The sequence below is a fragment of the Chelatococcus composti genome (assembly GCF_014201415.1).
Lineage (GTDB): Bacteria > Pseudomonadota > Alphaproteobacteria > Rhizobiales > Beijerinckiaceae > Chelatococcus_A > Chelatococcus_A composti.
The window spans coordinates 168,399-280,702 of record NZ_JACHEH010000005.1 but is presented as its reverse complement, the minus strand read 5'-3'; the positions used below and the strand labels follow the sequence as shown (position 1 = coordinate 280,702).

Sequence of the window (112,304 nt, the reverse complement as noted above, 5' to 3'; positions counted from 1 at the left end):
TTTCTTCTTGCGGCATGAATATTAACAGATTGTGGCAGTATAGAAGAATTTTATCTAATGGGTCATACGTTATTCTACGGGCGTTGGCACATTTCACATACAAAACTGTATAGAATTTTATGGATGTCGCTGCCGACCGATAGGTGCGGCGGCTTTGCGGCCGTTTGCGGCGGGAGGTTTCTCGTCCGCCCGACGCGGAAACGCATGCGCCGCCATCAGCGGCGTGACGCCCCCCCTCAAGCCCCAAGTCTTCTGCAGGTGCCTACCAGGTCATCCTGCTGCGCCGCGCAGCAGTTCGGTCGCCTCGCCCGCTGTTCTTGCCAGCTGCGCCAGCGGCATCACGCGCGGGGTCGAGACACCGGCAAGGGCCGCAAGGGCGATGTGGAAATAGTTGAGGCTGCTGTAGTCGCGCACGAAGAACAGGGTGCGGGAGAGATCGCTGAGGCTGGTCCAGGAGGTGAACTCGGTCGCGTAGGGCTTGTCGGCCTTCTCCGAGAGCCCCGGCACCTCCATGTGACCGCCGCTACCCTGCTGCGGATAGTCGATCGAGACGCCGCGCGGACGGTCGAAGTTGTTCATGATGTGGGCAAGGGCCCGGATTGCGCCGTCCGGATCCTCCGCCTTCTCGGTGAACTGGGCGTAGTAGGCTGCGCGCACGAAACGGCCCACCGAGGTGGAGGATGAGGGTAGCCCGGCGGTGGCGATGCCGGAATCCGGTTGGACGACCTTCAGCTTGCCGAAAGTGCCGCTCGAGCGGTCGACGTTGCTGAGGAAAGTGTAATTGTTGAGATTGGTAAGATGCCAGTCGAACGAGGGACCGTTGGTCATGACGCCGACGGGGTTGTCGAACACCTTCATGGCGCCCTTGTCGAACTCGATGACCAGCGAGGCGCCGCTGCGGTCGTGCGCGACGTAGTGGAACGGCGAGACGGCGCCGCCGAGCAGGGCAAGCGGCTCCAGCATCACCGGCTGCTTCGCGAGCCCTTCGCGAACCTCGGCGACAGTCGAGAAGCAGCCGAGGATCCAGCCTCCGAGGTCCGAGGCGGCGAGCGCCGCCGTCGTCATGTCCACCGACTGCGCGCCACCGGCGGCCGGATAGGACAGCAGGCTGAAGGTGAGGCCTGCATCGTTCATCCCCTCGATGACCTTGAGGTCGTCGGGGCCGAGCGGCGCTTCCGGAGTCGGCAGCCGGCCGGGTATGGTGATGGCGATGATGTCGTGGGAGCGATCGAACGCGACGGCCGGATGACCCGCGACCTGAGACCTGCACCTCGCACCGCGCGGAAAGAAGGCGACCTGGTGGGGCAGTGCAACCGTCAGCTCCAGCGTCCGGCCGAAGTAGGGTCTGCCGGATGCATCGGTATAGATCAGCGACGTGCACATCGCCTCTTCCCCCCTTGCCGCGACACGCAACTCGCAACGCCCTGCGGCATGGGCGGTGGAGAAACGGCAATACAATCGGAGGGATAGCAAATCCCCGACGGCGCTGAAATGCGCTTGTGCGGCTGAGGTTAACGCCCCCAAGCGCCCTGCCGCCATCAGGACGCTTCCCCTTTTATATGCCCGTTCACTCGGTTCGGCAGGCTTGCCGTGCCGGAATGTTTTTTTACGTCTTGTTGGCGGGATACGGGTAATGCTAGGCCGGGCGTCACCACCACAGGGCGGGGGTGGTTCGCGGTCTCCGCACAGGGGGGCGGTGTGGTGGCGCGTGCATTGTTGGAGTTCTGGTCCATCCGGCGTGGCCTTCGCACGTTCGCAACGGCGGGGACCCTGGTCACAGGTGGCTGTGCCGCGAGGGACGCATCCCTCGGAGCCCCGGCCCTTCCCCTGTTCAACGCGTTCTTCCCGGCCTGGCTGCTGTGCGCCTTCTGCGGCGTCATCGGCGCCGTGCTTGTGCGTTTCCTGTTCATTCGCATCGGTCTCGACGACGTCCTGCCGGTGCGCCTGCCGGTTTACGTGGCGCTCGCCGTCATCATCGGCCTCTTGGTGTCGCAGTTCGGTTTCGGCAGGTGAGCATGAGCGAGGTCAGCCAGCAGCGTCGCGGCAAGGTTGTTGGCGCCGCCGCCAGTATCGTCATCATCGCCGTGGCCGGGCTGCTCGTCTGGCGCTTCCTGCATCGCGCGGACACCAATCCCCTGTCGCAGGAAGCCACGTTGAGCGCCGAATCGATACCGGTCTCGGCCAGCGTCGCCGGTCGCATCGTCATCATGAACGTCGCTGCCAACCAGGCGGTGAAGAAGGGCGACCTGCTCTTCGCGCTGGATCCCGAGCCCTACCGCCTCGCGCGGGACCAGGCGGCCGCCGACCTGCGCATGGCCGAGGCCGCCCTCGCCGACAAGCGCCGTGCCGTGGTCGCGGAACAGTCGAACGCTGTCATTGCCGAAGAGCAGATCGCGCGCGCCCGCAACAATCTGGAGCTCGCCAGCCAGACCCTTGCCCGTCTCGAGGCGCTGCGCCCCAAGGGCTATGTCAGTGCCCAGGAGGTGGACGCCGCCCGCACGGCGAAGCAGGACGCCGACGTCAGCCTCCGCCAGGCAAAACGGCAGAAGGAAGCGGCAGACGCCCTGATCGGCAGCCTCGCCGCGGCTGAGGCGCTGGTGGAGGCGCGCCGCGCCGCGCTGGCTTTGGCCGAGCGCGCCCTCGCCGACACGCAGGTGCGCGCACCCTTCGACGGCAAGGTGTCGGCCCTCACAGCCGGGGTCGGCGAATACGTTCTGCCGGGCCAGTCGGCCTTCATGCTGATCAACACCGGCACCTGGTACGCCGTCGCTCCCTATGTGGAAACGGAGCTAACCGCCATTTCCGTCGGTAACTGCGCGACCGTCTATGCCCTCGCCGACCGCACGGTTCCGATCCGCGGTGTGGTCGAGAGCATCAGCTGGGGTGTGGCGTCGGAGAGCACCATCAACCTGCCGCGTTCGCTGCCGGTTTCGCCCAAGAGCCTCGACTGGGTCCGCATCGCCCAGCGCTTCCCAGTCCGCATCCGCCTCATCAACCCGCCGGACGGACTGATGCGCGTCGGCGCCTCTGCCACGGCCACGGTGCACCATGGCAAACGCTGCTGATGCGCCGCTCAGGATGATCGGCCGGCAGATCTGGCACGATCTCCAGCCGTTCGAGGGCCGCCTTGCCCTGACATGGCGCACCGCGTTGCTGTGCGCGCTCGTGGCCGGGACGGCCATGATGCACAAGCTGCCGGAGTCGGCCATCAGCTGCTACCTGATCATCTTCCAGATGCGTCCCAACGCGGCCGAATGCGTGGTGCAGGCGGTGGGGCTGATCGTGCTGGCGACACTGCTGGTGCTGGGCCTCGCGCCGGTCATTCAGGCGCTGGCGGAGGCGCCCCTACTGCGCATCGCGCTCATCGCGGGCGTGTCGTTCGCCTTTCTCTATCTCAGTTCTGCGACCCAGCTGGGCGAGATCGGCGCCATCATCGGCCTTGTCATCGCGTTCATCCTCACCATGGTGGACCTGATCCCCGTCGGTGAGATCGCGACGCGGGGCCTGCTCTACGCCTGGGCCATGGCCTGCATGCCGATGGCCTGGATGATCGGCTTCTGCCTGGTGCTCGGAACGGGGCCGCATACCCTGGTGCGCAGGACGGTCGCACAGCGGCTGGAGGCGGCGGCCACGCTCCTGGAGCGCCGCGACAGGCGCGAGGCGCTGGCGCTCGCAGCCGAAGGTCAGGCGGAAGTGGACAAGCGCCTGCTGATGGCGCAGCTGCTGCATACTGCCCCGAAGGCTGAAACGCTGTGGCTGGGCGGTGCGGCGGCAAGCGCCTGGCGAGCGCTGTTCGCTGCTGGCGCCCTGGCGGATGACGTAAGTCAGGCGACGCGCGACATCCTCGCACGCCAATGCCGGGCGGCCGCTGCGGCCATTCGCGCTGGGCGTCGGCCTGCACTGCCGGCAGCGGCGTCTGCGGCCGGGGAACCCGGCGCCGGCGCGAGCCACCCTGCCCTTGCGACGCTGCACGCCATGCTGGCCGGCCTCGCCCGGCCGGACGGTGGAAGCGTTGCGAAGCCTGCGATGTTGCCGCTTCTCGCGCCGGATGCCTTCACGAACCCGGAGCACCAGCAGTTCGCGCTGAAGACCACCGCTGCGGCACTGCTTGCCTATTTCACCTATACGCTGCTGAACTGGGAAGGCATCGCAACGGCCATGGTCACCTGCTACGTGGCCTCGCTCGGCACCATCGGCGAGACCACGCACAAGCTCATGCTGCGCATTTGCGGCTGTCTTCTCGGTGCTGCCATGGGCGTGGCGGCGATCGTCTTCGTCATTCCGCATCTGACATCGGTCGGCGGGCTGATGGCGCTCGTGTTCATCGCCATCCTCCCGGCGGCCTGGGTGTCGACCGGCTCCGAACGCTTATCCTATGGCGGGGTGCAGATCGGCCTCGCCTTCCTGCTCACCGTGCTCGGCGGCTTCGGCCCGAGCACCAGCATGAGCGCCGCCAGCGACCGCATCATCGGCATATTGCTCGGCAACACGCTGGTTTTCGTGATGTTCACCAGTTTCTGGCCGAAAAGCGCAGTGGTCGAGGTACGCCGCCAGCTGGCCGGTGCCCTGCGGGCGCTGGCGCGCATCGCCGCGCTGCCGCCGGGGGCACGAGATGCGGCGGTTAACGATGTTGCTGCGGTGGCGACCATGACCGCCAGGGCAAAAGACGCTCTGGACATGACGCCCTTCGAGCCGCACGGTCAGCGGCCACCTGCAGCCGAGCTGCGTCCCCTCTACGCGTTGGTGGACGAGATCAGCACCCTGCTGCCGGCGATGGTTTTCAGCCCGGACCGGCTGGATGACGCAGCAGCCGAGCTCGATGCCGCCAGTACGCAGCTTGAGGCGGCAGCGAGAGGTCGCCCGCCGGCCGGGGTGAATGCGTTCGCGCATCGGGGGCCGGAAGCCGGGGGGACCGTCTGGGGTAGCATTGGCGCACGGGTGGCGCGCATCGGCACTCTTGCCGCAGGAGGTGCCGCATGACGTCGAAGAAGCCCCGCCTGCAGCAGGGCGCTGCTGCGCGCCGTCGCCGTTTCTGGTCGGTCTGTCTCGTGGCCGGCAGCGTGCTGCCGGCTGCGCTCGGCCTCGCCGGCTGTGCCACAGAGGTCCTCGAGCAGGCACCGACGGATCCTTCCGAGCCGTGGACGCCGGCAGCCGGCACCACGACGCACCAGCCAGGGGCGGACAAGTCCTTCGCCGTCGGCCCGGAGCCGGCCGTCGCCCACATCGATGCGGCGCCGAAAATCGATTCTTCCAGGACGTACGGGCTGCCCGAGCTCATCGATATCGCGCAGTCGCACAATCCGACGACGCGCCTCGCCTGGCTCCAGGCGCGCCAGGCGGCGCTCTCGCAGGGCATGGTAGAGGCGACCTTCCTGCCGATGATCTCAGCCAACGTGGTCGGTGGCCGCCAGCGCGTCTCGTCCGGGGTGGAGATCGCTCCCCTGCCGGAGTTGCGACAGCCCGCCGCCATCGTGGGAGACGTGATCCCGGCCGTTTCGGTGCAGTGGCTGCTGTTCGATTTCGGCCAGCGTCGCGCCCTGCGCGACGCCGCCAGGCACAATTCCATCGCTGCCAACGTGCTGTTTAACGGCGCGCACCAGAAGATCATCTTCGATGTCACCCGCGCCTACTTTCTCTACGGCGCCGCCCGCAGCCGCACCCGCATCGCGGCACAGACGGTGGCGAACGCCCGCGAGATCGAAGCCGCCGCCGATGCGCGCATGAGCAGCGGGATGGGCAATGCCGTCGAGGTGGCCCAGGCGAAGCAGCAGGTCGCCCAGGCGCGGTTTGGGCTGGTGCAGGCCCAGGGCGAGGAGAGTGCCGCCTATCAGGCGCTGCTGACGGCCATGGGCATTTCGCCGATGACGAAGCTGAAGATCAGCGACGCCAGCGGTCGCGCGCTAACGTCGAATTTCGAGGCGCCGACCGAGCAGGCGATCCGCGATGCCCTGGCGCGGCGGCCGGACGTTCTGGCAAGCTACAGGGCGATGCAGGCGGCACGGGCGGAAGTGAAGGCGGCCCAGTCCGAGTTCATGCCCAAGGTGTTCCTGAGCGCTGTGGCCGCAAAGGGCACGAGTAATCTCACGACTGCCGGCCTGCCCACCATCGGCCAACAGGGCTCCGCCACCGGCTTTCTCATCGGAGCCACCGTGCCACTCTATGATGGCGGGCTGCGCGCCGCGCAGCTCCGCAAGGCCGAGGCGCTGGCCGAGTCGAGCGAGACCACGTTCAACCGCGTGCGCTCCGACGCCGTGCGGGAGATTATCGTGGCGGCGGACACGCTGCGCTCGGCCCTGGCATCCTACAGGGCGGCGAGCGAGCTGGTGCGGGCCGCCGACACCACCCGGAGGGCGGCCGCGGCCTCCTACAAGGCGGGCACGGGCTCGATCACACTGGTGACCGCGGCTGACACGGGCCTGCTCACGGCCAGCCAGGCCCGGGCGGACGCCCACGCCGCTTCGCTGGTGGCCGCGGCGAACCTCGCCTTCGTGCTGGGTGCCATGGATTCCGGCGCAACCGCCTCGGGACTGCTCGCTCGGTAGGCCCTCTGCCGACCGCGCACAGCATCTGCGGCCTGCAGGCGCAGGCACGTCACAGACCTAGGGGCCGGATCGTCATCTCAGTGACCGGCGACACTCGCCGTGAAGGAGACGACGATGACTGAAACACGAAGCGTGCGTTACGATCAGGTCATTCCCGATGTGCTGGAGGCGCTCGGCAACGTGCATCCCGTGATCGACCGCCACGGTCTCGACAGAACGATCCACCACCTCGTCCAACTCCGGGCCTCACAAATTAACCGCTGCGCGTTCTGCGTGAAGATGCACACGCGCGAAGCGCGCCAGGACGGTGAGACGAACGAGCGGCTCGACCGCATCGTGGTCTGGGACCAGGCGAAGGATTTTTCCGAGCGCGAGAAGGCCGCCCTCGCCTGGACAGAGGCGCTGACGCAGCTCGACCACCGCCGCGAGCTCGGCGCACTGCGCGCCAGATTGCGTGCGCATTTCTCCGAGGCCGAGATCGGCGCGCTGACGGCCACCGTGGCCATGATCAACCTGTGGAATCGCATCCAGGTCTCGGGGCACTGAGATGGCCGCGGGCGCCCACGAAAAGGTCTTTGAGGACGAGCGACGGCGGCTTTTCGGCCTCGCCTACCGCCTCCTTGGCTCGCGCGCCGACGCCGAGGACGCGGTGCAGGACACGTGGCTGAAATGGCGCCTCGCAGATGCGGATGCGATCGACAATCCGGCCGCCTGGCTGACGGCCGCCTGCACCCGCCGCTGCATCGACATGCTGCGCTCTGCGCACCGCAAGCGGGTTGAGTACACCGGCGCCTGGCTGCCGGAGCCGATACACACCCCCGTGGGGCACGCAGCGGCCGAGAGCCATGAGATGGCGGCGACGCTGACGACGGCCTTTCTCCTGATGCTGGAGCGCCTCACGCCGCGGGAGCGGGCTGCCTACCTGCTGCGCGAGATCTTCGGCATGGACTATGCCGCAGTGGCCGAGGCGATGGACATGCAGGAGCCTGCCGTGCGCAAGCTCGTCTCGCGGGCAAAGACCGCGGTGGGCAGCACCGCTGTGCGCCACGTGGCGCCGCCCGAGCGCCAGCGCGAACTTCTCGTCGCCTTCCAGACCGCTGTAACCGAGGGAACGACGGCGCGCCTGGCACAGCTCCTCACCGAGGACATCCGCATCACCGCCGACGGCGGCGGCAAGGCGGCGGCCGCGCGCGACCCGATCGTGGGTCGCGAGGCCGTGCTCGCCTTCGTCGGCGAGCGGCTGCACGACTGGTGGCAGAGCTATCGCTGGGTGGAAGCCGCCATCAACGGGCAGCTCGGCTTCATCCTCACGGAAGGTGCGGTGCCCGTCGCGGCGGTGACCTTCGGCTTCGATGCCGAGGGCCGGGCGAGCGACGTCTTCATCGTGCGCAACCCGGACAAGCTCGCCGGCCTCGTCCCGCTCGTCCGCCAATGAGCGGGCAACCAGCGGCCAGCACGGGGCTAGCACGCGCTGCCGGCACGGGGCCGGGCGACGTCATTGACGCCGTCGGCCTCGGGCGGAAGGCCATAGCTCATGCGGCGCATCTGGGCAATCACCCGCTCCATCTCGTCGTCGGGCAGGATGGGCGGGTCGCCCAGCGTCAGCGCCTGCACATAGAGCCGCGACAGGGTCTCCACCTCGATGGCGAGCCACAGCGCCGCCTCCAGCGTCTTGCCGAGCGATATCTGGCCATGCTGGCCGAGGAGGCAGGCAAGCCTCCCCTCGAGCGCGGCGAGCGCGTTGTCGGACAGCGCCTGCGTGCCGAAGGTGGCATAGGCGGCGCAGCGGATGTCGTTGCCGCCGGCGACGCCGACCATGTAGTGGAAGGCGGGAATGCGCTTGTAGTGACAGGCGAGCGTCGTCGCATAGACCGAATGGCAGTGCAGCACCACGTTGACGTCGTCCCGCTTGCGCAGGATGTCGCGGTGGAAGCGCCATTCGGATGACGGGCGGCGGCCGACATAGGTGCCGTCGAAGTCCATCTCCACGATGTCCTCCGGTGTCATCGTCTCGTAGGGCAGCGACGAGGGCGTGATCAGGAAGCCGCCGTCGATGCGGACGGAGAGGTTGCCGGCCGTGCCCTGGTTGATGCCACTCGCGTTCATGCGCCGGCAGATGTCCACCATCTCGCGGCGCAGGGCCTGCGTGTCGCTCGTTGCCATGGAAGGCTCCTTTCTCACGATCCTGCTGGGGCCGGCGCGTCGCGATGCACCGCTGCGCGCCAGCGCTGCGCATAGGCAGTGAAGACCGGCGGCAGCGCGCCGGGCTCGCTGAGGTCGACGGGGACAGGCTCCGTGCGCGCGCCGTGACCGGCAAGCAGCGCCGCGCCGGCCGCCACGCCATAGGCATCGAGGCTGAAGCGCACGCGCCGGCCGGGCGCGAAGGCGCCGACGAGCGCCGGATAGAGCGGCTCGCGCACGAAGCTGCCGTCGAGGACCACCTCCCTGCCCGGCCCCAGCGCGGCGAGGCATTCGGCCGTCAGCAGGGCGCAGTAGAGCACGGCGAGGGCCTTGCGTTCGGCGGCCGTCGCCGGCGGCTCGCCGAGAATGCGGCCGCGCCCGGCACTGCCGGGAAACAGGCTGTCGCTGTCGCCGAAGGAGGGCAGAGCCATCGTGCCGCGCGCCGCAAGGCGGGCAGCCGTCTCGACGGCGACGGGCACCTGCGGCGCGTCCGGCCCGGCGATCGCCGCGTATTCCCGCCCGCCCATGCTGAGAACACCGCCGAGCGGAGCGCCGAAGACGTCGCTGTTGCAGGTCATGCCGCGATGCTCGTCGAGCATCTCGAGCGGCGTCGTGCCCGACAGCCCGACGATCCAGGTGCCGGTGGAGATGACCGTCGCCTCGCGCAGGCCCGCCGCCTGGTAGCGGTAGAAGTTCACGCTGCTGTCGTGGCCACCGGCGAAGACGGCGAGAGCCGGCGGCAGGCCATGGCGGGCCGCAAGCGCCGGCCGGATGCTGCCAACCCTTTCCCAGGCCCTGGCGAAGGGCGGCATCAGCCGGCCCCAGCCGCGCGCCGGAACGATGGCGGCCCAGCGCCGCTCGGGCACGTTCCACAGGTGCGACTGGGCGCCGAGCACGCTCGCCTCGGACACGGCAACGCCCGACATGACCCACGCCCAGTACTGCGGAATGCCAAGATACCACCTGGCCGAGGCAACCGCCTGCGGCGCCTCACGCTCCATCCAGAAAAGCTGACGCGCCTGATGGGTCGCCCCGTGCATCAGCGCGCTGCCGCGGTCGAAGAAGGGGCCGGCGAGCGTTGCATAGGCGCGGCGTACCTCCTCCGGCAGTGGCTGCTCGTAGTCGATCATCGGCAGGGCCGCTCCGTCGCCGCCCATGTCGGGATCGTCCCACACCAGGACGCCGCCGGAGCCGTGCCCCGCCGGCACGAACCCGGCGAGCGCATGGCGCCTTGCAAGCGCCCCGAGCCCGTCGAACAGCCATGCGCGGATGGCGGCAAGGTCGTGATGCCGCCACGGCGGGCCCTCCCGCACCGGGTTGGCGAGGCTCAGCGTCTCGAGCACGCGGCCGCCGGCATCGACCGCGCTCAGCTTGATGTTCGTCTTGCCGACGTCGAATACCGCCAAGACGTCATCGGAGCGCATCCCGGCCATCCCGGCCCTCCGTCAGATCAGGCCGTATTGGCGAGCCTTGTTGCGCAGGAAGGGCAGGCCGTTGCCCATCACCTCGGCCTCGTCCTTCGCCACCGGCCGCCAGACGGCGAGACCGTAGGCCACCTCCGGCGGCATGTTGATGAAGCTCTCCATGGCGAGGCCGCCGCGGAAGCCGATGGCCGCCAGCGTGGCGCAGATCTCGTCCCATGGCACGTTGCCGCAGCCGGGCGTGCCGCGGTCGCTCTCGGACATGTGGATGTACTTGAGATGCTCGCGCGCATCGAGGATGCCGTTAGCAGCGCCCTTCTCCTCGATGTTCATGTGGTAGGTATCGAGGTGGACGAAGATGTTGTCGGCGCCGATGCGCTCCACCATCTCCACCGCCTGCCGCGCGGTGTTGATGAGATGGTTTTCGTAGCGGTTGACCGCCTCGATGCCGAGCTCGATGCCGCGGGCCTTGGCATGCCTGGCGGCGGCCGTCAGCGCACGGGCGATGTTGTCGTATTCCTGCTGGGTCGGCGGCACACCGGTGCGCTCGCCGATACCGCCGAAGATGACGCCCGACAGCGCCTCGGCGCCGATGTCCGCCGTCTTGTCAATGGCAACCTTGAGATAGTCGATCGCCGCCTCGGGCCGGCGCGAGGCCCAGGCATGCTCCGGCAGGCCGAGCGAGCAGACGGCCCTCAGGCCGGCCTTCTCGAGCAGTGCGCGCGAATGCGCGGCATCAACCGCCGGCGCGTTGAGCAGCGCGATCTCGATGAAATCCACGCCATAGGACTTTGCGGCGGCGACTGCCCGCTCGGCCCCGGCCCGGTCCCAGGTCATGGTCCACATGCTCGTGTGGACGCCGAATCCCTGCATGGCTACCTCCGTCTTCGTCGTTCGATGCGTGCCACCGCCTGCCCCGCCAGCCAGCGCAGGATCATCACCGCCACCAGCAGCATGCCCCAGACGGCCGTCGCCAGATGCTGGCTGGCGCCGAGGAGATTGAGCCCGGACGACAGGAGCTGCAGGACGACGAGCGCCACGACGACCGGAATTGCCCGGCCGAAGCCGCCGAAGGGGTCGACGCCGCCGAGGAAACAGGCGAGCACGGTGATGAGCAGATAGGCCTCGCCGTGGCCCACACGCACGGAGTTGAAGCGCGCCAGCATGATGATGCCCGCGACCGAGCACATGAGGCCCGAGAGCGTGTAGACGAGAACGATGACCTTGCGCGTGTCGACGCCGGAATAGCGGGCGGCGGCGATGTTCGAGCCGATCATGTAGATGTTGAAGCCGAGCCGCGTGCGCGACAGCAGCAGGTGCCACAGCCCCGCGCAGGCGAGGAAAACGACGAGCGGCACCGGCACACCGAGGACAGACCCGTGCCCGAATGGCCGGATGAAGGCCGGAAAGCCGGAGATGTCACCGCCGCGCGTCAGGAACTCGCCGAGCCCGCGCAGGAAGATCATCATCGCCAGCGTCACGAGGATCGGGTGGGCGCGGGAGAAGGCGATGACGAGCCCCATGACGAGACCGCTCGCCGCCCCCGCCGCCAGCGCCAGCACAACCCCGAGCGCGAAGGCTGCCGGGCCCGCATCGACCCCGCCGTTCCGGTGCAGCACCCAGGCGACCGTCAGCCCGGCGATGTTGGCGGTGAAGGTGATGGCAAGGTTGAGCCCGCCGGTGAGGATCGGCAGCAGCATGGCGAGCGTCAGCAGGCCGAGCTCCGGCAACTGGAAGGCGACGGAGCCGAAGGTGGCCGACGACAGGAAGCGCGGCGTCGCCAGGCTGAAGACCAGCATCACCAGGACGAAGGCGGCGAGCGGCCCGGCGAGGTCGGCGCTCAGGCCCTGCTGTGGGCGCCTGAGGGGCAGGACGAGGAAGGGAGAGGTCATGGCGCCGCCCTTCCCTCACGGCGCGGGGCCAGCAGCTTGCCGACCTGCGCATTGGACAAGGTGATGGCGACGAGGATGATGACGCCGATGATCATGCGGAAAGCGTAGGGCGAGGCTCCGAGCAGGTTGAGCCCGTTCTGCACGATGGCGACGAGCAGCACCCCCAGCACACAGCCGAGCACGGAGCCCCGCCCCCCGCCGAGCCGCGCCCCGCCGAGGACGACTGCGGCCAGCACGTCGAGCTCACGCCCGTAGAGCGCGTTGGGCACCACCTCCTGCGCATAATGGGCCTGCACGAGGCCGCCAATGCCGGCCATCAGACCAAGCCAGCCGAAGGCGATGAACTGCATGGCGGCGACGGAGATGCCGAAGCGGCGCGCCCCCTCAGGATTGTCGCCGAAGGCATAAAGCTGGCGCCCCGTTGTGGTGTGGCGGATGAGCGCCCAGGTGGCGACGACGCACAGGGCCATGACCAGCACCGGCAGCCGCAGCTCCGCCCAGCTGCCATCCGCCATCTGCCGCTCGAAGAGAATGACCTTTTCCGTCCACCAGTCCGGCAGGTCGTAGATCGACACCCCCCGCGTGAAGAACATCAGCAGGCCGAAGTAGATGTTGAAGGTGGCGATGGTGACGACGATGGAGATGATGCGGAAGCGGTGGATGAGGAAGGCGTTGAAGGCGCCGAGCAGGATGCCGATGGAACCGGCGATGAGCAGGCCGCTCGCCCATCCGCCGCCGCCGATCCGGGCCAGCGCGAGCGCCGTCAGGTACTGGACCACCGAGGCCGCGACGGCGAAGGAGATGTCGATGCCGCCCGCGATCAGCACCACGAGCAGGCCGACCGCGAAGATGATGTTGACGGCGCTGGCGTTGAGGAGGTCAAACAGGTTGACGAGCGTGAAGAAGCGGTCGCTCGCCAGCGACAGGACGAGGCAGATCGCCGCGATCACTGCGAGCAGCACCATCTCGGTGGCCTGGGTCTGAAGCTTCCTAAGCATAGACCGCCGCCTCCAGCTCCGGCAGCGTGATGCTGCGCGGGTCGTATTCGCCGACGATGCGTCCGCGGGCCAAGTGCAGCACCCGGTCGGCGTTGTAGTAGACCTCCGGCAGCTCGTCGGAGATGAGGATGATGGCGAGCCCCTCCTCTGCCAGCCGCGCGACGATGTCGAAGATGCCGGCGCGGGCCCCGACGTCGACCCCCACGGTCGGCGCATCGAGGATGAGCAGGCGCGGGTCGGTGGCGAGCCACTTTGCGATGGCGACGCGCTGCTGGTTGCCGCCCGAGAGCGTCGAGACGGCATCCTCCGGCCGGCCGATCCTGATGCCGAGCTCGCTGATCCAGCGGGAGACAAGCTCCTCCTTCCGGCGCCGCGAGATGAGCCCGCCGCGGATGATCCGGTCAAGGGAGGCGACGACGAGATTGTCGGCGATGGACTGGGGCTGGATGAGCCCGAGCGCCAGCCGGTCCTCCGACAGGTAGGCGATGCCGGCGCGGATCGCATCCCGGTTGGAGGCGAAGCGCACCGGCTCGCCGTCGAGACGGATGGTGCCCGCATGCGGGCGGCGCATGCCGAAGAGCGTGAGCGCCAGCTCGGTGCGCCCGGCGCCGAGCAGGCCCGTGATGCCGAGTGTCTCCCCGCGCCGCACCTCGAGCGAAACGTTCTCGAACTCGCCGCGCCGGGTGAGACCCTCCACCGTGAGCACGGCAGGCGCCCCGGCACGGGAGCGGGCGCGCACGTTGGTGTCGAAGGTGCGGCCCGTCATCAGCTCCGTGATGCGCGAGGGGGTCATCTCCTTGGCCGGATAGACGCCAACAAGGCGCCCGTCGCGCAGCACCGTTATCCGGTCCGAGACCTCGATGACCTCGGCGAGGCGATGGCTGACGAAGACGACCGCGATCCCCTCGCGCGAGAGGGTGCGCACGATGTCGAGGAGGTGCCTCGTCTCCGCCTGCGTCAGGGAGGCCGTCGGCTCGTCCATGAAGATGATCTTCGCCTCGCCGACGAGCGCGCGGGCGATGGCGACGATCTGCCGACGGGCGATGGAATAGTCCCGCAGCGGCAGGTCGAGATCGAGGCTGGTGCCGAGCCGGGCGAGCACGCGGCGCGCCGTCTCGCGCATCGCCCTGTGGTCGACGAGGCGCGGGCGGGCGCCGACCACTTCCTGGAAGGCGATGTTCTCGGCCACGGTCATTTCCGGGAAGAGGGCGAGATCCTGCCAGATGACGCGGATGCCGGCGGCCTGCGCGGCCACCGGGGTCATGTGATCGTAGACCACGCCGTCGAAGGTGATGCGCGCCACCCCGTCCGGCCGGTAGACACCGGTAATGACCTTGATGAGCGTGCTCTTGCCCGAGCCGTTCTCGCCGGCGAGACAGTGCACCTCACCGGGCATCACCTCGAAGGAAACGCCCTTCAGCGCCTGGACACCCCCGAAGGTGACGCTGACGTCGCTCAGCGACAGGAGGGGCCGGGGCGCTGCCGCGGCGCCCGGAACAGCCGTAGCCATGTCTTACCCGCTCTCGCTTGCCAGCCGATGGGCCGGGCGGCCTCCCGCCCGGCCGGGAGCAGTCGCAGCTCCCGGAGCCGCTCTTCCGGCCCCGCTGCTAGAGGCCCATGTCGGCGAGCTGGTCCACCGTATCCTTGTTGATGGCAACGAGCTGGTCGACGATGAGGTTGTTGCCTTCGGGCGTGACCTTGCCCAGGCCCTCGATCTCCACGCCGGCCTCGATCTTGGCGCCCTTCATCAACATATCGGCCAGGGTGACGAAAACCTCACCGGCCTGCTTCGGATTCCACATGAAGCCGCCGGAGATGGCGTCGGACTTGATGAGCTTGCGTCCCTGGCCGGGCGAGAAGGGCCCGAGCACGAAGATCTCGCCGATCTTGCGCCGCTCCTCGACGGCGCGGCCAGCGCCGATGGGCCCCTGGCTGCCGAAGGCGAGGAAGCCCTTGAGGTCCGGATGGGCGGAGATGAGGTCGAGCGCCGTCTTGCGGCTGGCATCGACATCCTCGGCGACGCCGTAACGGTCGCCCACCAGCTCCATCTGCGGATACTTCTCCTTGAGATAGGCGATGGCGGCGTCCGCCCAGGCGTTGTGCAGCGGCACCGTCAGCGAGCCGACGAAGACAGCGTACTTGCCCTTGCCGCCCATCTTCTGGGCAAGCAGCTCGGCATGCGCCTCACCGAAGCCGTTGGCGGAGGCAAGCTCGAAGTTCCAGTCGGCGCCCTTCTGGCCGGGCGATTCATGGGTGATGACGATGATGCCGTTCTGCTGGGCCTTGGTCAGCACCGGCTCCAGCACCGCCGCGTCGTTCGGCACGACGCCGATGACCTTGACACCCTGGGCGATGAGATCCTCGATGGCGCGGACCTGCAGCGCCGGGTCCGCGCTCGTCGGGCCGATCATGAAGGCATCGACGCCGAGCTTGGCGGCCCGCTCCTTGATGCCGGCCTCCATGGCGTTGAACCACGGAATGCCGCCGATCTTCACGACGATGCCGACCTTGCCGGTCTCCTGTGCCGCTGCCGAAAAGGCCGATGCGATGGACAAGGACGCTGCGACCGCAGCGACAAGCAGTCTCTTCATGCTTTCCTCCCTGGCAGCCGTGTCCGCCCCCTGCGCGGACACCTGCTCGCAGCCCTGTCGTTGACCGATCTCTGTGGGGCTTGCACAATCGATGGTGCAACTATTCCGCAGTTGCTATCCTGCCGTCAAGCAGTGAATAAGCGCCGTCGGGCCAACCGGTGCGGGACAGACGCGGCGACTGCCGGATTCACCATGAAGAGAAGCGGCAAGAGAAAGACAATCTATGACCTGTCGGCGCTGTCGGGCTGCTCGCCATCGACGGTGAGCGCCGTGCTCAACGGCTCTTGGCGCAAGCGCCGCATCAGCGAGAAGACGGCGGCGCTGATCCGCAAGCTCGCCGACAGCCATCAGTACACCGCCAACCGGCAGGCCCGAGGCCTGCGGCGCTCGCGTTCCGGCCTCGTCGGCCTCCTGCTGCCGCTCTATGACAACCGCTACTTCTCCTCCATGGCCCAGACCTTCGAGGCGATGGTGCGCGCCCGGGGCGAATGCCCGATCGTGGCAAGCGCCAGCCGCGACCCGAAGGCGGAGCGAGAGACGGCCGAGAGCCTCATTGCCTATTCGGTGGACGAGCTCTTCATCTGCGGCGCCACCGACCCCGACGGCGTGCACGAGATCTGCGAGAAGGCCGGGTTGCGACACGTCAACATCGACCTGCCGGGCACCCTCGCCCCCTCGGTCATCAGCGACAACTACGACGGCGCCTGCCGGCTCACCGAGGCCGTCATCCGCCACTGTGCCCGGACAGAGCCGCTGCGGCCGGAGGATCTCTATCTCTTCGGCGGACGGGACGACCATGCGAGCCGCGAGCGCCTGCGCGGCTTCCGCACCGTCAAGCGCGGGATGCTCGGCGCCGATCCGGACGCCTGCATTCAGCCCACGGGCTATTCGGCCAACAACACGCGCCTCGCCTTCGAGGCCTTCTTCGCGCGCGAGGGTCGCCTGCCACGGGCCATTATCATCAACTCCACCATCAACCTCGAAGGCTTCCTGCGTTTCATGGCAGGTGTCCCGCAAGCCGCGTTCCGTGATCTCGTCATCGGCTGCTACGACTACGATCCCTTCGCATCCTTCCTGCCCTTCCCGGTGATCATGATCCGCCAGAATGTCGAGGCGATGCTGGCCAGAGCCTTCGAGATCATCGCCGATCCGGAGGCCGCGGCCGGGATCCACCTCGTGGCGCCGGAGCTCGTACCGCCGCGCACAGCCCTTCCGGGCCCGCTTGACGCGCTGAAGGACACGCCGTGGCGACCGCTCGACGTCTCCGCTGGGGAGAAGCTTGCCAAGTCAGCCTAGACGGTTCCCGGCGAGGGCGCGGCCTGGCGTCGGACCGGCCGGAGGCTGCGCGGCTTCCACGAACGTCGCGCATTCGTCCCCTGCACACTGCGCGAGACGGTCCGGCCCGGACGCCTGCGCGCCGGCGGAGCCGGAAGGGGCCTCGCGGGCGAGGCCCTGTGGCCTTACGGGTTCGCCACCTTCAGGAAGGTCGAGATGACGTCCCGCAGGTTGGCGAGTTCCTTGTCGAGGGTCCTCTTCGCCTCGCCGACCTGGTTGGCAGCCTCCGCCGCCTTGGCGGTCTCTGCGTTCAGCGTCGCGACGTTGCCGGCCACGACCTCGGTGTGCTCCGTGGTCTGGGCCACGTTCGTCGCGATCCCCTCGGTCACGGCGGACTGCTCCTCCACCGAGGCGGCGATGGCCGTTGCGATCCGGCTCACTTCCTCGACCACCCGCGCGATCTGCTCGATCTGTTCCACGGAACGCTGGGTCGCGGCCTGGATTGCGGCGATGCGATTACCGATCTCGGCCGTCGCATCGTTGGTCTGATTGGCGAGAACCTTCACCTCCCCGGCCACGACCGCGAAGCCCCGGCCGGCCTCTCCCGCCCTTGCGGCCTCGATGGTCGCATTGAGCGCGAGCATGTTGGTCTGGCTCGCCACCGTGCGGATGAGATCGACGACGACCCCGATCTCCTTGGCGTGATCGGCAAGCTCGATGATCGTGTCCTTCGTCTCCCACGCGCTGGAGAGCGCGTCGCGCGCCACATGGGCCGACCGGTTCGCCCGTTCGCCGATCTCGCGGACGGACACGGCGAGTTCCTCCGTCGCGGCCGCGCCGGTGCCCATGTTGGCAGCCGTCTGCCTCGCGGCAATGGCCACGTCGTTGGCGAGCGCGTTCGCCGTGCTTGTCACGCCGTCGAGGGTCTCGGCGCTGTCCGATAGGGCCTGGCTCGCCTCGGCCGCGATGGCAAGGCTCCTGTTGACCGCGCCGGAGAACTGGACAACTGCCTCGGCGAGCGTCTTGCCGCGCCTCTCCCGCTCCTCCAGCAACGCATCTTGGTAGACGGAGATCGCGTAGCTCATGTCGAGCGTCACGGCCTTGTTGAGCGTGACGATCTTCCGCGCCAGCGCAGCGCCGCTGAAGCGATGGCTGCGTGCCAGGCACAGGACGAGCTCGTTCAAGACGAAGTTGTAGCCCCCGATGTACCACGCCGGCTCCAGGCCGATCCGGTTGTGGACGAGACCGATGCGGCGCGTGCTGACCACGTAGTCGTCGTCGAAGCGACCGCTGAACAGCCGCTCCCAGTGGACCGACTGGGCCTCGGTCAGACGTTCCTCGTGAGGGCCGATGAGCTGCTTGAGACGCGGCTCCGTCCCGAGATGCTGGTAGAAGCGCCGGATGATCCCGGGTAGCGAAGGTTTGATGTCGGTCCAGAGCGCCTTCAGTTCCTGCCGCGTGTCGTTGTTGATCTGAAGAAACCTCAGTCTTCCGAGAGTTGTCGCATCCCGTCCGGAATGAGGCGTCCCCGCAGCACTGTGATCCTGGTCATCCGGCTCGTCGTCCGGCGGGACAGGAACGAAGGTCTGGACGGGATAGCGGCTGGCAGGGCGGCTTTGAAGAACCGTGTTCATGCTTCGGCTCCGTTCCCTTGTACTCGGACGGCATGCCAGGTCACGCGAGCGTCGACTGTGCGGCCTCGTCGATGCTCCCGGATGGCCGCGCGTCCACCGTCGCCCTTCCGGAGAAACACAAACGACTGACAGTTCATGACACGCCTCCCCACAAAACCGCGCTGCTACGCATAGTACTTCGATTTGAATCGAGCATTACGACCAGCATGTCTAGCTGATTAGACGCGGTGTATGCGTCTTACAGTGCGACAAAAAGACCGCGCACTATTTGTTCACATGATAATGTTACGTCGTCTATGCCACGAACGGATTATGTCAAGTGCCGCTGATGCCCCGAACAAAGGGGGCGTAACTTTCGGCATGCAATCCGATTTGGTCAATATACACCGTCAGCCAACCCGCCGGCCGGTGGCTGAGAAGCCCTCGAACAGCCGGGCCCCCCGTCAGGATGCTCCGTCGTCGTACAGCTACCTGAGCGCAATGAGGGGCAGAAAAATGCCGATCAAACGATCCATCGGCAATTCATCGGTGATAGCAAATTTTAAGATCATCAAGCTTGCGCGACGCTTGCAGGCTGGAAAAAACACCTTCTGTTCGGGCGGCGGGGGCACCTTCGAGTACGATGAAGGCCGCCGCGGACGCCGAAATGCCTGTGCCAGGACGCCGCACATCGCTCCGAATGCTGGACGACATCGTTCGCAATGGAGCAAGTCCGCGATGCCCGCCCTTGGGCCAGAAGCGGACGAAAAGCGGGTGCCCGGCCCGGCACCGATGCTTTCCGGGGACTTCCGCGATGTCGACGCCTATACCGGACGAGCGGGCGGGCGTTCGGCCTCCTCGACCACGAGCAGCTCAAAGGTCACGCAGGTCACATTGCCGTCGTGCTGCAGACGCCCGGCACCGATCGCACCGTCCATGCCGACGAGCGCGATGTCGAGGTCGCAGCGACCGGCGGCGACGCGGCCGGCGGTGACGAGCACCTCCGTCGCGTAAGACGTCATCTCCGGCGCATCGGTGAAGGTCGCACCGACGAGACTGCCGATGCCGTGGACGGAAGCCGAGCTGATGCCGTGCTCGCGGCAGAGACGCTCGATCGCAGGCGCGATGTCCTCGTTCGGCTTGATCGTGCAGGCGAGCGCGCGGAGCCCTTCGGGCTTGTCCCCCGCCTCCGCCGGCACGGCACGGAACAGCCTGAAGTTCGTCTCGTCGTCCTGGCGCACGTCGAAGAGGGCACCGGCGAGCCCCCAGGCCGTGGCTTCGACAGGCTCGCTCAGGCAGGAGTCGACCGGCAGGAGATGGCCCATGCGGCGCGTGCCGTCCGCGAGCGTCCAAAGGCCGTGGCAGTGCAGGAACGGCTCGCCGTCGCGGCGCCCGACGACGAGGCCGGCATCCTCGACCACTGTCACGCCGGCGGGCGCAAAGGTCTCGCTGTACCAGGCCGCGTAAGCGCCGTCCGGCGCTGCGGCGGGAATGACGTAACGCATCGGGTCGACACGCGCGCCGGCAAGGCGCACGTAGCCGCCGGCAAAACCGGCCTGCGCGAAGGCATGGCCGATTGCCTCGTTGACGCTGATGCCCGCGGCGAGCGTCAGCCGCAACGGCACGGCTGTGCACGGCACTACAAAGTTGCGCTCGCGGGAGACCGGGCCCGGATGGCGGATGCTGCGCATCGGAGCTTCCTCAGGGCGCGAGGCCCGCGTGGATGAAGCCGCCATCGACGGCGAGGATCTGGCCATTAACGTAGGACGCCTCCTCGGACAGCAGGAAGGCGACGGCCGCGGCAATCTCGCGCGGCGTCCCGTAGCGGCGCTGGGGCACCCGCTCGATCCACTGCCGGCGTACGTCCTCGGTATGGACGACCTTTGTCAGCGGCGTGTCGATGGGGCCGGGGGCGACCGCGTTGACGCGAATGCCGGCAGCCCCGAGCTCTGTCGCCATGACAAGCGTCAGCAGGTTCTGCCCGCCCTTGGACGCGCCATAGGCGCTGCGGCCCTTGTTGCCGGTGAGGCCCGAAACGGACGTGATGTTGACGATAGCGCCCGGTTGCCGCGCCGCCAGCCAGTGGCGCGCCGCGGCCCGCGAGACGATGAAGCAACCGGTGAGGTTGACGTCGACGATGCGGCGGAAGTCGGCGACACTCGTCTCCACCGCCGGACGGTCGATGGCGATGCCGGCACAGTTGACGACCCCGGCCAGGCGGTGCTCGGCGGTGATGGCAGCGACGGCGGCCTCGATGCCGGCCTCGTCCGTGACATCGCAGGCGATGCCACGTGCCGCCGGCAGGCCGAGATCCCGGCAGGCTGCGTCGAGCGCCTCGCGCCTCATGTCGATGAGGAAGACGATATAGCCACGCTCGCCAAGCAGTCGCGCCGTCTCAAGACCGATGCCGGAGGCGCCGCCGGTCACGGCAACGGCGCCCTTCTTGCTGTTGCCCATCGCGCCCTCCTCACGCTGGCGTCCGGGCAGGCATTTCGCCCCGCCGCTCCAGCTCCTCGCGGATCATCTTCTTGGTGATCTTGCCGTAGGCCGACTTGGGAAGTTCGTCCCAGAAGATGAAGCGCTTGGGCATCTTGTAGCGGGCGATCTTGCCGTCGAGCCACCTGTCGAGCGCAAGGCTCTGCGGATCGACGCCAGGCTGCGTGACGCAGACCGCCCAGCCCACCTCGCCCCAGAGCGGATCCGGCACACCGACCACCGCCACCTCGCGGATATCCGGATGCTGCAGGATCTTCTCCTCGATCTCGCGCGGATAGATGTTCGAGCCGCCGGAGATGTACATGTCGGACGCGCGGCCCGTGATGTAGAGGAAGCCGTCCTCGCCCATGTGGCCGAGGTCGCCGGTGCGGAACCAGCCGTTGCGAAACGCCTTGGCGTTGGCCTCGGGGTTATCGTAGTAGCCGGCGAACACGGCCGGGCCGATGACGCAGATCTCGCCCGTCTGCCCCGGCGGCACAGGGTTGCCGTTCTCGTCCTGGATCTCGACCTGCATGCCCGTGCGCTCGAAGCCGCAGGTGCCGATCCGTGCGTGCGGTCCGTCCTCGAGGCTGTGGTAGGCCGGCGGCAGCACGGTGATGTTGCCCGTCACCTCGCCGAGGCCGAAATACTGCACCAGCACCGCCCCGAGCGTTGCGAGCGCCTTCTTCTGGTCCTCGCGGTACATCGGCGCGCCCGCATAGATGACGTAGCGCAGGGAGGAATGGTCATAGCGGTGGACGCTCTCGTCCTCCACCAGCATCTTGAGGATGGTGGGAACGGTAAAGAGGTTCGTCACCCGCCATTCCTCGACGAGCCGCCAGACGGTCGGCACGTCGAGCTTCTCGGTCGGCAGGAGGATGGTTTTCGCCCCGCGCGCAACCTGCGTGAGCTGATGCACGCCCGCGCCGTGCGACAGGGGCGCGACCACGATCGAGGCGTCCTCCCGCGTCGTGCCCGGCATCAGGTCGCACAGGTGGTTGGTGACGACGAAGGCCATCTGGCCGTGGGTGAGCACGGCTGCCTTCGGACGCCCCGTCGTGCCGGAGGTGTAGAAGAACCAGCACGGGTCGTCCCGCTCCACGGCGACGCTCGGCACGGCCTGGCCCAGGTGCTGCGCGACGATGGCATCGTAGTCCTCGCCGAAATCCGACGGACCGATGGAGATCGTGAACTCGAGGCTGGGTGCCGTCTCGCGGCAGACGCGCGCATGGTCAGGAAACGCCGCGCCACAGATGAGGCCGCGCGCGCCGCTCGCCTTGGCGAGATAGGCAACTTCCTCCGGCGACTGGCGGTAGTTCGCCGGCACCCACACCGCGCCGACGCGGAAGCAGGCGAACATCGACTCGAACATCTGGTTGCAGTTGGCTGACTGGATGAGCACGCGGTCGCCCTTCCTCAGCCCGAAGCGATCGCCCAGGGCCGCGGCCATGGCGTCGACCCGTGCCTCCATCTCGCGCCAGGTCCACTGCCGGTCGCGCCAGACGAAGCCAATGTCGTCCGGATTTCGTCGGGCCGCCTGGGTGAGAAAGTGCGAAAGGTTCATCACCCGCGTGGAACAGGGCGCTATGCCTCCGGGCGGTGTCGTCGTCATCGTGCCGATCTCCTGACCTGGCTTCTCAAGGCGGCCTGCCCGCGCTGCGGGTTGCGGGCGGCGAACATCTGGGCGAGACGCTCCTCGACCACCCGCACCTCGATCGCGAGGTAGCCGGCAAGCTCGTTTTGGCGCTCGGGCTGCATGCGGCTGTCGATGGCCGCGATCGACAGGGCCCCGGCCACCCGACCGTCGGGCCCGCGCACCGCCACGCCGATGCCCCATGAATTGGCGAAGATTAGCCCCGGGTTGAGCGCGAAACCCCGGGCCCGGGTTTCGGCCACGCCCTCGCGGATACGGGCCGCGGGCAGCATGGGATATTTCGTTCTGAGCACGGCGTCGTTGGCGGCGAGCACGGCCTCCACCTCCTCGTCGGGCAGCGCCGCGAGCATGGCGAGGGAGCCGGCGCCGACACCGAGCGGATGCTCGAAACCGGCCTGCAGGGCGTGGGTGCGCACCGGATAGGTACCCTCCTCGCGATAGAGACAAACGGAAAAGGTGTCGCGCCGGACGGAAAGGAAACTCGAATCCTCGGTGCGCTTCGACAGCCGCGTCAGGCTCTCCATGGCGACCTGCAGCAGGCCGAAACGACGCGATGCAAGCGAGCCGATGACATAGGCCTCCTCGCCCAGGTAGTAGCGACGGCTCGTCTGGTCCTGCTCCACGAGGCCGGCGCGCATGAGCGCGAGCAGCAGGCGACGCGCCGTCGGCTTGTTGAGCCCGCTTTCCTCGACAATGTCGGTGAGCGAGGCGCCCCGGTCGGCATGGCGGGCGACCATCGAGAGCAGGCCGAGCGCCCTGTCGACGCTCTGGGCCCCGGTCTGGTCGCGGTCGCGGGTCACCGTGATGACCATGGCTCAGGACATCGGCCCGATGGCGCAGCTCTGCCCGCCGTCGACTGGCAGGCATACACCGGTGATGAAGCGCGCCTCGTCGGAGGCGAGGAATACTGCCGCAGCAGCGACGTCCCAGGCCGAGCCCATCTTCCCGAGCGGCACGAGCGCATTGCGCGCCGCCACCATCTCCTCGACGGAGCCGTACTGGCCGGAGATCTGCCTGTAGATCATCGGCGTGTCGATGAGGCCGGGCATGATGCAGTTGGCGCGGATGCCCTGCCGGGCGTATTGCATGGCGAGTGCCACCGTCGCCTGGTTCACCGCCGCCTTGGTCGCGTAATAGGCGAAGTACGGATAGCCGACGTAACGGATGGCGGCGAGAGACGAGATGTTGACGATGGCGCCGCCGCCCCCCTTCAGCATGTGCGGCAGAACGGCCTTGGCCGTGCGGTAGACGGAGCCGATGTTGAGGTCGAGCGCGGCCTGGAACCGCTCCTCGTCGAGTTCTACCGGACCGCCCATATGGGTCACGCCGACGTTGTTGTGCAGGATGTCGATGGCGCCGAAGGCCTCCATCGCCGCGGCGGCTGCCGCCTCGACGGAGGCGAGGTTCATCACGTCCGCCGCCAGCGCGATGGCCTCATTGCCCTCCTCGCGGATGATCGCCGCGGTCTCGGCCGCCGCAGCCTCGGCCACGTCGACGCAGGCGACCCTGGCGCCCTCGCGGGCGAAGGCCACGGCAGCAGCCTTGCCGTTGCCCCAGCCGGGACCGGACGAGCCGGCGCCGAAGACGATCGCGCATTTTCCCTTCAGTCGGTCGGCCACGGTCGTGTCTTTCCTGTCACGGTAAATTCGGCCACTGCCCGCCCGCCGCCGCGCATGCAGCGCGGCTGCGGGAGCAGCGCGTTCCTTCCTGCTTTCGGCGGGAGCTGTTCGGGGTGGGGGGTGCCAGCCCCCCGAAGCGTCTTCTGCCGCTTGCTCGCGGCACCTCCCCACCCCTTCCCTTCCTGCCTTGCGGTCAGGGAGGCAGCGTCGGCGGGCCCGCAGCCGGACCCGGCCGAACGGAGGCGGCCTGCAGGGGCCGGTTATGCGGGAGCGATTGCCTTCTCGAAGATCGCCCACGCCTCGTCGCCGTACTTGGCCTTCCACTCGGCATAGAAGCCGGCGTCGCGCAGCTTGGCGCGGAAGGAATCCGGCGAGGGCTGGTTGAACTTCATGCCCTTGGCGGTGAGCTCTTCCTGCAGGGACGCGTTGAGCTTGGCGACGTCCTCGCGCTCCTTCACCGCCGCCTCGTTGAGGTTCCTGGCGACGATCTCGCGCAAATCCTCTGGAAGGCGCTGCCAGGCGCGCTTGTTGGCGAGGAACCAGAAGCCATCCCACATGTGGTTGGTGAGCGAGCAGTACTGCTGCACCTCGTAGAGCTTGGCCGTCGCGATGATGGCGAGCGGGTTCTCCTGCCCGTCGACGATCTTGGTCTGCAGGGCGGAATACACCTCGGCGAAGTTGATGCTCGCCGGCGCCGACTCGAAAGCCTTGAACATCGAGGTCCACAGCGGGCTCACCGGCACGCGGATCTTGAAGCCCTTGAGGTCGTCGGCCGTGTTGATGGGCCCGGAGGAGCTGGTGATCTGGCGGAAGCCGTTGTCCCAGATCTTCTCCATGACAACGAGGTTGGCCTTTTCAATCTCCCCGCGGACATACTTGCCGAGCTCGCCGTCCATCGCCGCCCACACCGCGTCATAGTTGGGGAAGGCGAAGCCGATGCCGCTGATCGAGGCATTGGGCACCAGCGTCGAGAGGATGAGCGGCGAAAGCGTGAAGAACTCGACGCCGCCGGTGCGCACCTGGTTCAGCATGTCGGTGTCGGCGCCGAGCTGGTTGTTGGGGAAGATCTGGATTGCGACGCGCCCGTTCGTCTCCTCGCGGATCTTCGCGACCGCCTCCTGTGCCCGCTGGTTCATCGGGTGCGAGACGGGCAGGTTGTTGGCGTACTTGTAGTTGAACTCGGCGGTCTGGGCGCCGGCATATTTCAGCGTACCGGCGAAGGCGACCGAGGCGGTGCCCGCAAGCATCGTGCGACGAGAGATCTTCATTGGTCGTTTCCTCCTTAAATGAGCGTTTTTTGTTTGCTCTTTATTAGAGATAGGCCGTCGACAGGGCCGGGATGGCGGCGATCAGCAGAAGCCCGACGATGAGCGCGCCGAGATAGGGCCAGATCGCCTTCATGGCCTCGTCGGGGGAGACACCGCCGATCTTGCAGGCGATGTAGAAGCCGATGCCAATGGGCGGTGCCATGAGGCCGATGTTCATCGCCGTGACGATGACCATCGAGTAGTGGATGTCGTTGATGCCGAGCCGTGCCGCGATGGGAAACATGATCGGCGCCATCAGCACGATGGCCGGCAGCCCCTCGAGCACGCAGCCGAGCACCAGGAACACCACGATGCTGACGAGCATGAAGGAGAACCAGCCGCCAGGCAGATCCGTCATGTAGGTGGCGAGCTGGTTGGCGAAGCCGGTCTGCGTCAGCGACCAGGCCATGGCCGAGGCCGTGCCCAGGATGAGCAGGATGGCGCCGGACAGCGCCGCCGTCTCGACCAGCATGTCGTAGAACTTGCGCAGGCCGATGCCGCCGTAGAGGACGATGCCGATGACGATGGCATAGAGCACGGCAATGGTGGAGACCTCCGTCGCCGTGGCGATGCCGCCGCCCACCGCCCCGCGGATGAGGAAGGGCAGGACGAGCGCCGGCGCGGCGATGACAAGCGTCTTGACCACCACGCCGAGCGGCGCGCGCCTGACGCCCTCCATGTTCTCGCGCGCCGCCTTGATGCGGGCCAGCACGGCGAGCACCACCAGGAGCACCATGGCGATGACAAAGCCGCTCGTGAACAGCCCGGCGATGGACACGCCGGCGACGGAGCCGAGCACGATGAGCACGATCGAGGGCGGCACCGTGTCCGCCATGGCCGCGCCCGTGGCGAGCAGCGCGATCATCTCGCTCGGCTTGTGGCCGCGGCGCTTCATCTCCGGAAACAGCGCCGGCGCCACCGTCGCCATGTCGGAGACCTTGGAGCCGGAGATGCCGGAGACGAGGAAGAGCGAACCCAGCAGCACGTAGGACATGCCGGCCTTCACGTGGCCGAGCAGGGAGGCCATGAACTCGACGATGGCCTTTCCCATGCCCGTGGCGTCGAGCACGCAGCCGAGCAGCACGAAGATCGGCACCGACAGCAGGATGAGGCTCGACATCCCCTCGTCGATGCGCCCGATGAGCACGATCACCGGAACATGCGTGCTGAAGAGAATGAAGGCGATCGTCCCCATGCCGAAGCAGAAGGCAATCGGCACGCCGGCCAGCAGGCACAGGGCCACGACGAGGACGAGGAAGATGAGGATATTGAGATAGCCGAGCGACAGGAAGAACGGCGACAGAAGCCAGCCGACGAGCCCGAGCGCGGCGACGAGCACGACCGCTGCGGCAAGGTGCGGCAGGGTCGATTCGCGCACCGCATGGCCGACGGCGAGCACGAACATCAGCACGAGCCCGACGACGAGCGCCGAGGCGCGGTAGCTCATGGGAATGTTGAGCGCCGCGGAGGTGACGAACCACTCCTCCTGGACGTACTCGACCGCCGGCATGATCAGCGCCAGAATGACGGTGGCTACGATGACGAGCGCCAGCGTGCCGACGAAGGCGCGGTACCGTTCTGGCAGGAGGCCGAGAAAGAGCGTCAGGCGCAGGTGCTCGTTGCGATCGATGGCGATCGCCGAGCCGAGCATGGCGAGCCAGAGGAAGGAAATCGACGCCGCCTCGTCGATCCAGACGATCGGCAGCGACAGGACGTAACGGGACACCACCCCCGTCAGGAGCAGGCCGATGACGACGACGAGCAGGACTGCCGAGACAAACTCGACCGGTCGCATCAGGCGCGAGCCCGGCCGCGCATCGACGACCTCTGCGGGCGTCTCGAGCACCAAAGAGTCGTTGTTAGCGGCAGCCATCCTGCGCGCCTCCTCCCGTTTCCTCCCCGGCTACGCCCGCTTCTTGGCGGCAGGCCCTTACCGGGTCCACATTATGGTTGTTGCTCTTATGGGCGAGCAGTCATCGCACGGAGCCGCACGACAGGCAACAGTATTTCTGAAAATTTTAGGTCCACATGATGGAATTGGTGGCGCGCGAGCCGCGCCGGACGGGCCGTCGGCACAACCCGCGGCCGCAATCGCCCCCGTCAGCTGCCGGTGAAGGCCGCCGGCCAGGCGCTCGCCGGGATGACCCGCCCCTCCTGCCGGGGCAGGCGCGCGAGAAAGGCCGCCGCATCCGGGGAACTCATTGCCGTGGCGTAAAGATAGCCCTGGGCATTGTCGCAGCCGAGCTCCTGCAGCCGAATGGCCTGACTGAGTGTCTCCACCCCCTCGGCGGTGATCTGCATCTTCATGCGATGTCCCAGGTGAATCACCGCCGAGACGATCGCCTCGTCAGCCTCGCCACGCTCGATCTCCTGGATGAAGCCCTTGTCGATCTTGATGTGGTTAATCGGAAAGGCCTTCAGATGGCTGAGTGAGGCATAGCCGGTGCCGAAATCGTCGAGGGCAATGGAGAAGCCCGCTGCGTGCAGGTCTTCCAGCGTCGCGACCACATCGGCCAGCATCTGGTCGAGGAACACCGCCTCGGTGATCTCCACCTCGATCGACGCAGTCGGAATACTGCACCGTGCGAGCGCCTCCTTGATTGCGCTCGCAAGGCGACGGTCGCTGAACTCGGCCGGCGAGACATTGATCGCGACCTGAACCGGCGGGAGGCCCTGGTCGAGCCACCGGCGCATGTCCGCCACGACGCGCTCGAGGATCTGCCCACCCAAGGCACGCGACAGCTCCGGATCCTCGAAGGCGACGCCGAAGGATGCCGGCGTGAGCAGGCCCCGCTGCGGATGATGCCAGCGGGCCAGCGCCTCGAAGCCGACGATCCCGCCGGAGGCAAGGCTGACCTTGGGCTGGTAGAAGGGAACGATCTCGCCCGCCCTGAGCGCGCGGCGCACGTCCTCGACGAGGGCGATGCGGTCCTCCACGGCCGCGCGCAGGCCGGGCGAATAGGTGACGAAGCGATTGCGGCCTTCGGCCTTGGCGCGATAGAGAGCGATGTCAGCGCTCTTCAGCAGGTCCTTGGCATTGGCGCCATCCTGGGGGAAGGTCGCGATGCCGATGCTCGCCCGCGTCGCAAAGGTCCGCCCGCGGGTCACGAAGGGCTCGAGAAGGACGGTGCGGATGCGCTCGGCAACCGTCTCCGCATAGCCGGCGGCGGGCGGCTCACGCACAAGCACGGCGAACTCGTCGCCACCGAAGCGCGCCACCACATCCGACGCGCGCACCGTGCGGCGCAACCGCGCGCCAACCTCCGCCAGCAGCTGATCGCCCGCATCGTGGCCGAGGGTGTCGTTGACGTCCTTGAAATGGTCAAGATCGATGAGCAGCAGGCTGAAGGACGATGCTCTCTCCGTCATGCCGGCACAGATGCTCTCCAGCGTCTCCTGCAGGGAGGCGCGGTTGAGAAGCCCCGTCAGGCCGTCGAGGCTCGCCATGCGCCAGGCCTTCTCCTCCGCCTGCTTCTGCGCCGTGATGTCGAAGGTGACGCCGACCAGGCGGTCGTCGTCGACCCGCTCGCCACGCACGGCGAGCCAGAGCTGTTGCCCGTCGGGCCGCAGGTAGCGAAGCTCGATCATCTCGGCGCCATCGGGCGAGCGGAGGAAGTCGCGCCTGATCCGGCGGTCCCCGGCATGAATGAAGGGCAGGATCTCCTCGACCGGCCCCGAGCCGATGCCCAGTATGCTCATCGCGTTGTCGCTACGGGTGACGAAATCGGTCGCGAGGTCCTGCTCCCAGGCGATCATGCGCGCCGCCTGCAGTGCCAGCCTGAGCCGCCGCTCGCTGTCGCCCAGCGCGTGCAGCGACTTCTTCTGTTCCGTGATGTCGCGGACGGTGCCGATCTTGCGGACCGGCCGCCCGCAAGTGTCGAAGAAAGTGCGCCCCGTGGCCGCCACCCACCGCTCCTCACCCGTGTCGGCACGCAGGATGCGGCACTCGCCCCGGTAGACGGAACCGTCATTAGGACCGTCGGCGAAGAAACACCGCTCGATCTCCTCGCGGTCATCCGGGTGCACGAGCGTGCGGAAGGAATCGCGCCCGATGGAGGCATCGCCGTCCAGGCCGAGAATGGCTCGGGCCTGCGCGTTCCATTCCCGGCGGCCTGTGATGAAGTCCACGTCCCAGATGCCGAGGGCGGTGCTCTCGACAGCCAGGCGCAGCCGCTCCTCGCTCGCCCGCAGAGATTCCTGCGCCACCACGCGCGCGTGGATATCGGTCAGCTTGCCGACCCATTCGCGGATGCTGCCGTCATCGCTGCGCAGCGGCACTGCGCGGGCTTCGACCCACCTGTACTCACCACTGCGCGTCAGGATGCGGAACTGTCCCTCGTAGGTCGAGCCGTCGAGCAGCGATGCCTGCCAGCGCGCGACAATCCGGGCGCGATCCTCCGGGTGGAGCGCCGAGAGCCAGCCCCAGTCCCGGAACTCGTCGCCCTCCTGCGCCGCAATGGACGCCCAGCCCCACTGGTCGGTGACGCGCCCGTCTGGCTGCGCGATCCATAGGACCATGTCACCCGCTTCGTGAAGCGCGCGATAGCGCTGCTCGCTGAGCGCCAGGAGCAGCTCGGCCTTCTTGCGGTCGTCGATGTCGATCGTTGTGCCGAGCCAGCCTTCCACGCACCCACGCGCGTCATAGGTGGGGGAGCCGCGGGATGTCACCCACCGGTAGTCGCCCGAATGGTGCCGGAGACGGTAGTCAATTTCGTATCCGTCTTGTGCGCTGAGAGCCCGCCGCCACGCGAGCTGGGCACGGTCACGGTCGTCGGGGTGGACCCACTGCGCCCAGGTGTCGAAGGTGATCGTGCCGGGCGGAGCACCGACAAAGTCATGCCAGGCCCGGTTGTAGACGCCCCCCGAGCCGTCGGCACGGCTCATCCAGAGCATCTGGGGCGAGCCGTTCATGATCCCGTCAAACTGCCGGGCAAGATCGCTGCCTCTGAGGCGCGAAGCCGCCTCGGCACCTGTTGCGGCTGGCGCGTGCCGCGCCGGCCGACGCTCCCCTTTCGGCATCTCGACGTCCTACTGCACTGACCGCCGGACATCGAGCCCGGACGGCTGTCCCCCGCCCCGTCGAGAGCCGGGCCGACGATGCTGCACCTCGCGCCCTCGATTTAGGCATTAGGTCAGCAGGAAATTCGTGAAGCAACACTTAAGCGGCCGGACGGGGCCAACTGCCGGCAGCCGCCCGGCCCTATTCCGCAGCCCGACGCCGTGCGGCGAGGCTGCGCTCCCAGGCAAGAGCGTGGGCCACGATCGTATCGAGATCGTCGAGCTCCGGGCGCCAGCCCAGAACCTCACGAATGCGTGAGGCATCGGCGACAAGCGCCGCCGGGTCGCCGGCGCGGCGCGGCGCGTGATTGACCGGGAAATCGACTCCGGAGACGCGCTTCACCGCCTCGATGACCTGAAGCACGGAATAGCCGCGTCCATAGCCGCAGTTGAAAACGGCGCTCGCTCCCCCGGCAGCCAGATAGTCGAGCGCGAGCACATGCGCCCGGGCGAGATCGGTGACGTGGATGTAGTCGCGCAGGCAGGTGCCGTCCGGCGTCGGATAGTCCGTGCCGAACACGTCAAGATGCGTGCGCTCGCCGAGCGCCGCCTGTGTCGCGACCTTGATAAGGTGCGTGGCGCGCGGGCTCGACTGGCCGGAACGGCCGGCCGGGTCGGCGCCGGCGACGTTGAAGTAGCGCAGGGCGACGTATTTCAGCGGATGCGCCCTTGCCGTGTCGCGCAGCATCAGCTCGGTCATCAGCTTCGACGTGCCGTAGGGCGACACCGGGTCGAGCGGCGCCGACTCCGCGATAGGGCTCTCTTTCGCATCGCCGTAGACGGCGGCAGTGGATGAGAAGAGGAAGCGCGGCACGCCGTTGGCGACCGCAGCGGCGATGAGCGCGCGCGAGCGGACGGTGTTGTTGAGATAGTAGCCCAGCGGGTCGACGACCGAATCCGGCACCACGATGGACCCGGCGAAGTGCACGATGGCGTCGACGCCGTGCTCGCGGATCACGCGGCCGACGAGATCCTCGTCACCGCAATCGCCCTCGACGAAGACGGCCTCGGGATGGACCGCCCAGCGGAAGCCCGTGCTCAGGTTGTCGAGCACCACGACATTACGCCCCGCATCGCGCAGGGCGAGCACCATGTGGCTGCCGATATAGCCCGCACCGCCCGTCACCAGAACCGTCATCGCACCCTCGTTTGTTCGTTGCCGCCTTCACCATGGCATATCAGCCGTCGCGCCTCAGTTCCATTGGTACCCGGACGAGATCGCGGTCCCACGTGACTTTGCAGTTTCTGAGCTGATAACGCGTGAGATAGAGATAGCCGCGCTCGCCGAAATCCTCATAGGAGAAGGTTGTCGCCTCGGGGTCGATGAGCGAGGGATAGAAATAGGCGTGGCGCTCGTTGCAGGACTTGTCCCACAGGAGCTGCGCCCGCATGACGAGCCGCGGCTCGCTCCACGTGATGAGGTCGCGTGAGGTGGAGGTGAAGAAGCCCTCGGCCACGCTCCCGTCCGGCAGCCTGCGCTTGTCACCGAACACCGCCATCACCTCGCCGCTGCTGCGCAGGGTGACGAGCCCGCCGATCATGCGGCCGATGATGTGCGGCGCCACCGGCGTGCAGGTGTGCGCGGCCGGATCGTCCACCGCATCGCGGAAGGGATCGACGAAACGGACCGAAAAGTCGCGCCCGTCCCATGCCCGCCATGAGGAGGGGTCGCCGAGCGTTTTCGTCCGGATCAGGCAGGCGCCGCGCTTCTGCGCCCGGTAGCCGTCGGCGAAGATGAAGGCATAGTACCAGCCGTTGCGCTCGATGATGTTGGTGGGGTTCGCGTAGCCGACGCGCGCGTTGCGATCGGTCGGGAAGCCGTAGGGCAGGGTCGCCACCACGGGCGGCCCCTCCCCTTCCGGCCGGAAGCTGCGGCCGCCGTCGCGCGAGACGAGGCCAGTGACGGTGTTGAGCAGGCAGGCGCTGTACTTGCCGGCCGGGCACTGGCCAGGCGTTCGCTCGCCGCGCAGCTCCGTGTGGGCGAGCGCATAAACCGTGCGCCCGTCGCGCGTGTAGACACCGCTGATCCAGCTGAGGTCGTCGAAGGCGGCGAGCTTCGGCGAGCGACCGGCCTCGTAGACCACCGCGCAGCTCGGCACCACGGCATCGAGGCTGGGGCCGAGCAGGGCACGGTTGTCGTTGTGGCTGATGATCAGCCGCACCTCGCCGTCGGCATTGCGGAATGCCCGTGCCGGGGCGTCCGGCACATGGCTCTTGACGCAGGCATCGCGGGACCAGTCGAAAACAGTCTCGACCGGCCCCGTCGGTACGAGGAAATAGCCGCCGGCCGGCTCGGCGCGGGCCGGGGCGAGCGCGAGCCCGGCCGCCAGCACTGCGACGGCGGCAACAACAAATCCCCTCGCACCGGCCGCCATCACGCCACCTTGCGCGCCGGCTCCGGCGCCTTCTGCATGACATCGACCATCTTGGTGTCGGCGCCGTTCTCCACCAGAAACTGCCGCATCTCGCGATAGGTATGGTGATAGGCCCGGTTGAACTTGTCGAACAGCGACTGGTCCCAGTACTCCTCGAGCACGAAGTCCTTTCCCGAAAAGACGTCGAAGCTCGGGATCTGGAAGGTCTCGGCAAATTCCACCGTGCGGCTGTCGTAGGTGAAGTAGATGGACGGGGTGCCGTTCGACAGCGCCATCAGGTTGCCGTGCAGGCGATAGCCAAGGACGACGTCCTTCTGCTGCACCAGAGCCTCGTAGTCGGCGACGACGTCCGAATAGAACAGCCGCTCGCGGTGCAGCTTCTCCATCACCTCGTCGAGGTACCACTCGGAGACCCACTTGTTGGCCCTAAGCGCCGCGAAGGCCTCCTCCTTCTGCTCCGGTGTGCCGAAGACGATCTTCTTCTCCTCCACCTCGCCCTGGGCCATGAGCACCACGTCGAAGCGCTCGGCCAGCGACTTCACGAGGTCGCGGTGGAACGTGAGGTAGCGCTTGATGTCCTGCGCGTAGGCGGGCGAGACCTCCCGGCGCATGGTGACACCGACGTATTTCACCGTCTCGAGAGGCGGCAGGGCGATGGTCAGGTTCGGGTCGTTGCGGCGGAAGGCCGTGGGGCAGCCGACGATGCGCACGTTGCGGATGCCGATGTCCCACAGCACCTGCGCCGAATAGGCGCCGCGCACGCCGACCGAGGTGGTGGAGTCGGCCATCATGCGAAGCACGGTCTTGGTCTCGTCCGACAGCTCGATCTTGCCCTTGACCGGCGCCTGGGCGCCGATGCCGAAGGCGATGACCGGGATTTTCAGCCGCTTCAGGACGTCGACGGTCCGGCTCCACTTCATGTCCTTATGCACGTAGTTGGAGCCGCGCAGGAAGACGTAGTCGTATTCCCGGTTGATGCGGTCGATGTCGTCGAGGTTGGGGTTGGCGATCTGCAGCACGTCGAGCTTCTCGTAGTTGAGAAGCTTGAGCGAGGAATCGTAGACGAAGGCGTCGCCGATGTTGTGGTAGTGATTGATGTGCGCCTGCACGTCCTTGTGGCGGTACCAGCGGACGCAGTCGTGATCGTAGACCTCTCCCGAGGGGATCATCACGAGAATTCTTGCCATGGGACCTCTCCCTTTCACCTGTGGCGTTGCGACGGACAGTTTCAGGCGCTGCGCGCCGCCGAGGGCACCGGGACGGGCGCCCGCGCCGCCGCGCGCCGGGCGGCGACGGCGTTGTAGAGATCGAGGTGGCGCCGGGCGCACTCCTCGTAGTCGATGGGCCGCGTGATGCCGGCGCGCAGCCGGTCCCAGAGGGTCGCGTCCGTCAGGGCCTCGACCATCCGGTCGACGAGGTCTTCCGACGAGCCGACGCGGAAATGCAGGCCGTCGACGCCGTCGGTGATCTTCTCGGCCATGCCGCCGATGTTGCTGGCAATGAGCGGGCGGCCGTGGAAAAAGGATTCCTGGATGACGATGGGCGAGTTCTCCCACCAGATGGAGGGAACGATCGTCCAGTCGATGGAGCGCATCAGGCGCGGCATCTCGCTGTTCTGGTAGGCGCCGTAGAAGCGCACGCGCGGGCCCGCACGCTCGATGAGCGCCTCGATCTTCTCCTGGAAGGGCCTCGGCTGGCGCTCAAGGTTGCCGCCGAAGATCATGAGCTGGGCATCGTCGCCCCAGACGGATTCGGGGATCCGCCCCACTGCGTCGAGCAACACGTCCACGCCCTTGAAGGCCGTGATCTGGCCGAAATAGGCGAAGCGGCTGCGCCGCCCGCCCGGCGGCAGCGGCCGCGGCGGCACCGGCTCGGCAATGTCGAGCCCGTTCTCGATGACCGTGAAGCGCGAGGGGTCGAGCCCCCAGTCGACATAGCGCTCCACGAGGAAGCGGCTCGGCGAGACGAAATGGTCGGCCACGTCGAGCAGGCCGCGCACGAAATGCTCCCGGCGCAGGAAGCGCGCCGGCGAGATGTCAGGGAAACAGGCGTTGCAGTCCGCCGGCGAGGCACGGTTGCAGAGCTTGGCGCCGTGCGTCTTCACCATCTGCCCGTGGTGGTGGCAGATGGCGAGGAACTCGTGAAAGGTGACGATGATCAGCGTCTCGGGCAGCGCCTTGCGCACGGCATAGAGGCATTCGAGGCCCAGGCCGATGAAGTGGTGGAAGTGCACCACGTCCGGCCGCAGATCGCGCACCACGCGCAGGAAATCGCGCTCGATCTCCTCCGTGTTGCGGTTGGACAGCAGGAAATGGTCGTACTCGTCGGCGTGGTAGAGGATCTCCCCCTGCTTCTGGCGCAGGCTGAGGAGCGCGGTGGCGCCGTGGCGCGCGACGGGGTGGCCGACGCGGGCGAGATAGCGCGAGCCGACACCCTCGAGGCGGTTGAGCCCCTTGTGCAGGTTGTAGGAGGCGATCTCGGCGCCGCCGAGCGAAAAGCTCGGGTGGCCGTGCGAGACGACCAGCACGCGCAGCGGATGGTTGGCGGCCCGTGGCATCGGGCGTTCGGCTCTCGAATGATCGGTCATCTTCACCCCCGCATGTTGGCGACAAGGAGCGTCCAGCGGCGGTTGAAGCTCCAGCGGTCGGCCCGCTGGGCCAGCTTCTGCCACGGCGTTGCGATGGTGCCGGCGTTCTCCTCGGCGGCGATCATCTCCACCTCGGGCAGCCACACGGACGGCGTGCCGGCGAGCTTGAGCTGCAGGCACAGGTCGCGTCCCTTTTCGGTGGGGCCGAGATAGGAGCGGTTGAAGCCGCCTACCGCCTCGATGGCGGCGCGCGGCAGGAGGCAACAGGCGACCGTGCCGGCCACGACATCGCTCGGCTCGGCGTTGCGCACCACATCGCGCGGATAGCCGATGTAGCGGTCACTCAGCCGCCGCTCGCCACCGTCCGTCTCCAGCCACGTACCCGCGAAGCGGATGGAATCGTCCTCGAACACGATGGTGGGGCTGACCAGCACCTTGCCGCCACGGGCCCGGTAGGCGCGCTCCATGCGCGACAGCCAGCCGGCCTCGCGCGGCAGCACCGAGGCGGAGAGGAAGGCGAGCGTCTCGGCGCCCGTGGCGCCGACGGCCGCCTCGAAAGCGTCACACATGTCCTCGATACCCTCGCCAATCACGAGCCGCAGGCCGAGCCCGTAGAAACCGGCGAGCCGCTGCGCGTCGGCCCCGACCCGGTCGGCATGGCCGACGGGCACGGACAGGACGATGGGCACGTTGCGCGTCTCGGGATCGAGCGCCAGCAGCGAGAGGGCGACGGCCGCCTCCTCCGCCTCGCCGGCGGCGCCGACGACGAGTGCCAGCGGCGCCGCCTCGTCGAAGCCGAAGTCGCGGATCTCCACGATCCGCGGCGCCGGCCGCTGCATGGCCTGCAGCATCGGCCCGATGTGCCGCTCGATGGCGAGCGAGGCGGTGGCGGTATGCGGGTCGAGCGCCGACATCAGGCGCTCCAGCGCCTGCCGCGACAGGCCGCGCGCGACCGTGAGCGGATAGAAGGCGATGGTGTCCGCGTCGATCGTCAGCTCGAAATAGGCCGGGCAGTCGTCGCTGGCCGACACGCCGGGCACGAAGGCGAGGAAGCCGTGGTCGTGGCGCGTGGGATCGATGCGACCGGCAAAGAGCGGATCGTTCTGGAAGGCGTGCGTCACGTCCGGCCGCGGCAGGCGCGTCCAGCTGCCGCCGATGGTCTCCGCCGCTGTGCCGCAGCGCAGGGCGATGCTGTCGACCAGCCCCTCGGGGTCCAGCATCCAGCCGGACACGAGCATGCCGCCGCCCGGCACCTCTGCCGCAAGATCCATGCCGAGGCGGATCGGCTTCTGCAACGGCGAGACCGTGTCGCGCCCGTCGAAGCGCTGTGCCGCGCGGCGCAGCCGCAGCAGTGTCTCGGGGCTGGCCTCGGCCCGAGGCAGCACGTCGCGGATGTGGGCCGGCACATCGGTGGAGGCGAGCAGCACGCGCCGCTCGTAGATGTCGAGCGAGCGCCAGCCGTGCGCGCCGCGGAAGAAAAGGCGCTCGAAGGCCTCGGGCGCGACGGGCACCTTGCCCGGATCGAGCAGGCCGACGAAGCCGCGGCCGTTGTCGCCCAGGTCCTCGCGCGGCACCGTTGCGGCGACGAAATCACCGACGAGGAAGCCCTCGTGCGAGACGAGCAGGCGCGTCCCATCCGCCGGCAGCTCCGTGGACCAGCCCTGCAGGTAAACCTCGCCCGTGTCGAGCGCACCCATGACCTCGACGAAGCCATCGTTGCGCGCCGCGACCTGCAGCATGGTGAGCGCCGCCGCGAGCCGCCGCGGGCTGCCGCGACCTGCCATCAGCGCCTGGATGAGCCCGTCGACGGCATCGGCGAAGGCATCGCCCGCATCGGCCGCCATGAGGTGGAGCAGCCCCGGCAGAGGCAGGGCACGGCGCATCAGCGTGAAGCGCACCGGCCGGCCCGCCCGCCGCATGACGACAGAGCCGAGGCGAAGGCGTCCGGCGATCTGCAGCGGTATGGCCGCCACGAAGCCCTCCGCGATGTCCGCCGGCGCGCCTGGCCGCCGCCAGGAGACGACCGTCGCCTCCATGCACATCGCCGGATCGCCGTTGAGCAGCACCTGCAGGGTCTGCGGCATGGCATCGGCCACGCCGAGGACGAGCACGAACTCCTCGCCGATGGGCGCTGCGAGCGCCGTCTCGCCGTCGATGGGCAGGTTGGGTTCGTCGGTCACTGGTCCTCTCTCCCTGATCGTGCGTTTCGCGTCTGCCCTCAGGTGCCCATCCTCCCCACGAGCACGAGCAACGCCGCGATGGACGAAGCCGCCGCCACGACGCCGATGGCACCGAGCAGCGTCACCGCGCGGCGCATGGGCCGGTCGGCCGTGTTCGTCAGCTCGCGGATGCGCTCGTCGAAATCGGCGAGCGTGCGGTCGAAACGCATGAGGAAGACCTCGATGTCCGACACGCGGCGCGTCAGCTCGGCCTGGCTCGCGCGCACCAGCTCCACGGCGGCGCCGACCCCCTCCTCGTTGGAGGACATCTTCTCCACCTGCTCGGCCGTGGCCCTGAGCGCCTCGGCGGCCTCGCGCTGGATGATCTGCGAGCGGCGCTGGGCGGCGATGAGCACGTCGAGCTGGTCGAGCACCCGGCCGAGGGGCGTGTTCATCGCCGCCTCGACCGCCCGCTCGTCCTGCGAGGGCATGCGCAGCGCCATCTCCTGGCCTGTTGAGGGTGAGGTCGCGATGATGGACAGCTTGTCGAGATGATCGAGCACGAACTCCGGCAGATCGATCTCGAAGGCATGGGCACCGTCGCCGACGCCGTTGCGGCGCAGGTCGACGCGCGGCTTGTCGGCGACAGCCGACAGCACCTGGCGTCCGGCGATGAGCACCCGGACCTGCAGGCGCTCCAGCGGGCGGTTGCGATCCCACACCCAGCCGAAGAGGCGCGCGCCCTCGATGGCATCCATGCGGCCGTTGATGTCCGCGGCCGGGCTCGCCGCCTCGGCCGGCGCGTGCGCTGCCGGGGCGTTGGCCGGTCTCCGTCCGGCCGTTGCCTCAGCCGTGGCTTGAGCAGTGGCTTGGGCAGTCATGAGATCCTCCTCGTTCAGGCGGCGTCCGCCATGCGGCGGGCGCGGCCGTAGAGGGCGATGTGCCGGTCGGCGACCTCGCCGATCTCCGGCGGCGCGACGATGCCGGCCACGAGCTTCTCCCAGAGGCCCGGCGTCTCCACGGCCTCGCGCATCGCCGCGGCGAGCGCGACCGGGTCGTCCGGCCGCACGAGCAGGCCGTCGACACCATCGCGCACCATCTCAGCCATGCCGCCGATGCCGCTGGCGATGACCGGCCGGCGGTGGCGGAAGGCCTCCTGGATGACGAGCGGTGCGTTCTCCCACCAGATGGAAGGCACGACCACCCAGTCGACCGCCGCCATGAGCGCCGGCAGCTCCTCGGGGCGATAGGCACCGAGCCGCACCACCCGCGGTTCTCCGGCGGCGGCGAGCGCATCGACCTGCGCCACGAAATGCTCGGCCTGGAACGGTGCCCCGCCGTGCAGCCGCAGGGAAAAGCCGTCGAGGTCCGCGAGCTGCGCCGCCGCCTTCAGCAGCACCGTCACGCCCTTCCACGGGTTGAGGTTGCCGAAGTAGCCGAAAACCGGCCGCCGCCCGTCGGGGGAGGAGCGATGGGCGGCAGCCGGCGCCGCCGGCCGACCATTCGCGACCACCTCGATCGCGCCGGGCGGCAGCCCCCATGCGACGTAGCGTTCCTTCAGGAAGCGGCTCGGCGCGATGAACAGGTCCACCTGCGAGAAGTGCGTCTTCAGGTGTCGCTCCCGCAGCAGGAAGCGGTCGGGGCCGATCTCGGGGAAGCAGCCGTGGCAGCGGTGCGGCGAGGCCCCGTCGCAGCGCTCGCGCCCCTTCGTGCGCACCATGAGGCCGTCGTGCGCGCAGATGGGGTAATAGTCGTGCAGCGTCACGACGATGCGCGTCTCGGGCAGCAGGCGCCGCACGAGGGCGATGAACTCGACGCCGACGAGCAGAAGGTGGTGGATGTGCACCACGTTCGGGCGGAAGCTCTCGACAAGGCTCCTGAGGTCCGGCACGACGCCGTAGGTATCGGTCTGGCTCATGTAGAAGCGGTCGAAGTGCCCGCTCCACAGCACCACCTCGTCGCTGGCACCGGGCAGCCCCTGGAAGGCCGTACCGGGCCGCGGGTCGCGATGGATGCGGTTCGTGGCGGCGAGGAACAGGGCCTGGTGCCCCCGCTCCTTCAGGCCCAGGAACAGGTCGTGCGCGAAGATTTCCGTGCCGCCGGGATGGAAGTCGGGATGATTGTGCGCGACGACGAGCACCCTCATGCCGCCACCTCCCGGCTCTTCGCCACGATGACGTCCTGATAGTGAGCCGCCTCCGTGCCGCGCCAGTGGCCGAGACTCACCCGCTCGATGCGCAGGCCCGCGGCTTCGACGGCCCCCTCGACGAGGCCGGCATCGAAGCCGATGGCGCCGAGCGGCGCCTCGGGATCGGCCACCCACGTGCCGGCGGCCTCGCCGCGCTGGAAGCGCGGCCGGGCCCCCTCGCGCGCATGGTCGCCCGGCGTGACGATGAAGGCGGTGAGGAACAGCCTGCCGCCCGGCGCGAGCAGGCGCGCGACCTCGCGCATGTAGGCGGCGATCTCGGCCAGCGGCAGGTGGGTCGCCACCGACACCATGGCGGCGAAGTCGAAGCTGCCGTCCGGGAAGGGCAGCACCACGTCCTCGCCCGCAAGCGGCCCCCCGGGGTTATAGAGCGGGTGCGCCACGTCAAGGCGGCAGAAGCGGAAGTTGGGATAGACAGGAGTGATCGTCTGCGCGCACCAGGCGATGCCCTCCCCCACCGGGTCGACGCCCTCGTAGACAGCGTCGCTGTCGAGATACTGCGTCAGCGGCACCGCCATGCGGCCGATGCCGCAGCCGATGTCGAGCACCCGGTCAGACGGCCGGAGCCCGCCGAGGCGCACGAAATGGCCGAGGAACTCGGCGCCGATGGCACGGTAGTCCCCGTCGCCCACGAAGACGCTCTCCGCCGGCGGCGCAGGCAGGAAGCGGTTCCTCTGAACCGCCTCGATGAGCCACGTCAGGCGCGCCTCCTCGGCGCCGGTGAGCGACGAGGCGTCGTGCGGGACGATGCGGTGGGCGATCTGGGCTGTCATGCGCAAAGGCTCCTCTCCCGCCGGCGCCGGCGGCTGCCGCGGGGTTGCATGATGTCCGTGATGAGGTCGCCCCAGCGCGCCGCGTGGAGGGCGCAGTTGTATTGCCAGGCGATGCCGCGCATGTAGTCGGCGCTCTCCCTCATCGACCTGCGCTCGAGGTGGTAGAGCTCGACGGCCGGCACGTAGAGGATGCGCCGGCCGCGCGCGGTGATCTTGAGGCACAGGTCGCTGTCCTCGTAGTCGCCGATCACGTAGTCCTCGGTGAAGCCGCCGACCTCGTCGAAGAGGGCGCGCGTCAGCACGAGGCAGGCGCCGGTGACGGCCGGCACGACGCGCTCCTCGCAGGCGGGTGCGTAGTCGCGCGGCATGCCCTTGTAGAAGTGCTGGTTCAGCCAACGGCCGCGATGATCCTGCGCGAAGTACATGCCCGCGTGCTGCAGCGAGCCATCCTCGAACAGCAGCTTGGGCCCCACGGCGCCGATCCCGCGGCGTCCGTCGAGGCGCCGGGCGAGCTGCGGCAGCCAGCCGGGCGCCGTCGGCACGACGTCGGAATTGACCATGGCGAGGACGGCGCCGCGCGCTTCAGCCGCGCCGGTGTTGCAGGCGCGTGCGAAGCCGGCGTTGCGCGCCATCACGACGAGCTTCACCGGCAGCGCGTAGACGAGGTGCAGCCCGGTGAGGAGATGCTCGACATCGCGGGCCTGCTCGGGTGAATCGAGCACGTAGATCAGCTCGGCATGGTCGCGGAACCAGGGATCGGCCGCGAAGGCGGCGATCTGGAAGCGCAGGAAGTCGAGCACGCGGTAGAGCGGCACGACGACCGACACCCGCGGCCGCTCCACGGGTCGTCCGATCGCCACCGGCGAGGGCGCGCCGACGCGCTCGCGCGCCTCGGCATGCAGGCGGGCAACAACCGGCGCGATGGTGCCAGCGAGCACCGTCTCGTCCACGTGCTGGGGCGGCACGGCCCGCAGGGCAGCTGCCCGGCGCTCGGCCGGATCCACCGGCTGCGGCGACGGCACGAGATCGTGGACGGCGCCCGATTTCAGGCGCAGGCGGAAACGCGGCTGCAGCAACGGCACAGCGCCGGGAAAGGCCGGCGCGCGTACCACGAAGCCAGTGGCACGCAGGCGGATGTCCGCCCCCGGCCCGTCGATCTCGACGGGGAAGCGGTGAAGGCCCGGCGTCAGATCCTGCGGCCCTTCCGCCGTCAGCGTCTCGATGCCGGCGACGAGTTCGCTCGGGTCGCGGTACCAGCCGGTGACGAGCGTGCCCGAGGCCGTCGCCAGCGCGGTGGCGATCTCCGCCGACGGGGTTGCCCCGCCGCCCGTGACGCGCCGCGGCTGCAGGGGCGCGCGCAGCTGTGCCTCAAGCGCCATGGCCTGTCCCGCCGCGGAGCGCGCCGAAAGCTCGCGCAGCAGATGCTCGCGCAGGCCGGGCGCGCCCTGCGCCTTCTCACGCAGCCAGCGCACCATCGACGGGGGACGCGTGCCCGCCTCGGCCAGCGCGCGCACGCTGAGTCCGTCGGGCCCGGCGAACACGATGAGGACACCCGGTCCCGCGAGCGCAGCAGCATCGGCGAGGAGATGGACGCTCTGGCGGCCGTCCCGGCCCAGGGGGGCGCAGTGGGGCGTGCCCTCAAGCCGGTGCAGGCCGGCCTCGCCGACGGCATGGACGGCGTCGATGCGGCCGAAGCCGGCGGCCAGCAGCGTCCCGACGAGAATGGAATCATCCGCGGCGCGCGCCAGGACGACGGCAGCCGGCGGGTTGGGGGCCATCGTCTGCAGCAGCGAGCGCAGCAGCGTGAGATAGGCGCGGCTGCGCCGCAGCCGGAACAGCGACGGCCAGAGGTTGAGCAGCGCGGACAGGAGCGCGATGCGGCCCCCGGCGTCGAGACCTCCGAGAAGGCTCGCCGCATCGGCCGGCGCAACCGCCTCCTGCGCACCGACCGTGATGTCCACCCGCTCGCCCGGCGTGCTCGCGGCCAGGGAAATGTTGAGCGTCATGCCGCCCGGGCGGCGCAGGGCCCACAGAAGACGCGTGCCACCCTCGGCCCGCGTCAGGCGCAGTGAAGCCGTTGGCGCGATGGACAGGCCACCCGCGACGGACAGCGGCACCACGGCCTCGACCGTCTGCGCCACGTCCCACGCGAGCAGGAGCACCTCGCGATCGAGGAGAAAGACTCGCGGTTGCCCGGTCTCTGCGGCCTCGGCAACCCTTTCGTCGACATCGAGCAACGCCATCCATTCACCCCGCATCGGCGGGGGCGCCGCAGCCGCCAGCGGCCGCGACGCCCCTCCTTATTGTCAGTGGACGGTGAAGTAGTCGCCCGGGTTCTGCTGGACGCTCTCGGCGTCCGTATTGACGAGCGTAATGGTGTCGCCGTTGCCGAGATCGACCACGGTGTTCGCACCCGCCTGGTGGATGCGGTCGACCAGATCTTCCGCCGACTCGATGCCCGTGCCGTTGATGTCCTTCGAGATCTGCAGGACATCTTCGCCGACCTTGAAGTCGAGCACGACATCGTTGCCGCCGCCGCCAGTGAAGACGAAGACGTCGCTGCCGCCGCCACCCTGGAGGATGTCGTCGCCGGCACCGCCCTGCAGGATGTCGTCTCCGCGACCGCCGATGAGAACGTCATCGCCGGCGCCACCCTGAAGGATATCGTCGCCCTGGCCGCCGCGCAGGATGTCGTCTCCGGCGCCGCCCTGGAGGATGTCGTCACCACGGCCACCCTCGAGGACGTCGTCGCCGGCGCCACCCTGCAGGATGTCATCGCCCTGACCGCCGAACAGGACATCATCACCGACGCCACCCTGGAGGATGTCGTCGCCGCGGCCGCCGAACAGGAGGTCATCCCCCTCGCCGCCGAACAGGGCGTCGTCGCCCTGACCGCCGAAGAGCCGGTCGTCACCCTCGCCGCCGAACAGTGCATCGTCACCACGGGCGCCGAAGATCAGGTCATCGCCGCCGTGGCCCCAGATCACGTCTGCGCCTCGCGTACCGAAGAGGGTGTCGTCGAAGGCGCCACCTTCGAGAGTCGCCATAGCTGTCTCCTTCGTTGGTTCGCCGGAGAACGGACATCCAGCCCGGCCTTGCCGGCTCGTCTTCAGGTGCAGTGTGCAGCGCACAACGCGTTGGACGACCGGACTATAGGAGCACTGAATGCGATAGTGAAGTCATAAAATAATATATCATCCTATGGCTACTGTATTGACATAATATCGTCACGAGTTCTGCAAGTCATTTTCATATATTTAAAATGCACTTTGCCGCCAAATAATTTTGAAATTCGAACCAAATGGTGCGTCGCAGCAGACTGCCGTCGCCCGTCCGGCGACCGGACGAAGCCGCGCGACAAGGCCGGAAGGCAAGGGAAACAGGCCTCGCGAAGCTCCGGGACCCTAGCCGCGATGCCGGCTATTCTTCGCGGAAGGCGCGGTTGAAGCTCTCGGTGATCGGGGAGAGCAGGTAGTCCACGGCGAGCCGCGGCTTGTTGATGATCAGGACCTCCGCCGGCATGCCGGGATAGAGGCGCACCGACGGGTTGGCCGCGAGGCTCTCCGGCAGGATTTCCGCCCGCGCGACATAGAAGGCCGCCTGGTTGCGCTCATCGATCTGTTGGTCAGCCGACAGATAGATGAGGCGGCCGTCGAGCGGCGGCTGGCTGCGATTGTTGTAGGCAAGCAGGCGCACGCGCACCGGCGCCCCCTCATGCACGGAATCGATGTCGCGCAGGCTCACCTTTGCCTCGACGACGAGCCGCTCGCGCACCGGCACGAGATCGAGGATCGGCTGGCCGGCCCCGATGACCCCGCCGGGCGTGCGCATGCGGATGTCGGTGACGATGCCGTCCTCTGGCGCGAGCACCGCGACCCGCTCCAGCACGTCCCTGGCCGAATGCATACGCTCGGTGGTGTCGGCGAGCTCGAGCTGGGCCTGTTGCAGGTCGGCGGCGACCTGCTGCTGGAAGTCGGTCTCGAGAGACAGGATCTCCAGCTCGGCGGAGGCCTTGGCCTGCTCGGCCTTCGCCTTGCGGGCGACGAGCTCGCCGGCCCGCCCCGCCAGCTCGCTCTCGCGCGTCTGCAATTCGGTCAGCCGCGGGCGGGGCGCATACCCTTTCTCGACAAGGGTGGAGATCGCCTTCAGCTCCTTGTCCAGCAGCTCCCGCTGGCGCGCGTTGGCTTCGGTCTGGGCGCGGATGGCGGCGAGCTCCGCCTCCTGCTGCTCGATCGTCTTTCGCTGGATGTCGACCTTGCGGTCGAACATCTCCCGCCGCGCCCGGAACAGGTTGCGCTCGGCCCGCATGACCTCCTGCGCGATCGGGTTGGGCGACGCCTCGAACGCTTCCGGGAAGACGAGCTCCTGCGCCCGCGCCTGCTCGGCCCTGAGGCGCACGAGCCGCGCCTCGAGGCCGATGCGCTTGGCATCGAGGGCAGCGTATTCGGCGCGGGCGCGCGTATCGTCGAGGAGGACCAGCGGCTGGCCCGCCTTCACTGTCTCGCCCTCATGCACCAGAAGCTGCTTGAGGATGCCGCCTTCGAGATGGCTCACCGTCTTGCGCTTCGAATCGACGATGACGGTCGCGGAGGCCACGGCCGCACTGTCGAGCTGGGCGGAGAAGGCCCAGCCCACGAAGCCGCCAAGACCGAGGACGATGGCGATGAGCCCCGCGGTGACGGGGCCGCGCAGCGTGGGCGCCGGCGGGCTTTCCGCCTCGAAGCGCTCGGCCCAGTTCTGCGTCGGCACCGCTTCCAGACGCCGCTCACTGGCGCGCCGGCGCGCGGCCTGGCGCGTCTCCGGCGCAACAATCTCGATGTCCTTCGTCATGCTGTTCTCCCGGAGCCGGCGAGCGCGGTGACGCGCCCGGCGCCGTCCGCGACGGCCGCCGGCTTCTCGGCCGGATGGATGCTGGCGACGATCGACGTGCGCGGACCGAACTGGCTGACGCGGCCGTCCTGCAGCACGAGCAGCTTGTCCGCGACCTGCATGATCGAGGGCCGGTGCGCAATGAGCACAACGATGGCACCGCGCTGCTTCGCGGCCACGATGGCCCGCATCAGCGCCTGTTCGCCCTCGGCGTCGAGATTGGCGTTGGGCTCGTCGAGCACGATGAGCCGCGGGTCGCCGTAGAGGGCACGGGCGAGGCCGATGCGCTGGCGCTGGCCGCCCGACAGGGCATAGCCACCGTCGCCGAGCGGCGTGTCGTAACCGAGCGGCAGGCGCCCGATCATGTCGTGGACGTCGGCGAGGCGCGCCGCCTCGAGGACGCGGCGCGGATCGGCCTCGCCCATGCGGGCGATGTTCTCGCGGATAGTGCCGTCGAGCAGCGACACGTTCTGCGGCAGGTAGCCCACCATCTCGCCGAAGGAGCCGCGCTCCCACAGAAACACGTTGTGGCCGTCGAGATAGACGCCGCCAGCCGTCGGCTTGAAGACACCGACGAGGAGGCGCGCGAGCGTCGACTTGCCCGCCGCAGATGGCCCGACGACGCCGAGCACCTCGCCAGGGGACAGAGCAAAGGAGACGCCCTTGAGCACCGGCACGTCCGACCCCGGCGGCGCGTAGACGAGCCGGTCGACGAGCAGGTCGCCCTCGGTGCGCGGGGTCGGGGTGGTGTCGCGCACGGGCGTCTGCCGCTCGAGAAGGTCGCGCACCCTCCGCCAGGCCGCGTTGGCGAAGACCCAGCTGCGCCAGCTGTCGACCATGGTGTCGAGCGGCAGCAGAAGGCGGCCCGTGATGATGCTGGCCGCGATCATCGAGCCGGGGCTCACTTCCTGCTCGATGACGAGCATCGCCCCGACCGACAGGACGGCGATCTGCATCATGTAGCGGCAGGTGCGGGTGACAGAATGGATGGCCCGCCCCCGGCGCGCCGCCATGTCGAGCAGGTCGAGAGTCCGGACCTGGGCGCCGCGCCAGCGCCGTGCCAGCGCCGGCAGCATGCCCATCGCCTCGATGGCCTCGGCGTGGCGCAGGCTGGCGCTGATCTCGCTGATGCTCTCGACTGCGGACTCGTTGGCGCGCTTCAAGGCACGCCGCGTGAGGAAGTCCGACACGAGGCTCAGCACGACAAGGATCGCCGCCGAGATGAGGGCGAGGATGCCGTAGAGCGGATGCAGCGCGAACAGCACGGCGAGGAAGATGGGGCACCAGATGACCTCGAGCGGCACGCCGATGGCGCTGCCGGTGAGGAAGGCGCGCAGGTCATTGAGATCGCGAATCGCCTGGCTGGCGCGCACGCCGCCCCGGCCCACGGAGGCAGAGATGGCCGCCTGCAGCACCGGCAGGTTGAGCCGGCGCACCAGCGCCCCGCCCATCACCTGGAAGGTCAGGGCGCGGACGTAGTCGAGGACGCCGAAGAGGACGAGCCCGATGCCCGCGATGATCATGAGCATCACGAGCGTGTCGAGGCTCTGGCTGTTCACCACCCGGTCATGCACTTGCAGCATGAACAGCGGCACGATGAGCTGCAGCATGTTGATGATGCCGCTGAGGATGCCGGCATAGACGAGGCCAACGAAGAACGTCTTCTGCCCGTGGTGGATGAGGTCCGCGGCGCTGGTCGGCCCCGTGCTGTTTTTCATGCGTGTACGGCTCCGGACGAATGAGCTTCGGCCATCCCTCACTTTTGCCCGAAAATTCGTGCAAGAATGTGTCGATGCGTGCCTCTTCGCTAGGAAGACTTTGCCGTCGCGGAAGAATCGCATGCATTGTAATCTTATAAAGATATAAAGGCCGCCGGTACTTCGCACGGATAGGTCTAAAAAACTGGGAAAACGCTGCAAGGATAGTTCGAAATTCGATCTAAAGCTGCGGCGATACGACGGGATTCAGCATGGAACACAAATCTGCCAATGAGATGGACGCTCTGACAGCCATGCCGACCAACGGGCACCAGGCCTATTTTCCCGGGCCGGCGCCTCGCGAGGAGCCGGGTGAGACCGGCTCGGTGGCGCACCTCGAGCTGGTGCGCTGCATCGAGCGACTGCACCGGCGGTATCTCGACCTGTTTCGCGTCGACCTGATGCGAATCGGAGCCGACGACCTCAGCCCTGCGCAAGTGATGATGCTGTTCACCATCGGCCCGGACGACCTGTCGGTGCGCGATCTCATCGATCGGGGGTACTACCTGGGCTCGAACGCCTCCTACAATCTGAAGCGCCTGGTCGAAGCCGGCTACGTCGAGCGCAGCGCCTCCCCGCGCGACCGGCGGTCCGCCCGCATCCGCCTGTCGGAAAAGGGGCGCCGGCTCTGCGAGCTGGTGCGCAGCGTCGACGAGGGCTACCACCGGCTGGTGGTCAGGGACGATACGGAGCTACGCGAGCTCGAGGTCACCTTCCGCACCCTGCGCCGGATCGAGCACACCTGGACCGATGCCCTGCGGTCGGGCGAAGCGCGCATCGCCTGACGGCCGATGCGGGCCATCTTCGTCCACCGGCACTTCCCGGGACAGTTCGGCCACCTCGTCCACCATATGGCCGCCGGGGGGTGGGACATCACCTTCGTCTGCGAGCGGGCCGACCAGCGCCCCTCGCACATCTCCATCGTGCGCTACATGACCGAGGGACGGCGGGCCGCGACGCCGCACCCACACCTTCTCGCGACGGACCTGCACGTGCGCACGGGCACGCAGGTGGCGGCGGTGCTCGACAACCTGCGCCAGCGCAGTGGACCGCCCGCGGTCGTCATCGGCCACATCGGCTGGGGCGGCCTGCTGTTCGCCAAGGACGTGCTGCCCCAGACACCGATGCTCGGCTATTGCGAGTTCTTCTATCGCAGCGAGGGCGCCGATGTCGGCTTTGCGCCGCACGACGGGCCCACGCTGGACGACCGCATGCGCCTGCGCATGCGCAACGCTGCCCAGCTCCTGACCATGGAGGCCATCGAGGCCGGCCTCAGCCCCACGCGCTGGCAGCGCCACCTGTATCCCGCCGACCTGCGCCGGCGCATCGCCGTCTGCCACGACGGCATCGACACATCACTCTGCCGCCCGCTGTCCGGCGCGCGCATGCGCCTGCCCGACGGGCGCGTGATCGCCGAGGGCGACCCGGTGGTGACCTTTGTGGCACGGGATCTGGAGCCCTACCGGGGCTTTCCCCAGTTCATGCGCGCCGCCGCGCATGTCGCCGCACGCCATCCCACGGCGCTCTTCGTCATCGCCGGCGGCGACGGCATCAGCTATGGCAGGGCACGGGACGACGGCCGCCCCTGGCGCGAGGCGATGATGGAGGAGACGGGGCTGCCCCCCGAACGCGTTGTCTTCCTCGGGCGCATTCCCCATGCGGCGCTCGTGCGCCTGTTCCAGATCTCGGCGGCGCACGTCTATCTCACCTATCCGTTCGTCCTCTCGTGGTCCGTCCTGGAGGCGATGGCCTGCGGCTGCCTCGTCATCGGCTCGGCCACGGCGCCGGTGCAGGAGGTGCTTGCCCACGGGCGCAACGGGCTGCTGGTCGATTTCTTCGATGAGGAGGCACTGGCCGAGACCGTCCTCGCCGCACTGGCGCGCGGCCGGAGCCTCGCGCCGCTGAGGGCTGCTGCGCGCGCCACGGTGGCGGCGCGCTTCTCCCTCGAGCAGTGCCTGCCGCGCCGGATGAGGCTGATCGAGGCGCTCGTGGAGCGGACGGCGGCCAGCCGTGCCGCTCCACGAACCCTGGTGCCGCACGAGAGGCGGGCGTAGACCACAGCTCAGATGCTGCGGGTGAGGCCGCCGTCGATGCGGATCCTGGCGCCGGTGACGTAGGAGGCACGCTCGCTCGCGAGGAAGGCCACAACGTCCGCGAACTCCTGCGGACGGCCATAGCGGCCCGCCGGGATCGACGCTTTCGACGCCTCCGCAACCTCCTCCACGCTCTTGCCCTGGCGCTGCGCATTGGCCACGTCCAGCTCCGCCACGCGCTCCGTCTCGATACGGCCGGGCAGCACCACGTTCACCGTGATCCCCTGACCCGCGACCTCATTGGCCAGAGTCTTCGACCAGCCCACCACCGCAGAGCGGATGCCGTTCGACAGCGCAAGCCGCGGGATCGGCTGTTCCACGCCCGACGAGGCGATGGTGATGATGCGTCCCCACTTCTTCGCCGCCATGCCCGGCAGCAGAAGCTGCGTGAGGTGGAAGATGTTGGCCGCCATCGCCTCGAACTGCACCAGCCAGTCGGCGCGCTTGGCCTCGCGCGCCTCGGCCGGCGGCGGCCCGCCCGAGTTGTTGACCAGAATGTCGACGCCGCCCTCCCCGATCAGCCGCTCGGCCAGCGCCTCAACGCTGGCGAGATCGGCCAGGTCGAGCCGCGCCGGCGTGACGCGCCCGGCCACCTCCGCCGGCAGGACGCCGGCCCAGGCCGCAATCCTCTCCTCGCTGCGCGCCGCCGCCACGACGTTCGCGCCCTCCTCCGCCAGCGTCCGGGCGATCGCCGCCCCGAGTCCACGGCTCGCCCCGAGCACCAGCGCCCGCTTGCCCTTCAGTCCAAGATCCATCAGCCCAACTCCGAGAGGCGGCGCTCCTGCCGCGCAATGAGACGTTCAATATCAGCGATATCCGCCTGGGATAACTTGCCGCCCGGCTTGCGCAGCGTCGCCGAGGCGATGGCGCCGCGCCGCGCCAGCACGTACTTGCGGATGGCGAGACCGAGGCCCGGCTGCTGCTCGTATCGCGCCAGCGGCAGATAGGCGTCGAACAGGTCGTGCGCCCGCTCGATGTCACCGGCGGCGTGCGCCCGCCAGACATCGACCATCATTTCCGGATAGGCGAAGCCCGTCATCGCGCCGTCGGCCCCCCGCGACAGCTCCTCCGGCAGGAGGACACCGCCGTTGCCGACAAGAATCGAGATGCGCCGCATCTCGCCGCGATCGCTCGCAGCCCTGAGGGCCGCGATCTTCGCAAGGCCGGGCCAGTCCTCGTGCTTCAGCATCACGCAGGAGGGAATGGCCTTGACGATGCGCTGGATCACGCTGGGCGCGATCTGCACACCCGTCGCCAGCGGAAAGTCCTGCAGGACGAAGGGCGTGGCGGCTCCCAGCGTCTCGGCCACCATTTCGTAGTAGTTGTAGATCTGGTCGTCGGTGCGCAGGCTGGCCGGCGGCGCCACCATGACGCCGGCGGCGCCGTCGTCCATGACCGTCTCCGCCAGCTCGCGCATCGGCGCGAAGCCGGGCGCCGACACGCCGACGACGACCGGCACCCGCCCGCCCACGCGGGCCAGGACACGACGCACGAAGATGCGCGACTCCTCGGCGGTGAGCTTGGGGGCCTCGCCCATCATGCCGAGCACCGTCAGGCCCGTGGCACCGCGTTCGAGATAGAAGTCGACGACACGATCCGTGCTGTCGAGGTCGAGCGCGCCGTCATCGGTGAACGGCGTGACGCCGATCACGAATACGCCGGAGGCGCTCTCATCCAACAAAGCCATCGTAAACTCCTCTCATTGCAGCGGCGGGCGCACCGCCAGACCGGGCGGAAGCAGCTTGCCCGGATTGAAGCGCCATTGCGGATCAAACAGGGTCTTCAGCGCGCCCATGAGCTCCAGCTCGAGCGGGGTCTTGCAGCCGGGCATCTCGCCGACGCGCAGCTGGCCGATGCCGTGCTCGGCGCTGATCGAGCCGCGATAGCGCACGACGAGCTCGTGCACGCGGCGCGTGAGCGTCGGCACCGCAGCGGCGAAAGCCTCCTCGCTCGCGGCCTCGGGCCGGAGCACATTGTAGTGAAGGTTGCCGTCGCCGAGATGCCCGAACACGACCGGCCGGGCGCCCGGCGCGCTCTCCTCGACGGCAGCCTCGGCCTCGCGCACGAATGCCGCCATCTGCGCGACGGGCACGCTGATGTCGTGCTTGGCGGCCTTGCCGGCGCGCACCAGGGCTTCCGAAATGCCCTCACGCAGACGCCAGAAGGCCCGGGCCTGGGTGCCGTCCTGGGCGACAACCGCATCCTGCGCCAGCCCGGCCCCGACCGCATCGACGAGCGTCCCCTCGAGCCGTTCGCCGAGGGCTGCCTCGCCATCCGTGTCCGACAGCTCCACCAGCACGGCAGCCGCGGGCATCGTGCTGAACGGCCCGCGCGCATCGGCAATATGCCGCATGACGAGGTCGAGGCACACGTCTGTCATGAACTCGAAGGCTGTCAGACGGTCGCCGCAGCGCTCGCGCACCATGGAGAGAAGGCCAAGTGCCGCCTCGAGCGTGGGCACCGCCACGAAGGCCGTCGCCTTCGCCCGCGGCTCGGGAAAGAGCTTGAGCACGGCGCCGGTGATGACGCCGAGCGTACCCTCCGAACCGATGAACAGATCACGCAGGGCATAGCCGGAATTGTCCTTGCGCAGCGCCTTCAGCCCGTCCCACAGACGGCCGTCCGGCAGCACCACCTCGAGGCCGAGCGTCAGCTCGCGCATCGTGCCGTAGCGCAACACGGCGACACCGCCGGCATTGGCAGCCAGATTGCCGCCGATGGTGCAGCTGCCCTCGGCGCCCAGGCTGAGGGGGAACAGGCGCCCCGCCTGGCGCGCGGCCTCCTGCACACGGGCGAGGACGCAGCCGGCATCGACCGTGATGGTGTTGCCCACCGGGTCGATCTCGCGGATGCGGTTCATCCGCGTGAGCGACAGCACCACCGCCTTGCCGCTGCCGTCCGGCGTCCCGCCACCCGACAGGCTCGTGTGTCCGCCCTGCGGCACGACGACGGCCCCGGCGCGGTCGCAGGCCGCGAGCACGGCGCACACCTCCTGCGTCGAGCCGGGCCTGACGACGGCAAGGGCACTGCCACGATACTTCCCGAGCCAGTCGGTGACATAGGGCTGCTGCTCATCGGCAGCCGTCAGCACATGGCCGGTCCCGACGATGCCGGCCAGTTCCTCGACGAGGCTCATACCGACGCCCTGTCCTCGATCTTGCCGGCCCAGCCCAGACGCACCCGGCCGATCGCCATCGCTACCGCAGCCTGGGTCGGCTCCACCACCGGTATGCCGAGCGCCTGCTCCAGCGGGTCGCGGAAGCGCGCCATGCCGGCGCACCCCATGACCATAACATCGGCGCCATCCGTGTCGCGCAGGACCCGCCCCACCTCGATCATACGGGCGAGCGTGCGCTCCTCGTCGGCAAGCTCCGTCACGCCAAGGCCGATCGCCCGGTCGCCGGCGAGGCGCGACGACACACCCATGGCCCCGAAATAGCGCAGGTGCCGCGGAATGGAGGTGGGCAGGATGGCGACGACGCCGAAACGCTGGCCAAGCGTGAGAGCGGTCAGCACGCCGCATTCGGCAATGCCGAGCACGGGCCGGCGGCTCTGTTCGCGCAGCGAGTGGAGGCCCGGATCACTGAAACAGGCGATGACGAAGGCGCCCGCCTGGTCTTCCAGGGTCGCCGCCCGCGCGAGCAGCGGTCCGACGATGCCGTCGACGTCGCGCTGGGACTGGACGCCCGCGGGCCCCTCGGCCAGGGTCAGGCAGGCGATGGCAGGCCCGTCCGCGCTGCGCAGGGGCTCCACCGCGGCATCGATCCCCTGCGTGACCGAGACGCTGGAATTGGGATTGATGACGTAGACGGTTCCGTACCGTTCGCTCATGGCTTTTTCTCCGGCTGCGCGGGCGCGCGTGCCTCAAGGTCTGCGATTGTCTTGCGGGGCTCACGGAAGCGGTCGCGCGTCGTCACGTACCAGTCGGCACCGTGCAGCCGCCCGACGAGGTCGAGCGCGTCGACATCGACATGGCCGCGCTCGTCGACGAGACCGTCGCGGATCCACAGGTGGACGATCTCGCCCACGACAAGCGTCCGGTGGCGTGTGCCGAGCCCCAGGCACACCCGCTCCCGGCACTCGAGCTGCACCGGCGAGGCGGCGAGCCGTGGCGCGGCGACGGCACGCGAGGGCAGCGTCTCGAGTCCCGCCACGGCCAGCTCGTCTACCTCCGGCGGGAAATCGATGGCGCAGACCGTCATCGCCGGCACGAGCGCCCGGTCCACGAGGTTGACGACGAAGCTGCCCGTCTCGCGGATGTTGCGGAGCGTGTCCTTGTCCGGCACCGGCCCCTCCCGCCCCTCGATGCCGAGGACGACCAGTGGCGGCGCGTGGCTGAAGACGTTGAAGAAGCTGAACGGCGCCGCATTGGCGCGCCCCTGCCTGTCACAGCTCGTGACGAGCGCGATTGGGCGCGGCAGCACCGTGTTGACGAGCAGCTTGTAGAGTTCCCGTTCCGGTAGGTCCGCCGCAGCGACATCCATGGCGTCACCGGGCGAGCGTGCGGTCGAGCTCCAGCACCGCCGCCGCGAGCGCATGCGCACCGGTGGCCGCCTGATGCGGCTCGATCCATTCCTCCGGAGCGTGGCTGCGACCGTCGCGGCACGGCACGAAGATCATGCCGATCGGCCCGATGCGGGAGACGAACACGCCGTCGTGCCCGGCGCCGCTTGGTATCGGCCTGTGGCTGAGGCCGAGCGAATCGGCTGCCCGCGCGATGGCGGCGCGCAGCGGCTCGGCACAGGGCGCCGGCGCGACATGGCTGATGGGCGACGCCGTGGCCTCGACGCCAAGTTCCGCAAGCGCCGGCGCGACCTCGGCGAGCAGCTCCTGCGTGAAGGCCGCCACCGCCGGCTCGTCGCCGGAGCGTACCTCGAGGATCATCTCCACACGGCCGGGCACGGCATTGGCCGCATTCGGCTGGTTGATGATATGGCCGACCGTTGCGACCATCGGCCTGTCGCCGGTGCCGCGGGCAAAGGCCTTGCGATAGGCGGCGTCGATGATGCGCGCCGCGCCGACGAGCGCATCGCGGCGCAGGTTCATGGGCGTCGCCCCGGCGTGGTCGGCCCGGCCGGACACGACGATACGCTCGCGGTGGATGCCGACGATGTCGGTGACGATGCCGATGTCGCGCCCTTCGCTCTCCAGCACCCGGCCCTGCTCGATGTGGACTTCGAGATAGGCCGCGATGGACCCGACCGGCCGCGCCGCCTCCGCCAGCGCGTCGGGGCGGCCGCCGACATAGGCGAGCCCCTCGGCGAGCGTCATGCCGTCGGGCCGGGTCATGGCCAGCATGTCCTGCGTCAGCGCGCCGGCGAAGGCGCGGCTGCCGATGCAGGACAGGCCGAAGTCGCTCGGCTCCTCAGCGAGGAAGTCGATGACCTCGAGCGGATGCTCGAGCGTGATGCCCTGCTCCTGCAGCGACTGGGCGACCTCGAGACCGGCGAGGACGCCGAGCGTGCCGTCGAACCGCCCGCCCGCCGGCACCGTGTCGGAGTGCGAGCCGAGGACGATCGGCTTGCGGGCCGGATCGCGGCCGGGCAGACGGCCGACGAGATTGCCGCCGGCGTCGAGGCTGACTGCGAGCCCCGCGGCCGCGAACTCCTTCTCCAGCCAGGCGCGGCCTTCGAGGAACAGCGGCGTGAAGGACCGCCGCGTCCAGGGCTCGGCCTTGTCCGTGATCTCGGCGAGCGCGCAGAGCCGCGCCCACAACCGCTCGGCGTTGATCTGCATGGTCGTGCCGTCAGGCCGCCGGCCGCAGGAAGCGGCCGTTGCCGGCCTTGTTGCGGATGGCCGAGCCGTCCCAGACGAGCTGGCCGCGCAGATAGGTGGCCGCCACGCGAACCGTGAACTCGCGGCCCTCGAAGGAGCTCCACTTCACTGCCGACAGGCTCTTGCCGGGATCATGCACGAAGCGGCCGGGCTCCAGCACCACGATGTCGGCGTCGGCACCCTCGGCAAGCCGCCCCTTGTCGGCAAGCAGGAAGGCCTTCGCCGGCCCCTCGCAAAGCAGCTTGACGACCATGGTCGGGGAGATGCCGTGCTCCTCGCAGCCGGTCCACAGGGCCGGCAGCAGCGTCTCGAGGCCCGGGCCACCGGACGCATTCTTGAAGATGACCGGGTCGCTCTTGGTGTCGAGCCCCCAGGAGACGTGGTCGGAGGAGACGAAATCGCAGTGCCCGGCGGCGATGTGCGTCCACAGCCGCTCCATCTCCGCCTTCGGGCGGATCGGCGGATAGTGCTTGGCCTTGGCGCCGAAGCGGCGCACGTGCTCCTCCTCGTTCAGCATGAGGTACTGGACGCAGGTCTCAACCGTCGCGGCATGGCCGGCGCGCTTGTACATGTTGCAGATCTCGAAGCCGCGCGAGGTCGAGACGTGCACCGCGTGGGCGCGCGCGCCGGTCTCGGCACCGAGCTCGTAGATCCGCGCCGTGGCGAGATTTTCCACAAGCATGTTGTTGGCGCGGCCGAAGGCATCCCAGCCCGTGTCACCCGCCTCCATGGCGCGGGCGATGTTCTTGCGGGTCAGCTCCTGGTCCTGGTTGTGCACGCCGCACAGCAGCCCGGACGGCTTCACCCGCAGGAAGGCCTCGTAGAGCGTATCGTCGCCGATGCGCGGGAAGCGCGTGGGATTGGCCTCGAAGGTCGAGAACTTGAAGGCGCAAGCACCCGCCTCAATGAGGCCGGGGATGGCGTCGAGGCCGTTCTCGGGCGCGATCGTCGCATAGAGGGCCACGTCGACGTGGGCCTCACGCTCGATGATCCCCACCTTCTGGCGGAAGAGCGTAGCGTTGGTGATCGGCTCCGGCTGGTCGTAGGGCATGTCGACCATCACCGTGATACCGCCGGCAGCCGCGGCACGCGAGCCCATGCCGATGCCCTCGTCCCGCCCGGCGCTGTAGCAGTGCACCTGGCCGTCGATGACGCCGGGGATGATCCAGCAGTTGCCGAGATCCTGCGTCTCGCGGGCCGACGGCGGCGTTCCCGCGCCGACACGGGCGACCTTGCCGCCGCTGACGGCAACATAGCCGCCTTCGATGACCGCATCGGCCGTGACCACATTGCCGCGAAGCACAAGATCGAAATCACTCATGGACCACCTGTCGTTTCTGCATGCCGCGCCGCGGGCGGCCGTTGGCGCCAAGATAGCGGGTGAATCCCAGAGCAAGGCATGCTAATTTTTGGGCAACCCATAACAGGTTGTTATTACATGAGCCTAAACCTTCGGCAGATTGAGGTTTTTCGCGCCATCATGATCACCGGCTCCATCTCCGGAGCCGCCCGCTTGCTCTCCGTGTCGCAGCCGGCCATCAGCCGACTGCTGGCCTATACGGAGGACAGGCTGAAGCTGAAGCTGTTCGAGCGCGTGAAGGGGCGCGTGCAGCCGACGCCGGAGGCGCGGCGCCTCTTTGCTGAGGTGGACCAGGTGCATCAGGGCGTCCTGCGCGTGAACGAGATCGCGGAGGAGCTGCGCCGGCGCGGCACTGGCTCCGTGCGCATCGTGGCGAGCCCCAGCATCGGTCAGGCGATCATTCCGACGGCAGTTGCCCGTTTTCGCGCCAGCTATCCCGATGTCCGCATCGAGATCGAGATCCTGACCCTGACGGAACTCGTCGCCAAGGTGGGCGCGAATCGCGTCGATCTCGGCCTGTCGGTGCTTCCTGTCGACGAACCTACGGTGTTTTCGAGCCAGATCGCCGAGGGGCGGCTCATGGTCATCTGCCCCAAGGGGCATGAGCTTGCGGCGCTGAAGGCCGTCAAGGTGGCGGACCTCGCACCTTTCCCCCTCATCGGCTACGGCTCGCAGACGCCCTATGGCATCCATGTCGAGCGGGCGCTGCGCTCCAGCCGCGCCCCCGTGCGAATCAACACTCAGGTGCGCTTCACGCCGCAGGCCTGCGCACTGGTGCAGGCTGGTGCCGGCATCGCCATCGTGGACGAGTTCGTGCTGTCCGGCCGCACCTGGCCCGACATCGTCGCGCGCCCCCTCGTCCCCAAGACCACGATGCGCGTGCACCTGCTGTCGTCCCGCCTGGAACCCATGTCGCACATCGCGCGCGCCTTCGTGCATCACCTGCGCCAACTCTTCGGCTCGCCGCCGCCTGCAACCTCGCAGGGCGAGGACTTCGACGTCGCGCACTTAACATGACGTTATGTCCTAGTGACGAATTATCATAACCACCTCATGGCTGCCCGCTGATACGTTTCGGGCCATACCGGCAGTGTGAGTGCGGTAGGCCCTGAATGGCCTGCACTTTGCTTGTCGGGACACTCTCAGAGGAGTCAGGGATGAAGAAACCCACGTTGCGTATGTTCCGCGCCGCGTTGTGCAGCCTCGCGCTCGTCGCAGCCGTGCCCGCCGTCGCTCAGGATGCCGACCATCCGCAGAACGAGAAGCTGAAGATCGCGCTCGACGTCGGCTTCGCGCCCTTCGCCTTCAAGAAGCCGAGCGGGGAGATCAACGGCTTTGCCTATGACCTTGCAGAGGCTGTCGCCAAGAAGCTCGGCCGGCCGGGTGTCGAGGTCATCGACGTGAACTATTCGGCGATCTTCGCCGGTCTGTTCTCCAAGCGCTACGAGATGATCGCCGCGCCGACGAACATCACGGAGGAGCGCGCCTCGCAGATGCTGTTCGCCGAGCCCTACATGCCCACCGGGATCGGCTTCCTCGTGGAGAAGGGCAACAAGATCTCCAGCCTCGAGGACCTCAAGGGCAAGGCGGTCACCGTCAACAACGGCTCGGTGTCCGACAAGTGGGCCACCGACAACGAGGCCAAGTACGGCTTCACGATCCAGCGCTACAACAAGAACGCCGACGCGGTGCAGGCGGTCATGATCGGCCGCGCATTCGCCAACCTCTCCGAAACGCCGGTTTCGCGCTACATCGCGACCCAGACGCCGCACGCCGAGGTGGCCTTCGTCCTGTCGACGGGCCGGAACCTGGGCTTCGCTTTCCGCAAGGACGACGTCGAGTTCCGCAACAAGGTCGACATGGCGATCGAGTGCCTGAAACAGGACGGCACGCTCGCCTCGATCCACGAGAAGTGGTTTGGCGTGAAGCCCGACGAGGGTTCGTCTGCCGCCACCATCTTCCCGGGCTACGGTGCGCCTGGCTTCGAGGGCTATGACCCGACCGAGCACAAACTGGTCTGCAACTGACGGCAAGCAAAGATGACGGCCACAGCAAACGGAACCGATGCCGCGCGCGACATCGTGGTCATCGAGGATCTGCACAAATCCTTCGGCAATGTGGAAGTCCTCAAGGGCATCGACCTTGCCGTGGCCGCCGGTGAAGCCGTCGTGATCGTCGGCTCATCCGGCTCGGGCAAGAGCACCTGCCTCAGGTGCATCAACCGGCTGGAAGAGCCGACGCGCGGGCGCATCATTGTTGGCGGACAGGAGATCACCGGCCGCAAGGTCGATCTCAACGCCCTGCGCCGGCGTATCGGCATGGTCTTCCAGGGCATCAACCTCTATCCGCACATGACGGCGCTCGGGAACGTTACGCTCGCCATGCGCAAGGTGGCGGGCCTGTCCCGTGCCGAGGCGGACGAGAAGGCCCGGCACTATCTCGATCTCGTCGGCCTCGCCCACAAGGCGGATTCCTATCCCGCCCAGCTCTCGGGCGGCCAGCAACAGCGCGTCGGCATCGCCCGCGCCATGGCGCTCGAGCCGCAGGTGATGCTGTTCGATGAGCCGACCTCGGCGCTCGACCCCGAACTCGTCGGCGAGGTGCTCAACGTCATGGTGCGGACCAAGCAGCTCGGCATGACGATGATCGTCGTCACGCACGAGATGCAGTTCGCCCGCGAGGTGGCCGACCGGGTCGTCTTCATGGACGGCGGCAAGGTTCTCGACGTGGGCACACCGCACGAGATCCTGGTCGAGCCGCGCCACCAGCGCATCCGCGACTTCATCAACCGCACGAGGACGTGACGGGCGATGGACGCGATCCTCCGCTACTTCTTCGACTTCTCGCGTCTGTCGGGATACTGGCCGGATATTCTCCACGGCTTCCTGATCACGGTGGAGATGTCGATTCTCACGGTGGCCATCGGCATTCCCCTTGGCCTCCTGCTCGCCGTGCTGCGGCTCTACGGCATCCGGCCACTCAATGCGCTGATCATCTTCTACATCGATCTCTTCCGCTCCATCCCGCAGCTCGTCCTCATCATCCTCGCCTATTTCGCGCTGCCCTACACGGGCCTCGTGCTGTCCCCCTTCCTGGCGACGGTGGTGGCACTGTCGATGGTGCTCTCGGCCTTCGCCGAGGAGATCTTCTGGGCCGGCATCACCTCCGTGCCCAAGGGACAGTGGGAGGCCGGCCGCTCGACCGGTCTCAGCTTCAATCAGACCCTGGTCTATGTCGTGCTGCCGCAGGCCATCCGGCTCGGCATCCCGCCCCTCACCAACCGGGCCATCGGCATCAGCAAGGGTACGACGCTCGGCTCGGTCATCGCTGTGCCGGAACTGCTTAACGTCACCTCGTCCATCCAGTCGAACGTCGCCAACCCCACGGCACTGACGGTCGGCGCCATCCTGTTCCTGGCTCTCTTTCTCCCCTTCGTGCGCTTCACGCGCTGGCTGGAGCGGGCCTACGGACATCCGAGGCACTGATGCGCGATTTCACGAGCACCTTCTTCAACTTCGACATCCTGCGCGAAGTCTGGCCGCTTCTTGCGGAAGGCCTGTGGATGACGATCGCGCTGGCCGTCGTGTCCGTGCCGCTTGCCGTGTTCGTCGGGCTTCTCATCGCCCTGGCGCAGGAGGCGAGGCATCCGGTCCTGCGCTGCCTCATCGTCGGCTATGTCGACGTCATGCGGGCGATCCCGCCGCTCGTCCTGCTCATCTTCATCTTCTACGGCCTGCCGTTCCTCGGCCTGCAGCTCAGCGAGTATCCCGCTGCCGTCCTTGCGCTCGTGGTCAACGGATCGAGCTATTTCGCCGAGATCTTCCGTGCCGGCCTCGAATCCGTGCCGCGCGGGCAGCGGGAGGCCGCACGCTCGACCGGGCTCACCTGGGCCCAGAGCATGACCTATGTCGTGGTGCCGCAGGGCACGCGCAACGTGCTGCCCGACCTTGTCAGCAACACCGTGGAGCTGGTGAAGCAGACGTCGATCGCCTCGGCAGTGGCGCTGCAGGAGCTGCTGCGCTCGGCACAGATCGCCCAGGGCCTCACCTACAACCCGACGCCGCTCATCGCGGCCGCGATCATCTATTTCGTGATGTTCTGGCCCTTCGTGCGGCTCGTGTCCCGCCTCCAGAACAAGACCGTCACCGCCTGACGGCGGCCCTTGGGGCCGCCGCTGCCTTCCCCCTCCGCGCGCCCGGACGATCGAAGGGTTTCCCCGGGTGGGCTCTTCGGGCTATACTTTCTTACGGGTCGCGGCGGCCTTGATGCTGCCGGCTGTGCAAGCGTCCGGCAGCGCGAGGCTGCGACGTCTCGAACCGCGCGTTCGGGAGGGACGGACATGGCATGGCGAACCCAGAGGCGGCACAGCATCCCCGCTCTCCTGCGAGGCTGGGCGCCTGCGGCCCCTCTGCTTCTCCTGACGGCCCTCTGTACGGCGCTCACACTCCCGAATGCCACGGCGCAGGATGCCGCCGCCGGCGAGCGCGTCTTCGCCCAGTGCAGGGCCTGCCACCAGATCGGCCCCAATGCCCGCAACGCCGTCGGGCCCGTGCTCAACGGGCTCTTCCGGCGCAAGACCGGCATGGTCGAGGGCTATCAGTATTCCGCGGCGAACAAGGCCGCCGACATCACCTGGACGGACGAGACCTTCGCCGAATACATCCGCGCCCCGCGCGAGAAGATCCCCGGCACCAAGATGGTCTTCGCCGGCGTCAAGGACGAGCAGAAGATCAAGGATCTCACCGCCTATCTGCACCGCTTCGACGACGCTCCCGTCGCGCTGACGCAATAGGCGCGGTGCCGCCTCGAGGCGCACCGGAACCAGCGAGGTGAAGGAGCCATGCATGTCGCTCTCGCCTTGTTCGTCATCGCCATCGGCTCGGTGGTCTTCCATCTCCTGAGCCCGTGGTGGTGGACGCCGATCGCCTCCAACTGGACCTACATCGACCACACCATCACCATCACCTTCTGGATCACCGGCCTCGTCTTCCTCGCTGTCGTCCTCTTCATGGCCTGGTGCGTCTGGCGCTACCGGCACCGCCCCCGGCAGGGAGACGTGCTCTACGAGCCCGAGAACAAGCGCCTCGAATGGTGGCTCACGGCCATCACCGCCATCGGCGTTGCGGCCATGCTGGCGCCCGGCCTCTACGTCTGGAGCCAGTTCATCACCGTGCCGCCCGATGCCGACGAGGTGGAGATCGTCGCCCAGCAGTGGCAGTGGAGCTATCGCCTGCCCGGGCCCGACGGCAGGCTGGGGGCCACGGCCATCCGCCACGTCTCGGACGACAATCCGCTCGGCCTCGATCCGCAGGACCCGCGCGGGGCGGATGACCTCATGGTGCAGGGTGGCGAGCTGCACCTGCCCGTCGGCCGTCCGGTGAAGGCGGTACTGCGCTCGCTCGACGTGCTGCACGACTTCTACGTGCCCGAGTTCCGCGCCAAGATGGACCTCATCCCGGGCATGGTCACCTATTTCTGGCTGACGCCGACGCGCACCGGCACCTTCGAGGTCCTATGCGCCGAGATGTGCGGCGTCGGCCACGCCTTCATGCGCGGTTTCGTCGTGGTGGCCGAGGAGAGCGACTACCGCGCCTGGCTGGAGCAGCAGCAACCTGCGCGCCCGGCGGCGCAGCTCAGGGTGCCGACGATGACCGAACGGTGACGGACCGGCCGGTCCGCGGCCAGACAAGCGGAGGGCTGAAGCGATGGCCGACATTCCTCTCGACAGGGTGGCGGAAACCGCAACAACCGAGGTGGAGGACCTTGCGCTGCGCCATCCGCACGGCTGGGTGACGCGCTACGTCTTCAGCCAGGACGCCAAGACCATCGCCATCCAGTATACGGCAACGGCGCTGGCCGTCGGCTTCGTGGCGCTCTTCCTGTCCTGGCTGATGCGCCTGCAGCTCGGCTTTCCCGGCACCTTCGCCTTCATCGACGCCGCCGCCTACTACCAGATCATCACCATGCACGGCATGATGATGATCGTCTACGTGCTCACCGCGGTGCTGCTCGGCGGCTTCGGCAACTACCTCATCCCGCTCATGGTCGGTGCGCGGGACATGGTGTTCCCCTTCGCCAACATGCTGAGCTACTGGTTCTACCTGCTCGCCGTCATCATCCTTCTTGCGAGCTTCTTCGCCCCCGGCGGGCCGACGGGCGCAGGCTGGACGCTCTATCCGCCGCAGGCGATCCTCTCCGGCACGCCCGGCCAGGAGAGCGGCATCATCCTGATGCTCGTCTCGCTCATCGTCTTCATCGCCGGCTTCACCATGGGCGGCCTCAACTACGTGGTCACCGTCCTGCAGGGGCGCACGAGGGGCATGACGCTGATGCGCATGCCACTGACCGTCTGGGGCATCTTCACGGCCAGCGTCATGGCGCTGCTCGCCTTCCCGGCCCTGTTTGTCGCCTGCGTGATGTTGCTGTTCGACAAGCTGCTCGGCACCAGCTTTTTCATGCCGTCGCTCGTGGAGCTCGGATCGCGGCTGGAATACGGCGGCGGCAGCCCGATCCTCTTCCAGCACCTGTTCTGGTTCTTCGGCCACCCGGAAGTCTACATCGTCGCCCTGCCGGCCTTCGGCATCGTCTCCGACCTCATCGCCACCCACGCGCGGCGCAACATCTTCGGCTACCGCATGATGGTGTGGGCCATCCTCGCCATCGGCGCGCTCAGCTTCATCGTCTGGGCGCACCACATGTACGTCAGCGGCATGAACCCGTGGTTCGGCTTCTTCTTCGCCACGACGACCCTCATCATCGCGGTGCCGACGGCCATCAAGGTCTACAACTGGATCCTGACCCTGTGGCGCGGCGACATTCACCTCACGGTGCCCATGCTCTTCGCCCTGGGCTTCATCGTCACCTTCGTCAACGGCGGGCTGTCCGGACTCTTCCTCGGCAACGTGGTGGTCGACGTGCCGCTGTCGGACACCATGTTCGTCGTGGCGCACTTCCACATGGTGATGGGTATCGCGCCCGTCCTTGTCATCTTCGGCGCCATCTACCACTGGTATCCCAAGGTGACGGGGCGGATGATGAACGATGCCCTCGGCAAGCTGCACTTCTGGGTCACCTTCGTCGGCACCTACGCCATCTTCTTCCCCATGCACTATCTCGGCCTCCTCGGGGTGCCGCGGCGCTACCACGAGATGGGGGAAGCCAGCTTCTTTCCGCCCTCGGCGCAGATGCTGAACGCCTACATCACCATCGTCGCCCTCGTCGTGGGCGCGGCGCAGCTCGTCTTCCTGTTCAACCTGCTCTGGAGCATCCGCCACGGTCGCGAGGCCGGCGGCAACCCCTGGCGGGCGACGAGCCTCGAGTGGCAGACGCCCCAGACGCCGCCGCCGCACGGCAACTGGGGCAAGGAGCGGCCAACCGTCTACCGCTGGGCCTATGACTACAACGTGCCCGGCGTGGCGCAGGATTTCATTCCCCAGAACATGCCGCCCGAGGCCGTGGCGCTGGGGCCGCGGCTCGCGACAGGAGGGGTGCCGTGACTGCGGCCGTCGCCTTCCTCGTCCTCCTCGCCGGGCTTGCCGGCTGGTGGTTGTCGGGCCAGAGGCTCATGAGCCGGCCATGGCTCGCAGCCGGCGTCGTGGAGGAGACGGGCAGCCTCGCGCGTATGCCGGCCGCCAAGGTGGGGCTCGGCGTCTTCCTCGCCGTCGTCGGCATCCTGTTCTCGCTCGCGCTCAGCGCCTACGCCATGCGCATGCAGCTCGCCGACTGGTCGGCCCCGCCGTTGCCGACCATCCTATGGGCGAACACGCTGCTCATCCTCCTCGCCAGCGGCGGCCTTGTCTGGGCCGGCCGTTGCGTCCAGCACAGGCAGAAGGAGCGCGCGCTCGACGGGCTGCTCGCCGCCTTCGGACTCGGCGCCGCCTTCCTCGGCGGCCAGCTCATCGCCTGGGACGAGCTCGCCGCCTCGGGCTACCGGCTCGCGGACAATGCCGCCAACTCCTTCTTCTACATGCTGACGGGCCTGCACGGCGTGCATATCCTTGGCGGGCTCGTGGCCCTCGTCGCCGTAACGGCGCGGCTCTGGCACAGTGCCGACGCGACGGCGATGCGCCTGCCTGTCGAGCTCTGCGGGCTCTACTGGCACTTCCTTGCCCTCGTCTGGCTCGTCCTCTTCGCCGTCATCGCCGGCTGGGCGGGGGATGTCCTCGCCGTCTGCCGCCAGCTGCTGTCGTGAAAGGAAGGCACGATGGACACCGCGTTCACCGAGCACCGCACCCGGGAGCCCGCCGGCGGCCTTGCCACGATCGTCGATGACTTCTCGGCCGACCAGCGGGCCTTCCGCAACGTGTCGTGGGGGAAGGCCATGATGTGGATCTTCCTCCTCAGCGACACCTTCATCTTCGGCACGTTCCTCATCGGCTATATGGCCGCTCGCATGTCGACCACCGAGCCCTGGCCCAACGCCAGCGAGGTCTTCGCCCTCGAGATCGCCGGCCGGCACCTGCCGCTTATCCTTATCGCCATCATGACTTTTGTGCTCATCTCGAGCAGCGGCACCATGGCCATGGCGGTCAACTGCGGCTACCGGCGGCAGCGGCGGGCAACGGCGGCGCTGCTGGTGGCCACCGCCATCCTCGGCGCCACCTTTGTCGGCATGCAGGCTTTCGAGTGGACGAAGCTCATCGGCGAGGGCGTGAGGCCCTGGGGCAATCCGTGGGGCGCGGCCCAGTTCGGCTCCGCCTTTTTCATGATCACGGGCTTCCACGGCACGCACGTGACCATTGGCGTCATCTTCCTGCTGGCCATCGCCCGCAAGGTCATCCGTGGCGATTTCGACCACGGGCGCCCCGGCTTCTTCACGGGCCGCCGGGGACGCTACGAAGCCGTCGAGATCATGGGCCTCTACTGGCACTTCGTCGATCTCGTCTGGGTCTTCATCTTCGCCTTCTTCTACCTGTGGTGAGGAGGGATGCCATGAGCGAGATCGCCCACAACGACGCGGCTCACCACATCGTTGTCAAGGCCCATCCCATCCGGCTCTATCTTGTCGTCTGGGCCTGGCTCTTCGTCCTCAGCGCCTTTTCCTATCTCGTCGACTACTTCCACCTCACCGGCGCGCTGCGCTACACGCTGATCCTCACCTTCATGATGCTGAAGGCCGGGCTCATCGTTGCCGTCTTCATGCATATGGCCTGGGAGCGGCTCGCGCTCGTCTATGCCATCCTCGTGCCCATCGGTGCCATTCTGGCCTTCGTCGCCGCCATGGCCATCGAGGCAGACTACACGCTTCTGACGCGGCTGGCCTTCTTCAGCGAGGGCCAGTCATAGGCCACCGGCCGACGGCTCGCCCTCCGCCGGCCGGCATCCGTCGCCTTCTCCCTATCGCGCCGCGCCGTCCGCCACGGCGCTCAGGATGGCGTGCGCGGCGCGGACGCGGTCGGGGTTCGGATAGGCCCGGTTGGCGAGGAGCACGATACCGAGGCGTCTGCCGGGCACGACGGCGACATAGGCGCCGAAGCCGTTGGTGGACCCGGTCTTGTTGAGCAGCACGTCCGGCCGCGGCGGCGCGGGCGGAACGAGCCAGGCGGCGGCACTTCCCCTGCCGCTCGCCTGCGGTGTGTTGCCGGCGACCAGCGTGTCGAGCGCCACGGGATAGTCGTACCACTCCCAGCCAAGGCCCTGGGTCATCGCACCGACGCGGACATAACCCGTCTGCGTGGCAGCAATGGCCCGGCGCAGCCGCGCGTCCTGCGGCGGCGCGATGTTGGCGTCGAGGAACTTGAGAAGATCGGCCGCGCTCGTCCGCACGCCGTAGGCCGCCGCACCCAGCACGTCGAGGGAAATGCGCCGCGGCTTGCCGTCCTTCGTGTAGCCGAAGGCATAGTCCGCCATGCGCTCCGGCGGCACGCGGACATAGGTGTTCGCCATACCGAGGCCGGGCAGGATCGTGCCCTCAAGGATGTCCTCGTAGGAGCGGCCCATGCCGGCAGCGGCGAGATGGCCGAAGAGGCCGATGCTCGGGTTCGAGTAGACCCGCTGCGCTCCCGCCGGATAGACGGGCTTCCAGCTGCGGAAATAGGAGACCATGCTCGCCTCGTCCCTGACCTCGCGCGGGAACTGCAGCGGCAGCCCCCCGGCCGTGTAGGTGGCGAGTTGCAGCAGGGTGATCCTGTCGAAGCTGGAACCGCGCAGCGCCGGCATGTAGCTGCTCGCCGTCGCCGTGAGCGAGACTTCGCCCTCCACGGCGCCCCAGGCACCCACGAGCCCGGCGAAGAGCTTGCTGACCGAGCCGACCTCGAACAACGTCGACTCCGTTACCGGGCGCCCGCTATCCTTCGACGCGACACCATAGTTGAAAAAGTAATGCTTCCCGCCCACCGTGAGACCGACGGCCATGCCGGGAACGGCATGCTCTTTCATGATCGGCTCGATGGCCGTGTCGACGATGGCCTTCAGCCGGCTCCTGTCCAGTTCTTCCGCACACACACTCGCTGTCGCAAGAAACATGGACGATAACAAGATGTATAGAGAAACGATATAGTTGCTTTTCACCGACGATTCTCCTGCAGACCACATGCCGTTCTCGCCGATGCATCGACTGTGTACGACCAAGCACGCGCTGGGCCGCCGAAATACAATTCCCTGACCGTCTCTCGCAAACGATGATATCTCGGGGGAGCCATAAGAAAATTTGGGGCTGCCATGGTTCGCCGCTATCTGCCGCTCAATGCCTTGCGCGCCTTCGAGGCGTCGGCCCGCCACCTGAGCTTCACCAAGGCCGCCATCGAGCTGCGGGTCACGCAGGCGGCGGTCAGCCACCAGGTGAAACGGCTGGAGGCACAGCTCGATGCGACGCTCTTCATCCGTCTGCCCCGCGGCCTGATGCTGACGAGCGAGGGCGAGGCCCTGCTGCCGGTGCTGCAGGGCTCGTTCGACCGGATCGCCACGGCGCTGGAGCGTTTCAAGGGCGGCGGCCGCGAGGTGCTGACCGTCGGCGCAGTCGGGACCTTCGCCGTCGGCTGGCTGCTGCCGCGGCTCGACGCCTTCCGCTCGCGCCACCCCTTCGTCGACCTGCGCCTGTTCACCAACAACAACCGCGTCGACATCGCTGCCGAGGGCCTCGACTATGCCATCCGCTTCGGCCAGGGCGCCTGGCACGGCATTGATGCCCTGCCGCTGCTGGAGGCTCCCCTGTCCGTCCTGTGCGCGCCGCAGATCGCCCGGAGCCTGATGAAGCCGGAGGACGTGCTGGCGCACCGGCTGCTGCGCTCCTACCGCAGTGACGAGTGGCCGCAATGGCTCGCCGCCGCCGGTGTCCGGACGGGGCCGGGACGCACCGAGAGCATCGTGTTCGATTCTTCCCTCGCCATGATCGAGGCCGCCCTGCAAGGCGCCGGCATCGCGCTCGCGCCGCCGGCCATGTTTGCGCGGCATCTTGCTACGGGCGCGCTGCAGCAGCCCTTTCCCGTCAGCGTGACGACAGGGCGCTACTGGCTGACGCGGCTGCAGTCGCGCAGCGACACGGCGGCGATGGCCGCCTTCCGCAACTGGCTGCTGGCCGAGATTGGCGCGGAGAGGCCTGCCCCGGCGTGAGCCTCTGCCGGGGTTAGCCGCGCCCCGCCCGCCGCCCGCCCGACAGGGCGATGACGGCGATGATGATGAGGCCGGTGAGGATGAGGCGCACGCCGGCCCCGACGCCGAAGGTGTTGAGCATCGTGACGAGCAGGTAGAGAAAGAGCGACGCGCCCCAGATGCCCGGCACGTTGGAGAAGCCGCCGGCGACCGACGTGCCGCCGATGACCACGACGGCGATGGAGGCGAGCAGGAACTCCTCGCCCATGTTGAGCGAGGCCCCGCCCGAGAAGCCGGCGAGCAGCGCCCCGCACAGGCTGGCGAAGACCGCGCTGAGGACATAGGTGGCGAAGCGCACGCGCTCGACGCGGATGCCCGCAAGTCCAGCCGCCCGCGCGTTCTGGCCGATGGCGAGCACCGAGCGGCCGTAGACCGTTCGGCGCAGCACCACAGCCATCACCGCCGCGACAACGAGGGCCATGATGGCGAGGATCGGCACCCCCAAGAGGCGCCCCGTCGCCAGCTCGGCGAAGAGCGGCGGCGGCTTGATGCGCAGCCCCCGCCCGTAGGCGATGGCCGTCGACTGCACGAGGAAACTCGCCGACAGCGTGGCGATGATCGGCGGGATGGACAGGATGCGGATCAGCGCGAAATTGAAGCAGCCGATAGCGAGGCCGACGCCGGCGACCGCGGCGAGTCCCGGCAGGATCATCACGTTGCTGCCGTCCATCACCTTCATGGCGACGGCCCCGGCGAGGGCGATGTTGGCCGGAATCGACAGATCCACGTTGCCGGGGCCCGTCGTGATGACGAACATCTGGCCGATGCCGACGATGACGTAGAAGGAAGCGAAGGTGAGCGCCGCCGCCAGCACGTCGGCGCCGCCCTTGCCGCTGGTGAAGGCGATGGTCGCCAGAAAGATGACCCCCGCGCCGACGAAGGACCACAGCCACGGCCGCCGCGACGACCAGTCGGCGAGGCGGGAGAAGGCACCCTGCTGCATCAGCGCCTCCGCTCGAGACGGTTGACGAGGGCGCGCAGCGCCAGCACCACAATGAGGATGGCGCCCTGGGCGCCGATCTGCCAGTCGGGCGAGATGCGCAGGAAGGACAGGAGCGAGCCGGCGAGCGTCAGCGTCATCGCGCCCAGCACCGCGCCGACGGGCGACACGCGCCCGCCGACGAACTCGCCACCGCCGAGGATAACGCCAGCGATGGACAGGAGCGTGTAGCGGATGGCGATGTTGGCATCCGCCGAGGTGGTGAGACCGACGAGCGACAGGCCGCTGAGAACGCCGAAGACGCCGGCGAGGGCGAACATCGTCACCTTCGTGCGCAGCAGAGACCAGCCGGCCCGCGCCACAGCGGCGGGGTTGCCGCCCGCCCCACGCAGGATCGCCCCCCAGGCCGAGCGCATGAGGCCGACATGGACGATGAGCGCCAGGGCGGCGCTGACGAGGATGGCGAACGGCACGAAGGGCGTCCTGAACTTCACCAGCGCCGCGAGCCAGGCCGGCACGCTGCCGCCGGGCGAGGGCAGGAGCAGCACCGAGCAGCCCAGCCAGAAGAAGGACATGCCGAGCGTCACCACGATCGACGGCAGGTTGCGCAGATGGATGAGGGCACCGATAAGCGCATAGACCGCAACCGCGCCGAGGAGCACCACTGCGCCGAGCAGCGGCGTCTCGTTGAGCCAGGTGGCGCCGACGCAGGCGACGAAGCTGACGAAGGCGCCGATGGACAGGTCGAGATCGTTGACCGTGATGACGCAGAGCTGGGCAATGGTCGCGAAAGCGATCGGCATCGCCAGGTTCAGCATCAGGTTGAAGCCGAAGTAGCTGATGGCCCGCGGCTGGACAAACCAGATGGCGACAAGCAGCGCGGCAAGCGACAGCGCCGGCAGCGCCGCCCGGACGAGCCGCGGCGAAGGCACGAACGCGCTCATGCCGCCTCCTCGGCGAAGGAGGACTGCAGCACCCGCTCCTCCGTGATCTCGTCGGCGGCAAGCTCGGCGACGATGACGCCGGCGCGGAAGACGTAGACGCGGTCACAGTGGAGCAACTCGTCGAACTCCGTCGTGTACCAGAGGAAGGTGCGCCCGCGCGCCGCCTCCGCCCGCACCATGCCGTAGACTTCCTGCTTGGTGCCGACGTCGACGCCGCGCATGGGATCGTCCATCAAGACAATGTCCGCCTCCGAGGCGAGCGCGCGCGCGAACAGCGCCTTCTGCTGGTTGCCGCCCGACAGGGAGAGGATGCCGTTGCCCATGTCGGGCGTGCGGATGGCGATGCGCTGGCGCCACTCCTCGGCCATGCGGGCCTCGGCTGCCGGGTCGATGAGCCCGAACCGGCGCAGACGGCCGAGGGAGCGGATCGTGATGTTCTCGGCAATGCTCCACAGGGGGAAGACGCCGTCCGACTGGCGGTCGCCAGCGACGAAGGCGACGGCGCCGGCCACCCGGGCATGGGGCTCGCGCCCCTGAGCAGCGGCATTGATGCGCACGAGAAGGTCGGTCTGGCCATGTCCGGCGAGCCCCGCAAGGCCGACGATCTCGCCCCGGCGTGCGCTGAGACTGCGCCCGTCCGCCTGCCGCGGGGGACGCGCCTCCACCACGGTCTCGCCCGCCTGCCGCGCCGTTGCAGCGACGGACCTCCCCTCCTCGTGCGCCACGACGGAGCCCATGGCAGCCACGAGACTCTCGCGCGTGAAGTCCCTGGCGGGGCGCGTCTCGACGACGCGGCCGTCCTTCATGACGACCACACGATCGCAGGTGGAGAGAATCTCGCCCAGCAGGTGCGAGATGAGGATGACGCTGCCGCCCCTCGCCACGAAGCGGCGCACGAAGCCCATGAGCTGCTCCGCCACGATCTGGTCGAGCGAGGAGGTCGGCTCGTCCAGGATGACGAGACGCAGCGGCTGGTCGGTCACGAGAAAGGCGCGCGCGATCTCCACCATCTGGCGGCGGGCGATGGAGAGGTCCGCCACCACATCGGCCGGGTCGATGCCGTGGCCTGGGAAGATGTCGTCGAGCATCGCCACCATGGCTGCGCCGGCGCGCTTGCGCCACCCGAAGCCCCGGAAGGCGCGGTGCATGACGCGAGCATTCTCCGCCACCGTGAGGTTGGGGCAGAGCGAAAGCTCCTGAAAGACGCAGACAACGCCGTGCGAACGAGCTGCGGCCACGCCGGCGCTCGCGGTGATGTCGTCCCCCGCGACGACGAGGCGCCCCTCATCCGCAGCCAGGGTGCCGGCCAGCACCTGCATCAGTGTCGACTTGCCGGCGCCGTTGTGGCCGACGAGACCGAGACACTCACCGGCGCGGACCTCGAGGTCGACGCCCGCAAGCGCACGCACGGCGCCGAAGCTCTTGCGTACCCCCTCGAGCGCGACGATGGTAGCGGACCGTCCGTCCATGGACCTTTCCTGTGCGCTGCCGGCCGGGAGAGACGGGAAGCCGCCCGGCAGATGGCCGGGCGGCTCCGATCCGGACCGTCGCCTTACTTGCCGGCAATGACGGCCTTGGCTTCCTCGAGCGTGTACTCCTTGTTGGCCACGCCGCCCGGCTCGGTCGCCGCGAGCGCGGCCTCGAGATTGTCCTGGTCGATGCGCAGGAAGGGCACGACCAGATCCTTCGGCACATCCTGGCCATCGAGGATCTGCTGCGCCACCCAGAAGGCAAGCGTGGAGACGCCCGGCGCGATGGAGACGGACATGGTCTCGTAACCGTTCTTGTCCTTCTGCTCCTTCCACCAGGTCAGCTCGTCGTGGCGGTTGCCCATGATGATGATGGGCGTCGGACGTCCGGCCGCCTTGAAGGCTTCCGCCGCGCCATAGCCGTCACCGCCCTGGGTCACGACGGCGGCAATTTCCGGCAGGCTCGGCAGGATGCCGGCCACCGCCTTCTGCGCCACGGTCTGCGCCCAGTCGCCATTGACCGAGCCGACGATCTTGAACTGCGGGTGCTTGGAGACGCCCGCGACGATGCCCGCGTGGATCTCCTCGTCCACGGAGACGCCGGCCAGGCCGCGGATCTCCAGCACGTTGCCGCCCTCGGGCAGGCGCTGGGCGAGATAGTCGAGCTGGTCCGAACCCATCTTCTTGAAGTCGACCGCGATGCGCCACGCGCACGGTTCGGTGACGATGCCGTCGAAGGACACGACCACGATGCCGGCATCGCAGGCTTCCTTCACCGCGCCATTGAGCGCCGTCGGCGAAGCAGCGTTGATGACAATGGCGTCATAGCCCTGGAGAATCAGGTTCTGGATCTGCGCCGCCTGCTCGGTGGCCTGGTTCTCGGCGGTGGTGAAGGCATCCGCCGCGGCCACAATCTTGTCGGCGACCGCCTTGGACGTGACCTTCTCCCAGCTTTTCAGCATGGCCTGACGCCAGGAGTTGCCGGCGTAGTTGTTGGACAGAGCGATCTTTTTGCCCGACGTGTCGGCGACAGCCTGCGACGCACCCAGAAACCCGGCAAGCGCGGCCGAGGCAAGCAGCAACTTTGCGATCTTCATCGTTTCACTCCCTTGACGAGAGCCCCGTAGGCCGGGGTCTTAGCCGCGCGGCAGCGCCGCGATCTAACCGATTTATGTGCCGTGACGTAACCAGCGGTTGCACGGTCTGTCAACTCGATCCGCAGTCCGGATGGCGCCACGTTACCTCGCAAGCTCACCATGCACGGGGGTGACGCGCAAGACACACGATCGAGCAAGGAGCTGGCCCTGCCGCGCGCCGCGCGTGCGACGCCGCACAGTGCGCGGAGTCTGCCCCTTGACGGGAGAAGGCAGGCGCGATTCCAGTGGATACGCTGCGTGTTTCCGGCCCGTCTTCTCGGTGAGGCCTTCGATGTGTCGCTTTCTCGCCTATCTGGGAGACCCGATCTTCCTCGAGACACTCGTGTGCGCATCGGAACATTCGCTGGTCCACCAATCGCTGCATGCGGCCGAGTGCAAGACCGCGACCAACGGCGACGGCTTCGGCATCGGCTGGTATGGCGAGCGCGAGACGCCCGGCCTGTTCCGGGACCTGCGGCCGGCCTGGTCAGACGAGAACCTGCGCTCCGTCTGTACGCAGGTGCGCTCCGGCCATTTCTTTGCCCATGTGCGGGCGGCGACCGGCACCGTGACCAGCCGGGCCAACTGCCATCCCTTTGCCTACGACCGCTGGATGTTCATGCATAACGGACAGATCGGCGGCTATCCGCGCATCAAGCGGCGGCTCGAGCAGGCCCTGCCCGATGCGCTCTACCACGCGCGGCAGGGCACAACCGACTCGGAGGTGCTCTTCCTGCTCATCCTGGCGGAGGTGGAAAAGGGCAGCACACCGCCGGAGGCGGTCGCCACGACGCTCGGCTTCACCAAGGCCCTGATGCGCGAGGCGGACATCGACGAGCCGCTCCGCTTCACCGCCGCGCTGACAAATGGCGAGACGATGTACTGTTTCCGCCTCGCCTGTGACGACCGGCCGGCGAGCCTCTATTTCAACCAACGGCCGGGAGCGGTAACGGTGGCGTCAGGGCCAGTCGACCGGGGTGGCGCGCACTGGCAGGCGGTGCCCCGCGGGTCCTACATCACCGTGCGCCGCGGCGCCGCGCCGGCGGTCGCGCCCTTTCCATGGGCCGCCGAGGCCGTGGCGGCCTGAGGCGGACCGGTCACATCGGCCCGCACCGGCGTCAGGACGCGCCGCGGAACCAGGCCTGCGTGAACGCCATGCGCAGGATCGTCAGGTCCAGCCCGAAGGACCAGTTGCCGGCATAGGCGAGATCGAGGTCCACCCGTCGCCGCATCGCCTCGGGCGAATATGCCTCGTCACGGCAGCCGTTGACCTGAGCCCAGCCGGCAATGCCGGGCCGGAAGATATGCCGCAGCGGATAGGACCCGATGGAGACCACGCGACCGTCGTCACGGACGAGCGCCAGGGGCCGCGGCCCGACCAGCGACATATCCCCGCGCAGGACGTTGTAGAGCTGGGGCACCCGGTCCAGTTTCGTCCGGAGCAGCCAGCGGCCGATCCGCGTCGTGCGCGGAGCGCGCCGGCGGGCATGCGCGTCGCGGCCTTCCGCCGTCGTCGTGCGGAATCTGTAGACGACGAAGCTCGCGCCGGTGAAACCCTAGCACCGTTGCCGCGACAATGCAGGGCCGGGAGTATCGAGGCGCACCGCCATCGCGATGACAACGAGCAGGGGCGCCAGAACCACGAGCGCGGTGGCCGCCACCGCCACGTCGAAGCAGCGCTTGAGCGCGGCCCTGTTGCCGTCAAGCGGCGCGTGTGCGAGCTGCATGAAGGCGCGACCGCCGAGTAGCCGTAGCCTGGACGGGGGAAAGCGCCCGCCGATCCGGTCTGGACAGAGATGCACCGCGACGGGCAGCTCCGCGAGGTCACGCAGGATTCGGACGATACGCGCGTCGTCGCTCCACGGCAGGGCGATAAAGACCTCTTCCACCCCCTGCTGCCTCGCAAAATCGAGCACGCTCGCCCGACAGGCGGGGCCGGCGTCGAACAGCGCCGCATCGACATGACCCACCACCTCGAGGCCGAGGGCATCGGTATCAAGCGCCTTGGTCGCGCTGGTCATGCACGCCCGATCTCCCACGAGCAGGATGCGGCTGGGACCGAGATAGCCCGACAGCAGCGCGAATCGGGCGGCCGCAAGGAACAGCCGGCCGGTCAGCGAAACGACACCGAGGCCGACAAGACCAACAATACAGACGGCCGCGGGCGAGAGGCCGTCGCCGAGCCCGGTGGGAAAGGCGACGACGGCAGCGACCATCATCACGCCGAGCCAGATACGGCGGCGCATCGCCGTCGCGCCGGCATCCGTCAGACCGGGCATCTCATAGCCGCGGCGCCCGAAGACCAGGACCACTGTGGCGCTCGCCACGGCGGCACAGAAGACAAGCGCCACGTCCGCCCGATAGGGTGCCGCCGGCCACCAGGCCCTGCCTCCCGCAGCAGCACGCTCGCCGTAACGAACAGCGCCCAGAAGTCGAAAAGCGCGAACAGGACGGCGAGCAGCAGCCTGTCCATGCCCGTCGTCCGGCGCTTCGACGTGGCTGTGCCGAGCCGCATTGCGACGACTGGACGACGCCCCTTTGGAAGCTGCTGCAACATCGCGTCAACCGGGCAATCGAGGACAAGGAGGCCGGCGCTTCGCGCAAAAGCCTCTCCAGGACGGAACAAGAACTCTGATGCGCCCGGATGCTGCATCCTGTTGATGTATCACTCAATGCGCACCATGTATGGTTGCATGGCAATCGGCGACTGCCGACGACCGGCCAAGGTGCGCCCGCCGTGTTTCCGCCCACGATTTGCCACAACATGGAACGAAATCTTGCCCGTCTGCGGCACCCGGGCCTTTTCGGCCGGCTGTGCCGGGAACGTTCGACTTCCGGCGCTGTTGGGGCCCCGGACCGTAGTCGAGGCCTTCCAGCGCTCAGACCCGCCGTGCCCCGCAGGGACGGCTGATGCGCAGGCGTCGAAGCTGCGCGGTTCATTGTCGATGCTTCGCTCGCATGAGGAGGTCTTGCCGATGAAGATTGCCCAGATCGCACCGCTCGCGGAAAGCTGCCCGCCACGGCTCTATGGCGGCACCGAGCGTATCGTCTCCTATTTGACGGAAGAGCTCGTCCGCCAGGGACATGAGGTAGCGCTCTTTGCCAGCGGCGACAGCCGCACGAGCGCCGAGCTCGTCAAATGTTCCGACATCGCCCTGCGGCTCAACCCGGCCGTGCGCGACCATGTCCCCTATCACGTGGCGATGCTGGACCGCGTGCGTGCGCTGGCCGACCGGTTCGACGTGCTGCACTTCCACATCGACATGCTGCACTTCCCGCTGATCCGCGACTTCGCCGACCGCACGGTTACGACGCTGCACGGCCGGCTCGACCTGCCGGATCTGAAGCCCTTCTACGCCGCCTTTCCGGACATCCCGCTCGTCTCGATTTCGGAGGACCAGCGCAAGCCGATGCCGCCGGTCAACTGGGTCGGCACGGTCCACCACGGCCTGCCGCGCGATCTCTTGCCCTTCAAGGCGCGCCCGGAGGGCGGCTATCTGGCCTTCCTCGGGCGCATCTCGCCCGAAAAGGGGCCGGACCTCGCCATCGAAATCGCAGCGCGCACCGGCCTGCCGCTGAAGATGGCTGCCAAGGTGGACAAGGTCGACGAGGCCTACTGGCGCGAGAAGATCGAGCCGATGGTCGCGGCGACGCCGAACGTCTCCTACATCGGCGAGATCGGTGATGCCGAGAAGGCGGAGTTCCTCGGCAATGCCGCCGCCCTCCTTTTCCCGATCGACTGGCCCGAGCCCTTCGGCCTCGTTATGATCGAGGCCATGGCCTGCGGCACACCCGTCATTGCGATGCGCCGCGGCTCGGTGCCGGAGGTCATCGAGCACGGCGTTTCCGGCTTCATCGTCAACAGCCTCGACGAGGCCGTCGCGGCCGTCGGCCGGCTCGGCGACATCCACCGGTCGGCGGTGAGAGCCGCCTTCGAACGGCGCTTCACGGTGGAGCGCATGGCCGAGGACTACGTCAAGATCTACCGCTCGCTGCCAGGGGTCGGCACCCATCCGCCACGCCTCTACATCGCGGGTGGCGAAGCCGGCCGGCAGGCCTTCGCCTGAGGGCAGCGCGGCCACCGCTCCTCCGGCCGACGAGCACGGGATTTGCGACATGCAGACGATCGGCGCCGAAGCTGTCCCGCACGCACCGGCTCCCTCCGGGCCTGGAACAGCGCAGATCGCGCAGTTCTACATTCCGGCCTCCGCCTCACTGCAGGAGCGGCGGCCGCGCACCCTGAAGCACGGCGACACCTTCGCCGTGTTCGACCACAACGGCGACGCCCTCTCCGGGCCCGGCAGCCCGGAGGGCATCTTCCACCGCGACACCCGGCATCTTTCACATCTCTACCTCACCATCAACGGCGCGCGGCCGATGCTGCTGAGCTCGACCCTGCGCGACGACAACGCGACCCTCACCTGCGACCTGACCAATCCCGACCTGTTCGACGAGAAGGGCCAGCTCGTCCTCGGGCACGACCTCATCCATCTGCGCAGGTCACGCTTCCTGTGGAACGGCGGCTGCTTCGAGCGGCTGGTGCTGCGCAACTTCGATGCGGAGAAGCGGCGCGTCTCGATCGAGATCGCCTTCGCCGCCGACTTCGCCGACCTCTTCGAGGTGCGCGGCTCGCAGCGTGAAAGGCGCGGCGCACACCATCCGGCCGAGATCGGCGACAACCGGGTGGTGCTGTCCTACACCGGCCTCGACGGGCTCCGTCGCGCCACGACGATCGCCTTCGACCCGGCCCCGGCGCGGCTGTCCGGCAGCTCGGCGATCTTCATCCTCGAGCTGCAGCCGCGGGAGAGCGTCTCGCTGTTCCTCGAGATCAACTGCGGCTTCGAGGGCGGCAACCAGCCTCCGCGGCGCGCCTTCTTCAGCGCCCTGCGCGATGCCCGGCGCGCGCTGCGCCAGTCCGCCGCGCGCGCAGCCTCCATCACCACATCGAACGACATCTTCAACGAGGCGGTGCGCCGCAGCGTCTCTGATCTGTATATGCTCCTCACGGACACGCCGCAGGGCCCCTATCCCTATGCCGGCATCCCGTGGTTCAGTACAGTCTTCGGCCGCGACGCGCTCATCACCGCGCTGTGCACGCTGTGGCTCGATCCGACGATTGCCGCGGGCGTGCTCGGCTATCTCGCCGCCAACCAGGCGACAACCTCGGACCCGCTCGCCGACGCGGAGCCCGGCAAGATCCTGCACGAGGTGCGTCACGGCGAGATGGCCGAACTCGGCGAGGTGCCCTTCCGCCGCTACTACGGCAGCATCGACTCGACACCGCTGTTCGTCATGCTCGCCGGCGCCTACCTGAAGCGCACCGGCGACGTTGCCACCATCGAGCACCTGTGGCCGAACATCGAGGCGGCTCTCGGCTGGATCGACAACTACGGCGACAGGGACGGCGACGGCTTCGTCGAATATGGCCGGCGCAGCGACGAGGGGCTCGTCAACCAGGGCTGGAAGGACAGCCACGATTCCGTCTTCCACGAGGACGGGAGCATCGCGGAGGGGCCCATCGCGCTTGCCGAGGTGCAGGCCTATGTCTATGGCGCCTGGCGGGCCGCCGCCTCGTTGCTGCATCGCCTGAACCGCCCGAAGGAGGCCCAGGCCTTCAACAACAGGGCCGAGGACCTGCGCCGCCGGTTCGACGAGGCCTTCTTTGACGCGGCGCTCGGCACCTACGTGCTGGCCCTCGACGGCGCCAAGCGCCCGTGCCGCGTGCGGTCGTCCAACGCGGGCCACGTCCTCTATACCGGGCTCGCCGAGCCCAAGCGTGCGGCGGCGGTGGTGCACACGCTGATGAGCAGCTCCTCCTATTGCGGCTGGGGCGTGCGGACCATTGCCGACACCGAGGCGCGCTACAATCCGATGAGCTACCATAACGGTTCGGTCTGGCCGCACGACAATGCGCTGATCGCCGCCGGCTTCGCGCGCTACGGCTATCGCACGGCAGCGGCGCGCCTGTTCCAGGGGCTGTTCGAGGCATCCACCTACATCGAGATGCGGCGCCTGCCCGAGCTGTTCTGCGGCTTCGCGCGCCAGCGTACACAGGGACCGACCTTCTATCCTGTCGCCTGCTCGCCGCAGGCCTGGGCCTCAGCGGCGCCGCTGTCCCTGCTGCAGTCCTGTCTCGGCCTCGGGTTCGATCCGGAGGGCCTGAAGATCACCTTCGACCATCCGGTGCTGCCGGACTTCCTCGACCATGTCACCCTGCGGCGGCTGTCGCTCGCCGGCGGCACGGTCGACATCGCCCTCAGGCGGTCGCGCGCCCAGGTTGTCGTCGAGGTGCTCAGCCGCTCCGGCCCCATCCGCGTGCTGACGACGAACTGAGCGCCGCCCACGCGCCGCGCGGCACGGGCGGGACGACCTCAGCGCTCATAGGTGCCGATGAGGACGGTCTCCTCCAGAAGATGCCTCTGCGCGGCCGCCCAGACCTCCGCAACGCCGGCCGCGCCGGAAATGTCGAGGTGCGGCTGGGAGATGGCCGCAAGGCGGAAATGGTAATGATGCACGCCGTGACCCGGCGGTGGCTGCGGGCCGTCATAGCCCGTATTGCCGAAATCGTTGCGCGCAAAGCGCATCGCCTCGCTCGGACCGGCATCGGCCGCCTGCGACAGGCCGCTCTGATTGGGCGGAATGTTGTAGACGCCGAGATGGTAGAAGGTGCCGGACGGTGCGTCGGGATCCTCGACCACGAGGACGAGACTGCCCGCGCCTTCCGGCACGCCCGTCCAGCGCAATGGCGGCATCAGGTTCTCGCCGTCACGCGCAAAGGAGCGCGGGATCCGCTCGCCATCGGCAAACGCTGGGCTCGTGAGCATCAGGGCCATCGCCATTCCCCCGGATCATCGGCCATCCTTCGAGCCAACGGGGTCACGGCGGGGAAAGTTCCGCTCTCGGCGCCACCGCGCACGATGGACCGCGCGCATGCCTCGAAGCCTGATCGCTCCGGCGCCGCCGCCGGCCCACTCCGCCGGCCGGGCGGCGATCAGCCGACGTCGGGGCCGCCTTCGTCGATCAGGCGGCGCAGCGTCTGCAGGCCGGCGCGCAGCGCGTCGGGCGGAGGCGACGAGAGGGCGATGCGCACGGCATTCGGCGCATGGCCCGCGCTGACGGCAAAGGCGCTGCCGGGACAGACGGCGATGCCGCTCCGGTAGGCGGCCGCGACGAAGGTCTCCGCCCGCCACGCATCCGGCAGCTCCAGCCAGGCATGATAGGCGCGGGCATCGGCGGACAGTCTGTGGCCCGCAAGGACCTCTCGCGCGATGGCCTGCCGCGCAGCGGCGTCCGCGCGCTTGAGCCTGCCGATCCGCTCGGCCGTCCCGTCCGCCATCAGCTGCAGGCCGATGGCAAGCGGCAGCCCGGTCGCGGTCCACGCGCCCGTGCGCATGGCATTGGCGACCCGGTCGCAGAGCTGCGCCGGCGCGGCGACGAGGCCGAGGGTCACGCCCGGGGCGACCCGCTTGGAGAGGCTGTCGACGACGATGACACGGTCGGGCGCCAGGGCGGCAAGGGGCACCTCGTCGGCAAGAAAACCGTAGATCGCATCCTCGATGGCGGTAAGTCCCTCCTGCGCGAGGGCCGCCGCCACGTCCCGCCGGCGGGCGTCGTCCATGGTAATGCCCAGGGGATTGTGCAGGGACGGCTGCACATAGAGGCCCTTCAGCGGGGCCGACCGGTGCGCTTCCAGGAGCCCGTCCGGCACGAGACCCTTTTCGTCGAGCCTGAGCGGCACCAGCATGATGCCGAGGCGCGCGGCGATGCCCTTGACGACCGGGTAGGTCAGCGCCTCGACGCCGATGCGCTCGCCCGGCCCGGCGAGGGCCGCCATTGCCGCTGCAATGGCCTGCTTGCCGTTGCCCGTGAAGAGGAGGCCCGCGGGGTCCGGCGTCCAGCCGGCACGCGCCAGAAACGTCGCCGCGACGGCCCGGACAGAGGGCGAAGCCGACGCACCCACCGGCTGCAGCGCCTGACACAACGTGTCGAGGCGCAGCGTCGTCTGTAACGCCTCCTGCAACATCGCCGCCTGCGCCGGCAGGATCGGGAAGTTGAGCTCGAGATCGAGCGGGGCAGAGCCCGGCTCGCTGAGCGCGGGGGCGGGCTGCGAAATCGGCCAGCGGACATACGTTCCCCGGCCGACCTCTCCGGCAATCAACCCGCGCCGCGCCAGCTCCGCATACACGCGGCTGGCCGTGGATGGCGCGATGCCGTGCCGATAGGCGAATTCGCGCTGCGGCGGCAAGCGCTCCCCCGGCTTCAGGCGCCCCCTGGCGATGTCGGCCGCGATGGCGTCGGCGATGTCACGGAAATTGCTCATGCGATTGCTGCAGATTGCTCCGAGTGCAATATTGATATTGCACTGACTTCGGAGTCGAGACAATCCTCTCGGCCTCTTGCCGGAGACTCGTCGATGGTGCCTCTCGCCAGTCTGTCGGGCTTTGCGCTGGTGTCGCTCGGGATGGTCCTCACCCCGGGCCCGAACATGATCTATCTGCTCTCCCGCTCCATCCTGCAGGGACGGACAGCCGGGTTTATCTCGCTGCTCGGCGTCATCCTGGGATTCGTCTTTTACATGCTGGGCGCGGCGTTCGGGCTGACCACAGTGCTGCTGACCGTTCCCCATGCCTATGAGACGCTCCAGTGGGCGGGAGCGGCCTATCTTCTCTACCTGGCGTGGAACGCCGTCAAACCCGGCGCCCGGTCCGTCCTCACGCCGCGGTCCGACCTTGGCGTGGACGGCCCGCGCAAGCTGTTCACCATGGGGCTGATGACGAACCTGCTCAATCCCAAGATCGCCCTCCTCTACCTGTCGCTGCTGCCGCAGTTCGTCGATCCTGCCCAAGGCAACCTGCTCCTGCAGAGCCTGACATTGGGCACGATGCAGATTGCTGTAAGCTTTTCGGTAAACCTTGCGATCGTGATGGCGGCCGGCTCTGTGGCGCGCTGGTTCTCGTCACGTCCGGGCTGGCTCAAGGTGCAGCGGTGGTCGATGGCGGGCGTCCTCGCGGCTCTCGCGCTGAAGCTGGCACTCGACGGCAGATGAGCCCGGCCGGACGGACCGGTTCCCCATCATCCGGCTGGCGATCGTGGCGACCTGAAAGATGCAGGCGGAGACGACATGATCAATACCGACTTTCTGCTCACATCGCTGATCGTCATCCTGGTTCCCGGCACCGGCGTGCTCTATACGGTCACGGCCGGCCTGCAGCGGGGCCGCCTCGCCAGCGTCTACGCAAGCCTCGGCTGCACCGCCGGCATCGTGCCGCACCTCGCCGCCACGATCCTCGGCCTGGCGGCTGTGATGCATGCGAGCGCACTCGCCTTCCAGACGCTCAAGTTTGCCGGCGTCCTCTATCTTCTCTATCTCGCCTACGCGACGTGGCGCGACAAGACGGCCTTTGCGGTGGCGGAGGACGCGGCCCCGATGAGCGCAGCGACCATCGTCGTCAAGGCCTTCCTGCTCAACATTCTCAACCCGAAGCTCACGATCTTCTTCCTCGCCTTCCTACCCCAGTTCGTCGAGCCCGGCTCCGCGAGCCCACTGCTCCAGCTGCTGGGGCTCAGCGCCGTCTTCATGGCCATGACCTTCGCCGTGTTCCTCGGCTATGGCTTCCTGGCCTGCACCTTCCGGCAGCTCGTCATCGAATCGAGGCGGGTACAGCAGTGGCTGCGCTATGGCCTTGCCGCCGCCTTCGCGGGCCTCGGCCTGCGCCTGGCCGTCAGCGACCGGTGAGGCAGCAACGCCGCGCCGTCACACCTGGTCCCGGCCGGGCGTCTCCCGAAATCGGTCGTACGATGTCACATTGTCCCGTCCTGCCTTGTCTGGGCATCGGATGTGATCCGAAACGGGAGAAGGCGCATGACCGGCAACAACGCCTCGATCGTCCACGAGGTCTCGCCCGAGGGGCAGGACGGGCCGGCCGGCCCATCAGGCCGGCAGGCTCCCGCCATGCTCGCTGCACCCGTAAACACGGGACACGCTCGCGCAGCGGCGCTCGATGCGCTGCGCCCGAGGCTGGTGCGGATCGCCTACCGGATGCTCGGCTCGATGGCGGAGGCCGAGGATGTCGTGCAGGATGCGTTCCTGCGTTGTCTGCGCGCCGACCGCGATGACATCCGCGACCTGGAAGCCTGGCTGTGCCGGATCGTCACCCGGCTCTGCCTCAATCACCTGAAGTCCGCGCGCCGCCGGCGGGAAGGCTACGTCGGGCCGTGGCTGCCGGAGCCGGTCCTCGAGCCGGAGGAGGCGGTGGCGGCGGACGATGTCACGCTGCCGCTTCTCATGGCGCTCGAGCGTCTCTCCCCGCTTGAGCGCGCGACCTTCCTCCTTCACGACGTCTTCGGCGCGAGCTTTGACGAGATCGCGCAAACGCTCGACCGGACCCCGGCCGCTTGCCGCCAGCTCGCGCGCCGTGCCCGGACCCATGTGCGCGAGGCGCGCCCGCGGTTTCCCCTGGCAAAGGAACGGGGCCTCGAGATTGCGAGGGCGTTCTTCGCTGCCTCCCGCAGCGGAGATATCGCCGCCCTGCGCGGGCTGCTGACGGATGATGTGAGAGCCCTCGCCGACGGAGGCGGCAAGACAGGCGCCACCCGCGCCCCTGTCGTCGGGCTGGGTGAGGTCGTCCGGCTCCATGAAAAACTGGCCGTGCTGTTTGCCCGTACGCCCTCGCGCCTCATCTGCTACGGCTTCATCAACGGCCTGCCCGGCTTCGTCACCATCGAGAAGGAGACAATGCTGCAGACGACGGCGCTCGAGATCACACACGACAGGATTGCCGCGATCTACGTCGTGCAGAACCCGGACAAGCTTCAGCACATTGCCAACGAAGTGGTTCACTGAACATGACCGCTGCCCGCATCGCCATCGTCTACCACAGCCTCTACGGGCACACGGCGCGGCAGGCCCGCGCCGTGAAAGCCGGCGTCGCGCAGGTGGAAGGCGCCGAGCCGCAGCTCCTGACAGTCGAAGACGCGCAGGCGCGCTGGGACAATCTCGCCGCAGCCGATGCCATCATCTTCGGAACACCGACCTACATGGCCGGCCCGTCCGCTGCCTTCAAAGCCTTTCAGGACGCATCGTCGAAGGCCGTGATGGCCAGGGGCTTTCTGTGGAAGGACAAGATTGCCGCCGGCTTCACCAACTCCGGCGCGCACGCGGGCGACAAGCTGGCCACCCTGATGCAGCTCGCCCTCTTCGCGGCCCAGCACGGCATGCACTGGGTCAATCTCGCCCTTCCGCCAGCCAACAACTCCTCCCGCGGCTCGGCCGACGATCTCAACCGCCTCGGGTTCTGGCTGGGGGCCGCCGCCCAGTCGAACGTCGACGAGGGACCGGAGCGGACGCCGCCGGAATCTGACCTCGCCACGGCGCGGCATCTGGGGCGGCGCGTCGCCGAGGCGACCTGCCAGCTGGTCGCCGGCCGCAGGGCCCTTTCAGCCAAGGGCCTCCTGGCGCCTTGAGACGCAGACCCGTTCGCCAGGGTCGAGGCGGCCGGCGAGGCTTGCACACCCGTCCGCCATTTGAGCCACCGCGCCGTTGCTGCCCGCGGCCGTCGCGACACTCGTACATTAACCATAGAGAATTGAAATATAATCCGATCATGCCTTGCTTCGTTGACTTTCTGTTAACTCTTCCATTAAGTAAAGCGGTCGTTTCTTCGGGGGACACCTATGCGTATTCTGCTTGTTGCGGGGGCTCTCGCGCTGGCGCTGGCCGCCTGTCAGACAGCCCAGGACTCGGCGGTGGAGGCCGAGTTTACCTGCCGTGACGCCGGCCTGAGGCCCGGCACGCGCGCTTACGACCGCTGCGTCAACGCCACCTACGCGCGTTACCGCCGCCAGTCCGACCAGGCTGCCTCGCAGGTCGCTGTCGGTGCGGCTGCCGGCCTCGTCGGCGGCGCCGTGCTGGGAGCCGCGACGGCCCCGCGCCACCGCTACTATTATCGCTGCAACGCCTGGGGTTGCTGGTAAGCGCGAGGGAAAGACAGGAAAAGAGGCCCGGCAGGAGGCAACCCTGCCGGGCCTTTTCTTTCCGGGTACCCCCGGTCCGTCCTGCAGGACGGGCGGAAAGAGCGGCCCGCTACAGCGGCCGCTTCAGCCTCTTGGCAAGGACGCCGACAATACCCTCGCGGAACAGCATCACGCAGATGACGAAGATGACCCCCTGGATGACGGTGACCCAGGCGCCGAGGTGGGCGAGGTAGTTCTGCATGGTCACGATGACCGCCGCGCCCACCATGGGGCCGAAGACGGTGCCCATGCCGCCCACGAGCGTCATCAGCACCACCTCACCCGACATGGTCCAGTGCACGTCCGTCAGCGAGGCGAGCTGGAAGACGATGGCCTTCGTCGCCCCCGCCAGCCCCGCCAGCGTCGCCGACAGGGTGAAAACGACGAGCTTGTAGCGGTTGGTGGCATAGCCCAGCGAGATCGCGCGCGGTTCGTTGTCGCGAATGGCCTTCAGCACCTGCCCGAAGGGCGAATGGATGATGCGGTAGATGAAGAGCACCCCGGCGAGGAAGATCGTTGCCACGACATAGTAGAGCGTCGTGTCGCTCGACAGGTCGACGAGGCCGAACAGCCGCCCGCGCGGCACCGCCTGGATACCGTCCTCGCCGCCCGTGAAGGGCGCCTGCAGGGAGAAGAAGAAGACCATCTGGGCGAGCGCCAGCGTGATCATGGCAAAGTAGATGCCCTGTCGGCGGATGGCGAGCGAGCCGAAGACGAGGCCCAGCACCGCGGCCGACGCCGTGCCAAGGAGGATGGCGACCTCCGGCGGCACGCCCCAGACCTTGGCGGTGTGTGCGCAGATGTAGCTCGCCGTGCCGAGATAGGCCGCATGGCCGAAGGACAGGAGACCGCCGTAGCCGAGCAGCAGGTTGAAGGCGCAGGCGAAGAGCGCGAAGCACAGCACCTTCATGAGGAACACGGGATAGAGCAGGAACGGCGCCACCGCGAGGAACACCGCGATGCCGATGAAGATCGCCCGGTGCAGGCTCGCCGCCTCCACCGTCGCCCGCGCCGCCGGCGCCGCCGCCATTTGCCCGCTGACGCTCGCCATCACGCAGCCCTCCCGAACAGTCCAGCCGGCTTGATGAGCAGCACGAGCACCATGACGACGAAGATCACGGTGGCCGCAGCCTCCGGATAGAACACCTTGGTGAGCCCCTCGATGAGGCCGAGCCCGAAGCCGGTGACGATCGAGCCCAGGATCGAGCCCATGCCGCCAATCACGACGACGGCGAAGACGACGATGATGAGATCCGCCCCCATGTTGGGATTGACCGAGTAGATCGGCGCCGCCAGCACGCCGGCGAGCGCGGCAAGACCCACGCCGAAACCGTAGGTGAGCGTGATGAGCCGCGGCACGTTGATGCCGAAGGCCTGCACCAGCGTCGGGTTCTCCGTTGCGGCACGCAGATAGGCGCCGAGCCGCGTCTTCTCGATGACGAACCAGGTGGCGAGGCACACCGCGAGCGAGGCGGCGACCACCCAGCCGCGATAGTTGGGCAGGAACATGAAGCCGAGGTTGCGCCCCCCCGCGAGCTCCGGCGGAATGCTGTAGGGCAGGCCCGAGACACCGTACTGGTTGCGGAACAGTCCCTGGATGATGAGCGCGAGGCCAAAGGTGAGCAGCAGGCCGTAAAGATGGTCGAGGTCACGCAGCCGCGCGAGGAACAGCCGGTCGATGACGATGCCGGTGGCGCCGACGATCAACGGTGCGATGAGAAGCGCCCACCAGTAGCCGATGCCGGCATAGTTCAGCAGCATCCAGGCGACGAAGGCGCCCATCATGTACTGCGCGCCGTGCGTGAAGTTGATGATGTTGAGCAGCCCGAAGATGATCGCGAGCCCAAGGCTCAGGATCGCATAGAACGAGCCGTTGATGAGGCCGAGCAGAAGCTGGCCGAAAAGCGCCTGCGGCGGAATTCCCAGAAGTTCAAACATCTCCCGTCCGGCCCGTGCACGCGTGGCGGAAAGGCCGGGGCGAAGGACCGCCCCGGCCCGTCACGTCAGCCCTTGACGAGGGGGCACTCGCCCTCCTCGAGCGGGCGGAAGGCTTCGGCGGCGGGAATCGTGGCGATGAGCTTGTAGTAGTCCCACGGCCCCTTCGATTCCTCGGGCTTCTTCACCTCGAAGAGATACATATCGTGGACCTTGCGGCCGTCGGCCCGCACCTGGCCCTTGCCGAAGAGCGGATCGTCCGTCGGCATCTCCTTCATCTTCGCCATCACCTTGGCGGGGTCCTTGTCCTTCAGCGCCTCGACGGCCTTGAGGTAGTGCAGTGTGCCGGCATAGACGCCGGCATGGACCATGGTCGGCATCTTGCCGCCGTTGCGCTCAGCGAAGCGCTTGGCGAAGGCACGGGTGTCGTCGTTCAGGTCCCAGTAGAAGGATTCGGTGAGGACGAGACCCTGCGCCGTCTGCAGGCCGAGGGCGTGGACGTCGGTGATGAAGACGAGCAGCCCGGCGAGGTTCTGGCCCGCCTGGGTGATGCCAAACTCGGCGGCCTGCTTGATGGAGTTGATGGTGTCGCCCCCCGCGTTGGCGAGGCCGATCACCTTGGCGCCGGAAGACTGAGCCTGCAGCAGGAAGGAGGAGAAGTCGCTGCCCGGGAAGGGATGGCGCACCGTGCCGAGCACCTTGCCGCCGGACTTCTCGACGACGGCGATCGTGTCGCGCTCGAGCGCGTGGCCGAAGGCGTAGTCCGCCGTCAGGAAGAACCAGCTGTCACCGCCGGCCTTGACCATGGCGCTGCCGGTGCCGTTGGCCAGCGCCCAGGTGTCGTAGGTCCAGTGGATGGTGTTGGGCGAGCACTGCTTGCCCGTGAGGTCGGAAGCCGCCGCGCCGGAGTTGATGAAGATCTTGTTCTTCTCGCGCGTGATCTGGTTGACGGCGAGCGCCACCGACGAGGTCGGCACGTCGAGGATCACGTCCACGCCGTCCTGGTCGTACCACTGGCGCGCGATGTTGGAGCCAATGTCGGGCTTGTTCTGGTGGTCGGCCGAGACGATCTCGACCTTGATGCCCTTCTCCTCGGCCTTGAAATCCTCCGCGGCCATGCGCGCGGCGATGACGGAGCCCTCGCCCGAAAGGTCGGCATAGACGCCGGAGCGGTCGTTGAGCACGCCCAGCTTCACCGAAACCTGGGCCTCGGCCCCGCCGGCGAACAGGGCAACCAGCGCCGTCGCCAGCAACATGCGTCCTGTCTTCATGGACTTGTTCCTCCTCGTTTGTTCCCCTCTGCGGTGTGCCGCAGGTGCTAGACGCCGAGATAGGCGTGCAGCTTGTCGATGTTGGCGTCGAGTTCCGCGTTGGGGATCATGTCGACCACCCGCCCCTGCTCGACGACGTAGTGCCGGTCCGCCACGCGCGAGGCGAACCGGAAGTTCTGCTCCACGAGAACGATGGTGAAACCCTCGTTCTTGAGCCGCGCGATGGTGCGCCCGATCTCGTCGACGATGACCGGAGCAAGCCCCTCCGTCGGCTCGTCGAGCAGGAGAAGCCGCGCCCCCGTGCGCAGGATACGGCCGATGGCGAGCATCTGCTGCTCGCCCCCGGAGAGCTTGGTACCCTGGCTCGCCAGCCGCTCGCGCAGGTTGGGAAAGAGCTCGAAGATCTGCTCCACGGTGAGGCCGCCCGGCCGCACCTGCGGCGGCAGGAGCAGGTTCTCCTCCACCGACAGGGAGGAGAAGATGCCGCGCTCCTCCGGGCAATAGCCAATGCCGAGCCGGGCGATGGCGCGCGACGGCATGCGGATCGTCTCGACCCCGTCGAACACGACGGAGCCGGTGCGCTTGCGCATGATGCCGATGATCGACTTCAGCGTGGTCGTCTTGCCCGCGCCGTTGCGCCCGAGCAGCGTCACCACCTCGCCCGGCGCCACGTCGAAGTCGATGCCGTGCAGCACGTGGCCCTCGCCATACCAGGCGTTGAGCCCGCGCACGGACAGGAGCGGTGCCGTCGCCGCCGCCGTCGTGATCTCGCGCGCCGCCTCAGGCATGACCGGCTCCGATATAGGCCTCGACGACGGCGGGATTGGCGGAGACCGTCGCATAGTCCCCCTCTGCCAGCACCTTGCCGCGGGCGAGCACCGTGATGTGGTCCGACAGCGAGGCGACGACCGACAGGTTGTGCTCGACCATCAGGATCGTGCGGTTGGCCGAGACGCGCCGGATCAGCTGGGCGATGCGCTCCACGTCCTCGTGGCCCATGCCGGCCATCGGTTCGTCGAGCAGGAGCATCTCGGGATCGAGCGCAAGCGTCGTCGCGATCTCCAGCGCGCGCTTGCGACCATAGGAGAGCTCGACCGCTGGCACGGCCGCGAATTCCGCGAGCCCCACAGCATCGAGCAGCTCCATCGCCTCGCCGTCGAGCGCGCGCAGCGTCCGCTCCGACCGCCAGAAGTCGAAAGAGCCGCCGCGCTTGCGCTGCAGGGCGACGCGGACGTTCTCCAGCGCCGTCAGCTGCAGGAATACGGCCGAGATCTGGAAGGAACGCACGAGCCCAAGCCGGGCGACAGTCGCCGGCTTGAGCGCAGTGATGTCGTTCCCCTTGAAGGTGATGGTTCCCTTCGTCGGGGTGAGGAACTTGGTCAGAAGATTGAAACAGGTCGTCTTGCCGGCCCCGTTGGGGCCGATCAGCGCATGGATCGAGCCTCGGCGGACGTCGAGACTGACCCCGTCGACTGCTACGAACCCCTTGAATTCAATCGTCAGATCCCTCGTCGATAAAATGATATCGGCAGTCACGAGCCGTTCTGTCCTCTGGTGGGCCTCTTATTGTCAGCCTCTGAACCAAAGACTGTGCACCCTCTGTATCGTCGGAATCAACTGGCTTTTGTGCCGGAGGGATTCGCACAATTGAGAATGGACGGGCATGATGGAACGCGGCAGCCTGTCGGCGCCGCGTAGTATTTGCGCCGTCACGCGAAACGTTTGGCTCCAGCGACACACAGGACGACGCCGGCGGTGACTGCCACCATCGCGGCACCGACGCTTTCACCGAACAGCGCCGCCGCGATCGCCAGGCGGGAAAAGGGCTGCAGCAGCGGCAGCTGGCCGACCGCCGCAATGGCGCCCAATCGGCCGATCCGCGCATCTGTGCCATTCTTGCCGAGGCAATGGCGGACTGACGGCCCGAGGTGGAGAAGCGGCCCCGGCCGACCCGCCAGCTCCTTACAGGAGCGGGCGGCGGAAGATGCCGCCCGCTCCGACGTCGCCCGGGTGGGTGCCAGCACCTGGGCATCGCCATGCTCAGACGAAGGTGTGACGAAGGCGCGACCGACTCGCGCCAGTCCCCGCAAATCCGGTCTCAGGGCCAGAGACGCGCAAAGTTCGCCGTGGCACGCCCGGTAAGGAAACGACTCTGGCCAAGGGTCGCGAAATCGAGCGCAAGGCCGGCGACACCGCCAAGCAGATCAGAGAGGCTGCCGGAGCGCAGGCCACCGGCGAGCTGGAGCGCGGAACCGACGAAGGGAATGAAACCCGACAGGGCTTCGAGCGCCTTGCCGAACTGTCCGGAGAACAGCCCCTTTGCGGCATCATAGACATTGCCGACGATCGGCAGCGCCCGCACCACCTGCTCTAGGTTCCCCTTCGCGAGCCCGTTCAAAGCGCCAAAGACGTTCCCGACGATCGGCAGCTGGCCCAGGATATTGCTGGCCGCTCCGAGTACGCCCTTGGCCAAACCCTTGAGCCAGCCGAACAGACCGCCGGATTTCGCCTTGCCATCGTTGGTAATCGACGTCCAGCCGCTGTTGATCGACGCGCCGCCCTGCGTGGCCAGCGAGGAAGCAACGTTCCCGCAGACGGAGATCGGCATCGGTCGGCATGCCGGCGACATGCGCTCGCAACCGATGTCCCGTCGGGTGATGGCCTGCATTGTGCTGTACCAGTTGCCCGTCGGAGTCATGCCGGCCCCGTAGGCGCTGACGGTGATATTGACGGCTAATCGCATGATAAAACTCCCAATGAATTTGACGCGCAACATCGCGATCCCGCACGTTGCGCGACAATAAAAATTCCACAGACAGCGAAAAGTCGACGTCACAACGTCGAAATTGTAAATTTAACGGAAGCTTAAACCGTATTTACTGCTGAAATACCATGAATATACTTAGCGCCACTGCGCATTATAAACTTCAGAATACTGCTCTTTTCAGGCCGGCCAGCAGCGCATGGCGAGGCGGCCGATCGCCTGCAGCTCCGCGCGCGAGGCGCCGTCGCGCGCCTGAACCGTCAATCCTTGCAGGACGGTCGCCAGAAAACGGGCAAGGGCCGCGGCATCGGTCTCGGCCGGCAGCTCGCCGGCCGCGATGCCCCTGCGGATCCGCGCCTCGAACTGCTCCACATGGTCGGCGCGCATCTCGGCGAGGGCGGCGCGCACGGAGCTCGCCGCGGGGGAGCAATGCGTCGCGGCCGTCGCCACCATGCAGCCAGCCGGCCGGCCCTCGCGGGTCAGCTCGCGCGCGGCAGCCTCGAACAGACGCTCGAACGCGGTCCGCACAGGGATGTCCTCGGCGAGGATGCGCGCCACATAGCTGCCGGGGCCTTCGAGATAGCGGTCGAGCGCGGCCTCGTAGAGCTTCTCCTTGTTGCCGAAACAGGCGTAGACACTGGAGGGGCTGAGGCCCATCACCTCGGCGAGGTCGTCCATGGAAGTGGCCTCGTAGCCCCTGTCCCAGAACAGCATCATGGCCGCCTCGAGCGCGGTATCGCGGTCGAAGCAACGCGGCCGCCCGCGCGGGCGCTTCCGCTCCGCCATGTCGCTTTCTGGAACCATCGTTCTTTAAATTCTTGACGTGCCCTGCCCGGTTGCCTAACTGTGTGCTCATTCTGGAGCAATCGCTCCATTAATATCAGCCTGCCGCCGGCGCCGCAAAGCGCACGCTGCCGCAGCACCAGGGAGGTTTCGCCACCCTGTTCCCCCGGCGCCGCGCGCCACCCGACACCATCGCCTCTTTCCGGAGCTGGATTCATGTCCACTGCCCCAACGGGAACCTGTTGCCTCGATTGCGTCCCCACGGCAGCCGCAGGTCCGACGGCCCGCCACTGGCTGGCCGCCGGCTCCGTCGGCACCGCCGCCTTCGCCCTCGTGACGGCGGAATTCCTGCCCGTCGGCCTGCTCCCGGCAATGGCAGCCGACATCGGCATCACCGAGGGCCAGGCCGGCCTCATGGTGACCATGGCCGGCATCCTCGGCGCCATCGCCGCCCCGGCGGTGACGGTGGGCGCCGGCCGGCTCGACCGGCGCGTCGTCCTCATGGTCCTCGTCGGCCTGCTCGTCGCCTCCAACCTCGTCGTCGCGCTGTCGAGTTCCTACCCCGTGTTGCTGCTGGGCCGGCTGCTGCTCGGCATCGGCGTCGGAGGCTTCTGGTGCATCGGCGTTGCCATCGGCCCGCGCGTCGTGCCCGAGCCCACCGGCACGCGCGGCACGGCCATCATCTTCGCCGGCATCTCGCTCGGCACGGTTGCGGGTGTGCCCGCCGGCACCTTCATTGGCGATATCTTCGGCTGGCGCATCGCTTTCGCAGCGGCGGCGGCGATCGGGCTCGTCGTGCTCGCCGCGCAGGCGTGGCTTCTGCCATCCTTGCCGCCCCAACGCGCCATCCGCTGGCGCGACCTTCCCTCCCTGCTTCGCGTGCCGAAGGCCCGCATCGGCCTTCTCGCCGCCCTCGTCATGTTCGGCGGCCAATTCTTCGCCTATACGTACATCGCGCCCTTTCTCGTCCAGATCACCGGCCTCGGTTCGGGCGTGGTGACAGGCCTGCTGCTTGCCTACGGCGTCGCCGGCTTCTTCGGCAACATCGTCGGCAGCTGGCTTGCCGGAAAGGACGCACGCTCGGCCGTTGCCGCCACGGCCCTCGTCCTCGGCGTCTCGGCGCTCGCCCTGGCAGCCTTCGGCGCGATTCCCCTGCCGGCGGTCGCCATCATCGTCGTCTGGGGCCTGGCCTTCGGCGCCATGCCCATCACGACCCAGACCTTCATGTTCCGCGCCGCCGCGGAGGCGCTGGAGACCGGCGCGGCCCTGCTCGTCTCGCTCGTCCAGATCGCCATCGCCCTCGGCGCCACACTCGGCGGGCTCACCGTGGACGGGCTTGGCCTCGTCAGTACCATGGTGGTGGGCGGCCTCGTGATGCTGCTCGGCGCGCCCGTGATCACCCTGCTCGGGCGCGAGCGCAGGGTTGCGGCGACCCTGCCGAACTGAGCAGGCGGTGCCGGCCGGGCCTTCGGTTCCGGCCGGCGCAGACCCGTTCACTTCCAGCCGAGGCGCCGCTCCAGCACATAGAGAAGATGCAGCACGACGGTGCCGACGATGGTCGCCAAGATAGCGATGATCCAGAAGCCGAAACCCACCGACATGCCGATGGCGGCCGCGAGCCACACGCCCGCGCCCGTGGTCAGTCCATGCACCTCGCCCCTGGCAAAGACGATGAGCCCGGCGGCAAGAAAGGCGACACCGGCGGTGACGGCCTCCACCACGCGCAGCGGATCGGAGCGCACCTGTTCGATGTCGTAGATCGGCGCCCGCACGACCTCGCCAGCCAGCAGGCCGAAGATGGCGGACGCGAGGCCGACCAGAAGATGCGTGCGCAAGCCCGCCGGCCGGCCACGCATCTCGCGCTCGATGCCGATCACAGTGACGCACAACAGCGCCCCGCAGATGCGCGCCAGCATCACGTGATACGGCACCGCCGTGCGCGGCAGGATGTCGGCCATGATGTCGGCGAGAGCCTGTTCCACGTGCCGCCCCTCCGAGAGGCCCTTCCCCCTTCCCGTCCCCCTTCCCGCCTGTCGCGGACCGTCAGGATTTCGACGCGTGCTCGGGCTTTCCCTTGCGCGGGGTGGAGGCCATCTTCCGCAGCTCGCGCTCCGACATGGATTCCACCATGTCCTTCGACGCATCCTTGAGCTCGCTTTTCTTCTTCTCGCCGCGCTTGACGGCGAGCGCGGCTCCCGCTGCCCTCTGCTGGGCTTTGGACTTGGCCGGCATAACGGTTTCCTTTCGTTTCCCCCTGTGCACCAACCCGCTCGGGGCCATGCCGGTTCCTGCGTGCGAGCCGCAGGCAGTGGGCGCGAAAAAGGGCGGCCAAAGCCGCCCTCCCGGTCGGGCCGGAGCCGACGCCGTCACGCCGCCTGCTGGGCCCGGCTGTTCGCATCCTTGTCGGCAAGCTGCGTGAGCAGGTCGTCGGTCGCCGCCTCCTCCTTCAGCGTCTCGCTGAGGAGCTTGGCTGCATCCTTCATCCCGAGCTCCTCGGCCCAGCGCCTCAGCGTGCCGTAGCGGGTGATCTCGTAATGCTCGGCGGCCTGCGCCGCAGCGATGAGGCCGGCATCGATGGCGGGCGTGTCCTTGTACTCGGAGAGCATTTCCTCGCCTTCCTCGATGATGCCGTCGATCGCGGGGCAGGTCTTGCCGCGCGCCGACTTGCCGCAGATCTCGAAGACCTGCTGCAGGCGGGCCACATGGCCTTCGGTCTGTTCGCGATGCTGCTGGAACGCGGCCTTGAGCTCCGGGGCGGAGGCGCCGCGCGCGAGCTTCGGCAGGGCTTTCAGAAGCTGGCGTTCGGCGTAGTAGATGTCCTTCAGGCCTTCGTAGAAGAGATCGTCCAGCGTCTTGTTTTTCATGGGTCTGCTCCTTCCATCGGCCGCCGAACGGCGGATGCGGATCGAACCGCATGGCAGACCGTTTGTTCCGCACGGATTTGCTCCGCACGGATGTTTGCGCCGCGGCCCGGACGCGAAGCCGCGGCGCACGCCCTTGCCTACGACCGATGCCGATCTGCCAGCAGGCCCGCGGCCCGCGCGGCATTCTCCAGGGCACGACGCGCCCATTCCGGCGCTCGAAAGCCGTCGACGGCGTCACGGCAGGCGGCACAGGCGCGAAGATAGGCACTGTCACGCTCGGCGGGCCAGTCACGCTCCAGAAGCTCGAGCGCTTCCCAGGCACTGCCGGCAACATAGGTGCCGGAATTTCCGACACGCAGCTTGACGGGAACGCGAAACGGACGATGGCCCACGTCTTTTCTCCTTCTTCTCGAGGCCCAAGGGTCCGAGCCGCACTGGCCGTGCAGCCCGGCGGAACGCCCGCACGTTGCTTTTGTTCCCAAGGGCCAAGCCTGAAGGCTAGGGAACCAAAGCAAGATAGGTGCCACTTGAAATAAGCGGGAGCGGCGGTGGCCGGCACGCCCCGACTGGCGTCGGCTCCGCCGACCCCGGCAGCCGTCTTGTGCACCGGCCGGTCACCGCGGTCATGGCCGCCTGTGCCGACACGCTGGCCTGGTCTGCAGCCGCCCAACCCGGCGGTGATCGGCGACGAGCTTTGAAACGGCCGCCGCCGGCGGCTACTAAGGTTCGACTGTCACCATGCGGGAGCGGCCCTTGGTTCGCCTCACCCGAATTGTCGCGCGCCTCGTCCTTGCCGCGGGCATCCTTCTTGTCACCTTCTGGGCCGCGCTCGCCCTGTGGTTTCGACTGCCTCTGCCCGAGTGGGCGCGCCTGCTGGCAGCCGCGACCTTCGGCCTCCTCGGCCTTGCGGCGGCCTTTGCCCCGGCACGCCGCCGTCTTGCCGCCGCCGGCCTCTTCGGCCTCGCCTTCGCAGGCGTTCTGGCTTGGTGGGTCAGCATCGTGCCACCCGCCGAGGCGGACTGGTCGCCCGACGTCGCCCGCCAGGTCACCGGGACCGTCGAAGGTTCGGTGCTGACGCTGACGGACGTGCGCAACTTCGAGTGGCGCAGCGACGACGACTTCACACCGGTGTGGGAGACCCGGAGCTACGACCTCGACGAGCTGCGCACCCTTGACATGTTCCTGTCCTACTGGGCCGGGCCGCACATGGCGCATATGATCCTGAGTTTCGGCTTCGCCGACGGCCGCTATCTCGCCTGGTCGGTGGAGGTGCGCAGACGCAGGGGCGGCGGCTTCTCGCCCATCGCCGACCTCTTCAAGAGCAACACGCTTGTGCTCGTTGCCGCCGAGGAACGCGACGTTGTCGGCGTGCGCACCAATATCCGCGGCGAGGATGTGCAGCGCTATCGCCTCGACATCCCCCGGCAGATAATCCGCGGCCTCCTGCTGCAATACGTGGCGGATGCCAACCGGCTCGCAGCGCAGCCGGCCTTCTACAATTCCCTGACCACCAACTGCACGACGACAGTGGTACGCATGGCGCGCGCCCTCGGTGACCTGCTGCCTGCCGACTGGCGGCTCATCGTCAACGGCTACCTGCCCGAATATGCCTATGACAGGGGTGCCCTCGACCGCAGCCGGCCGATGGCGGAACTCAGGGCCGAGGCGCGCATCAGCCCGCGGGCACTGGCCGTGGGGCTGACGCCCAGCTTCTCGCAGGACATCCGGCAGTGACCGCCCGCCTGACGGCCGCCTGCGCTGGCCCGCCGGGCGATCGGTGCTATAGCTGCCGCCCGACTTCCCGAACGAGGCTGCAATGGCGCGCAACATCACGATCTACGGCATCAAGAACTGCGACACGATGAAGAAGGCGCGCGCCTGGCTCGAGGCCAGGGGCATCGCCTACGCCTTCCACGACTACAAGAGCGCAGGCATTGATCGCGGCCAGCTCGAGGGCTGGGTGCGGCAGGCGGGCTGGGAGACGCTGCTCAATCGCGCCGGCACAACGTTCCGCAAACTGCCGGAGGCCGACAAGCAGGGGCTCGACGAGGCCAGGGCGATCGACCTCATGCTGGCCAACCCGTCCATGATCAAGCGCCCGGTGCTCGACATCGACGGCCGCATCGTCGTGGGGTTTAGCCCGGCCGACTACGAATCGGTCCTCTCGTAGCCGGCCGGGCCGGGGCCCCCTCCGCCGGCGCCCCGCCGGCATCCACTGCAACGTCCGGGTCGTGGCTGCCGAAACCGCCGGGCGGGCGGCCGTGCCAACCGCGGAACGGCGTCCCCCGCCCTACTTCGCGGCGGTGGTGGTGTTGAGCATCTCGAACAGCGCGCTCATGCGCTTGCCGCCGAACCCCGGCACCTTGACCGCCTTGGCGGCCTCGAGGTTCGAGAGGTCATCGCCGACCTGGACAAGCCCGACCATGCCCATGCCGACGTGCGGCGTGCACTTGAAGCCATAGATGCCGGGCTTCTCGAACGTGACGGCAATCTCCTGCGAGAGCTTGCCCTTGAACGGTTGCGCGCCCTCCGGGAGCATGCCGGGGATGGACTCCGCGTTGTGGCTCTTGTCGGTGGGTACGAACCGCACGGTGTCGCCGGGCGCGATCTTCAGGAAGGCCGGCTCGAACACCATCGTCTGATTGTCCGCCCCCTTGTTGAGCATCTTCACCTCGTGCTCGGCGGCCACGGCCGGCAGCGCCAGGACCAGCGCGCCGAAGGCCAGAAGGACTCGGGTCGTACAGCGGTTCATCATGTTATCCCTGTCAGTCGCCCGCTCTTGCGGGCGAGCGGACCTGCAGTCTCGATTCACGAGGATCAGTCTAGGGGCGTGCCGGGGCCGGCACTTTGCGCCACATCAAACCGCCCGGCAGATCAGAGCTGCCCGCCCTCTCGCTCGGGCAGGGTGCGCCCGGCCGCCAGCGCGTCGGCAAAGGCGTGGTTGATGTCGCGGTGGATCGCCTCGTCCTCGCGCATGGCCAGCAGCATGTCGGACAGGCGGGCGTCGGGAGGCAGGTTCCAGTAGCCGACGGCGAAGGCCGGCGCCGGCACATTCTCCTCCTGCCCTGACGTGAGGCGCGTTATGCGGCGCGAATAGTCCCGCACCGCCGCCTCGGCCAGATAGCCGGTGAGCCTGTGGCCGGTGCGTGGCGAGATCAGGTGCAGCAGGAAGAAGGCGTTGTAGAAAAGGCCTTGCGCCACCGCGATGAACAGGCGCTCGCCCACTCCCGGCTGCTGCAGCGCCACGAAGGCCATGAGGTGGGCGCGCTGGTTCTCCGCCTCGTCCATGAAGGCGCGTACCCAGCCCCGGTCGTCCATCATGCGCCGCAGGCACTTGAGATGAAGGAGGGTCGCCGCCACCATGGCCGGCACAGCGGCCACCGTCTCGAGCACGACGGCACCGTCGCCATAGCGCCGGCCAAAAAGGCGCGTCGCCGCCCCCTCCATGACGCGGACCATGCCGGCCGCGATGCGATCGGCCAGGCTCGCCGGCGCGTGGTGGCGGGCGAAGTCGCCCTTGTCGATCATCAACATGCTCAGCCAGCCTCGTTATGTCGCGGCAACGCGGCGGAAAGCCGCGCGGCACCTGCGCCAGCGGCAGGATAAAAGTCAAGCGCGGCAAATCTTTGAGGAGGATCAAAGCACAGTCCGCAGGGCAATGGCTGGATGCGCCGAGTCGCCGCCCGCACCGGGCGGCGCAAGGTGTTTGGAGACATGTACGGGACCGCGGACCAAAACATCCTGGGCAGGACCGACCTGTTCCGCGGCCTGTCCCCGGAATCGCTGCGCGAACTGCGCCGCAGCGCCGTCCGCCGCCGCCTGGCGCCGTATGACCCCGTCTTCCACCAGGGTGATCCGGCCGAGACCTTCTACATTGTCGCCGAAGGCCGCCTGCGCGTGACGCAGACGACCGCCGACGGCCAGCAGGTGATCATCCGCTACATCGGCCCCACCGAGGTCGCCGGCCTCGCGGTCCTCGCCGGCGACGAGCTGCATCCGAGCACGGCGACCGCCGTCGCGGACAGCGAGGTTATCGGCATTTCCCGCGCCATCATCCGCGAGGTCATGGCCCGCCACCCGGAAGTGGCGATGAACGCGGTCTCGGTCATTGCGGCGCGCTATCGCGAGATGCAGCAGCGCCTGCGCGAGCTGTCGACGCAGAATGTCGAGCGCCGCATCGCCCACACCGTCCTGCGCCTGGCGCAGGAGGCCGGCCGGCGCACCGCGCGCGGCATCGAGATCGCCTTCCCGCTCTCGCGGCAGGATCTCGCGGAGATGACGGGCACGACACTGCACACCGTCAGCCGTGTGCTGAGCGCGTGGGAAAGCAGGGGTCTCGTCGACAGCGGGCGGCGGCGGGTCGTCGTGCGCCGCCCCCATGAGCTCGCGCTACTGGCGGATGCGGCGGGCTGACCGCCCTCACCACCGCTCCGCGCAGCAACTGCCCACGTCAGAGGCGGAAGGCCCTGAACCGCTCCGGCAGGCGCGCGATCTCCTCCGCCTCCACGTTGGCAAAGGCGACGCGCACATGGGCGTCATCCACCTCACCGAAATAGCTACCCGGCAGCGCCAGCACGCCGCGCTCGGCCGCGAGCCGCTCGGCAACCTCCCGCGCCCGCCGGCCGGGGAAAGGGTGACGCAGATAGGCGAAATAGGCACCGATGGAGGAGATGCCCCATTCCGGCACCTCGGCGAGGGCGGTGCGGAAGGCGGCGAGCCTGCGGTTGATGTCGCCGGCATTGGCCGCGCGCCATTCCGACAGCGCGGGAATGGCCCACGCGAGCGCCGCCTGGCCGGTCCGCGGCGCGCAGATCTGCAGGCAGTCGAGGATCTTGGTGATCTCGGCGATGACCGGCGCGCCGGCGATGAGGGCGCCGAGCCGGTGGCCGGGAATGCCGTAGGCCTTGGAGAAGCTGTAAAGCTGGATGACGTTGTCGCGCCACGTCCGCTCGCCGAAGAGCCCGTGCGGACGGCCGGCCTCGGCCGGCAGGAAGTCGCGGTAGGTCTCGTCGATGACGAGCCAGAGGTTGCGCCGCCGGCACAGGTCGGCGAAGCGGGCGATGACCTCCGGCGGGTAGACGGCGCCGGTCGGGTTGTTGGGCGTGACGAGGACGATGGCGCGTAGCCGCTCGTCGACGAGCGCCTCGGCCGCCGCGGGATCCGGCACGAAGCCGGCCTGCGGATCGCAGGGCAGCGGCCGGGCCTCGATGCCGAGCATCGCCAGCGTCATCTGGTGGTTGAAGTACCACGGCGCCGGCAAGAGCACGGCCTCCCCCGCCCGCGCCAGCGCGATCATGGCGACGAAGAAGGCCTGGTTGCAGCCGGCCGTGATGGCGATCTCCCCCGGTTCCACGGTGCCGCCGTAGAGGGCGGACACGTGCCCGGCATAGGCCTCCCGCAGGGCCGCATCGCCCGTAATGGCGCCGTAACGGGCAGCCTCCGCCCCGCCGGCCGCCTCCGCCAGCTTGCGCAGCATGTCGGCGTGGGGCGGTCGCCCGGGGACCGCCTGCGACAGGTCCACAAAGGGGCCGAAGGCCCCGTCGTAGCTGGCGCGCCAGGCCTGCGCCTCGGGAATGGGCGGGCTCGCGGTGGCGGCGAGGAGGGGATTGACCTGCATTGGCGTGAAGATTCTCGTTTGGAAGGCGCGCGTCTCGCCGCGGGTTATCCTGTCAGGAGGCGCGTTGCAACTGGCCCCGACGCGGGCGGGCACGCCGTGGTGCGCGCTCCGGTCGGGCCTCGTCGCGCGCACGCTCGGCAAAGAGCCAGTCGATGAAGGCGCGCACCATCGGCGTGTTGCGCAGCTCGCTGCGGGTGACGATGAAGAAGGCATCGGGCGCGGGCACGGCAAGGTCGAAGGGTACGATCAATCGCCCGTCGGCCAGAAGCCGGCTCACCGTGACTGTGTCGCCCAGCGCCACCCCGAGGCCGTTGACCGCCGCCTCAAGGGCGAGATGGGCATTCGACATGAAATGCCGGCGGCCATAGGCCAGCGTCGGGGCCTTCGCCGCAGCCAGCCAGCGGTTCCATTCGCGTCCGTCGTCACCGTGCAGGAGCACGTGGCCGGCGAGGTCGGCCACCTCGCGCAGCGGCCGGCTGTTGACGAGCGTGGGGCTGCAGACGGGAAAGAGCGCGATGTCGGCCCACGGCTCCACCACCCTGTCCGGCCAGTGGCCGTCGCCATAGACGAGCGAGACATCGACCCGGTCCGAATAGATCTCGCGCGGGTCGCCGGAGGCGATGAGCTTGAGGCGCACGGCCGGATAGCGCTCCGCGAACGTGGTGAGCCGCGGCACCAGCCAGAAGGAGGCCACCGCCTGCACGCAGCTCACCACCAGCTCGCCCTCGGTGGTGGGGCGCGTGAGCAACGCCACCGCCTCCGCGATGGAATCGAAGGCGCCGGTCACGACCGGCAGCAGCGCCGCTCCGTGTGGCGTCAGGGCGAGGCGTCCGCCCCGCCGCTCGAAGAGCGGCACCTTGAGCGTGGCTTCCAGCGCCCTGATCTGGTGGCTGACCGCCCCGTGCGTCACGTGCAGCTCCGCCGCCGCGCGCGAGACGGACAGGTGGCGCGCCGTCACCTCGAAGGCGCGCAGGGGGTTGAGAGGCGGCAGGCGTTTGGACACGGCGCCATCGTCCATGCTGTGAAAATTTCTCACAGGGTAGCCCCTAATAATCTCGCTTGCCAGCCGCCGGGCGCCGTTGCAGCATCGGCAGGTCAAGAGAACCTGCGCGTGTCCTACGGCGTGTAGCACGACGCAACGGACAAATACAATACAGCTGGTTCAACGTATACATGCAGACGTCGATAGAATGTATGATCCGCAAGTATTTTGTCTTGCATCGGATTCTATCTGGCGATCTGGAGCAAACACGGTGATCGGACGCCTGGCATGACCATCGACGAAAAGAATCTGCAGCGGCTGCGCGAAAAATACGGCACGGGGCACGGCGGCGACGTTCACACCCCGCGCTTTCGCCGGGTGGCGGACCGCATCTTCAATGCCAAGGGCACGCGTGCCCTGCCCTATGGCGGCGTGCCGACCTTCCTCTCTGCGCCCTACCGCCCCGTCGGCCCCGACGAGACCGATTTCGGCGACTTGCAGGTCGCGCTGATCGGCGTGCCGATGGACCTCGGCGTCACCAACCGCGCCGGCTCGCGCTTCGGCCCGCGGGCGCTGCGCACCATCGAGCGCATCGGCCCCTACAACCATGTGCTCGACTGCATGCCCGTGGGCGAGCTTGTCGCTGCCGACGTGGGCGACGTACCCTTCCGCAGCCGCTACGAGCTCGAGGGCTGCCACGCCGACATCGAGGCCTTCTTCCGCCGCTTCGTCGAGAAGGGCGTCGCCACGCTCGCGGTGGGCGGTGACCATTCCATCTCGCACCCCATCCTGCGCGCGGTGGGACGGGACAGGCCCGTCGGCCTCATCCATATCGATGCCCATTGCGACACGGGCGGCGCCTACGACGGCACCAAGTTCCACCACGGCGGCCCCTTCCGCAACGCGGTGCTCGACGGCGTGCTCGATCCCAAGCGCACCATCCAGATCGGCATCCGCGGCGCGGCGGAATACCTGTGGGAGTTCTCCACGGATTCCGGCATGACGGTGATCCACGCCGAGGAATTCGCCGCCATGGGCCCCGAGGCGGTCATCGCCAAGGCGCGTGAGGTGGTGGGCGACGGCCCGACCTATCTGTCCTTCGACATCGACAGCCTCGATCCGGCCTTCGCGCCCGGTACGGGCACGCCCGAGATCGGCGGCCTGTCGACGCGCGAGGCGTTGCAGCTCCTGCGCGGCCTCAAGGGTCTCGACATCATTGCCGGCGACGTGGTGGAGGTCGCACCGCAGTACGACGCAACGGCCAACACGGCCCACGCCGGCGCCCAGATGCTGTTCGAGATCCTGAGCCTCATGGTGTTCAGCCCGTCCGTCGGCGGCAGGAGGGATTGAAAACCGCGTGCCGCCGGCGGTAAACGGCGGCAAGATACACAAAACGGCGATCAACGCCGTGACACTGAGGGGATAGCAATGACACGCGTAACTCACGGCGCGAGCCGCCGTACGTTCCTTGCAGGCAGCGCGGCAGGCCTTGCCGCGCTCGCCACGCCATCCATCCTGCGCGCCGCGGACAGGACGCTGAAGGTCGGCGTCTACGGCGGCTTCTTCAAGGATTCGTTCGACAAGCACATCTTCCCGGAGTTCACGAAGGCCACCGGCATAGCCGTCGAGAGTGTCGCCGAGCCGACAGGCGAGGCCTGGCTCGTCCAGCTCTCACAGGCGGCGCGCGCGGGCGTCGCCCCTGCCGACGTCTCCATGATGTCGCAGACCGCCCTGCTCAAGGGCCAGGCCGCCGACCTGTGGGGGCCGCTCGACCTCGGCAAGATGAAGAACACGGCCAACCTCATCGACCGCTTCATCAACAGGTACCCTGACGGCCGCGTCGCCGGCATCGGCGCCGTCTCCTGGTACATCACGCTCGTCACCAACACGAACGTCTACCCCGAGGCGCCGACCTCGTGGGCGGCCCTGTGGGATCCGGCGAACAAGGACAGGCTCGGCCTGCTCGCCCTCGTCTCCAACTCCTTCCTTCTAGAGGTGACGGCCGCCACCTTCTTCGGCGGTACGAAGGCGCTCGACGACGAGGCCGGCCAGCTCAAGGCCTTCGAGAAACTGGCAGAGGTCCGGCCCAACGTGAAGCTGTGGTACCGCGACGAGGCGCAGTTCGAGCAGGCGCTGAAGTCGGGCGAGATCCCGATGGGCCAGTACTATCACGACGTGACGGGCCTCGCCGCCGCCGAGGGGCATCCGGTGCGCTCCACCTTCCCCAAGGAGGGCGGCATCCTCGATTCCGGCTCCTGGGCAGTGTCGCGTGCCTCGCAGGCGCTTGAGGAGGCGCACGTCTTCATCGACTACATGTGCCAGCCGCAGATCCAGGCGCTCATGTCGCGCAAGGTCGGCACCTCGCCCACCGTGCGCCGCGACCTTCTCGACCTGACGGACGCCGAGTTCGCGGCCGTCTCCTCGGACATCCCGCCGATCGTGCCTCGCTACGACCTCTACCTGTCGCGGGCCGACTGGCTGAACCAGAAGTGGACGGAGATGATCGTGGGCTAGGAACGCGAACGGCCGCGGGCGGTCGCCGGGCCAGGCCCGGCGCCAACCGCCGGTGGCCGGCGGCCGCTGGAGGTTCCATGACCAGTCTCGTCCTCGAGAACATCACAAAGCGTTTCGGCGCCGTCGCCGCCGTCGATAGGGTGAACCTGACCGTGCCCGACGGCAGCTTCGTCTGCCTGCTTGGTCCCTCGGGCTGCGGCAAGACCACGCTCCTGCGCATGATCGCGGGGCTTGAGGAGCCGAGCGAGGGGCGCGTTCTCGTCGGCGGCGACGACGTGACACGCACGCCCGCCCACCGGCGCGACTTCGGCATGGTCTTCCAGTCGCTGGCGCTGTTTCCCCATCTCTCCGTCGGCGAGAACATCGCCTATCCGCTGCGCATTCGCGGCGTGCCAAGGGCCGAGCAGGCCCGGCGCGTGGAGGAGCTGCTCGCGCTCGTGCGCCTGCCCGGCTTCGGCGAGCGGCCGGTGGCGAAACTCTCCGGCGGCCAGCGCCAGCGAGTCGCCATCGCCCGGGCGCTGGCGCTCCAGCCTCGCCTCTTCCTGCTCGACGAGCCGCTGTCGGCGCTCGACGCCAAGCTGCGCGAGGCGATGCAGGTGGAGCTCAGGCAGCTCCAGCAGCGCCTCGGCATCACCACCATCGTCGTCACCCATGACCAGCGCGAGGCCATGACGATGGCCGACCTCGTGGTCGTGATGAACGAGGGGCGTATCCGCCAGAGCGCGCCGCCCGTCGAGATCTACCGCCGCCCCGCGGACACCTTCGTCGCCGACTTCATCGGCATCACCAACCTCCTCCGCGCACGGCGCGGGCCCGACGGCGCGGTGCGTGTGGCGGGCGGCTTCCTCGCCGGCGTCACGCTGCCGGCCGAGGAGGCGATGATCTCCGTGCGGCCGGAAGACGTGCGCCTCGTGCCGCCGGAAGCGGCGGCGATCACCGGCCGGGTCGAGTTCGTGCGCGATCTCGGCGCCAGCATCGAGATCTATGTTGAGGCGGAGGGCCAGAGGATCGTTGCCGTGGCGAGCCCGCGCGAGCGGCCGGACCTTCAGCCGGGAGCAACGGTCGGCCTTGCGCTGCCCGCCGATGCCTGCGTGGTGCTCGGCGCATGACGACGGCCCGGCCCCAGAAGCTCGCAGACTACGCGCCGCTCGTGTTCCCGGCGGTGATGCTCACCGTCTTCTTCGTGGTGCCCTTCGGCATCATGGTCGCGGTCAGCTTCTTCCGCCGCGTGCAGGGCGCCTTCTACGAGCCGGACTTCGTCCTCGCCAACTATGCGCGCTTCCTGTCAGTCTTCTTCGGCGAGGTTCTCGGCTTCTCGCTGGTGCTGGCGGCGCTCGTCGCCGTCGTCGCCGTCACCATCGCCTTTCCCTTCACCTACCTGCTCGCGCGCCTACCGCGGCGCCGGCAGGTGCTGTGGCTCGTCGCGCTGCTGTCCATCGTCTCGCTGTCCGAGGTGATCGTGGGTTTCGCCTGGTCGACGCTGTTCTCGCGCACGGCCGGCATCACCAATGTCCTCGTCGCCCTCGGCCTCATGGACGAGCCGATGTCGCTGTCGCCCAGCTTCGGGGCCCTGCTCACCGGCCTCAGCTACCACGCCTTTCCCTATACGGTGCTCGTGCTCTATCCGGCCCTCGCGCGGCTCGACCCGACGCTGATGGAGGCGGCGCGCACCCTGGGCGCCTCCCCTCCCTGCGCCTTTGTGACGGTGGTCGTGCCGGCGCTGCGCAACACCATCCTCGCCACCCTGATCATGGTGTTCGTCTTCGCGCTCGGCGCCTATCTCCTGCCGCAGCTCCTCGGCCGGCCGAGCAACTGGACGCTTTCGGTGCTCATCACCGACCAGGCCATCTACCAGTCCAACCTGCCCTTCGCGGCTGCGATGGCCGTGTTCCTCGTGCTCGTCAGCCTGGCGCTCGTCGGGCTTTCGCTGCTCGTCGGGCGCAAGGAGGCCGCCCAATGAGCCGCCTTCTCGCACGCCTGTTCATGGCCGTCGTCGGCATCGTGCTGGCGGCCCCGATCGTCGTCGTCGCCGGTGTGTCCTTCAACGCGCAGAGAACGCTCACCTTCCCGCCTGTCGGCTTCTCGCTCGCCTGGTTCGGCGAGATCTTCGCCGACGCCGGCTGGCGTGGCGCGCTGCTTACCAGCCTCGCCATCGCGGCCAGCTCGGCGGCGCTCGCCGTCGCCATCGCCTTCCCGCTCGCCTGGTTCCTGTGGCGCTGGCATGCACCCTGGGCGCGCCTGTTCCAGGTGCTCGGCACGGCCCCCTTCATCCTGCCACCGGTGATCACGGCGCTCGGCTTCCTGAGCTTCTGGGCCACTGCCGGCTTCTACGGGGCGCCGTGGACGGTGGTGATCAGCCACGCGGTGTTTCTCGTCACGCTGCCGCTCGTCACCATCACGCTCGGCTTCTCCTCCATCGACCCCAGCCTGACGGAGGCCGCCGCCACCATGGGCGCCGACGACCGCACCGTCCTCAGGACGGTCGTGCTGCCGCTCGTGACGCCCTATCTCGTCTCCGGCTACGCCTTTGCCTTCGTGCTCTCGCTCAACGAGTACATCATCGCCTACATGGTGGCGGGCTTCACCGTGGAGACGCTGCCGATCAAGATCTTCAACGCCCTGCGCTACGGCTATACGCCCACCATGGCGGCGGTGACGGTGTTCTTCGTCGCGGCCGCGGCGCTCGTCTTCAGCCTCGTCGCCCGCTTCGGCGACCTGCCGCGCCTTCTCGGCGCCTGGTCGTCGCGCGAGAGCTAGGCCGCGCCCTGTCCGGTCACAGCTCGTCGAGCTCTTCCTCCCCGCTGTCGGGATCGTCCCCGGCCTCGTCGTCCCCTTCCCCTGCCGGCGGACCCCAGCCGCCGGCGAGGAGCTTGTCCTTGTCGAGCAGGCCGGCTTCCTCAAGCTGTTCGATGTCGAGCAGCTCGCGCAGGCTCGTGAAGCCGAACCGTGCGAGGAACGCCGGCGTCGTCACATAGGTGTAGGGCGCTCCCGGTTGCGGGCTGCGCGGGCCGGCGGCGACAAGCCCCGCGGCCCGCAGCCGGGCCACAAGGTCGCGGCTTACCTCCCGGCCGAAGAAGGCCGACAGCTCGCTGCGCGTGATCGGCTGGAAATAGGCGATGGCAACGAGCGCCAGCATCTCGGACGACGACAGTTGCTCGCCCCGCTCGCCCTGCCCGCGCGCGGCTCGCACCGCTGCGCCATAGGCACGACGCGTGCGCATCTGCCACCCGCCGGCGACAGCGACGATGTCATAGGGACGCCCGGCAAGCTCGGTGCGGATGTCGTCGATGACAAGCTCCACATCGCAGTCGCGCCCGACGACGCGGGACAGCACCTCGCGCGGCACGGGCTCGGCGGCGGCAAAGAGCACCGCCTCGACGCGGCCCATCCATTCCCGCCAGCGCCGTTCGGGCGACAGGCCGGCCAGCTCCCGGTCGAACGTATCCTCGTTTGCGCGCCGGCCCGTCATGGCTACAGCCCGTAAAGGCGGAAACTCGGCCGCCCGGTCAGTTCCCGCACGGCGCCAAGAGCAACGAGCCGCTCGAACAGGCGCCGGCCTGCCCTGTCACTCACGCCCTGCCCCACGTCGGCGGCCTTGGCCGCATCCTCCCTGAGCAGCAGCGCCACAGCCCCCGCTGCCGCCTTCGTGCGCAGGCGCGGGGCAGCCGCCACCAGCCGTTCGGCACGGCGCGCGAGGTCCCGATAGAGATCAAGCGCCTCGAGCGCCGCCCGCTGATAGGCGAGGCAGCAGACCCGCAGCCACGCTTCGCGGCCGTCAGGCCGCGCCGCAAGGCGCAGGTCGGCGCGGCGAACCTGCGGGGCGATGAGCGGCACGGGGGCCGGCCAGCCGAGCTGGCGGGCGAGGACGGCGTCGGCCAGCCACAGAGCAGCGCCGTCAAGATCCGCCCGCTCCTGAAGAACGGCGGCAACTGCCCCGGCCGCTGCAGCCGGTGCGAAACCGCGTGCGGCCGATGCGGCATCCGCTGCCGCCGCGGCGAGCCGCTCGAGCATCTCCGGCCCGGCCGCCGGGGCCGCTTCACGCAGGGCCCGCGGCCAGGCCTGTGGACGCAGGCTCACCGGCTCGGCGAGCCGCCGCCACAGGCCGAGGATGCGGCCGCCCGGTCCCGGATCGTCTCCCGAACGACGCAGATACCAGCTGTCGCGCAGGGCCGCCTCGTCCTCGTGCCGCCCGGCGAGCGCGACATGGGCGACAGCCGCGCGCAGGGCGCAACGCTGCCGCCAGAGAATGCCGAGGTCGTGGTCCGCACTCGCCGCTGCGTGCAGCAAGGCAAGGGCTGCGCCGGCGCGGAAGGCGGCTGCCGCCCCCTCCTCCACGGCGCCGGCCGCGCGCACCCAGGCGGGCGGCGGCTCGACTGGCCGGGCAGCGAATCGTTCGTAAACCATGACGGAAGGCTAACCCGTCGCGGCGCTTTTTCCTAATCTGCGGCGCAAAAAGCGCCGCGCTTGTCGAAAGTCGTGTATATCCGATAATATTCATTTATCGGACATTATGGCAGGTGGGGCGGATCATGCCTTTCGATAGCAGCCGGACCGTTAAGATCGCCTCTCCCCGGCCTGACAGGCGCGCCGGGAGATCTGCTTCGCCGGCACCCTCCCCCTCTCCCGAAGGGGGCGCTCCCCTTCGCCCGACGGACACCGGCGAGACGGCGACAGAACGTTTTTCCAACCACACCCGGCGGTTCTATGCCGCGGACTGGAAGCACTATTGTGCCTGGTGTCGCCGCAACGGCCTGGCCGCCCTGCCGCCCGTGCCGAAAGCTGTCGCGCGTTATCTCGCAGCCTGCGCCAGCGGTGAGGCCGACGGCCGCCCCCTCGCCCACAGCACGATTGAGCGTCGCCTCTGCGGCCTCGTCTGGAATGCGGCGCGGCGGGGCCATACCCTCGATCGCGCCGATCCGCGCATCGTCCGTGCGCTTGCCGAGACCCGCAGCAAGGGGAGGTCCGATTCCCCGCGTCGCCGGCAGATGCTCGGCACGGATGACATCCTCGCGATGCTCGGCACATTGCCGCATGACCTGCGCGGCCTGCGCGACCGCGCCATCCTGCTCATCGGTTTCGCGGGCGCGTTGCGCCGCTCCCAGATCGTCGGGCTCGACATCGGCCGTGCCGGCCCCGACGCACTCGGCGCCGTCGCCATCGTGCCCGAAGGCATCACGCTGACCCTGTACGACGCCGATGGCGAAGACCGGATCATCATCGGTCGCGGCAACAGCGAGGCGACCTGCCCGGTGAACGCCGTCGAGCGCTGGATCAGATTCGCCCGCATCGAAGACGGCCCGCTCTTTCGCCGCATCGGCCGCGACGGACGCACCGTCGCCGGCACCCGGCTCGCCGACAAGCACGTCGCCCGGCTCGTCCGGCAGACGGCACGCGCCGCGGGCTTCGAGATCGGACGGGCGGATGATGGCCGGACGGGCGCCTTCGGCGCAGACGCCCTGCGCGCCGGCCGCGCCCTGCTCGCAGCTGCCCGACACCGAAGCCCCCTTCATTTCAACCTGACGAGAGCGCTCGGACTCTGATCCTTTTTCGCGCCATGGACAGATCGAAAGATCCAGGCACACAGGCCATCGTCCGCCGTCGCGCCAAGACCCGTTGTCAGCTGACAACATGGACCAGGGCAACCGAAGGCCGTGCGAAAAACCCGAGCCGCCGCCCGCCCGGCCGTATCATTGGAATAGCTGCATCGCCAGGCGCCCACTTCCTTCACCACTGCCAGCCCCCGCGGCACGCGCACCTCCATCGCCCGCGAGCACCTTCCGCGCCGCCGCACCGGGCCCGTTCGTCGCGTGACACTCTTCTCCCGCAGTTACGCGCATCGCGTAACGCAAACCCACATCGGAATCGGAGATCGGTGGAGGCCGTTATCGATGAGCCGCCAGCCGGCGCCCGCTCGGCTCGCGCCATGACCGGCCGGCGGCGCCACAGCGGCACCACACGTCTCGCGGCAAGTCCAAGCCGACAAGCGCCGCCGCTGACAGATCGCGCAGCCCGGAGCTGACTGTATCCGGATGCGATGACGGGCCCAGACCACCCCGTCCGTTGTCAGCTGACAACCTTCTGGCGAACCGTAGATACTCCGACAGCTTCAAACCGAGTCGGGGCGCAAACACCTTCACCAAGGAGACCGCTTCGACAACACGGCCGAAATCTTCGTTAAGGTTTCGTTAACCTTAATCTTCTTGCCGCACGACGCAGAATCGTGTCTCCTCTGCGAGACGGATTAGGAGCGTTAAACGCCAGATTTCCGTCTCAGAACGGTGGGACATGCAGACGAACGTCGAGACACAGACCAGACCGGAGACGGCATCGGCCCGGATCGCGCGCCACGCCAGCGTGCTGTCGGCCCAGCTGCGCAGCCTCGGCGCGACGCTTTTCCCACCGATGGCCAAGAAGACGCTGCGCTCCTTCAGCTCCGGCGAGGTCGCGCGCATTCTCGGCGTCTCCGACGGCTACCTCCGCCAGCTGTCGCTCGATGGCCTCGGACCGATGCCCACCATTCTCTCTGGCGGGCGGCGGGCCTATACACTCGCCCAGATCAACGAACTGCGCCGCTATCTTGCCGCAGCCCGCCCGCGCGAGGCTTTGCATTTCCTGCCGACGCGGCGACCTGGAGACAAGCTGCAGATCATCGCCGTCGCCAATTTCAAGGGCGGATCAGCCAAGACGACGACCTCCCTCTATCTCTCGCAATACCTCGCGCTGCGGGGCTTCCGCGTCCTCGCCATTGATCTCGACCCGCAGGCCTCCCTGTCGGCCATGTTCGGCTACCAGCCCGAATTCGACATCGGCGAGAACCAGACGCTTTACGGCGCCATCCGCTACGACGACCAGCGCCGGCCGATGCGGGAGGTCATCCTCAATACCTATTTCGACGGCGTCTCCATTGTACCCGGCAATCTCGAGCTCATGGAGTTCGAGCATCACACGCCGCGCGCCATGCGCGATCCCAACGCCCGCGGCCAGAACCTCTTCTTCCGCCGCGTCGCCGCAGCGATCAGCGAGGTGGAGGACGACTACGACATCGTCGTCATCGACTGCCCGCCGCAGCTCGGTTACCTAACGCTCGGCGCGCTCAATGCCGCGACCTCGATGCTCGTTACCGTCCATCCGCAGATGGTCGACGTCGCGTCGATGAACCAGTTCCTCCTCATGACATCCGACCTCATGTCGGTGGTCGAGGAATACGGCGGCAGGCTCGACCATGACTTCATCCGCTACGTGATCACGCGGCACGACCCGAACGACGTGCCGGAGACGCAGATCGTGGCACTGTTGCGCAGCCTGTTTGGCGAAGACGTGCTCAGGGCGACCGCCTGGAAGTCGACCGCCATCGCCAACGCCGGCCTCACCAAGCAGTCGCTCTATGAGCTTGAACGCGGCTCAGTCGGCCGGGCGGCCTATGACCGGGCGCTTGAATCCGTCGATGCCGTGAATGCCGAAATCGTCCAGCTCATCAACGCGGTTTGGGGCCGATGACGAAACGATCCGATACGCTCAGGGCTCTGTTCGGTGCGCCGCAGGCACGGGCGTTGTCAGCTGACAACGCTGTCCCGCCCTTGCCGCGCGTTGCCGCCGGCTCCATCCGCTCGATGAAGGAATCCTTCTCCGGCATTGAGCGCGAGAACGAGGTGCTGCGCGAGGCACTCGCCACCGGAGCGAATGTCATCGAGATCGACCCCGATCTCATCGATCCGTCGCCCTACAGCGACCGCTTCGCCGACGACGGCGAGGAGTTCGAGCAGCTCAAGGCTTCCATCCGCACCAACGGGCAGGAAGTGCCCGTCCTGCTGCGCCGCCACCCGACGCAGGAAGGGCGCTACCAGACGGCTTTCGGCCACCGTCGCGTCCGCGCGGCGCGCGAACTCGGGCTCAAGGTCCGTGCGATCGTCCGCGCGCTCTCCGACACCGATCTCGTCATCGCTCAGGGCATCGAGAATTCGGCGCGTCAGGATCTGTCCTTCATCGAGCGGGCCGTCTTCGCCCTGCGCCTCGAGCGGGCCGGTCACGAGCGCTCGGTGATCCAGGAGGCACTCACTGTTGACCGCGCGGAGGTCTCGAAGCTCATCTCCGTCGCCAACGAAATTCCCGAGGATGTCATTGCCGCCATCGGCCGCGCGCCGAAGATCGGCCGCCCGCGCTGGCAGGCGCTTGCGGCACGCCTTGCGCAGCCCGGAGCCCTCGACCGTGTGCGCCGCCTCATCGCAAGCCCCACCTTCGGCCAGTCCGATTCGGATGGACGGTTCCTGCAGGTTCTGGCCGCCGCGATCCAGGCAGAAGAGGGGAGGGGACATCGAGCGGCGCCCCAGGCCATCGTGACGTCCGAGGGCGCCAAGATTGCCGACGCGGAGCGCAAGGGCCGGGCTCTGAAGCTCACCTTTGCCCGCGCACTCGACGAGGATTTTGCAGCCTTCGTGCTCGACCAGATTCCCGCGCTGTTTGCTCAATACGCGGCGCAGGGAAAAGGCCGGCGCTGAGGGCTGTCGACCAATACGACGTGTAACCACCAGAGGAGCAAGCACCGCAAAAGAAAAGGCCCCCGAAACGTCTCCGCTCCGGAAGCCCTTTCTCATGTGTGTAGCGACCGTGAGAATCGCACTTCCGCGAATCGCAGTCAAGAGTCGGCGTCGTTTCGGCGAGCAAAAATCTTTTGCCTGCGAGGAGCAGGAAGATGAGCGACGCCTATTTTACGACGCCCTTCGGGCGGCGGCCGATGACGTTTGGCCAGTTGGCCAGGCAGGTCGCTGTCCGCTCGGCTCCCGCCGAAGGCCAGGTCCAGAAATGGCAGGTCTTTCGCGATATCACGGAAGGCAAGGCAAGGCTCGGCGTCAGCGACCGCTCGCTCGCCGTCCTGCACGCCCTTCTGTCCTTTCATCCGGAAACGGT

104 protein-coding genes and 1 pseudogene (1 of these 105 only partly in view) are annotated in these 112,304 nt (G+C 68.2%); 42 read left to right on the top strand and 63 right to left on the bottom strand.

All coding sequences use genetic code 11. The annotated features are described in order from the left end of the window. Positions 1-270 precede the first annotated feature (270 nt). Positions 271-1,383 (bottom strand): linear amide C-N hydrolase, encoded by a 1,113-nt coding sequence (locus HNQ73_RS12565; RefSeq protein ID WP_183335211.1) that lies wholly within the window; start codon positions 1,381-1,383, stop codon positions 271-273. A 318-nt stretch (positions 1,384-1,701) separates the two neighbouring features. On the opposite strand from HNQ73_RS12565, the gene HNQ73_RS12560 reads away from it, so the two are divergent. The 6 genes from HNQ73_RS12560 to sigJ all read left to right on the top strand — a co-directional run bounded on the left by HNQ73_RS12560 (position 1,702) and on the right by sigJ (position 7,977). Continuing rightward, positions 1,702-2,013: a hypothetical protein gene (locus HNQ73_RS12560; RefSeq protein ID WP_244650159.1), complete on the top strand. Its 312-nt coding sequence runs from the start codon at positions 1,702-1,704 to the stop codon at positions 2,011-2,013. Between the two features lie 2 nt (positions 2,014-2,015). Further along, positions 2,016-3,065 (top strand): multidrug transporter subunit MdtN, encoded by a 1,050-nt coding sequence (gene mdtN, locus HNQ73_RS12555; protein WP_183335210.1) that lies wholly within the window; start codon positions 2,016-2,018, stop codon positions 3,063-3,065. A 13-nt stretch (positions 3,066-3,078) separates the two neighbouring features. Continuing rightward, complete coding sequence (locus HNQ73_RS12550; RefSeq protein WP_183335209.1) at positions 3,079-4,980, top strand: FUSC family protein; 1,902 nt, start codon at positions 3,079-3,081, stop codon at positions 4,978-4,980. Next, the gene (locus HNQ73_RS12545; RefSeq protein ID WP_183335208.1) at positions 4,977-6,542 is read left to right on the top strand and encodes a TolC family protein; all 1,566 of its coding nucleotides are present in this window, start codon (positions 4,977-4,979) and stop codon (positions 6,540-6,542) included. The genes HNQ73_RS12550 and HNQ73_RS12545 overlap by 4 nt, the downstream gene beginning before the upstream one ends. Before the next feature lie 114 nt (positions 6,543-6,656). Next, positions 6,657-7,088 (top strand): carboxymuconolactone decarboxylase family protein, encoded by a 432-nt coding sequence (locus HNQ73_RS12540; RefSeq protein ID WP_183335207.1) that lies wholly within the window; start codon positions 6,657-6,659, stop codon positions 7,086-7,088. A gap of 1 nt (position 7,089) precedes the next feature. After that, positions 7,090-7,977: an RNA polymerase sigma factor SigJ gene (sigJ, locus tag HNQ73_RS12535; protein WP_183335206.1), complete on the top strand. Its 888-nt coding sequence runs from the start codon at positions 7,090-7,092 to the stop codon at positions 7,975-7,977. Positions 7,978-8,003: 26 nt separating this feature from the next. Here sigJ and HNQ73_RS12530 read toward each other — a convergent pair whose 3' ends face one another. The 7 genes from HNQ73_RS12530 to HNQ73_RS12500 form a co-directional block, all read right to left on the bottom strand. After that, on the bottom strand, positions 8,004-8,705 hold the full coding sequence (locus HNQ73_RS12530) for a class II aldolase/adducin family protein (protein WP_183335205.1): 702 nt from the start codon (positions 8,703-8,705) through the stop codon (positions 8,004-8,006). A gap of 14 nt (positions 8,706-8,719) precedes the next feature. Continuing rightward, positions 8,720-10,156 (bottom strand): FGGY-family carbohydrate kinase, encoded by a 1,437-nt coding sequence (locus HNQ73_RS12525; RefSeq protein WP_183335204.1) that lies wholly within the window; start codon positions 10,154-10,156, stop codon positions 8,720-8,722. Positions 10,157-10,168: 12 nt separating this feature from the next. Then, a complete protein-coding gene (locus HNQ73_RS12520; RefSeq protein ID WP_183335203.1) occupies positions 10,169-11,017 on the bottom strand; it encodes a sugar phosphate isomerase/epimerase family protein in 849 nt (282 codons plus the stop codon). Positions 11,018-11,019: 2 nt separating this feature from the next. Then, entirely contained in the window at positions 11,020-12,036 is a 1,017-nt protein-coding gene (locus HNQ73_RS12515; RefSeq protein WP_183335202.1) for an ABC transporter permease, read from the bottom strand. Then, the gene (locus HNQ73_RS12510; protein ID WP_183335201.1) at positions 12,033-13,034 is read right to left on the bottom strand and encodes an ABC transporter permease; all 1,002 of its coding nucleotides are present in this window, start codon (positions 13,032-13,034) and stop codon (positions 12,033-12,035) included. Before HNQ73_RS12510 ends, HNQ73_RS12515 begins: the two co-directional genes overlap by 4 nt. After that, positions 13,027-14,544 (bottom strand): sugar ABC transporter ATP-binding protein, encoded by a 1,518-nt coding sequence (locus tag HNQ73_RS12505; RefSeq protein ID WP_183335200.1) that lies wholly within the window; start codon positions 14,542-14,544, stop codon positions 13,027-13,029. Before HNQ73_RS12505 ends, HNQ73_RS12510 begins: the two co-directional genes overlap by 8 nt. A gap of 97 nt (positions 14,545-14,641) precedes the next feature. Further along, positions 14,642-15,625 carry an autoinducer 2 ABC transporter substrate-binding protein gene (locus HNQ73_RS12500; RefSeq protein WP_183335199.1) on the bottom strand — a complete coding sequence of 328 codons (984 nt, stop codon included), beginning with the start codon at positions 15,623-15,625 and terminating at the stop codon, positions 14,642-14,644. A gap of 192 nt (positions 15,626-15,817) precedes the next feature. Here HNQ73_RS12500 and HNQ73_RS12495 point away from each other — a divergent pair, with 192 nt between their 5' ends. After that, positions 15,818-16,921 (top strand): LacI family DNA-binding transcriptional regulator, encoded by a 1,104-nt coding sequence (locus HNQ73_RS12495; protein ID WP_183335198.1) that lies wholly within the window; start codon positions 15,818-15,820, stop codon positions 16,919-16,921. 164 nt (positions 16,922-17,085) lie between these two features. Here HNQ73_RS12495 and HNQ73_RS12490 read toward each other — a convergent pair whose 3' ends face one another. The 21 genes from HNQ73_RS12490 to HNQ73_RS12390 form a co-directional block, all read right to left on the bottom strand. Continuing rightward, positions 17,086-18,534, bottom strand: a complete 1,449-nt coding sequence (locus HNQ73_RS12490; RefSeq protein ID WP_183335197.1) for a globin-coupled sensor protein — start codon at positions 18,532-18,534, stop codon at positions 17,086-17,088. Positions 18,535-19,337: 803 nt separating this feature from the next. Then, positions 19,338-20,204 (bottom strand): PCC domain-containing protein, encoded by an 867-nt coding sequence (locus tag HNQ73_RS12485; RefSeq protein WP_183335196.1) that lies wholly within the window; start codon positions 20,202-20,204, stop codon positions 19,338-19,340. A 10-nt stretch (positions 20,205-20,214) separates the two neighbouring features. Then, entirely contained in the window at positions 20,215-20,970 is a 756-nt protein-coding gene (locus HNQ73_RS12480; RefSeq protein WP_183335195.1) for an SDR family NAD(P)-dependent oxidoreductase, read from the bottom strand. A gap of 10 nt (positions 20,971-20,980) precedes the next feature. After that, positions 20,981-22,600 (bottom strand): acyl-CoA synthetase, encoded by a 1,620-nt coding sequence (locus tag HNQ73_RS12475; RefSeq protein ID WP_183335194.1) that lies wholly within the window; start codon positions 22,598-22,600, stop codon positions 20,981-20,983. Continuing rightward, on the bottom strand, positions 22,597-23,454 hold the full coding sequence (locus tag HNQ73_RS12470; RefSeq protein WP_183335193.1) for an IclR family transcriptional regulator: 858 nt from the start codon (positions 23,452-23,454) through the stop codon (positions 22,597-22,599). The genes HNQ73_RS12475 and HNQ73_RS12470 overlap by 4 nt, the downstream gene beginning before the upstream one ends. 3 nt (positions 23,455-23,457) lie before the next feature. After that, positions 23,458-24,261 (bottom strand): SDR family NAD(P)-dependent oxidoreductase, encoded by an 804-nt coding sequence (locus HNQ73_RS12465; RefSeq protein ID WP_183335192.1) that lies wholly within the window; start codon positions 24,259-24,261, stop codon positions 23,458-23,460. A gap of 260 nt (positions 24,262-24,521) precedes the next feature. Beyond that, a complete protein-coding gene (locus HNQ73_RS12460; RefSeq protein WP_183335191.1) occupies positions 24,522-25,529 on the bottom strand; it encodes a TRAP transporter substrate-binding protein in 1,008 nt (335 codons plus the stop codon). 43 nt (positions 25,530-25,572) lie between these two features. Next, positions 25,573-27,441 carry a TRAP transporter large permease gene (locus tag HNQ73_RS12455; RefSeq protein WP_183335190.1) on the bottom strand — a complete coding sequence of 623 codons (1,869 nt, stop codon included), beginning with the start codon at positions 27,439-27,441 and terminating at the stop codon, positions 25,573-25,575. Between the two features lie 227 nt (positions 27,442-27,668). Beyond that, positions 27,669-30,587, bottom strand: coding sequence for a PAS domain-containing protein (locus HNQ73_RS12450; protein WP_276513678.1), 2,919 nt, complete (start codon positions 30,585-30,587; stop codon positions 27,669-27,671). 181 nt (positions 30,588-30,768) lie between these two features. After that, positions 30,769-31,764, bottom strand: a complete 996-nt coding sequence (galE, locus tag HNQ73_RS12445) for a UDP-glucose 4-epimerase GalE (protein WP_183335188.1) — start codon at positions 31,762-31,764, stop codon at positions 30,769-30,771. Between the two features lie 40 nt (positions 31,765-31,804). Then, on the bottom strand, positions 31,805-33,001 hold the full coding sequence (locus HNQ73_RS12440; RefSeq protein ID WP_183335187.1) for a hypothetical protein: 1,197 nt from the start codon (positions 32,999-33,001) through the stop codon (positions 31,805-31,807). Next, on the bottom strand, positions 33,001-34,188 hold the full coding sequence (locus tag HNQ73_RS12435) for a polysaccharide pyruvyl transferase family protein (RefSeq protein WP_183335186.1): 1,188 nt from the start codon (positions 34,186-34,188) through the stop codon (positions 33,001-33,003). Before HNQ73_RS12435 ends, HNQ73_RS12440 begins: the two co-directional genes overlap by 1 nt. A gap of 41 nt (positions 34,189-34,229) precedes the next feature. Next, positions 34,230-35,588, bottom strand: a complete 1,359-nt coding sequence (locus HNQ73_RS12430; protein WP_244650155.1) for a glycosyltransferase family 4 protein — start codon at positions 35,586-35,588, stop codon at positions 34,230-34,232. 2 nt (positions 35,589-35,590) lie between these two features. Continuing rightward, positions 35,591-37,768 carry a glycosyltransferase family 2 protein gene (locus tag HNQ73_RS12425; RefSeq protein WP_183335185.1) on the bottom strand — a complete coding sequence of 726 codons (2,178 nt, stop codon included), beginning with the start codon at positions 37,766-37,768 and terminating at the stop codon, positions 35,591-35,593. Positions 37,769-37,806: 38 nt separating this feature from the next. Further along, complete coding sequence (locus HNQ73_RS12420) at positions 37,807-38,628, bottom strand: hypothetical protein (protein WP_183335184.1); 822 nt, start codon at positions 38,626-38,628, stop codon at positions 37,807-37,809. Positions 38,629-38,642: 14 nt separating this feature from the next. Next, positions 38,643-39,893: a glycosyltransferase family 4 protein gene (locus tag HNQ73_RS12415; protein ID WP_183335183.1), complete on the bottom strand. Its 1,251-nt coding sequence runs from the start codon at positions 39,891-39,893 to the stop codon at positions 38,643-38,645. Next, positions 39,890-40,726 (bottom strand): class I SAM-dependent methyltransferase, encoded by an 837-nt coding sequence (locus tag HNQ73_RS12410; RefSeq protein ID WP_183335182.1) that lies wholly within the window; start codon positions 40,724-40,726, stop codon positions 39,890-39,892. The genes HNQ73_RS12415 and HNQ73_RS12410 overlap by 4 nt, the downstream gene beginning before the upstream one ends. Further along, the gene (locus HNQ73_RS12405) at positions 40,723-42,969 is read right to left on the bottom strand and encodes a glycosyltransferase (protein WP_183335181.1); all 2,247 of its coding nucleotides are present in this window, start codon (positions 42,967-42,969) and stop codon (positions 40,723-40,725) included. The genes HNQ73_RS12410 and HNQ73_RS12405 overlap by 4 nt, the downstream gene beginning before the upstream one ends. Positions 42,970-43,032: 63 nt before the next feature. Beyond that, positions 43,033-43,773, bottom strand: coding sequence for a calcium-binding protein (locus tag HNQ73_RS12400; protein ID WP_183335180.1), 741 nt, complete (start codon positions 43,771-43,773; stop codon positions 43,033-43,035). 373 nt (positions 43,774-44,146) lie between these two features. Next, a complete protein-coding gene (locus HNQ73_RS12395) occupies positions 44,147-45,556 on the bottom strand; it encodes an HlyD family type I secretion periplasmic adaptor subunit (protein ID WP_183335179.1) in 1,410 nt (469 codons plus the stop codon). After that, complete coding sequence (locus tag HNQ73_RS12390; RefSeq protein ID WP_183335178.1) at positions 45,553-47,313, bottom strand: type I secretion system permease/ATPase; 1,761 nt, start codon at positions 47,311-47,313, stop codon at positions 45,553-45,555. Before HNQ73_RS12390 ends, HNQ73_RS12395 begins: the two co-directional genes overlap by 4 nt. A gap of 251 nt (positions 47,314-47,564) precedes the next feature. On the opposite strand from HNQ73_RS12390, the gene HNQ73_RS12385 reads away from it, so the two are divergent. Both HNQ73_RS12385 and HNQ73_RS12380 read left to right on the top strand, forming a co-directional pair. After that, positions 47,565-48,137, top strand: coding sequence for a MarR family transcriptional regulator (locus tag HNQ73_RS12385; RefSeq protein ID WP_244650153.1), 573 nt, complete (start codon positions 47,565-47,567; stop codon positions 48,135-48,137). Positions 48,138-48,143: 6 nt separating this feature from the next. Beyond that, positions 48,144-49,406, top strand: a complete 1,263-nt coding sequence (locus HNQ73_RS12380; RefSeq protein WP_183335177.1) for a glycosyltransferase — start codon at positions 48,144-48,146, stop codon at positions 49,404-49,406. Positions 49,407-49,414: 8 nt separating this feature from the next. Here the strand turns inward: HNQ73_RS12380 and HNQ73_RS12375 are convergent, their stop codons facing one another. The 7 genes from HNQ73_RS12375 to HNQ73_RS12345 are packed head-to-tail and all read right to left on the bottom strand — an operon-like array spanning position 49,415 to position 56,541. After that, the gene (locus HNQ73_RS12375) at positions 49,415-50,200 is read right to left on the bottom strand and encodes an SDR family oxidoreductase (protein WP_183335176.1); all 786 of its coding nucleotides are present in this window, start codon (positions 50,198-50,200) and stop codon (positions 49,415-49,417) included. Beyond that, positions 50,200-51,132 carry a dihydrodipicolinate synthase family protein gene (locus tag HNQ73_RS12370; protein ID WP_183335175.1) on the bottom strand — a complete coding sequence of 311 codons (933 nt, stop codon included), beginning with the start codon at positions 51,130-51,132 and terminating at the stop codon, positions 50,200-50,202. Before HNQ73_RS12370 ends, HNQ73_RS12375 begins: the two co-directional genes overlap by 1 nt. Before the next feature lie 12 nt (positions 51,133-51,144). After that, positions 51,145-52,581: an FAD-binding oxidoreductase gene (locus tag HNQ73_RS12365; protein ID WP_183335174.1), complete on the bottom strand. Its 1,437-nt coding sequence runs from the start codon at positions 52,579-52,581 to the stop codon at positions 51,145-51,147. Next, positions 52,578-53,276: an aspartate/glutamate racemase family protein gene (locus tag HNQ73_RS12360; protein ID WP_183335173.1), complete on the bottom strand. Its 699-nt coding sequence runs from the start codon at positions 53,274-53,276 to the stop codon at positions 52,578-52,580. The genes HNQ73_RS12365 and HNQ73_RS12360 overlap by 4 nt, the downstream gene beginning before the upstream one ends. Next, positions 53,273-53,929 carry a flavin reductase family protein gene (locus HNQ73_RS12355; protein WP_183335172.1) on the bottom strand — a complete coding sequence of 219 codons (657 nt, stop codon included), beginning with the start codon at positions 53,927-53,929 and terminating at the stop codon, positions 53,273-53,275. Before HNQ73_RS12355 ends, HNQ73_RS12360 begins: the two co-directional genes overlap by 4 nt. A 4-nt stretch (positions 53,930-53,933) precedes the next feature. After that, positions 53,934-55,181 (bottom strand): Zn-dependent hydrolase, encoded by a 1,248-nt coding sequence (locus HNQ73_RS12350; protein ID WP_183335171.1) that lies wholly within the window; start codon positions 55,179-55,181, stop codon positions 53,934-53,936. A gap of 10 nt (positions 55,182-55,191) precedes the next feature. After that, on the bottom strand, positions 55,192-56,541 hold the full coding sequence (locus HNQ73_RS12345; protein WP_183335170.1) for a dihydroorotase: 1,350 nt from the start codon (positions 56,539-56,541) through the stop codon (positions 55,192-55,194). A 117-nt stretch (positions 56,542-56,658) separates the two neighbouring features. Between HNQ73_RS12345 and HNQ73_RS12340 the strand changes: the two genes are divergently transcribed. The 11 genes from HNQ73_RS12340 to HNQ73_RS12290 all read left to right on the top strand — a co-directional run bounded on the left by HNQ73_RS12340 (position 56,659) and on the right by HNQ73_RS12290 (position 65,865). Continuing rightward, a complete protein-coding gene (locus HNQ73_RS12340) occupies positions 56,659-57,597 on the top strand; it encodes a LysR family transcriptional regulator (RefSeq protein ID WP_183335169.1) in 939 nt (312 codons plus the stop codon). Positions 57,598-57,737: 140 nt separating this feature from the next. Further along, positions 57,738-58,607, top strand: coding sequence for a substrate-binding periplasmic protein (locus HNQ73_RS12335; RefSeq protein ID WP_244650151.1), 870 nt, complete (start codon positions 57,738-57,740; stop codon positions 58,605-58,607). A 12-nt stretch (positions 58,608-58,619) separates the two neighbouring features. Beyond that, entirely contained in the window at positions 58,620-59,384 is a 765-nt protein-coding gene (locus HNQ73_RS12330; RefSeq protein ID WP_210305179.1) for an amino acid ABC transporter ATP-binding protein, read from the top strand. A 6-nt stretch (positions 59,385-59,390) separates the two neighbouring features. Next, positions 59,391-60,065, top strand: a complete 675-nt coding sequence (locus HNQ73_RS12325; protein ID WP_183335168.1) for an amino acid ABC transporter permease — start codon at positions 59,391-59,393, stop codon at positions 60,063-60,065. After that, positions 60,065-60,733 (top strand): amino acid ABC transporter permease, encoded by a 669-nt coding sequence (locus HNQ73_RS12320; RefSeq protein ID WP_183335167.1) that lies wholly within the window; start codon positions 60,065-60,067, stop codon positions 60,731-60,733. Before HNQ73_RS12325 ends, HNQ73_RS12320 begins: the two co-directional genes overlap by 1 nt. Positions 60,734-60,919: 186 nt before the next feature. Further along, entirely contained in the window at positions 60,920-61,372 is a 453-nt protein-coding gene (locus tag HNQ73_RS12315) for a c-type cytochrome (RefSeq protein WP_244650149.1), read from the top strand. A 48-nt stretch (positions 61,373-61,420) separates the two neighbouring features. Further along, positions 61,421-62,242: a cytochrome c oxidase subunit II gene (locus tag HNQ73_RS12310; RefSeq protein WP_183335166.1), complete on the top strand. Its 822-nt coding sequence runs from the start codon at positions 61,421-61,423 to the stop codon at positions 62,240-62,242. Positions 62,243-62,285: 43 nt separating this feature from the next. After that, positions 62,286-64,076 carry a cytochrome c oxidase subunit I gene (ctaD, locus tag HNQ73_RS12305; protein ID WP_183335165.1) on the top strand — a complete coding sequence of 597 codons (1,791 nt, stop codon included), beginning with the start codon at positions 62,286-62,288 and terminating at the stop codon, positions 64,074-64,076. Then, complete coding sequence (locus HNQ73_RS12300) at positions 64,073-64,771, top strand: cytochrome c oxidase subunit 3 (protein WP_183335164.1); 699 nt, start codon at positions 64,073-64,075, stop codon at positions 64,769-64,771. The genes ctaD and HNQ73_RS12300 overlap by 4 nt, the downstream gene beginning before the upstream one ends. 12 nt (positions 64,772-64,783) lie before the next feature. Then, positions 64,784-65,500: a heme-copper oxidase subunit III family protein gene (locus tag HNQ73_RS12295; RefSeq protein ID WP_183335163.1), complete on the top strand. Its 717-nt coding sequence runs from the start codon at positions 64,784-64,786 to the stop codon at positions 65,498-65,500. 11 nt (positions 65,501-65,511) lie between these two features. Further along, on the top strand, positions 65,512-65,865 hold the full coding sequence (locus tag HNQ73_RS12290) for a cytochrome C oxidase subunit IV family protein (RefSeq protein ID WP_183335162.1): 354 nt from the start codon (positions 65,512-65,514) through the stop codon (positions 65,863-65,865). Between the two features lie 51 nt (positions 65,866-65,916). Here HNQ73_RS12290 and ampC read toward each other — a convergent pair whose 3' ends face one another. Further along, positions 65,917-67,113 carry a class C beta-lactamase gene (ampC, locus tag HNQ73_RS12285; protein WP_210305177.1) on the bottom strand — a complete coding sequence of 399 codons (1,197 nt, stop codon included), beginning with the start codon at positions 67,111-67,113 and terminating at the stop codon, positions 65,917-65,919. Between the two features lie 126 nt (positions 67,114-67,239). On the opposite strand from ampC, the gene HNQ73_RS12280 reads away from it, so the two are divergent. Next, on the top strand, positions 67,240-68,130 hold the full coding sequence (locus HNQ73_RS12280) for a LysR family transcriptional regulator (protein ID WP_183335160.1): 891 nt from the start codon (positions 67,240-67,242) through the stop codon (positions 68,128-68,130). 13 nt (positions 68,131-68,143) lie between these two features. On the opposite strand, the gene HNQ73_RS12275 is transcribed toward HNQ73_RS12280, so the two are convergent. From HNQ73_RS12275 to HNQ73_RS12260, 4 genes are all read right to left on the bottom strand, one after another. Then, positions 68,144-69,112 carry an ABC transporter permease gene (locus tag HNQ73_RS12275; RefSeq protein ID WP_183335159.1) on the bottom strand — a complete coding sequence of 323 codons (969 nt, stop codon included), beginning with the start codon at positions 69,110-69,112 and terminating at the stop codon, positions 68,144-68,146. Then, entirely contained in the window at positions 69,112-70,053 is a 942-nt protein-coding gene (locus HNQ73_RS12270) for an ABC transporter permease (RefSeq protein ID WP_183335158.1), read from the bottom strand. Before HNQ73_RS12270 ends, HNQ73_RS12275 begins: the two co-directional genes overlap by 1 nt. Further along, positions 70,050-71,522 carry a sugar ABC transporter ATP-binding protein gene (locus HNQ73_RS12265; protein ID WP_183335157.1) on the bottom strand — a complete coding sequence of 491 codons (1,473 nt, stop codon included), beginning with the start codon at positions 71,520-71,522 and terminating at the stop codon, positions 70,050-70,052. The genes HNQ73_RS12270 and HNQ73_RS12265 overlap by 4 nt, the downstream gene beginning before the upstream one ends. 83 nt (positions 71,523-71,605) lie before the next feature. Continuing rightward, entirely contained in the window at positions 71,606-72,619 is a 1,014-nt protein-coding gene (locus HNQ73_RS12260) for an ABC transporter substrate-binding protein (protein WP_183335156.1), read from the bottom strand. 331 nt (positions 72,620-72,950) lie between these two features. Here HNQ73_RS12260 and HNQ73_RS12255 point away from each other — a divergent pair, with 331 nt between their 5' ends. Continuing rightward, on the top strand, positions 72,951-73,745 hold the full coding sequence (locus tag HNQ73_RS12255) for a class II glutamine amidotransferase (protein WP_183335155.1): 795 nt from the start codon (positions 72,951-72,953) through the stop codon (positions 73,743-73,745). 31 nt (positions 73,746-73,776) lie between these two features. On the opposite strand, the pseudogene HNQ73_RS18175 reads toward HNQ73_RS12255, so the two are convergent. Further along, positions 73,777-74,202 (bottom strand): annotated as a pseudogene (locus tag HNQ73_RS18175) (sugar transferase); the annotation flags it as partial. A 12-nt stretch (positions 74,203-74,214) separates the two neighbouring features. Next, complete coding sequence (locus tag HNQ73_RS18170; protein ID WP_183335154.1) at positions 74,215-75,009, bottom strand: sugar transferase; 795 nt, start codon at positions 75,007-75,009, stop codon at positions 74,215-74,217. Positions 75,010-75,633: 624 nt separating this feature from the next. Here HNQ73_RS18170 and HNQ73_RS12240 point away from each other — a divergent pair. Then, positions 75,634-76,725, top strand: coding sequence for a glycosyltransferase family 4 protein (locus tag HNQ73_RS12240; protein WP_183335153.1), 1,092 nt, complete (start codon positions 75,634-75,636; stop codon positions 76,723-76,725). 49 nt (positions 76,726-76,774) lie between these two features. After that, complete coding sequence (locus HNQ73_RS12235) at positions 76,775-78,991, top strand: amylo-alpha-1,6-glucosidase (protein ID WP_210305175.1); 2,217 nt, start codon at positions 76,775-76,777, stop codon at positions 78,989-78,991. Between the two features lie 38 nt (positions 78,992-79,029). Here the strand turns inward: HNQ73_RS12235 and HNQ73_RS12230 are convergent, their stop codons facing one another. Together HNQ73_RS12230 and HNQ73_RS12225 are read right to left on the bottom strand one after the other, a co-directional pair. Further along, entirely contained in the window at positions 79,030-79,491 is a 462-nt protein-coding gene (locus HNQ73_RS12230) for a YbhB/YbcL family Raf kinase inhibitor-like protein (RefSeq protein ID WP_183335152.1), read from the bottom strand. A gap of 158 nt (positions 79,492-79,649) precedes the next feature. Continuing rightward, positions 79,650-80,978 carry an aminotransferase-like domain-containing protein gene (locus HNQ73_RS12225; protein ID WP_183335151.1) on the bottom strand — a complete coding sequence of 443 codons (1,329 nt, stop codon included), beginning with the start codon at positions 80,976-80,978 and terminating at the stop codon, positions 79,650-79,652. Between the two features lie 93 nt (positions 80,979-81,071). On the opposite strand from HNQ73_RS12225, the gene HNQ73_RS12220 reads away from it, so the two are divergent. From HNQ73_RS12220 to HNQ73_RS12200, 5 genes are all read left to right on the top strand, one after another. Beyond that, positions 81,072-81,704, top strand: a complete 633-nt coding sequence (locus tag HNQ73_RS12220) for a LysE family translocator (protein ID WP_183335150.1) — start codon at positions 81,072-81,074, stop codon at positions 81,702-81,704. A 78-nt stretch (positions 81,705-81,782) separates the two neighbouring features. Further along, on the top strand, positions 81,783-82,394 hold the full coding sequence (locus HNQ73_RS12215; RefSeq protein WP_210310577.1) for a LysE family translocator: 612 nt from the start codon (positions 81,783-81,785) through the stop codon (positions 82,392-82,394). Positions 82,395-82,610: 216 nt separating this feature from the next. Next, entirely contained in the window at positions 82,611-83,501 is an 891-nt protein-coding gene (locus tag HNQ73_RS12210; RefSeq protein WP_183335344.1) for a sigma-70 family RNA polymerase sigma factor, read from the top strand. 2 nt (positions 83,502-83,503) lie between these two features. Next, positions 83,504-84,121: a flavodoxin family protein gene (locus tag HNQ73_RS12205; protein ID WP_183335148.1), complete on the top strand. Its 618-nt coding sequence runs from the start codon at positions 83,504-83,506 to the stop codon at positions 84,119-84,121. A gap of 210 nt (positions 84,122-84,331) precedes the next feature. Continuing rightward, on the top strand, positions 84,332-84,631 hold the full coding sequence (locus HNQ73_RS12200) for a hypothetical protein (protein ID WP_183335147.1): 300 nt from the start codon (positions 84,332-84,334) through the stop codon (positions 84,629-84,631). Positions 84,632-84,740: 109 nt separating this feature from the next. Here the strand turns inward: HNQ73_RS12200 and HNQ73_RS12195 are convergent, their stop codons facing one another. The 8 genes from HNQ73_RS12195 to HNQ73_RS12160 form a co-directional block, all read right to left on the bottom strand. Further along, positions 84,741-85,721: a branched-chain amino acid ABC transporter permease gene (locus tag HNQ73_RS12195; RefSeq protein WP_183335146.1), complete on the bottom strand. Its 981-nt coding sequence runs from the start codon at positions 85,719-85,721 to the stop codon at positions 84,741-84,743. Further along, the gene (locus tag HNQ73_RS12190; RefSeq protein ID WP_183335145.1) at positions 85,721-86,608 is read right to left on the bottom strand and encodes a branched-chain amino acid ABC transporter permease; all 888 of its coding nucleotides are present in this window, start codon (positions 86,606-86,608) and stop codon (positions 85,721-85,723) included. The genes HNQ73_RS12195 and HNQ73_RS12190 overlap by 1 nt, the downstream gene beginning before the upstream one ends. Positions 86,609-86,673: 65 nt before the next feature. Then, positions 86,674-87,876, bottom strand: a complete 1,203-nt coding sequence (locus HNQ73_RS12185) for an ABC transporter substrate-binding protein (protein WP_183335144.1) — start codon at positions 87,874-87,876, stop codon at positions 86,674-86,676. Between the two features lie 47 nt (positions 87,877-87,923). After that, positions 87,924-88,664, bottom strand: a complete 741-nt coding sequence (locus HNQ73_RS12180; RefSeq protein ID WP_183335143.1) for an ABC transporter ATP-binding protein — start codon at positions 88,662-88,664, stop codon at positions 87,924-87,926. Continuing rightward, complete coding sequence (locus HNQ73_RS12175; RefSeq protein ID WP_183335142.1) at positions 88,657-89,412, bottom strand: ABC transporter ATP-binding protein; 756 nt, start codon at positions 89,410-89,412, stop codon at positions 88,657-88,659. Before HNQ73_RS12175 ends, HNQ73_RS12180 begins: the two co-directional genes overlap by 8 nt. A gap of 173 nt (positions 89,413-89,585) precedes the next feature. After that, entirely contained in the window at positions 89,586-89,744 is a 159-nt protein-coding gene (locus HNQ73_RS12170) for a hypothetical protein (protein WP_276513677.1), read from the bottom strand. Positions 89,745-89,974: 230 nt separating this feature from the next. Next, positions 89,975-90,619, bottom strand: a complete 645-nt coding sequence (locus HNQ73_RS12165) for a hypothetical protein (RefSeq protein ID WP_183335141.1) — start codon at positions 90,617-90,619, stop codon at positions 89,975-89,977. Positions 90,620-90,820: 201 nt separating this feature from the next. Next, positions 90,821-91,426 (bottom strand): TetR/AcrR family transcriptional regulator, encoded by a 606-nt coding sequence (locus HNQ73_RS12160; RefSeq protein ID WP_183335140.1) that lies wholly within the window; start codon positions 91,424-91,426, stop codon positions 90,821-90,823. A 213-nt stretch (positions 91,427-91,639) separates the two neighbouring features. Between HNQ73_RS12160 and HNQ73_RS12155 the strand changes: the two genes are divergently transcribed. After that, positions 91,640-92,869 (top strand): MFS transporter, encoded by a 1,230-nt coding sequence (locus HNQ73_RS12155; protein WP_183335139.1) that lies wholly within the window; start codon positions 91,640-91,642, stop codon positions 92,867-92,869. Positions 92,870-92,916: 47 nt separating this feature from the next. On the opposite strand, the gene HNQ73_RS12150 is transcribed toward HNQ73_RS12155, so the two are convergent. The 4 genes from HNQ73_RS12150 to HNQ73_RS12135 all read right to left on the bottom strand — a co-directional run bounded on the left by HNQ73_RS12150 (position 92,917) and on the right by HNQ73_RS12135 (position 94,679). Further along, on the bottom strand, positions 92,917-93,381 hold the full coding sequence (locus HNQ73_RS12150) for an MgtC/SapB family protein (RefSeq protein WP_210305209.1): 465 nt from the start codon (positions 93,379-93,381) through the stop codon (positions 92,917-92,919). A gap of 85 nt (positions 93,382-93,466) precedes the next feature. Further along, positions 93,467-93,655, bottom strand: coding sequence for a DUF3008 family protein (locus HNQ73_RS12145; protein ID WP_183335137.1), 189 nt, complete (start codon positions 93,653-93,655; stop codon positions 93,467-93,469). Positions 93,656-93,789: 134 nt separating this feature from the next. Then, positions 93,790-94,287 (bottom strand): YciE/YciF ferroxidase family protein, encoded by a 498-nt coding sequence (locus tag HNQ73_RS12140; RefSeq protein WP_183335136.1) that lies wholly within the window; start codon positions 94,285-94,287, stop codon positions 93,790-93,792. 137 nt (positions 94,288-94,424) lie between these two features. Next, positions 94,425-94,679: a DUF982 domain-containing protein gene (locus HNQ73_RS12135; protein WP_183335135.1), complete on the bottom strand. Its 255-nt coding sequence runs from the start codon at positions 94,677-94,679 to the stop codon at positions 94,425-94,427. Between the two features lie 361 nt (positions 94,680-95,040). Between HNQ73_RS12135 and HNQ73_RS12130 the strand changes: the two genes are divergently transcribed. Then, positions 95,041-96,021 carry an Lnb N-terminal periplasmic domain-containing protein gene (locus tag HNQ73_RS12130; RefSeq protein ID WP_373284912.1) on the top strand — a complete coding sequence of 327 codons (981 nt, stop codon included), beginning with the start codon at positions 95,041-95,043 and terminating at the stop codon, positions 96,019-96,021. A gap of 82 nt (positions 96,022-96,103) precedes the next feature. Then, a complete protein-coding gene (locus HNQ73_RS12125) occupies positions 96,104-96,457 on the top strand; it encodes an ArsC family reductase (RefSeq protein WP_183335133.1) in 354 nt (117 codons plus the stop codon). Between the two features lie 120 nt (positions 96,458-96,577). Here HNQ73_RS12125 and HNQ73_RS12120 read toward each other — a convergent pair whose 3' ends face one another. Then, positions 96,578-97,042 (bottom strand): pseudoazurin, encoded by a 465-nt coding sequence (locus tag HNQ73_RS12120; RefSeq protein ID WP_373284911.1) that lies wholly within the window; start codon positions 97,040-97,042, stop codon positions 96,578-96,580. A 119-nt stretch (positions 97,043-97,161) separates the two neighbouring features. After that, entirely contained in the window at positions 97,162-97,821 is a 660-nt protein-coding gene (locus HNQ73_RS12115; protein WP_183335131.1) for an alternative oxidase, read from the bottom strand. A gap of 180 nt (positions 97,822-98,001) precedes the next feature. Between HNQ73_RS12115 and HNQ73_RS12110 the strand changes: the two genes are divergently transcribed. After that, positions 98,002-98,700, top strand: a complete 699-nt coding sequence (locus tag HNQ73_RS12110; protein WP_183335130.1) for a Crp/Fnr family transcriptional regulator — start codon at positions 98,002-98,004, stop codon at positions 98,698-98,700. A gap of 37 nt (positions 98,701-98,737) precedes the next feature. On the opposite strand, the gene HNQ73_RS12105 is transcribed toward HNQ73_RS12110, so the two are convergent. After that, positions 98,738-99,904, bottom strand: coding sequence for an aminotransferase (locus HNQ73_RS12105; RefSeq protein ID WP_183335129.1), 1,167 nt, complete (start codon positions 99,902-99,904; stop codon positions 98,738-98,740). Between the two features lie 52 nt (positions 99,905-99,956). After that, entirely contained in the window at positions 99,957-100,907 is a 951-nt protein-coding gene (gcvA, locus tag HNQ73_RS12100; RefSeq protein WP_183335128.1) for a transcriptional regulator GcvA, read from the bottom strand. 267 nt (positions 100,908-101,174) lie between these two features. Here gcvA and speB point away from each other — a divergent pair, with 267 nt between their 5' ends. The 5 genes from speB to HNQ73_RS12075 all read left to right on the top strand — a co-directional run bounded on the left by speB (position 101,175) and on the right by HNQ73_RS12075 (position 106,157). Then, positions 101,175-102,236 (top strand): agmatinase, encoded by a 1,062-nt coding sequence (gene speB / locus HNQ73_RS12095; RefSeq protein ID WP_183335127.1) that lies wholly within the window; start codon positions 101,175-101,177, stop codon positions 102,234-102,236. A gap of 78 nt (positions 102,237-102,314) precedes the next feature. After that, the gene (locus HNQ73_RS12090; RefSeq protein ID WP_183335126.1) at positions 102,315-103,400 is read left to right on the top strand and encodes an ABC transporter substrate-binding protein; all 1,086 of its coding nucleotides are present in this window, start codon (positions 102,315-102,317) and stop codon (positions 103,398-103,400) included. Between the two features lie 77 nt (positions 103,401-103,477). Next, positions 103,478-104,509 carry an ABC transporter ATP-binding protein gene (locus tag HNQ73_RS12085; RefSeq protein WP_183335125.1) on the top strand — a complete coding sequence of 344 codons (1,032 nt, stop codon included), beginning with the start codon at positions 103,478-103,480 and terminating at the stop codon, positions 104,507-104,509. Further along, positions 104,506-105,360 (top strand): ABC transporter permease, encoded by an 855-nt coding sequence (locus tag HNQ73_RS12080; RefSeq protein ID WP_183335124.1) that lies wholly within the window; start codon positions 104,506-104,508, stop codon positions 105,358-105,360. Before HNQ73_RS12085 ends, HNQ73_RS12080 begins: the two co-directional genes overlap by 4 nt. After that, entirely contained in the window at positions 105,357-106,157 is an 801-nt protein-coding gene (locus tag HNQ73_RS12075; RefSeq protein WP_183335123.1) for an ABC transporter permease, read from the top strand. The genes HNQ73_RS12080 and HNQ73_RS12075 overlap by 4 nt, the downstream gene beginning before the upstream one ends. A 16-nt stretch (positions 106,158-106,173) precedes the next feature. Here HNQ73_RS12075 and scpB read toward each other — a convergent pair whose 3' ends face one another. Together scpB and HNQ73_RS12065 are read right to left on the bottom strand one after the other, a co-directional pair. Next, positions 106,174-106,869, bottom strand: coding sequence for an SMC-Scp complex subunit ScpB (gene scpB / locus HNQ73_RS12070; protein ID WP_183335122.1), 696 nt, complete (start codon positions 106,867-106,869; stop codon positions 106,174-106,176). 2 nt (positions 106,870-106,871) lie between these two features. After that, the gene (locus HNQ73_RS12065) at positions 106,872-107,804 is read right to left on the bottom strand and encodes a DUF1403 family protein (protein WP_183335121.1); all 933 of its coding nucleotides are present in this window, start codon (positions 107,802-107,804) and stop codon (positions 106,872-106,874) included. Positions 107,805-108,169: 365 nt separating this feature from the next. Here HNQ73_RS12065 and HNQ73_RS12060 point away from each other — a divergent pair, with 365 nt between their 5' ends. The 4 genes from HNQ73_RS12060 to repC all read left to right on the top strand — a co-directional run. Continuing rightward, a complete protein-coding gene (locus HNQ73_RS12060) occupies positions 108,170-108,940 on the top strand; it encodes a site-specific integrase (RefSeq protein ID WP_183335120.1) in 771 nt (256 codons plus the stop codon). 745 nt (positions 108,941-109,685) lie between these two features. After that, complete coding sequence (repA, locus tag HNQ73_RS12055; protein WP_183335119.1) at positions 109,686-110,897, top strand: plasmid partitioning protein RepA; 1,212 nt, start codon at positions 109,686-109,688, stop codon at positions 110,895-110,897. Beyond that, complete coding sequence (gene repB / locus HNQ73_RS12050; protein ID WP_183335118.1) at positions 110,894-111,895, top strand: plasmid partitioning protein RepB; 1,002 nt, start codon at positions 110,894-110,896, stop codon at positions 111,893-111,895. Before repA ends, repB begins: the two co-directional genes overlap by 4 nt. Positions 111,896-112,089: 194 nt before the next feature. Continuing rightward, positions 112,090-112,304, top strand: the beginning of a protein-coding gene (gene repC, locus HNQ73_RS12045; RefSeq protein WP_183335117.1) for a plasmid replication protein RepC. Its footprint extends 1,183 nt past the window's final position; the window shows 215 of its 1,398 coding nt (coding positions 1-215); its start codon is at positions 112,090-112,092; its stop codon lies beyond the right edge, outside the window.

Excerpts from the sequence above, each read along its gene's own strand:
- HNQ73_RS12565 (WP_183335211.1), bottom strand. The coding sequence starts at position 1,383 with ATGTGCACGTCGCTGATCTATACCGATGCATCCGGCAGACCCTACTTC.
- mdtN (WP_183335210.1), top strand. The coding sequence starts at position 2,016 with ATGAGCGAGGTCAGCCAGCAGCGTCGCGGCAAGGTTGTTGGCGCCGCC.
- HNQ73_RS12550 (WP_183335209.1), top strand. The coding sequence starts at position 3,079 with ATGATCGGCCGGCAGATCTGGCACGATCTCCAGCCGTTCGAGGGCCGC.
- HNQ73_RS12545 (WP_183335208.1), top strand. The coding sequence starts at position 4,977 with ATGACGTCGAAGAAGCCCCGCCTGCAGCAGGGCGCTGCTGCGCGCCGT.
- HNQ73_RS12540 (WP_183335207.1), top strand. The coding sequence starts at position 6,657 with ATGACTGAAACACGAAGCGTGCGTTACGATCAGGTCATTCCCGATGTG.
- sigJ (WP_183335206.1), top strand. The coding sequence starts at position 7,090 with ATGGCCGCGGGCGCCCACGAAAAGGTCTTTGAGGACGAGCGACGGCGG.
- HNQ73_RS12530 (WP_183335205.1), bottom strand. The coding sequence starts at position 8,705 with ATGGCAACGAGCGACACGCAGGCCCTGCGCCGCGAGATGGTGGACATC.
- HNQ73_RS12525 (WP_183335204.1), bottom strand. The coding sequence starts at position 10,156 with ATGGCCGGGATGCGCTCCGATGACGTCTTGGCGGTATTCGACGTCGGC.
- HNQ73_RS12520 (WP_183335203.1), bottom strand. The coding sequence starts at position 11,017 with ATGCAGGGATTCGGCGTCCACACGAGCATGTGGACCATGACCTGGGAC.
- HNQ73_RS12515 (WP_183335202.1), bottom strand. The coding sequence starts at position 12,036 with ATGACCTCTCCCTTCCTCGTCCTGCCCCTCAGGCGCCCACAGCAGGGC.
- HNQ73_RS12510 (WP_183335201.1), bottom strand. The coding sequence starts at position 13,034 with ATGCTTAGGAAGCTTCAGACCCAGGCCACCGAGATGGTGCTGCTCGCA.
- HNQ73_RS12505 (WP_183335200.1), bottom strand. The coding sequence starts at position 14,544 with ATGGCTACGGCTGTTCCGGGCGCCGCGGCAGCGCCCCGGCCCCTCCTG.
- HNQ73_RS12500 (WP_183335199.1), bottom strand. The coding sequence starts at position 15,625 with ATGAAGAGACTGCTTGTCGCTGCGGTCGCAGCGTCCTTGTCCATCGCA.
- HNQ73_RS12495 (WP_183335198.1), top strand. The coding sequence starts at position 15,818 with ATGAAGAGAAGCGGCAAGAGAAAGACAATCTATGACCTGTCGGCGCTG.
- HNQ73_RS12490 (WP_183335197.1), bottom strand. The coding sequence starts at position 18,534 with ATGAACACGGTTCTTCAAAGCCGCCCTGCCAGCCGCTATCCCGTCCAG.
- HNQ73_RS12485 (WP_183335196.1), bottom strand. The coding sequence starts at position 20,204 with ATGCGCAGCATCCGCCATCCGGGCCCGGTCTCCCGCGAGCGCAACTTT.
- HNQ73_RS12480 (WP_183335195.1), bottom strand. The coding sequence starts at position 20,970 with ATGGGCAACAGCAAGAAGGGCGCCGTTGCCGTGACCGGCGGCGCCTCC.
- HNQ73_RS12475 (WP_183335194.1), bottom strand. The coding sequence starts at position 22,600 with ATGACGACGACACCGCCCGGAGGCATAGCGCCCTGTTCCACGCGGGTG.
- HNQ73_RS12470 (WP_183335193.1), bottom strand. The coding sequence starts at position 23,454 with ATGGTCATCACGGTGACCCGCGACCGCGACCAGACCGGGGCCCAGAGC.
- HNQ73_RS12460 (WP_183335191.1), bottom strand. The coding sequence starts at position 25,529 with ATGAAGATCTCTCGTCGCACGATGCTTGCGGGCACCGCCTCGGTCGCC.
- HNQ73_RS12455 (WP_183335190.1), bottom strand. The coding sequence starts at position 27,441 with ATGGCTGCCGCTAACAACGACTCTTTGGTGCTCGAGACGCCCGCAGAG.
- HNQ73_RS12450 (WP_276513678.1), bottom strand. The coding sequence starts at position 30,587 with ATGCCGAAAGGGGAGCGTCGGCCGGCGCGGCACGCGCCAGCCGCAACA.
- galE (WP_183335188.1), bottom strand. The coding sequence starts at position 31,764 with ATGACGGTTCTGGTGACGGGCGGTGCGGGCTATATCGGCAGCCACATG.
- HNQ73_RS12440 (WP_183335187.1), bottom strand. The coding sequence starts at position 33,001 with ATGGCGGCCGGTGCGAGGGGATTTGTTGTTGCCGCCGTCGCAGTGCTG.
- HNQ73_RS12435 (WP_183335186.1), bottom strand. The coding sequence starts at position 34,188 with ATGGCAAGAATTCTCGTGATGATCCCCTCGGGAGAGGTCTACGATCAC.
- HNQ73_RS12430 (WP_244650155.1), bottom strand. The coding sequence starts at position 35,588 with ATGACCGATCATTCGAGAGCCGAACGCCCGATGCCACGGGCCGCCAAC.
- HNQ73_RS12420 (WP_183335184.1), bottom strand. The coding sequence starts at position 38,628 with ATGACTGCCCAAGCCACTGCTCAAGCCACGGCTGAGGCAACGGCCGGA.
- HNQ73_RS12415 (WP_183335183.1), bottom strand. The coding sequence starts at position 39,893 with ATGAGGGTGCTCGTCGTCGCGCACAATCATCCCGACTTCCATCCCGGC.
- HNQ73_RS12410 (WP_183335182.1), bottom strand. The coding sequence starts at position 40,726 with ATGACAGCCCAGATCGCCCACCGCATCGTCCCGCACGACGCCTCGTCG.
- HNQ73_RS12405 (WP_183335181.1), bottom strand. The coding sequence starts at position 42,969 with ATGGCGTTGCTCGATGTCGACGAAAGGGTTGCCGAGGCCGCAGAGACC.
- HNQ73_RS12400 (WP_183335180.1), bottom strand. The coding sequence starts at position 43,773 with ATGGCGACTCTCGAAGGTGGCGCCTTCGACGACACCCTCTTCGGTACG.
- HNQ73_RS12395 (WP_183335179.1), bottom strand. The coding sequence starts at position 45,556 with ATGACGAAGGACATCGAGATTGTTGCGCCGGAGACGCGCCAGGCCGCG.
- HNQ73_RS12390 (WP_183335178.1), bottom strand. The coding sequence starts at position 47,313 with ATGAAAAACAGCACGGGGCCGACCAGCGCCGCGGACCTCATCCACCAC.
- HNQ73_RS12385 (WP_244650153.1), top strand. The coding sequence starts at position 47,565 with ATGGAACACAAATCTGCCAATGAGATGGACGCTCTGACAGCCATGCCG.
- HNQ73_RS12380 (WP_183335177.1), top strand. The coding sequence starts at position 48,144 with ATGCGGGCCATCTTCGTCCACCGGCACTTCCCGGGACAGTTCGGCCAC.
- HNQ73_RS12375 (WP_183335176.1), bottom strand. The coding sequence starts at position 50,200 with ATGGATCTTGGACTGAAGGGCAAGCGGGCGCTGGTGCTCGGGGCGAGC.
- HNQ73_RS12370 (WP_183335175.1), bottom strand. The coding sequence starts at position 51,132 with ATGGCTTTGTTGGATGAGAGCGCCTCCGGCGTATTCGTGATCGGCGTC.
- HNQ73_RS12365 (WP_183335174.1), bottom strand. The coding sequence starts at position 52,581 with ATGAGCCTCGTCGAGGAACTGGCCGGCATCGTCGGGACCGGCCATGTG.
- HNQ73_RS12360 (WP_183335173.1), bottom strand. The coding sequence starts at position 53,276 with ATGAGCGAACGGTACGGAACCGTCTACGTCATCAATCCCAATTCCAGC.
- HNQ73_RS12355 (WP_183335172.1), bottom strand. The coding sequence starts at position 53,929 with ATGGATGTCGCTGCGGCGGACCTACCGGAACGGGAACTCTACAAGCTG.
- HNQ73_RS12350 (WP_183335171.1), bottom strand. The coding sequence starts at position 55,181 with ATGCAGATCAACGCCGAGCGGTTGTGGGCGCGGCTCTGCGCGCTCGCC.
- HNQ73_RS12345 (WP_183335170.1), bottom strand. The coding sequence starts at position 56,541 with ATGAGTGATTTCGATCTTGTGCTTCGCGGCAATGTGGTCACGGCCGAT.
- HNQ73_RS12340 (WP_183335169.1), top strand. The coding sequence starts at position 56,659 with ATGAGCCTAAACCTTCGGCAGATTGAGGTTTTTCGCGCCATCATGATC.
- HNQ73_RS12335 (WP_244650151.1), top strand. The coding sequence starts at position 57,738 with ATGAAGAAACCCACGTTGCGTATGTTCCGCGCCGCGTTGTGCAGCCTC.
- HNQ73_RS12330 (WP_210305179.1), top strand. The coding sequence starts at position 58,620 with ATGACGGCCACAGCAAACGGAACCGATGCCGCGCGCGACATCGTGGTC.
- HNQ73_RS12325 (WP_183335168.1), top strand. The coding sequence starts at position 59,391 with ATGGACGCGATCCTCCGCTACTTCTTCGACTTCTCGCGTCTGTCGGGA.
- HNQ73_RS12320 (WP_183335167.1), top strand. The coding sequence starts at position 60,065 with ATGCGCGATTTCACGAGCACCTTCTTCAACTTCGACATCCTGCGCGAA.
- HNQ73_RS12315 (WP_244650149.1), top strand. The coding sequence starts at position 60,920 with ATGGCATGGCGAACCCAGAGGCGGCACAGCATCCCCGCTCTCCTGCGA.
- HNQ73_RS12310 (WP_183335166.1), top strand. The coding sequence starts at position 61,421 with ATGCATGTCGCTCTCGCCTTGTTCGTCATCGCCATCGGCTCGGTGGTC.
- ctaD (WP_183335165.1), top strand. The coding sequence starts at position 62,286 with ATGGCCGACATTCCTCTCGACAGGGTGGCGGAAACCGCAACAACCGAG.
- HNQ73_RS12295 (WP_183335163.1), top strand. The coding sequence starts at position 64,784 with ATGGACACCGCGTTCACCGAGCACCGCACCCGGGAGCCCGCCGGCGGC.
- HNQ73_RS12290 (WP_183335162.1), top strand. The coding sequence starts at position 65,512 with ATGAGCGAGATCGCCCACAACGACGCGGCTCACCACATCGTTGTCAAG.
- ampC (WP_210305177.1), bottom strand. The coding sequence starts at position 67,113 with ATGTGGTCTGCAGGAGAATCGTCGGTGAAAAGCAACTATATCGTTTCT.
- HNQ73_RS12280 (WP_183335160.1), top strand. The coding sequence starts at position 67,240 with ATGGTTCGCCGCTATCTGCCGCTCAATGCCTTGCGCGCCTTCGAGGCG.
- HNQ73_RS12275 (WP_183335159.1), bottom strand. The coding sequence starts at position 69,112 with ATGCAGCAGGGTGCCTTCTCCCGCCTCGCCGACTGGTCGTCGCGGCGG.
- HNQ73_RS12270 (WP_183335158.1), bottom strand. The coding sequence starts at position 70,053 with ATGAGCGCGTTCGTGCCTTCGCCGCGGCTCGTCCGGGCGGCGCTGCCG.
- HNQ73_RS12265 (WP_183335157.1), bottom strand. The coding sequence starts at position 71,522 with ATGGACGGACGGTCCGCTACCATCGTCGCGCTCGAGGGGGTACGCAAG.
- HNQ73_RS12260 (WP_183335156.1), bottom strand. The coding sequence starts at position 72,619 with ATGAAGATCGCAAAGTTGCTGCTTGCCTCGGCCGCGCTTGCCGGGTTT.
- HNQ73_RS12255 (WP_183335155.1), top strand. The coding sequence starts at position 72,951 with ATGTGTCGCTTTCTCGCCTATCTGGGAGACCCGATCTTCCTCGAGACA.
- HNQ73_RS12240 (WP_183335153.1), top strand. The coding sequence starts at position 75,634 with ATGAAGATTGCCCAGATCGCACCGCTCGCGGAAAGCTGCCCGCCACGG.
- HNQ73_RS12235 (WP_210305175.1), top strand. The coding sequence starts at position 76,775 with ATGCAGACGATCGGCGCCGAAGCTGTCCCGCACGCACCGGCTCCCTCC.
- HNQ73_RS12230 (WP_183335152.1), bottom strand. The coding sequence starts at position 79,491 with ATGGCCCTGATGCTCACGAGCCCAGCGTTTGCCGATGGCGAGCGGATC.
- HNQ73_RS12225 (WP_183335151.1), bottom strand. The coding sequence starts at position 80,978 with ATGAGCAATTTCCGTGACATCGCCGACGCCATCGCGGCCGACATCGCC.
- HNQ73_RS12220 (WP_183335150.1), top strand. The coding sequence starts at position 81,072 with ATGGTGCCTCTCGCCAGTCTGTCGGGCTTTGCGCTGGTGTCGCTCGGG.
- HNQ73_RS12210 (WP_183335344.1), top strand. The coding sequence starts at position 82,611 with ATGCTCGCTGCACCCGTAAACACGGGACACGCTCGCGCAGCGGCGCTC.
- HNQ73_RS12205 (WP_183335148.1), top strand. The coding sequence starts at position 83,504 with ATGACCGCTGCCCGCATCGCCATCGTCTACCACAGCCTCTACGGGCAC.
- HNQ73_RS12200 (WP_183335147.1), top strand. The coding sequence starts at position 84,332 with ATGCGTATTCTGCTTGTTGCGGGGGCTCTCGCGCTGGCGCTGGCCGCC.
- HNQ73_RS12195 (WP_183335146.1), bottom strand. The coding sequence starts at position 85,721 with ATGGCGAGCGTCAGCGGGCAAATGGCGGCGGCGCCGGCGGCGCGGGCG.
- HNQ73_RS12190 (WP_183335145.1), bottom strand. The coding sequence starts at position 86,608 with ATGTTTGAACTTCTGGGAATTCCGCCGCAGGCGCTTTTCGGCCAGCTT.
- HNQ73_RS12185 (WP_183335144.1), bottom strand. The coding sequence starts at position 87,876 with ATGAAGACAGGACGCATGTTGCTGGCGACGGCGCTGGTTGCCCTGTTC.
- HNQ73_RS12180 (WP_183335143.1), bottom strand. The coding sequence starts at position 88,664 with ATGCCTGAGGCGGCGCGCGAGATCACGACGGCGGCGGCGACGGCACCG.
- HNQ73_RS12165 (WP_183335141.1), bottom strand. The coding sequence starts at position 90,619 with ATGCGATTAGCCGTCAATATCACCGTCAGCGCCTACGGGGCCGGCATG.
- HNQ73_RS12160 (WP_183335140.1), bottom strand. The coding sequence starts at position 91,426 with ATGGCGGAGCGGAAGCGCCCGCGCGGGCGGCCGCGTTGCTTCGACCGC.
- HNQ73_RS12155 (WP_183335139.1), top strand. The coding sequence starts at position 91,640 with ATGTCCACTGCCCCAACGGGAACCTGTTGCCTCGATTGCGTCCCCACG.
- HNQ73_RS12150 (WP_210305209.1), bottom strand. The coding sequence starts at position 93,381 with ATGGCCGACATCCTGCCGCGCACGGCGGTGCCGTATCACGTGATGCTG.
- HNQ73_RS12145 (WP_183335137.1), bottom strand. The coding sequence starts at position 93,655 with ATGCCGGCCAAGTCCAAAGCCCAGCAGAGGGCAGCGGGAGCCGCGCTC.
- HNQ73_RS12140 (WP_183335136.1), bottom strand. The coding sequence starts at position 94,287 with ATGAAAAACAAGACGCTGGACGATCTCTTCTACGAAGGCCTGAAGGAC.
- HNQ73_RS12125 (WP_183335133.1), top strand. The coding sequence starts at position 96,104 with ATGGCGCGCAACATCACGATCTACGGCATCAAGAACTGCGACACGATG.
- HNQ73_RS12120 (WP_373284911.1), bottom strand. The coding sequence starts at position 97,042 with ATGATGAACCGCTGTACGACCCGAGTCCTTCTGGCCTTCGGCGCGCTG.
- HNQ73_RS12115 (WP_183335131.1), bottom strand. The coding sequence starts at position 97,821 with ATGTTGATGATCGACAAGGGCGACTTCGCCCGCCACCACGCGCCGGCG.
- HNQ73_RS12110 (WP_183335130.1), top strand. The coding sequence starts at position 98,002 with ATGTACGGGACCGCGGACCAAAACATCCTGGGCAGGACCGACCTGTTC.
- HNQ73_RS12105 (WP_183335129.1), bottom strand. The coding sequence starts at position 99,904 with ATGCAGGTCAATCCCCTCCTCGCCGCCACCGCGAGCCCGCCCATTCCC.
- speB (WP_183335127.1), top strand. The coding sequence starts at position 101,175 with ATGACCATCGACGAAAAGAATCTGCAGCGGCTGCGCGAAAAATACGGC.
- HNQ73_RS12090 (WP_183335126.1), top strand. The coding sequence starts at position 102,315 with ATGACACGCGTAACTCACGGCGCGAGCCGCCGTACGTTCCTTGCAGGC.
- HNQ73_RS12085 (WP_183335125.1), top strand. The coding sequence starts at position 103,478 with ATGACCAGTCTCGTCCTCGAGAACATCACAAAGCGTTTCGGCGCCGTC.
- HNQ73_RS12080 (WP_183335124.1), top strand. The coding sequence starts at position 104,506 with ATGACGACGGCCCGGCCCCAGAAGCTCGCAGACTACGCGCCGCTCGTG.
- HNQ73_RS12075 (WP_183335123.1), top strand. The coding sequence starts at position 105,357 with ATGAGCCGCCTTCTCGCACGCCTGTTCATGGCCGTCGTCGGCATCGTG.
- scpB (WP_183335122.1), bottom strand. The coding sequence starts at position 106,869 with ATGACGGGCCGGCGCGCAAACGAGGATACGTTCGACCGGGAGCTGGCC.
- HNQ73_RS12065 (WP_183335121.1), bottom strand. The coding sequence starts at position 107,804 with ATGGTTTACGAACGATTCGCTGCCCGGCCAGTCGAGCCGCCGCCCGCC.
- repA (WP_183335119.1), top strand. The coding sequence starts at position 109,686 with ATGCAGACGAACGTCGAGACACAGACCAGACCGGAGACGGCATCGGCC.
- repB (WP_183335118.1), top strand. The coding sequence starts at position 110,894 with ATGACGAAACGATCCGATACGCTCAGGGCTCTGTTCGGTGCGCCGCAG.